Genomic DNA, 115343 nt, shown 5'->3' with positions numbered 1-115343 from the left:
CGCATCGGCACGATAATAATTATTCTCGGTGATCACAAAACTACGGCCATCATTCGCTTTGGGAAAGGAAGGGGGTAAACACCATCCCACTTCAACGGTCCACTGCGCCCCATTGTCAAATGTCACAAAGGACTGAATGGTGTCCCATGTATCGATGCCTTCCGCAATCAGCTTCTTTTTTTGCCCAATCGCGTAGACGCTAACCGCATTGGCACCGTTCATGTAATAGCGAATTAAATCAAAACAATGTGTGCCAAGAAAATGGACAGGAGAGCTCTCATTCGCCCACGACAGCCAGTTTTTTGGCACGTCGATAATATCATCCATGCTCATATAGCCGCGCAGCACCTGACCGGTTTCGGGTTTCAACAGTTCGTGATGAATATGCTGCGCCATCCCGTCCCAACGTTTATGGTAATCGACGCCAATTTTCACGCCCCACTCATCGGCACAGCGGATTATTTCCCGGCATTCCGCAGACGTTGTCGCCATCGGTTTCTCAATCAGTACATGTTTACCCGCCTTGATTGACTCAATTGTGGCATCAAAGTGGAAAGGATCCGGCGTGGCAATCGACACCAGATCGACCTCCGTAGCGGCAAACAATTCTGCGAGCGAGCTATAGCCGGGGACATCAAATTCAGCCGCAACCTTTTCGCGGATCTGCGGATTTATCTCGCAAAAACCCACCAGATTTACCCAAGGGTTATAGTGATAGGCGTTAATGTGATGTTTGCCGTAAATACCTGCCCCAACCACTGCGGCATTGATTTTGTTCATGACACAATTCCTCAGTTAAACAAGCCAAAAGAAAACAGATAGCCGATGGCAACCGCCAGCGGGGCGGTGATCATCCGTGAAAGCAGGAAAGAGGGAACGCCAAGCCGAATGGTTTTTTCTTTCGCCTCCTGCATGGAAAGCCCGACGGGAATAAAATCAGCGCCGACCTGTACGTTGATAGCGAACAGCGCCGGTAACGCCATCAGGGGCGAAACCACCCCGCTACCGATTAACGTCCCTACCAGCACGCCCACGACCTGCGCAATGGCTGCGCCGGGCGCCAGAATGGGAGAAATAAACGGCAGACCACAAATAATGGCAATCACAAACAGACCGGTTAACGATCCGGCAAGCGGCGACAGCGCATTCCCGGTCCACTGACCAATCGCCGTTTCCTGAACCAGGGCTATCAGAACCGAGATAAAAGCCATAAACGGGATAACATTTTTAATACACAGCTCCACTGACTCACGCGCAGAAGAGTAAAGAAGGCTGACAAAGTTACCGATGCTCGTCGCAAAACGGGTCATCAACTCCAGCGCCGTATTGGCTGCTGAACCGCGCGGATTTGCGTCTGCACGAGGACTGGCCGTGGTCGGGGCGTTACCTGCGGGCAATGGCTCGACAAGCTCAACAACGTTACCAGCATTAATAGGCTGATTAATGGTTTCAATCAGCGAAAGTGAGTCGCTGCTGACATCCGAAATGTAGATATCCTCAGTGATGTACTTCGCCAAGGGGCCCATTGCCCCGGTAGGGAGCACGTTGATCGTCTTGATTCTTTTTTGCGGATAGATGCCACAGCGTAAGGACCCTCCGCAGTTGATCACCACGCAGAGAATTTTCTTGTCATCCGGCATTGCATCAAAACCGTTAACAACCGGCATCTCCAGCATTTCGCCCAGCTTTTTGGCAACCGGATCGATGGTTTTCCCGGTCAGCGACAAGATCACTTTGCTGGTATCACGAGATAAATACATATCATCGCCAATACCTGAATGACCTTTTTTAATCAGTACCGTTTTCATTGGTTTTCCTCATTATTGTTAATGGGCCAATCAATTCGTTAATGGCTGGGGAACAATGACTCTCTACGTGTAATGATCCATAGGCTATTGGTTTTTCTGCCCCGTCAAATACCACCGTCATATGGCCAAGCTCGCATAAATTTTGCCATGCGGCATCGCCCCAGCTGGTTATATTCCAGCTCCGGTTATTCATCTGTAATACATAATCCGCTGTTTTTTCTGGCGGTGTGGTATCACAGACAATATTCTTAATAACCAGCACATAGTCGAGATAATCTTCCGGGGCCAGCTCGTTAAATGTTATCAACATGCCATTAAGCAGCCCCTCTTCCACTTTCCTTCCAGCCTTTACAATGTCAGCCGAAAATAATACTTTCATTGTTTTCCCTTATTGCTGATTAAGTTCGCGCTTCTCCAGTCTGGTGAAGATATATTCGGTTAGAAAACCACGGATAAAGCCGAGTAAAATACCAGCGGCGATATAGCGCAATGCCAGATCGGCAACGGGCAGGTCCAGCCGGGTAATCCCCGCCGCAACGCCCAGCCAGATAAACAGCTCCGATGGCACAATGTGCGGAAACAACGAAGTCAGCGGATGTACAGTGCTGCCCAGCGCATCCTGGTAGGCCGGCTTACAACGTTCCGGTAAAAATTTGCCCATTGTCAGCGCGCCTGGGCTGCTGAGGAAGAACCAGGCAAAACTGGGTAAAATGCCATAGGTCAATATTTTGGATTTCCCCATCAGGGTTGCGACTTTTTCCATTCTCTGTTGACCAATTAACTTCATAATGAAATTAACCGTCAGAATTAACGTTATCAGCATCGGAATGGTACTGACGATCATCCCGGAGAATATCTTGCCCGCGCTCTGGAAAAGATGGATAAAGCCTTCCGCTATTTCAACTATCATAGTTAACTCCCAACGCTGAGGTAAAAGTATATTCATCCATCAGAAGAAACTGACAGATAAAGGCAGCCAACGCATTTGTCTTTAACGCTTTAGGTCTTTTTTAAATAGTTTTCAGTTCTCCTGCTCGCAATGAGTCTTATAAAGTCGTGTAACGTCTAAAGGAAAGTTAACGGCAAAACATTGAATAAACAGTGAGCACCTTCACGAATCTATAATTATTCATGATAAATTGTATTTTTATACATGAATTCAACAGATAGCCAGCAATAGCTTACTTCACAGGTAAAATGGGATATTCAGGACGTAAAAAAGGGAGGCCAGGCCTCCCTTATGTGCAGTACTTACAGCAGAAAATTACTCTTCAGCGTCGTCCGCTGCATCGTCATCGCTTTCCGCTTCAGGCGCGATATCCTCGTCCCCTTCAGCAGCGCTACCGTCGATGGAGTCGAGCTCTTCATCATCAACCGGTTCAGCAACGCGTTGCAGACCCACAACGTTTTCATCTTCCGCAGTACGGATGAGGATAACGCCCTGGGTGTTACGTCCTACCACGCTGATTTCCGACACGCGAGTACGCACCAGCGTACCTGCATCGGTGATCATCATGATCTGGTCGGTATCTTCAACCTGCACTGCGCCGACAACGGAACCGTTGCGCTCGGTGACTTTGATGGAGATAACGCCCTGGGTCGCACGAGACTTGGTCGGATACTCTTCCGCCGCCGTACGTTTACCGTAGCCGTTCTGGGTAACGGTGAGGATAGCACCTTCACCGCGCGGAACGATCAGCGATACCACGCTGTCGCTTTCCGCCAGTTTGATACCGCGTACGCCGGTCGCGGTACGTCCCATCGGACGAACAGCCCCCTCTTTGAAGCGCACAACTTTACCGGCAGCAGAGAACAGCATAACTTCGTCACTACCAGACGTCAGGTCAACGCCAATCAGCTCATCGCCTTCGTTCAGGTTAACCGCAATGATACCGGCTGAACGCGGACGGCTGAACTCAGTCAGCGCTGTTTTCTTCACGGTACCGCTAGCGGTTGCCATAAAGACGTTGACGCCTTCTTCGTACTCACGTACTGGCAGAATTGCGGTGATACGTTCGTTAGCTTCCAGTGGCAGCAGGTTGACGATAGGACGTCCACGCGCACCACGGCTTGCTTCCGGCAACTGATAAACCTTCATCCAGTACAAACGACCGCGGCTGGAGAAGCAGAGGATCGTGTCATGGGTGTTAGCCACCAGCAGGCGGTCGATAAAGTCTTCTTCTTTAATTCGTGCTGCAGATTTGCCTTTACCGCCACGACGCTGCGCTTCGTAATCGGTTAACGGCTGATATTTCACGTAGCCTTGATGAGACAAGGTCACGACAACATCTTCCTGGCTAATCAGATCTTCGATGTTGATGTCAGCGCTGTTCGCGGTGATTTCGGTCCGACGTGCGTCGCCGAACTGTTCACGAATCAGCTCCATCTCTTCACGGATGACTTCCATCAGACGATCGGCGCTGCCCAGAATGTGCAGCAGTTCAGCGATCTGCTCCAGCAGCTCTTTGTATTCGTCGAGCAGTTTTTCGTGCTCAAGGCCGGTCAGTTTCTGCAAACGCAGATCCAGAATGGCCTGGGCCTGCTGTTCAGTCAGGTAGTACTGACCGTCACGCACGCCAAATTCCGGTTCCAGCCATTCAGGACGCGCGGCATCATCGCCGGCACGTTCCAGCATGGCAGAAACGTTACCCAACTCCCACGAACGCGCGACCAGCGCTGCTTTCGCTTCTGCCGGGGTCGGCGCACGGCGGATCAGTTCGATGATCGGATCGATGTTCGCCAGCGCAATCGCCAGCGCTTCAAGGATGTGCGCACGGTCGCGGGCTTTACGCAGTTCAAAGATAGTACGGCGGGTTACGACTTCACGGCGGTGACGTACAAACGCAGCAATAATATCTTTCAGGTTCATGATTTTCGGCTGTCCATGGTGCAACGCAACCATGTTGATACCGAAAGAAACCTGCAGTTGGGTCTGGGAGTAGAGGTTGTTCAGAACCACTTCCCCGACTGCGTCGCGTTTCACTTCAATCACGATGCGCATACCGTCTTTGTCAGACTCGTCACGCAGCGCGCTGATACCTTCAACGCGTTTGTCTTTTACCAGCTCGGCGATTTTCTCAATCAGGCGCGCTTTGTTCACCTGATACGGAATTTCATGGACGATGATGGTTTCACGGCCAGTTTTGGCATCCGCTTCGACTTCCGCGCGTGCGCGAATGTACACTTTGCCACGGCCGGTACGGTAGGCTTCTTCAATACCACGACGACCGTTGATGATCGCGGCGGTCGGGAAGTCCGGACCCGGAATATGTTCCATCAGCCCTTCAATGCTGATGTCTTCATCGTCAATGTATGCCAGGCAGCCGTTGATCACTTCCGTCAGGTTGTGCGGCGGAATGTTGGTTGCCATACCTACCGCGATACCGGACGAGCCGTTCACCAGCAGGTTAGGAATTTTGGTTGGCATGACGTCAGGAATTTGTTCGGTGCCGTCGTAGTTATCGACGAAATCCACCGTTTCTTTTTCCAGGTCAGCCATCAGCTCATGGGCGATTTTCGACATACGGATTTCCGTATAACGCATCGCCGCTGCGGAGTCGCCATCGACAGAACCAAAGTTACCCTGACCATCTACCAGCATGTAACGCAAGGAGAATGGCTGCGCCATACGAACAATGGTGTCGTAAACGGCGGTATCACCATGAGGGTGGTATTTACCGATTACGTCACCAACGACACGGGCAGATTTTTTATAGGCTTTATTCCAGTCGTTGCCCAATACGTTCATGGCGTAAAGTACGCGACGGTGAACCGGCTTCAGGCCATCTCGGACGTCCGGCAGCGCACGGCCAACAATGACCGACATCGCATAATCCAGATAGGAGCTCTTCAGCTCTTCCTCAATGTTGACCGGTGTAATTTCTCTCGCAAGGTCGCTCATCTAACCGCTATCCCTCTACTGTATCCCGGATTCAAAGGTCGCAAATTATAACACATCCGTGCAGATTCAGGTAAATGGATTCCCCCTGACAGAGGCTTTATTCATCCCGTCAGGCTGATATACTCATTTGCATCGCAAATTTAGGAGTAGAAGCCCCAATGAATGCCGAAAAACCTCCGGTAACTCACAACGTTGATCAGGAAGAAATTGCCAAGTTTGAAGCAGTCGCGTCACGCTGGTGGGATCTTGAGGGTGAATTTAAGCCACTGCACCGTATTAACCCACTGCGCCTGGGCTATATCACGGAGCGCTCAGGCGGCCTGTTTGGTAAAAAGGTACTCGACGTCGGCTGCGGCGGCGGCATTCTGGCGGAAAGCATGGCGCGCGAAGGCGCAACCGTCACCGGGCTGGACATGGGCTTTGAACCGTTACAGGTAGCAAAACTGCATGCGCTGGAGAGCGGCATCCAGGTGGAATACGTTCAAGAAACGGTTGAAGAACATGCGGAAAAACATGCGCATCAGTATGACGTTGTGACCTGCATGGAAATGCTGGAGCACGTACCGGACCCGCAGTCGGTGGTCAGAGCCTGCGCCAGACTGGTCAAACCGGGCGGCGAAGTGTTTTTCTCCACGCTTAATCGCAACGGCAAATCCTGGCTAATGGCGGTGGTCGGCGCGGAATATATTTTGCGTATGGTGCCGAAAGGCACGCATGATGTGAAAAAATTCATTAAGCCGGCTGAACTGTTAGAGTGGGTTGACCAGACCGTGCTGAAAGAACGTCATATGACCGGCCTGCACTACAACCCGATCACCAACAGTTTTAAACTCGGCCCCGGCGTTGATGTGAACTATATGGTACACACTACCGCGCAAGCAGATTAACCTCCTCCACCCGGCCGGATAAGGCGTGCAACGCCGCAATCCGGCACCGTGCCCGATAGTGCGCAGCTTTCGGGCCTGCGCATCGCCTACCAATCCTGAGTAGGATCGTCAGGGCAATTTTTGCGCCAGGTCATAAGAACTTACCTTGCCTTAGATGAAGAAATCAGCACTCGATCAAATTTTCTATTTTTTTTCTCAATTATTGACATCCTCGCCAGGCCTTATAAGACGCGCACTTAGCGATTATTACCCTTTTGCAACCTCAATTTAACCTCAAAATCAACTCTTGTACTGAAAAGAATCCCTACTAGAATACTCACCATATAGCGTCTACTTTATCAAACAACCCCTACATATAGTATTTATCCACAGACTTAGTCACAACATGACTTTGTGGATAATATGGGGGATATTTTTTCTTTCACGGACAGGTAAAAAACCACATGAATCAGAGTCTGCTGGTGACAAAGCGTGATGGTAGTACAGAGCGCATCAATCTCGACAAAATCCACCGCGTTCTGGATTGGGCGGCAGAAGGACTGAATAACGTATCGATTTCTCAGGTCGAGTTGCGCTCCCACATTCAGTTTTATGACGGTATCAAGACATCCGATATCCATGAAACAATCATCAAAGCTGCCGCCGACCTGATCTCCCGCGAGGCACCGGATTATCAGTACCTGGCTGCTCGCCTGGCGATTTTCCATCTGCGCAAAAAAGCCTACGGCGAGTTTGAACCGCCGAAACTGTTCGACCATGTCGTGAAAATGGTTGAAATGGGCAAATACGACAATCATCTGCTGGAAGACTACACGGAAGAAGAGTTCAAGCAGATGGACTCGTTCATCGTACACGACCGTGATATGACCTTCTCCTACGCTGCGGTGAAGCAGTTAGAAGGTAAATACCTGGTACAAAACCGTGTTACCGGTGAGATTTATGAAAGCGCGCAGTTCCTCTACATTCTGGTAGCGGCGTGCCTGTTCTCTAACTATCCGCGTGAAACGCGTCTGCAATACGTAAAACGTTTCTACGACGCCGTTTCTACGTTTAAAATTTCGCTGCCGACGCCGATTATGTCCGGCGTGCGCACCCCTACCCGTCAGTTCAGCTCCTGCGTACTGATCGAGTGCGGCGACAGCCTGGACTCCATCAACGCCACCTCCAGCGCGATTGTGAAATACGTTTCCCAGCGCGCCGGCATCGGTATCAACGCCGGTCGCATCCGTGCGCTGGGTAGCCCGATCCGCGGCGGTGAAGCGTTCCACACCGGTTGTATTCCGTTCTACAAGCACTTCCAGACCGCGGTAAAATCCTGCTCCCAGGGCGGCGTACGCGGCGGTGCTGCAACGCTGTTCTACCCAATGTGGCACCTGGAAGTTGAAAGCCTGCTGGTCCTGAAAAACAACCGTGGCGTCGAAGGCAACCGCGTGCGTCACATGGACTACGGCGTACAGATCAACAAACTGATGTACACCCGTCTGCTGAAGGGCGGCGACATCACGCTGTTCAGCCCGTCCGACGTTCCAGGCCTGTATGATGCGTTCTTCGCTGACCAGGACGAATTCGAACGTCTGTACACCAAATATGAAAACGACGACAGTATCCGCAAGCAACGCGTCAAAGCCGTTGAGCTGTTCTCACTGATGATGCAGGAACGTGCCTCTACCGGGCGTATCTATATTCAGAACGTTGACCACTGCAACACCCATAGCCCGTTTGATCCAATTGTCGCTCCGGTGCGCCAGTCTAACCTGTGCCTGGAAATCGCCCTGCCGACCAAACCGCTGACCGACGTTAACGACGAAAACGGCGAAATTGCGCTGTGTACGCTGTCCGCATTTAACCTCGGTGCTATCAACAGCCTGGACGAGCTGGAAGAGCTGGCCGAATTGGCGGTACGCGCGCTGGATGCGCTGCTCGATTATCAGGATTATCCGATTCCTGCCGCCAAACGCGGCGCGATGGGTCGCCGTACGCTGGGTATTGGCGTGATCAACTACGCCTACTGGCTGGCGAAAAACGGTAAGCGTTATTCTGACGGCAGCGCGAACAATCTGACTCACAAAACCTTTGAAGCCATTCAGTATTACCTGATGAAAGCCTCTAACGAGCTGGCGAAAGAGCAAGGCGCGTGCCCGTGGTTTAACGAAACGACCTACTCCAAAGGTATTCTGCCGATCGATACCTATAAAAAAGATCTCGATGCTATTGTCAACGAGCCGCTGCATCTGGACTGGGAACAACTGCGCGAATCCATCAAAACGCACGGTCTGCGTAACTCCACGCTGTCAGCCCTGATGCCATCGGAGACCTCTTCGCAGATCTCTAACGCCACCAACGGTATTGAACCACCGCGCGGCTATGTGAGCATCAAAGCGTCGAAAGACGGTATTCTGCGCCAGGTCGTGCCGGACTACGAACACCTGCACGACGCGTACGAACTGCTGTGGGAAATGCCGAACAACGATGGCTATTTGCAGCTGGTAGGTATCATGCAGAAATTTATCGATCAGTCGATTTCCGCCAACACCAACTATGATCCGTCGCGCTTCCCATCCGGAAAAGTACCGATGCAGCAGTTGCTGAAAGACCTGCTCACCGCCTACAAATTTGGTGTCAAAACGCTGTATTATCAAAACACCCGTGACGGTGCGGAAGATTCTCAGGACGATCTGGTGCCGTCCATTCAGGACGACGGCTGCGAAAGCGGCGCATGTAAGATCTGATGAACGATGCCGGGTGGCACCAGGCTCACCCGGCCTACAGTAGCTTGGTTTGTAGGCCGGAAAGGGTGCTTGTAACGCCATCCGGCACTCATCCCACAAAGGATTCACATCAATGGCATACACCACTTTTTCACAGACGAAAAATAACCAACTTCTGGAACCGATGTTCTTCGGCCAGCCGGTGAACGTCGCCCGCTACGATCAGCAAAAATATGACATCTTCGAAAAACTGATCGAGAAGCAGCTCTCTTTCTTCTGGCGTCCGGAAGAAGTTGATGTTTCTCGCGATCGCATCGACTTCCAGGCGCTGCCGGAACATGAAAAGCATATCTTCATCAGTAACCTGAAATATCAGACGCTGCTGGACTCCATTCAGGGACGTAGCCCGAACGTAGCGCTACTGCCGTTAATCTCGATCCCTGAGCTGGAAACCTGGGTGGAAACATGGGCGTTTTCAGAAACGATCCACTCCCGCTCCTACACCCACATCATTCGTAACATCGTGAACGATCCGGCGGTGGTGTTTGATGACATCGTCACCAACGAGCAGATCCAGAAACGCGCGGAAGGCATTTCCAGCTATTACGACGAATTGATTGAGATGACCAGCTACTGGCATTTGCTGGGCGAAGGCACGCATACCGTTAACGGTAAAACGGTTGTCGTAAGCCTGCGTGAATTGAAGAAGAAGCTGTATCTGTGCCTGATGAGCGTGAACGCGCTGGAAGCGATCCGCTTCTACGTCAGCTTCGCCTGCTCCTTCGCCTTCGCCGAACGTGAACTGATGGAAGGCAACGCGAAAATTATTCGCCTGATCGCCCGCGATGAAGCCCTGCATTTGACCGGGACCCAGCATATGCTGAATCTGCTGCGCAGCGGCGTGGACGATCCGGAAATGGCGGAAATCGCCGAAGAGTGTAAACAAGAATGCTACGACCTGTTCGTACAGGCCGCGCTGCAGGAAAAAGAGTGGGCGGATTATCTGTTCCGTGACGGCTCAATGATTGGCCTGAATAAAGACATTCTGTGCCAGTACGTTGAGTACATCACCAACATCCGTATGCAGGCTGTCGGACTCGACTTGCCGTTCCAGACCCGCTCTAACCCAATCCCGTGGATCAACACCTGGCTGGTGTCTGATAACGTGCAGGTTGCGCCGCAGGAAGTGGAAGTCAGCTCTTACCTGGTCGGCCAGATCGATTCGGAAGTCGATACCGACGACCTGAGTAACTTCCAGCTCTGATGGGCCGCGTTACTCTGCGCATCTCTGGCACACAACTGCTGTGCCAGGATGAACACCCTTCCCTGCTTGCCGCGCTCGAATCGCACAATGTTGAAGTTGAATACCAGTGCCGCGCAGGTTATTGCGGCTCCTGCCGTACTCGTCTGGTAGCGGGACAGGTCGACTGGATTGCCGAACCTCCGGCCTTCATTCAGCCAGATGAAATTTTGCCCTGCTGCTGTCGGGCAAAAGGCGATATTGAAATAGAGCTGTAACGCATGGCGGGATAAAAATTACGACTAAAAAAGAGCCGCCGATGGACGGCAGCTCTTTATTTCTCCTGGAGGCAGGTATGGCCACGTTGACGGCAGACGGCCTTATCTAGCCGTTAATAACGTTTGATCCAACCAGGCCTGTGACCGGAGGTGCATCACAGACCTTGTGCCATTACTCTTTATTCAGGAATGTCACTGCTTTGTCGGGGAAGTCGGTGAACAGCCCGTCAACGCCCGCCTTGTTATACAGAATGTCATACAGCTGGTTTACGTCAGTGGTGTAATCCGGCAGTTGATCGGCACGAACGGTATAAGGATGCACCACCATCTTATTCTGATGCGCGTCCTGTACCATGCCCGTTAACGAGATATTGCCTTTCTTCGACTTCTCATCAATCAGCATGTGATAGTCCGGCCCAATGCCGTTCGCATACTGCGCAACCTGCTTCATGGCACCCGGTTTAAACATCCAGTCGTAGTTGTAATTAACCCAACTACCGTCCGGCTTTTTCTCCTGAGTTTCATTCCAGTCAGTGTACGCAATCAACTGTACCAGATTGAGATCCATCCCCATCTTCGGTTCCAGTTCATTCTTAATGCGCTTTAACTCTGCGACATCAAAACACTGTAGATAAACCTTGTCGTTCTTGTCGGTGTACCCGTACTTTTTCAGCACTTCCAGCGTCTTAGCCGCAATGTCCTTCCCTTCCTGATGATGGAACCACGGCGCTTTCATTTCCGGGTAAATGCCAATGTTTTTACCGGTTGAATGATTTAATCCCTGAACAAACTCAATCTCTTCTTCGAAAGTGTGCACACGGAAATCAGATTTACCCATCGGGAAACGCCCCGGGTAGGTCTGGACCTTTTTGCCATTTTCGATATCAAAGCCTTCGGTAAATTTCAGCGATTTAATCTCATCCAGCGTAAAGTCGATAGCGTAGTAGCGCCCATCTTTACGCGCACGATCCGGGAAACGCTCGGCAACATCGGTGACGCGGTCAAGGTAGTGGTCATGCAGGACAACCAGATGGTCGTCCTTGGTCATCACCAAATCCTGTTCCAGGTAATCAGCCCCCTGAGCATAAGCCATCGCTTTTGCTGGCAGCGTATGCTCCGGTAGATAACCGCTGGCGCCACGGTGCGCAATCACGATTTTTTCTGCGGCAACCGCCGCGCTGCTCACCACAATACCTGTCAGCATTAGCGCCACGCTGAGACTTTTCAATGTGGTTTTCATCTATTAGCCCCCGTTACGCTTCAGTGCGATCTCTTCGTGATGGCGTTTTTCGCCAATCATGACGACCACCAGCAGAATAACCGCCAGCACGCTACCGCCAATCATCACCATAAAGCCGCCGTCCCAACCGAAGAAGTCAACGGTATAGCCAACAATGGCGCTCGCCGCTACGGAACCGCCGAGATAACCGAACAGACCGGTAAAGCCAGCCGCCGTACCCGCCGCTTTTTTCGGTGCCAGTTCCAGCGCATGCAGACCAATCAACATTACCGGACCGTAGATCAGGAAGCCGATGATAATCATACAAGCCATATCCACGTTCGGGTTGCCTGCCGGGTTCATCCAGTAGACGATAGTCGCGATAGTCACCAGCGTCATAAAGAACACGCCGGTCGCACCACGGTTGCCACGGAAGACTTTATCCGACATCCAGCCGCACAGCAGCGTGCCCGGAATACCCGCATATTCATACAGGAAGTAGGCCCAGGATGATTTATCCAGCGCGAAATGTTTCACTTCTTTCAGATAGGTCGGGGACCAGTCCAGGATGCCGTAGCGCAGCAGATAAACAAACACGTTGGCGATAGCGATGTACCACAACAGTTTGTTCGGCAGTACGTATTGCATGAAGATCTGCTTCGCAGTCAGCTCTTCTTCCGCTTTCTCGTTGTAATCGTCCGGGTAGTCGTTCTTGTACTCTTCGATAGGCGGCAGGCCACAAGACTGCGGCGTATCACGCATCAGAGCAAAAGCAAACAGCGCGACGACGATCGCACCGAAAGCAGGCATATACAGCGCCGCTTTCCAGTCATTGAACCAGGCCATACCCAGCAGGAACAACAGAGGAGGCAGACCACCGCCCACGTTGTGCGCACAGTTCCAGACGGAAACAATGCCCCCACGCTCTTTCTGCGACCACCAGTGCACCATGGTACGACCACACGGCGGCCACCCCATTCCCTGGAACCATCCGCAGAGGAACAGCAGCACAAACATAACCGCAATGCTCGAAGTCGCCCACGGCACAAAGCCCATGAACAACATGACTGCGGCGGCCAGGATCAGACCCGCTGGCAGGAAAACGCGCGGATTCGAGCGATCCGAAACGGACCCCATGATGAATTTCGAAAATCCGTAAGCAATGGAGATACCGGATAACGCAAAACCCAGATCGCCACGCGAGAAACCTTGCTCAACCAGATACGGCATCGCAAGGGCAAAGTTCTTACGTACCAGATAGTACGCGGCATAACCAAAGAAAATCCCCAGAAAGATCTGCCAACGTAATCGACGATATGTCGGGTCGATCTCCGCTGCAGGCAAACGCGCCGTGTGTGACGCTGGTTTAAAAATGCTCAACATAGTGTAGCCTCCGTGGCCGTCTTTCATTCGAAGTAAACACTGCAGTTCGTCATTACTACCCTACCGCTCCCAGTGTGGCCGCGATGTTAAGGAAAGATACATAACAAAAATGTGAAACGCTGCACATATTGTTACAGATTTATGACAAATGTTCATAAAGGCGCACGAAATCACGTTTCATTTTCGAATAATGAGCGATTATGCGCGAAATCAAACAATCCATGTTTTTTATGTGGCTAAATGATAAAAAACGAACTGTGAGGAAAAACAATGAAAATTCGCGACTCGCAAACAAGTGACGTGATTATCATTGGTGGAGGAGCAACAGGTGCAGGGATCGCACGCGATTGTGCGCTGCGCGGGTTGCGCGTCATCTTAGTGGAACGCCACGATATCGCCACAGGGGCGACCGGACGTAACCACGGTCTGCTGCACAGCGGTGCACGCTACGCCGTCACCGACGCTGAATCTGCCCGGGAGTGCATCAGCGAAAACCAAATTCTCAAACGTATCGCCCGTCATTGCGTTGAGCCGACGGACGGTCTGTTTATTACCCTGCCGGAAGATGAACTCTCCTTCCAGGCAACCTTTATTCGCGCCTGTGAAGAGGCTGGTATTCGCGCAGAAGCAATTGACCCTAAGCAGGCGCGCATTATCGAACCTTCCGTCAACCCACAGCTGATTGGCGCGGTAAAAGTGCCGGACGGCACGGTTGATCCTTTCCGCTTAACCGCCGCCAACATGCTGGATGCGCGTGAGCATGGCGCAGTAATCTTAACGGCGCATGAAGTGACGGGACTGATTCGTGAAGGGGCAACGGTTTGCGGCGTGAACGTACGCAATCATCTGACGGGTGAGATGCAGTCTCTGCATGCACCGGTAGTCGTCAACGCCGCCGGGATCTGGGGCCAGCGCATTGCGGAATATGCCGATCTGAGCATCCGTATGTTCCCGGCCAAAGGTTCGCTGCTGATTATGGATCACCGCATTAACCAGCATGTCATCAACCGCTGTCGTAAGCCGTCTGACGCCGATATCCTGGTGCCCGGTGATACCATTTCGCTGATTGGTACCACCTCACAGCACATTGATTACGATGATATCGACAGCAACCGCGTCACCGCAGAAGAGGTCGATATACTGCTGCGTGAAGGCGAGAAACTGGCGCCGATTATGGCGAAAACGCGCATTTTACGCGCCTACTCCGGCGTGCGTCCTCTGGTAGCCAGCGACGACGATCCAAGTGGCCGTAACGTCAGCCGTGGGATTGTACTGTTCGATCATGCCCAGCGTGACGGACTGGACGGGTTTATCACCATTACTGGCGGCAAATTGATGACCTACCGCCTGATGGCAGAGTGGGCCACCGATGCCGTTTGCCGTAAGCTGGGCAATACCCAACCTTGCACAACGGCAGACAAGGCGCTGCCTGGCTCACAAGAATCGACCGAGCATACGCTCAAACGCGTGATCTCGTTGCCCGCGCCACTGCGCGGCTCAGCGGTCTACCGTCACGGCGATCGCACCCCAGCGTGGCTTAGCGAAGGTCGTCAGCACCGCAGCCTGGTCTGTGAATGCGAAGCGGTTACTGCAGGTGAAGTGCAGTACGCCGTCGAGAATTTGACCGTCAACAGCCTGCTGGATTTGCGTCGCCGTACCCGTGTTGGAATGGGAACCTGCCAGGGCGAATTGTGTGCCTGCCGCGCCGCAGGTTTGCTGCAACGTTTTAATGTCACCACCGCCGCGCAATCTATTACCCAGCTTTCCGATTTCCTCAATGAACGCTGGAAAGGCGTGCAGCCTATCGCCTGGGGAGATGCGCTGCGCGAAAGCGAATTCACACGCTGGGTTTATCAGGGATTGTGCGGTCTGGAAAAGGAGTACCAGGATGAAATTTGATACCGTCATTATCGGCGGCGGCCTGGCCGGACTACTGTGCGGCCTGCAACTGCAAAAAAGCGGTTTACGCTGCGCGATTGTCACTCGCGGCCAAAGCGCCCTGCATTTCTCCTCCGGCTCACTGGATTTGCTCAGCAACTTACCCGATGGCCAACCGGTGACGGATATAGAAGCAGGCCTGAATGCGCTGCGCACTCAGGCACCCGCGCACCCGTACAGCACCATCGGAACGCACAACGTCCTGGAGCTGGCCCAGCAGGCGCAAAATCTGCTGGAAGAATGCGGAACGCATTTGCAAGGCAAGGTACATCAGTCACATCAACGCATCACCCCGCTGGGAACGCTGCGCTCAACCTGGTTAAGTTCCCCGGAAGTTTCGGTCTGGCCGCTGTCCGCGCAGCGTATCTGCGTTGTAGGTATTAGCGGTTTACTGGATTTTCAGGCACATCTCGCCGCGGCGTCACTGCGTCAACGCAATCTCAGCGTCGAGACGGCAGAAATCGATCTGCCTGAGCTGGATGTCCTGCGTGATAACCCGACCGAGTTTCGCGCCGTCAATATTGCGCGCCTGCTGGATAACGAAGATAAATGGTCGCTGCTCTATGACGCTTTACTGCCAGTAGCAAAAACCTGCGACATGATAATTATGCCGGCCTGCTTCGGTCTGGCGGATGAACAGCTCTGGCAATGGCTTAACGAGCGCCTCCCCTGCTCGCTGACGCTGTTACCGACCCTACCGCCTTCGGTACTGGGTATGCGTTTGCATAACAAATTGCAGCGCCAGTTTGTGCGCCAGGGCGGCGTCTGGATGCCGGGTGATGAAGTGAAGAAAATCACCTGTCAGGACGGCGTAGTCAGCGAAATCTGGACCCGTAATCATGCCGATATTCCTTTGCGGCCACGTTTCGCCGTGCTCGCCAGCGGCAGCTTCTTCAGCAGCGGACTGGTCGCCACGCGTGAGGCCATCTACGAACCTATCCTGGGGCTGGATGTACAGCAAACCGCCACGCGCGCCGAGTGGTATGAGCGTGACGTCTTCGACCCACAACCGTGGCAGCAGTTTGGCGTTACGACCGATGCCGGGCTGCGCCCATCGCTGGCGGGACAAACGATAGAGAACATGTATGCCATCGGTTCCGTTCTCGGCGGATTCGACCCTATCGCCCAGGGTTGCGGAGGCGGCGTGTGCGCTGTTAGCGCCTTACACGCCGCACATCATATTGCGAAACGTGCAGGAGGCCAGCAATGAGCGACACACGTTTTGAAAGTTGTATCAAATGCACGGTGTGCACCACGGCCTGCCCGGTAAGTCGCGTCAATCCGAACTACCCTGGTCCTAAACAGGCCGGACCGGACGGTGAGCGTCTGCGCCTGAAAGATGGCGCGTTATATGACGATGCGCTGAAATACTGCATCAACTGTAAGCGTTGCGAAGTAGCCTGTCCGTCAGATGTGAAGATTGGCGATATCATCCAACGCGCGCGCGCCAAATACGACACAACGCGTCCGTCGCTGCGTAACTTTGTCTTAAGCCATACCGATTTGATGGGTAGCGTGTCCACACCGTTCGCCCCGATAGTGAATACCGCCACCTCACTCAAACCGGTGCGTCAGCTGCTGGATTACGCGCTAAAAATCGACCATCGCCGTACGTTGCCGAAGTACTCTTTCGGCACCTTCCGCCGCTGGTATCGCAGCGTTGCCGCGCAGCAAGCGCAATATCAGGATCAGGTTGCCTTTTTCCACGGCTGTTTTGTGAATTACAACCATCCGCAGCTCGGCAAAGATCTGATCAAAGTGTTGAATGCGATGGGAACCGGGGTGCAACTGCTGAGCAAAGAGAAATGCTGCGGCGTACCGCTGATTGCCAACGGCTTTACCGATAAAGCGCGTAAGCAGGCGGTGAGCAACGTGGCCTCGCTCAGAGAAGCAATTGACGGTAAAGGCATTCCGGTGATCGCCACCTCATCAACCTGCACCTTTGCGCTGCGTGATGAATATCCGGAAGTGCTGGACGTCGACAACTCAGGTCTACGCGAACACATTGAACTGGCAACCCGCTGGCTGTGGCGCAAGCTGGATGAAGGCAAAACGCTGCCGCTGAAAACGCTGCCGCTGAAAGTGGTCTACCACACGCCATGCCACATGGAGAAAATGGGCTGGACGCTCTACACGCTGGAACTGCTACGACAAATTCCAGGGCTGGAGCTAACGGTGCTGGACTCGCAATGTTGCGGGATTGCCGGGACATACGGCTTTAAAAAGGAAAACTACCCGACATCGCAATCCATTGGCGCACCGCTGTTCCGCCAGATTGAAGACAGCGGCGCTGATATCGTCGTCACCGACTGCGAAACCTGTAAATGGCAGATTGAGATGTCTACCAGTAAGCGCTGCGAACACCCCATCACCCTGCTTGCCAAAGCGTTAGGTTAATTCTGTTGCCCGGTGGCGTTGGCTACCGGGCATTTTTGCGAATGCCGTTGTACATAACTGAATACGTTGCAACCGGACGTATTTATCTCTGACTCCTCCACGCAAAAAATCAATTCCTCAAATGCAGCCCGCGTCATTCGTAGGTATCGTCACACCATCTTCTCCCTCTGGTGACGGACTACCATGGCTAAATCAGCAACATCAACACCGTACGATGCGGTTTTTAAAAGATGGTTTCTTATCCTGAGAATAATTATGTGAAGCACACAAAACCAATACTGACAGGCTGTAACCAGATTGCTGCGGCAATCGTCAAATAAATTAGCCTTCAGGTTAATTTTGAATGGTTATGAATTAGCCTATGAGCTAACATTTATTTGGAGTGGGCAGCCATATGTTTAGCGTTGTTTATCACCCTGAGGCCAGGGCAGAAGCAACTGCATTACCCGTAAAAATTCGGGTTAAGTTTGACCGGCTCATTGGTAAGCTGGAACATAACGCCCAGTTGTTGCGGGAGCCGGATACGAAACCTCTTGGCGATGGACTTTTTGAGATCCGCACGATGGGTACTGATATAGCCAGAGGTATCTGGCTATACCATAAAGGCAACACTATCATCATGCTCCGCGTTTTCATCAAGAAATCACAGAAAACGTCAGCAAAAGAAATCGAACTCGCCAAAAATCGGTTAGCGGAGGTGCTTAATGAAACTGGTAAGCCATAAAGAACTGCATAACGAATGGATGCAGAATGATGAGTTTCGTGCTGCATGGCGGGAAGAAGAACGCAAAGAGATGCTTAGAGAACTGCTTGCAGAATGGCGGAGGCATAACAACCTGACAAAAGCTCAGGTTGCCGAACGTATGGGGGTGACGCCTCCGGTTATTTCCCGCCTTGAAAATAACATTACCAAAGCCAGTATTGAGACATTGACTCGCTACGCCTACGCCTGCGGCATCAAAAAACCAGTCATCGCCCTGTATTGATTAACCCGTTACTCCGGAGCCGGTCTGTTGGAGAAAATCATCTCCGTGCATATTTCGTGGTAAGAATATTATGTGAGTCAATAAAAATCAGACGGCGCACGGGAACTCAAGCTTCATCTGTCAACTTCATATCAGTTTCCGCTGGTGGATATCACGATGGTATCTGACGACGTGACAGAGCATCACCATTAGGAGCTATTTCAGGCCCGATGGCGCTACACCACCGGGCCCGATATTAATAACTGCTTTTCAACGTTTGCGTACTCTGGCCTGGCTTAAACATTGCCAGCCTGCGATCCAGCGCTTCGGTATAAAGCATGGTATCCACGCCTACCGCGACAAAATTTGCTCCCCATTGCAGACATTTCTGCGCCATTGCTGGGTCAACAGCGAGGGAACCGGCTGCTTTTCCGGCTGCGCGGATACGGCGAATGCTTTGCTCAATGATCCGCTGCACCTCCGGGTGTCCGGCATTATCCGGGTAGCCTAACGACGCAGAAAGATCCGCCGGACCAATAAAGACACCGTCAATACCGTCAACGTCCAGAATGGCATCCAGATTATCCAGTGCCGCTTTGCTTTCGACCTGTACCAGCAGGCAGAGTGATTCATTAGCCTGGGCCATATAATTGTCGATACGCCCCCAGCGCGCCGCCCGTGCCACGCTGGCGCCGACACCACGCTCGCCGAGCGGTGGATAACGAGTCGCGGAAACCACCTGAAGCGCCTGCTCTGCGCTGTCGACCATCGGGACAAGCAGCGTCTGCGCGCCAATATCCAGCACCTGCTTGATCAACGCTTTACTGCCCTCCACCGGGCGAACCACAGGCTGGCTGGCATAAGGCGCAATCGCCTGCAACTGATGGTAAAGATCCTGCACCGTGTTCGGCGCGTGTTCTCCATCAATCAGCAGCCAGTCATAGCCTGACGTCGCGGCAATCTCCGCCATGTAGGAGGTGGTCGAACTGAGCCACAGGCCGATCTGGACTTCCCCTTTGCGTAATCCTTCTTTGAAGGGATTTGATAACAATGCGTTCATAACGATCCTTACAACGTAGATAAGATTAATGATGCGCAGCGCCTGCTTGTGAAACTGAACGGTTCACACTCAGCGTAAAGATGATTAGCGAGCCAATAATCGCGACGCCCGCGAGGACCAGCAGGCCCGCCGCATCGCTGGCAAACACCGTTTCGGCTTTGACGCGCAGAATGGGAGCAATAAAGCCGCCAACGGCACCAAACAGGTTGACGAAGCCGATCCCCGCCGCCAGAGCAGTCCCGGAAAGAAGTTGCGTTGGCATCGTCCAGAACACTGGCTGTACCGCAATGAAACCGACCGCCGCGACGCAGAGCGCCACAATCGCCAGTACCGGTGAAACCAGCCCAGAAAGGCCAATGCCGATTCCTGCCGCCAGCAGCGTCAGCGCGGCAACATTACGCCGGTCGCCGGTGCGATCGGAGTAGCGGGGAATAAGCCAGGTACCAAACAGCGCCGCCACCCACGGTATTGCCGCCACGACCGAAGCCGTAAAGCCCACTTTTGTCCCTAACAACGCAGCAACCTGAGTTGGCAGGAAGAAGATCAGGCCATACACCGCCACCTGGATCGTCAGATAGATAATCGCCAGTTGCCAGACACGGCCATTACGCAGCGCATCCGACAGGCGTGAAGTGACCTTTTTCTCCTCTTCACTTGTCAGTTGGCTAATAAGTAACGACTTTTCCTCCGCGCTCAGGAAACGCGCCTGCTGCGGGGTATCATCCAGCCAGAAGAAGGTGAAAATGCCCGCACCTACCGCCAGTAAACCTTCGATAACGAACATCCAGAACCACCCTGGATGCCCCATAAAGCCGTGCATCTCCAACAGCGCACCGGAAAGCGGCGATCCCAGGGTTAACGCCAGCGGCGCCCCCATGTAGAACAGCCCCATGATGCTGGCGCGGTTACGCTGGGGGAACCACTGGGACGTCAGGTAGATCATACCGGGGAAGAAGCCCGCCTCTGCCGCACCCAGCAGAGTACGGATAATCAGAAATTTCGATTCAGTATCCGCCCATGCCATCGCCGCAGAGAGGAATCCCCACAGCAACGTGGTGGTACCAATCCAGGTTCTGGCACCAAATTTACGCATCAACAGGTTGGCAGGAACCCCCAGAAAGGCATAAACCACAAAGAAAATCCCCGCGCCCAACGCATAAGCTTCGTTGCTCAGACCGGTATCAATCTGATAGGTCTCTTTGGCAAAACCGATGTTCGAGCGGTCAAGAAACGCCAGCACATACAGCGCCAGCATAAAGGGAATCAAACGGGCGCGGTTTTTCTTCACCACACCATCAAGTAACGTGGTACTCATAGCAAGATCCTCAAAGAAATGAGGGCGTTGCCGTGGCATTGGCAACGCACTGGTCATTAGTGGCTATAAGGGCGCTTCAGATTGCAGTCGCGGTTAAGCTCGACGCCAAATCCTGGTTTGTCGAGCACCGACTTATGAATGCGGCCATTGACGGGTACCGGTTCGTCCAGAAGGATCGGATCAAACTGTGGACGCATCGTTGAACAATCCGGGCTGGTCATCAAAAACTCGCTGAACGGGGTATTGGTGAACGTGATCACCGCGTGGTGCGAGTAAACCGAGGAACCATGTGGGACCACCAGCTGTCCGCGCGATTTAGCAATAGCGGCAATTTCCACCAGCGTGGTTAACCCACCGCACCAGCCCACATCCGGCTGCATGATATCGATGCCGGTTTCTGAGAGCGTGCGGAAGGACTGCAGCGTCCCGTGGTGTTCACCGCTGGTAACCATCATCCCCGCCGGGGCGTTACGTTTCAGCTCGCGATAACCTTCATACTGCTGCGGCGGCAGACACTCTTCGATCCACTTCAGATTAGACGGTGCGCAGGCATGGGCCAGTTTGGTGGCATAGTTCACGTCCTGACTCATCCAGCAATCGAGCATCAACCAGAAATCCGGACCGCATTTCTCACGCATGTCGGCTACCATTGCCGCATCTTTGCGGATCCCTTCATCCCCGTCGTGCGGCCCCCAGTGGGTCGGCATTTTGCCGCCAATAAAGCCCATTTCTTTCGCCAGATCAGGGCGCGCTCCGGTCGCGTAGAATTGAATTTCGTCGCGTACCGCGCCACCCAATAGTTTGTAGACCGGTAAACCCACCACCTTGCCAAACAGATCCCACAGCGCCAGATCCACGCACGAGATGGTGTTCATCACCAGACCGCCGGAGCCGGAGTAGTACATCGTTGCGCCCAGCATCTGGTCGTGAATGAGTTTGATATCACTGACGCATTTCCCTTCAATAAAACGATTGAGATGCTTTTCCACAATAAAGCACCCCATCTCCCCTGCCGTGGAAACAGCAAAACCGGTCTGTCCGTTTTCAGCTTCCACTTCAACAATCAGTGTTCCTAATACGTTGATGCCAAAGGACTGGCGCGATTGCTCATATTCACGATATTTGCTCATTGGCGTGGCGATATGATCGTCAATCCAGTGGTTAGCGCCCTGATCGTGATAGTCGCCGCCGCCAGCGCCTTTATCCGCCGTAGCACCACCGGTAAACCAGGCACGAACGTGTTTAATTTTAGGTAGGGTCATGGTGTTCTCCTTTTTATGAAGCGAGTGAGTCGAAGGGACTTTTCCATCCCAACAGGCGTGAAATATCCCTGGCGCAGGCAATCGCTTTACCGGCCAGATAATCACGGTTCTCTTCGTTAATTTGCAGACGAGTGCCGACCACTGAAATCGCGGCGGTCAGTTCATTGTTAGCGTTAAAAACAGGCGCTGCGACGCAGCGAACATCGGGATAATCTTCGCCATTATCAAAGCTCCATCCACGCTGTCGAATACGCTCCAGCTCATCATTCAACTGCTGTGGCCTGGTGATAGTGGTCGGCGTTGCCTGTTCCCATATCAGCTGTTCAATAATGGCTTTTCGTGCGGCTGCCGGTTGCCAGGCCAGCAGGCATTTGCCAATACCCGAGCGATAGAGCGAAAGACTTTTCCCTTCGTGGGAGCGCACGCTGATAGTGGATGACGATTCCACTTTCAGAATGTAATACGCGCTTTCGTGGTCGATGATCCCGAGATGGCAAAGTAACCCTGTCTCATCCATCAGCTGTGTCAGCCGGGGACGCGCCAGTTCACGTAAATCCATCTTGCTCAGCGCATGCCCGGACAACTCAACCAGCTTGGTCCACAGGCAGTAATTTTCCTGATGATCAATGCTGATAAAGCGCTGACGCTTCAGTTCGTTAAGTAACAGGTACGCGGTGCTTTTTGGAATACCCAGCGCCTCTATGATGGTGGCGGCGCTACATGGGCCGATACGCGCAATGAGATTGAGTATTTCGATCGCCCTGGTGAGCGCGGGAACCTTGCTTGATTCCAACATACTGGACTCCAGTCTGAGATACTGGAATCAGTGTGGTAGGTTAAGGGGGTTAAAATTGTGAAGCGCATCAAATCCTCTCGTTCTTCCAGCTGGCTGGAGAAAAAACGAGCATAATTGTGAACTAACGCACGGATTTTTTTACAGAGAGTACAACAGGTTGGACTGATAACGGGAAGGCCAGTATGCCTTCCCATAACAAGCGCGTGAGAGAGTGCAAGTCAGGAAGGCAGCGTCAGGGATTCAACCACTTCTATCCAACCGTGTTCGCTGGCAATATCCTGCCCGTTGAGCCAACGGCGCAGCATATTGAGCGCCATCATTGCACACACTTCCTGACGCACCGACAAACTATAACGATTAGCGTTCAGCCGTACGCGTAAGGCATGCGTTCCATCAGGCGTTGCCAGCGCAAAGTTAATATGTTCGTTTTCGAAAGCCGATACCGCCAACGCCAGCCCGGCATAATGGTTGCCGCGTCGTTCGGTTATCCAGTGTGCCGTTTGCGCCAGCGTTTCTTCCTGGGGCGGAACCACTTCGCTCGCCAACAGCGGAGCATTCACGCGCGAAAGCTGCAGCGCCACCAGACCGCCGGTGAATTGTTCGCTTAGCGTCAGGCTGTATTGCCGTTCCTGCAACGTGCGGGCGATTTGCGCGGGTAAACCTTCCGTACCTTCGAAAATCATATTCTGCCCGGCAACCCGCTTAACTTCTGGCCACAGCGCCAGCATCGCTTCCCGTTGGGAATCCGGCCCGGTCAGCTTCAGTTCGATAATCGGCATTGACGAGCGGTAGCCCATTGTCACTCCCGGAGGCAATTGCAGCGGATCCAGGCTCTGCGCCAGCTCGCTTTCAGAACGACCAAAGGTGGTTAATCGCAGGCATAGCGGGGGTTGAGACAGCGAAAAACGCTCACGCAAACGCGGCAGGATCTCATGCTCAACCATAACTTTAAATTCTGATGGCACTCCTGGGGTAAAGAACATCAGGCAGCGGTTAAGCTTCAGGGCAAACCCACACGCGGTTCCTACCGGATTATTGATGAATTCCGCGCTGGCAGGTAGCTCAGCCTGTTTGCGGTTACTCGGTGCCATCACGCGTCCACGATCGCGGAAATAACGCGCCATCTCGGCGAGCCATGCTTCATGCAGCACCAGCCCTTCACCTTTTGCCGTGGCCGCCGCCAGCGCGCTCAAATCATCGCTGGTTGGTCCCAGACCGCCGTTAACGATCAGTACATCGGCATGTTCGCTACGCTCACGCAAAACGGCGACCAAATCATCAAGATTGTCGCCTACCGTGTTGCGACGGGTTAGCGGTAACCCTTGATTAAAGAAAAAATCGGCCAGCCAGGCGGCATTCGTGTCGACGATTTGTCCGTGCAACACTTCATCCCCGGTGGATAGCATCTCCACGTTTAACATCGTGTTCTCCTGCTTTTATGATGAAAACACTATAACGCATGGAGGGGGGAAGGCGCGACTGAACGCCGCGCCGGAAAAATCAGAAACTCGCGTTAACCCCAACGTACGGGCCGTCAGCAATCGCGTTATCGCGGTTACCGTCTTTGCCTGCCAGGTTCAGGTAGCGATAACCGGCTTCAATGCTCAGTGGACGCATAATGGTCAGACGCGCACCTGCATTCGCTTCTTCATAGCTGTCAATACCGCTGGAAAGAGAATCGGGAGAGTAATAATACTCGCCAAACAGGCGGAGGCTGTCGCCAATCGGCCACTGCAAACCGCCACCGACCGCCGCCGCGTAACCCTCGTCACCATCATTCGGGTTAGTATAAATGCCTTTCCCACCGACCGTTGCCAGCAGCGGACCGAGAGGAATATTCAGACCCAGTCCCAGACCGGCCGCATCGCCGTCGTCATCGTTATGCATCCAGTTACCGCTGACGGCCAAACCGGTGGTCTCAGTACCCATACCGAAACCCAGGTTGGTGTAGTCTTCGCCAGCCTGGCCGCTGATGCTAATCGCGCTCGCCGACGCGGAAACAAACAGCATTCCGGCAAAACCCAACATTAAACTTTTTTTCATTTTCTATCCTTTCCAGCAAGAATCAAAACATAGCCCCAAAACCGGTGAATTGTACTGTCAGATCACGAGGAATCAATGCACTAAAAAAGCGATGCAATAACATATTGTAAGCAAATACTACTCACAAGATTTAGATAAGGTTAAATTCTTGTAGCAATTACGCCACTGATGGCAGCAGAACGCCATTTTCTACAAACATCCTGTTTTCCCTGCCAAAGCGGCGTTATTCATCGATGAAGCGTTTTTTCTACCGCCAGCAAAAGGTAAGATGCGTGCACGATGGAATTTTCTATACCTCCCCCTACAAGGATTCGACTTATGCGCCAAAGAACAATTGTTTGCCCATTAATTCAAAACGATGGCTGTTATTTACTGTGCAAAATGGCTGACGATCGCGGTGTGTTCCCCGGTCAGTGGGCGCTTTCTGGCGGCGGCGTTGAACCGGGTGAACGTATTGAAGACGCTTTGCGCCGTGAAGTAAGAGAAGAGCTGGGCGAACAACTGGTGTTATCAGACATTACGCCATGGACCTTCAGTGACGATGTTCGCACCAAAACGTACGCCGATGGTAGTCAGGAAGAGATTTATATGATTTATCTCATCTTCGATTGTGTGGCGGCTAATCGTGAAGTGAAGATTAACGAAGAATTCCAGGCATTCGCCTGGGTTAAAGCGGAAGATCTCGGCTCCTACGATTTAAGTATCGCCACGCGTAAAACGTTAACCTTGAAAGGGTTGCTGTAAATTATCATTTTAATAACGGCATATAATTAGCATTCTTAATAGCGACATTGCGCTCATCAGTCTGCAAATAACAGCAATGTCGCCAAAACCACTCAAACCTACATGATCTTTTTTTCATTAAGATAAATAAAAAACACGCTATTCCTCTCTCTTTCCCAAACCTTAAACTCTTAAGGATAAATTAACCTTCCGTCATTACCCTTTGAAGCCTGATGAAATAATTAACGACGCCCCTGTTTATCATTAAAAATAAAACGTCGGTGGCGTTAAATGGCTTGAAGGAATAATGATGCCTGACTTTTTGCCTTTCTCTCGCCCGGCAATGGGGGCTGAAGAACTTGCTGCTGTGAAGACGGTTCTGAACTCTGGATGGATAACCACCGGCCCGAAAAATCAACAGCTGGAAGAAGCCTTCTGCCAGCTCACGGGAAATCAACACGCCGTCGCCGTCTGCTCCGCTACGGCAGGTATGCACATCACGCTGATGGCGCTGGACATCGGTGCAGGCGATGAGGTCATTACACCGTCAATGACGTGGGTTTCTACCCTCAACATGATTGTCCTGCTGGGTGCGACGCCAGTCATGATCGACGTCGACCGCGATACGCTCATGGTCACACCGGAGCAAATTGAGGCCGCCATCACCCCGCGAACCAAAGCCATTATTCCGGTACATTACGCAGGCGCCCCCGCCGACCTGGACGCGATTTATGCCATTGGCGAACGCTATGGCATTCCGATTATAGAAGATGCGGCCCACGCCGTAGGGACGTTGTATAAAGGTCGTCATGTCGGCGCGCGCGGCACGGCAATATTCTCGTTTCACGCCATCAAAAATATTACCTGCGCCGAAGGCGGGTTGATCGTTACCGACGACAGCCAGCTTGCCCAACGGCTTCGCAGCCTGAAGTTTCACGGTCTGGGCGTTGATGCCTTTGATCGACAAACCTATGGCCGGGCGCCGCAGGCCGAAGTGCTTGCGCCAGGGTACAAGTACAACCTCACGGATATCAACGCCGCCATTGCGTTGGTACAGCTAAATAAACTGGAACACCTGAACTCACGCCGGGCGCAAATTGCCCGCGAGTATCAACAGGCGCTGGCCGATACGCCATTTCAACCACTGAGTCTGCCCCAGTGGGCGCACGTTCACGCCTGGCACCTGTTCATCATTCGCGTTGACGAAGCCCGCTGCGGTCTGAGCAGAGATGCCTTAATGGAGGCGTTAAAGGCCAAAAATATCGGCACCGGTCTGCATTTTCGTGCGGCCCATACGCAAAAATATTACCGCGAACGCTTCACTACCCTTTCGCTCCCCAATACAGAATGGAATAGCGCGCGCATTTGCTCACTGCCGTTATTCCCCGACATGACCGCCGATGACACCCAGCGGGTAATTACGGCACTTCGCGAGATTGCAGGACAATAACCATGTTTGAAGCAGCACCGATCAAAAAAGTCTCGGTGGTCATTCCCGTTTTTAATGAACAGGAAAGCTTGCCAGAGTTAATCAAACGTACCAGCGCTGCCTGCGAAAAATTGGGCAAAGACTATGAAATTTTGCTAATTGATGACGGCAGCAGCGACCATTCCGCACAGCTGATGATGGACGCTTCCCAGGCACCGAACAGCCATATTGTTTCTATTTTATTGAATCGCAATTACGGGCAACACTCGGCGATTATGGCCGGTTTCAGTCATGTCACCGGCGACGTGATCATCACACTGGATGCCGATTTGCAAAACCCGCCGGAGGAGATCCCACGGCTGGTCGCCACCGCAGATGAAGGCTTCGATGTGGTCGGCACGGTACGTCAGAACCGTCAGGACAGCGTATTTCGTAAGACCGCATCGCGAATGATTAACCATCTGATTCAGCGCACCACCGGTAAAGCGATGGGCGACTACGGTTGCATGTTACGCGCTTATCGCCGCCACATCGTCGATGCCATGCTGCATTGCCAGGAGCGCAGTACCTTTATCCCGATTCTGGCCAACATTTTTGCCCGGCGCGCTACGGAAATCCCGGTACACCATGCAGAGCGAGAATTTGGTGACTCCAAATACAGCTTTATGCGTCTGATCAACCTGATGTATGACCTGGTGACCTGTCTGACCACAACGCCACTTCGTATGTTGAGCCTGTTGGGCAGCGTAATCGCCGCCACTGGCTTTATCTTGTCTATCCTGCTTGTGGTTCTGCGTCTGACGCTCGGTCCACAGTGGGCCGCGGAAGGGGTATTCATGCTGTTTGCCGTCCTGTTTACCTTTATCGGCGCACAGTTTATTGGCATGGGTTTACTCGGCGAATATATCGGTCGCATCTATAACGATGTCCGCGCCCGCCCCCGCTATTTTGTTCAACACGTTATCCACCCACAAACCACGCAGCCAACCGAGGAAAACCGCGCATGAAAGCCATCGTATTTGCCTATCACGATATGGGATGTCAGGGTGTCCAGGCTTTGTTGGATGCCGGTTATGAAATCGCTGCCATTTTTACTCACACCGATAATCCGGGCGAAAAAGCATTTTTTGGTTCGGTTTCCCGCCTTGCCGCCAGCACCGGAATTCCGGTTTACGCCCCGGACGAGGTCAATCATCCCTTGTGGATTGAACGCATTAGCCAACTGGCACCGGATGTTATCTTCTCGTTCTACTATCGTCATTTACTGAGTGATGAGATCCTCAGTCTTGCGCCTGCTGGGGCTTTTAATCTGCACGGTTCGTTGCTGCCGAAATACCGTGGTCGCGCGCCGCTGAACTGGGTATTGGTCAATGGCGAAACCGAAACCGGCGTCACGCTTCACCGCATGGTCAAACGCGCGGATGCTGGTGCCATTATTGCCCAGCAGCGCGTCGCTATTTCGCCAGATGACGTGGCGTTAACGCTGCACCATAAATTGTACCAGGCTGCGCGTCACCTGCTGGAACAGGCACTGCCCGCGATTAAAACCGGGGATTATGCAGAACGCCCCCAACAGGAAGCAGATGCTACCTGTTTTGGTCGCCGTACACCGGAAGATAGCTTCCTCGACTGGAACACACCTGCCGCAGAGTTGCATAACCAGGTCCGCGCCGTCAGCGATCCCTGGCCGGGCGCATATAGCTATGTCGGCACACAAAAGTTCACCGTCTGGTCATCGCGCGTTTGCGTAAATGACTCAGCGACCCAACCGGGTACCGTCATCTCCGTTTCTCCTTTGCTGATCGCCTGTGGCGATGGCGCCCTGGAAATTATTACCGGACAAGCTGGCGATGGTATTGCAATGCAAGGGTCGCAACTGGCGCAGGTTCTGGGCCTGGTTCCAGGCTCCCGCCTGAACAGTCAATCAGTTACCACCACTAAACGTCGTACACGCGTGCTGATCCTCGGCGTCAATGGCTTCATTGGTAACCATCTGACCGAACGCCTGCTGCAAGAAGATCATTACGAAGTGTATGGGCTCGATATTGGCAGTGACGCCATTGGACGTTTTCTGCAGCATCCGCGATTCCACTTCGTCGAAGGCGACATCAGCATTCACTCCGAATGGATTGAATACCATGTTAAAAAATGCGACGTCGTGCTGCCGCTGGTGGCGATCGCAACGCCAATCGAATATACCCGCAACCCGTTGCGCGTATTTGAGCTCGATTTTGAAGAGAACCTGAAAATCATTCGCTACTGCGTGAAATACCGTAAGCGCATCATTTTCCCGTCAACGTCTGAAGTCTACGGCATGTGTACCGACAAAGTCTTCGATGAGGACAGCTCGAATCTGATCGTCGGTCCGGTGAATAAACCACGCTGGATCTACTCCGTTTCCAAGCAGTTGTTGGACCGCGTAATCTGGGCGTACGGCGAAAAAGAGGGATTGCGCTTCACCCTGTTCCGCCCGTTTAACTGGATGGGGCCGCGTCTGGACAGCCTTAACGCCGCGCGTATCGGCAGCTCACGCGCCATTACCCAACTGATCCTCAATCTGGTGGAAGGTTCACCGATTAAGCTGATTGAAGGCGGCAAGCAAAAACGCTGCTTTACCGACATTCGGGATGGTATCGAAGCCCTGTACCGCATCATTGAAAACGAAGGCGGACGCTGCGACGGTGAGATTATCAACATCGGTAATCCGCAGAACGAAGCGAGTATTCAGGAACTGGCAGAAATGCTGCTTACCTGCTTTGAAAAACATCCATTGCGTAACCACTTCCCGCCGTTTGCCGGTTTCCGTGACGTCGAAAGCAGCAGCTACTATGGTAAAGGTTATCAAGACGTTGAACATCGTAAGCCCAACATCCGCAATGCGAAACGCTGCCTGAACTGGGAGCCCACCATTGAGATGCAGGAAACGGTAGAAGAGACGCTGGACTTCTTCTTACGCAGTGTGAATATCACGGAACACACATCATGACCCAAGTCGGCTTGCGCATAGATGTCGATACTTTCAGGGGGACGCGCGAAGGCGTACCCCGCCTGCTGGAGACATTGAACCGACATAACGTGCGTGCAAGTTTTTTCTTTAGCGTTGGGCCGGACAACATGGGACGCCACCTCTGGCGTCTTGTGAAACCACAATTTCTGTGGAAGATGCTGCGCTCAAACGCCGCATCACTTTACGGATGGGATATATTGCTGGCGGGAACCGCCTGGCCGGGAAAAGAGATCGGCCAGGCCAACGCGGCGATCATTGCGCAAACCGCCCTGATTCATGAAACCGGTTTGCATGCCTGGGATCACCATGCCTGGCAGGCGCGAAGCGGAAACTGGAATGATAAACAGCTGATTGATGATATTTCACGAGGCATCACGGCCCTTGAAACTCTTATCGGACAACCTGTCACCTGTTCAGCCGTTGCCGGATGGCGTGCCGACGATCGCGTCGTCCACGCCAAAGAAACGTTCCATCTGCGTTATAACAGCGACTGTCGGGGAACGTCGTTATTCCGTCCGGTGCTGACGTCCGGGAAAACAGGTACGCCGCAAATTCCCGTCACGCTACCCACCTGGGATGAAGTGGTTGGTCAGGAAGTCCAGGCGGTGGACTTCAACGCTTACATTCTTTCCCACATCCAGATGAGCAGAGGAACACCGGTGTATACCATTCATGCGGAAGTTGAAGGCATCGCCTTTCAGCAGAATTTTGACGAGCTGCTTACTCGCGCCGCAGACATGGGGATAACATTTTGCCCACTCGGCGACCTGTTACCGGACGATGTCAGTTCGCTGCCAACAGGGCAGATCGTGCGTGGCAAAATACCCGGCAGAGAGGGATGGGTCGGCCGCCAACAACCAGTGAGTGTGACAAGATGAAACTTACTGTCCGCTACACCCTGGCATTTATCGCTTTTATTGCGCTGTATTTTATTCTCCCCATCAACAGTCGCCTGCTGTGGCAGCCTGATGAAACGCGCTATGCCGAAATCAGTCGGGAAATGCTGACCTCTGGCGACGGGATCGTTCCGCACTTTTTAGGGCTGCGATATTTTGAAAAACCGATTGCCGGATACTGGTTAAACAGCATCGGGCAATGGCTGTTTGGCGCCAATAATTTCGGCGTCAGAGCAGGAGCCATTTTTGCCACTTTACTGACGGCGCTAATGGTAGCCTGGCTTGCCATGCGGTTGTGGCGGGATAAGCGCACCGCCGTACTCTCTTCGGTTATCTTTTTAACGTTTTTTTCGGTTTACAGCATCGGCACCTACGCGGTACTTGATCCCATCATTGCGCTCTGGCTAATGGCGGGCATGTGCTGCTTTTGGGAGGGGATGCAAGCCACCAGCAGAACGCGCAAAATTACCGCCTTTCTGCTGTTAGGGTTAACCTGCGGCATGGGCGTGATGACCAAGGGTTTCCTGGCACTCGCCGTTCCTGTGCTCAGCGTACTGCCGTGGGTTTTCGTACAAAAGCGCTGGAAAGATCTCATTATCTACGGTCTGCTGGCAGTAGTCGGTTGCATCGTGACTGTGCTGCCTTGGGGAATAGCGATTGCCCGGCGTGAGCCGGATTTCTGGCATTACTTCTTCTGGGTCGAACATATTCAACGCTTCGCGCAAGAGGATGCCCAACATAAGGCCCCCGTCTGGTACTACATTCCGGTATTGGTGGCTGGCGCATTACCGTGGCTCGGGCTGCTCCCCGGTGCGCTGCGTACGGGCTGGCGTGAACGGGATGTTCCGCGCAGCGCACTGTACCTGTTAAGCTGGATTATCATGCCAATCCTGTTTTTCAGCATCGCGAAAGGAAAACTGCCGACCTATATTCTTTCCTGCTTCGCGCCGCTGGCAATATTGACGGCGCGTTTCGGCCTGCAGGCCGCGCAAAAAGGCGCAACCGCGCTGCGCGTGAATGGCTGGATCAACGTTCTGTTCGGTGTAACCGGCATTGTCGCCACGTTTATTGTTTCTACACTGGGTCCATTAAAGACGCCGGTCTGGTCGCATATCGAAACGTATAAAGTGTTTTGTGCGTGGGGCATTTTTATCATCTGGACGCTCTTTGGCTGGTATACGCTAAATAACCGCGAGAAGAACTGGACGTTCGCAGCGCTGTGTCCATTAGGCCTGGCACTGTTGTTTGGCTTCTCCATTCCTGACCGGGTGATGGAATCTAAACAGCCACAATTTTTTGTCGAGATGACCAAAGAGTCGCTGGAGTCGAGCCGTTATATTCTCACCGACAGCGTTGGCGTCGCCGCGGGGCTGGCCTGGAGCCTGAAGCGTGACGACATCATAATGTACGGACAAACGGGCGAGTTAAAATATGGCCTTAACTACCCGGATGCCCAGGGGCGTTTTGTCGGGCGGGGGAACTTTGCCGAGTGGTTAGCGCAACATCGTCAGCAAGGAAACATTACGCTCGTGCTTTCAGTCGATAAGGATGAAGATATTAATCGACTTGCTATCCCTCCCGCTGACTATATCGATAATCAGGGGCGTCTGGTCCTGATTCAGTATCGGCCGAAATGATCTGGATAGCCTTAGTTCTCGCCAGCCTGCTCAGCGTCTGCGGTCAGTTATGTCAGAAGCAGGCGTCGCGACCCGTTCCCGTTCGAGCGCGAAAACGCCACATTACGCTATGGATTGGGCTTGCTCTGGCAAGTCTCGGTCTGGCCATGCTGCTATGGCTGGCGGTGCTGCAGAACATTCCGGTCGGCATCGCCTACCCCATGCTGAGTCTTAATTTTGTATGGGTGACTCTGGCTGCCTGGAAAATCTGGCGCGAACCCGTCACCCCGCGCCACTGGCTGGGTGTGGGGTTAATCATCACCGGCATCTTTATTCTTGGGAGCGCGGTGTAATGGGCATCTTTTGGGGATTATGCAGCGTTATTATCACTTCAGCCGCCCAGTTGAGTCTTGGCTTTGCGATGGATAATCTGCCGCCAATGCTGCAGCCGCAGCAATTCATTTCCGCCGTATTCTCTCTTAGCGTCGGCGCGTTTGCTCTGTATTCCGGACTGGCAGGGTATTTACTGTCGGTGATTTGCTGGCATAAAGCGCTGCACCAGCTCGCACTGAGCAAAGCGTATGCCCTGCTCAGCCTGAGCTATGTACTGGTGTGGGTTGCATCAATGATCCTGCCCGGCTGGCAGGGAATATTTTCAGCGAAAGCGCTCGCCGGAGTGCTGTGCATCATGGCAGGGCTACTGACGATTTTTTTACCTTCACACCAGCGCCAACCCTGAGATTATTTATCTTCAGACAGTCGTAACAGGCGTTCCCATTCGTCGCACGTGTACTGTCTGGCATCAATTATTTTGATTAACCGTGAGGTATCGCGATTAATGCAATACAGTGCATCTTTCAGCGGTGAAAGGAGGTCTCCGGGCTTAACCCACTCGGAAGATTGGGCCTCAGCCAGCATCTTTAGCGAACCGCCGCCATCACAAAGTACGATATAGAGCCTGCCTGCTTTTTTGTGACAGCAAGACTTCTTCACATGCCATTCCATAGCGCACCTTTTGTTAAAAGATTTCACAACAGGTTACACTTAAGCAGATAAACAAAATGACAATAACGACGCAATGGCGAAAGTGAGAAATGTAATTACTGTTTGCTTAATTTTAACAATAAAGCACTTACCCAATCTGACAGCGCACGACGAGAGATTTTAATCCCTCCGGATTTTAGTTCGGGTGGCAATGTCAGCCAGCATACCGGTTGCTGAAAGCGGGCCAGCTTATCTTTCACCCACTCAGCCAGATTGGTGTCATCCGCATTGGTGTCATACTCAACGACCGCCACCGGGCGATGACCAAACTCTTTGTCTTCTATCGGCACAATGAAAGCTTGCAGAACATGCGGATGCGCAGCAATCACGCGTTCCACCTCTTCCGGCTGTATGCCTTCCCCGCCGCTAAAGAACAGATTGTCCATCCGACCGACAATGGTTAACTTGCCATCCTTCAACACCCCGCGATCGCGGGTGGCAAACCAGCCTTCCGCGTTTACTAAAGGAATCAGCTGCCCGTTACGCCAGTAACCATGCGCCATGCTGGCGGCACGCAGCCAGACTTCACCATCAACGATTCTGACTTCTCTGCCTGCCAGGGGTGACCCTACATCCGCCAGGCCATCCGCCTCTTTCGCACAGACTGTAGAAGCAAACTCCGTTAAACCGTAACCGCACCAGCAGCGAATCCTTTGCTCGCGCGCCTGTTCCGTCAATTCAACAGGAATTGCCGCGCCACCCAGGAGCACTGCTTTGAGCGTTACCGCCGTTTTGTTGACCAGCAGGCGCCACAGCTGCGTGGGCACCAGCGAAGCATGAGTGCATCCAGCCAGCATTTGCTCCAATGGTTGCTTGTCGCGCACGGTCATTCGTGCCCCGGCAAACAACCAACGCCACAAAATACCCTGGCCGGAAACATGAAACAGCGGCAGCGAGAGCAACCAGTCATCTTCAGCGTCAAACGGCATTAATGACAACACGCCCTGCGCGCTTGCCAGATGAGCCTGACAGGTATGCACCGCTGCCTTTGGCAATCCGGTAGAACCTGAGGTTAACGTCATCGTACTCAAACGCTGGGGTAACCACGCGGCGGCATGCTTGCCTGGCACTGCCTGCATCTGCAACGGATGGAGTCCCGTGAGAACATTAGCGGTCTCCAGATCCAGCGCAAAACGCAGCGTTAAGTCCGGGACCAGCGCGTCAAGCAGCGATTGAGGCAGTTGTGGGTTCACAGGTAAAACCCGCGCCCCACATTGCAACAATGCCAGCCAGGCCAGCAAAGCACGCGGATGATTCCAGGCGCGAAGCAGGACGCCATCGCCCTCTTCCACGCCCTGAGCGGCAAAACCGCTGGCCAGATGGTCAACGCGCGTGCAGAGCTCGCTCCAGCTTAATACTTCATCGTTGAGGCGTAGAGCAGGCACCTCTGCACGAACCTGTCGCCAGTGACGCCACGGCCAGTCATCGGGTTGTACCAGGCCCGATATGCTTACGCTATCGGGCATTTCCCGCTGGGTCATAGCAGGCGTTCCAGCGCATCAACATCGATACACGGCAATGCGCTACCCGGCCAGGTGCGTACCTGCTGGCACTGCATCAGGCTCAGGGTATCCAGCCCCGGAATGGTCTGCGGCGTCAGCCAGGCGGCAATTCGCGCCAGTTGGGTTAAGCCCAGGCTCGACTCGATCGACGAACTAATAACAGCGGTGAGACCAAGCGCATGCGCCGCTGCCACCTGTTCGCGCACTTTATCGAGACTGCCCGTCAGCGTAGGTTTGATAACCACTGCCTTGACGCCCTCTTCGGCTTCGAAGATGAAATCCGCTTCACGCAGGCTTTCATCCCAGGCAATGGCAATGCCGGTTTCACGCGCAAAAGCACGAGAGTCATCGCGGGTTTTGCATGGCTCTTCGAGAAAAGCGATGCGTCCGCGGTACTCTGGATTAACGTACTTCGCGAACTGCTGGGCTTTCAACGGCGTCCAGGCTCGGTTGGCGTCAAGTCGCAAATGCAGCTCCGGGATAGCCTCAAGCAGCAGGTTGGCGACCATACCGTCGCGAACCGCTTCATACAGTCCGACCTTAATCTTCGCTACTTTTTCACCCGGCATGTCCGCCAGTTGCAGTACCAGATCATCAGGATCGCCCGTACACAGCGGTGCCGCACGGTAGTCTGCGTCTTCTGGCAATACGCCAGCCAGTTCGGCCAGCGCACAGCTTGCGCCAAAGGCGACCGAAGGCAGCTGCGGTAAGGAAGAATCCCCCTGTAGCCAGCCGTTGACCCAGGCCAGCAGCTCGGTTTGCGCCTCTTCCCAGCTCTCCTGACTGAAGCCCGGCAGCGGGGAGATCTCTCCCCACCCTTCGCGCTCGCCGTCACAAAGGCGAACGTACAGCCCATCACGCGTTTTTAACCGCCTGTCGCGCAGAATCACCCCCGCGTCCATGGGGATCTGCCAGCGGTATACCTGCGCGCTACGCATTACGGATTCCGTTTAAATTTGCTGAAATCCGGCTGACGTTTCTGGTTAAAGGCGTTACGGCCTTCCTGACCTTCTTCCGTCATGTAGAACAGCATGGTGGCGTTACCCGCCAGCTCTTGCAGACCAGCCTGACCATCGCAGTCGGCGTTCAGTGCAGCTTTCAGGCAGCGCAGCGCCATCGGGCTGTTTTGCAGCATTTCGCGACACCAGCGTACGGTCTCTTTTTCCAGATCGGCCAGCGGAACCACGGTGTTTACCAGGCCCATATCCAGCGCTTGCTTCGCATCGTACTGACGGCACAGGAACCAGATTTCACGCGCTTTTTTCTGACCGACAATACGCGCCATGTAAGAGGCACCCCAACCGCCATCGAAGGAACCGACTTTCGGACCGGTCTGGCCGAAGATGGCGTTTTCAGCCGCAATGGTCAGGTCACACATCATGTGCAGCACATGGCCGCCGCCGATAGAAAAGCCTGCAACCATCGCCACTACCGGCTTCGGACAGGTACGAATCTGGCGCTGGAAGTCCAGTACGTTCAGGTGATGCACACCGGAATCATCCTGGTATCCGCCGTAGTCACCGCGCACTTTCTGATCGCCACCTGCGCAGAACGCTTTGTCGCCAGCACCGGTCAAAATAATCACGCCAATGTTGTCATCATAGCGAGCATCCGCCAGCGCCTGGATCATCTCTTTCACGGTGACCGGACGGAAGGCATTGCGTACCTGCGGACGATTAATGGTGATTTTTGCGATACCGTCGGTGGATTTCTCGTAGAGAATGTCGGTGTAGCCTTCAGAGCAATCGTGCCATTCTACCGGTGCGTAAAGCATTGTTTCATCAGGATAGATCATAAAATGTCCTATAGTCAGCGATGCAGAATCTGAGCCAGACAGTCCACCACGCCAGCGGGATTGTCCCGATGCGCGTTGTGTCCGGCATTACGAATCACATGGCTTGGTACGGATATTTCCGCCGCCAGAGCGCGGAATTTATCGTCACGTTCACCACATAAATAATAAAACGGAAATGTGCGCGTAGTGAGTTGCGCACGTAAATCAGGTTGTACGGCTAGCGAGGTGGCCTCCAGCATCGCTGCCAGCGTATGCCCGTTATTCTGGCTACGCAGTGCGACCAGCGCTTCTTTTTGCACCGCATTCAGCGAGGAAAAAACCGGCTGTTGATACCAGTCAATAAACACCTCGCACAACGGCTCAGCGCGAAAACGCGCAGCCCAGCGACCATCAGAGCGGCGACGCTGAACGCGCGCCTCCTCACTTTGCAAGCCTGGATGTCCACCTTCAACCACCAAACCGCACAGTCCTGGCATCTCCTGACAAGCCGCCATCATCGCGACTCTGCCGCCAAGAGAGTAGCCTACTAGCCAGTATTTAAGTATGTTGTAACTAAGCAACGTGTTACGCAGCAAAGCGCTTACGTCGTCGAATCCGCTCACGCTGATGTCAGCGGAGCCACCGTGTCCCGGCAGGTCGATATACAGCCGCGAATAATTCTTAAACGCTTCGCCAACCCTCTGCCATTCCCGACAATCACCGGAAAAACCGTGCAGGAAAACCAGCCAGGGAAATCCCGTCTGGCCCACTTTCGCCTGCGCGTGCAGGATCATAGATGGCTTACCTGCGCCAGCAGTTGCTGCAGGGTTTGCGCCCCATCAGTTTCGTTTACCACCAGCTCAATCACCGTTGCCACCGGAGTACGCCAGGCGTTAGTCAGCGCGCTCTCCAGTTGCTCCCAGTTTTCCGGGCGCTGGTATTTAAGGTTAAACATGGCGGCAGCATGCTCAAAATGCACGTTCTGCGGCATCAGGTAGAACCGTTCGCGTTCGCTTGCTGGCGTCGGCAACAGGGAAAAAATTTGCCCGCCGTTATTATTGACCACTATCAGGACAAACGGCGCGGAAACCTGGCGCAATAACGCCAGCGCATTGAGGTCATACAGCGCAGATAAATCGCCGACGATAGCCAGCGTCGATTTCGCGCTGGCGCGCTGTACGCCTGCTGCCGTTGACAGCAGGCCGTCAATGCCGCTCGCGCCACGGTTGCTATAGACCGGGTAACCCGCCGGAAGCTGCGACAGCGCATCAATCAGGCGCACCACCAGACTGTTGCCCACGAACAGTTGCCCCTGCTCCGGCAAGTATTCGCGGATACGGTGGGCTAATTGCGCTTCACCAAACGCGTCGCGACGGGCTTCTACCGCCTGCCAGGCCAGTTGCGCCAGGCGTGGGATCTCCACGCACCAGGGCTGACGTTTCTCCGCCGAATGCAACTCCAGCCAGTCGCTAACCGTCGCTACCAGTCTGCGCCCACGATGGTGAGCCGGATCGAGGCGGCCTTCGATATTATCGACAATCCAGTATTCCTGCGGATCACAGCTGGCCTGCCATTGCAGGAGCCGTTTTCCGGTCAGGCTACTGCCAAGCTGCACCACAATCTGCGCCTGCTGTAATTCAGTGACCGCTTTCGCATTTCCCAGCCACAGATCGGCGCACGGCAAAGGTTGTCCGGTTTGCGACAGAACATCGCCAATCAGCGGCCAGCCTAGCATCTGCGCCCACTGCGCAACCTTTTTGCCCTCTTCCGCGCTCATGCGGCCTGCAACAACAACGCCGCGTTTTTGTCGCCAGAAAAACCAGTCACGCTGTTTGTCGCTTTCCAGTCGACGCGACTCACGCAGCCAGGGTTTATCATCCTGCCACCAGTCGCCAAGGCGCTGCTGCCAGTCAATCCCCGTTTCGTCCATGTCGCCATACAGCGGTTCTGCAAATGGGCAATTGATATGAACCGCCCCGCTATGCAGCGCAGCTAAGGCGTTATCAATGGTGGATACCAGCCAACTAGCCGGAATGTTCTGGGTCGGGCGCGGTAAAGAGAGCGTTTGCGATGGATGCGAGGCAAACATTCCGGCCTGACGAATCGCCTGGTTAGCGCCGCAGTCGATAAGCTCAGGAGGTCTGTCAGCCGTGAGTAGAATCAGCTTTTCACCGGTCAGGCCCGCTTCAATCAACGCGGGATACAAATTTGCCACCGCCGTACCGGACGTCACAATCACAGCGACAGGCTGCCGGCTGACTTTTGCCAGACCTAAGGCCAGATGCCCAAGGCCACGCTCATCAAAATGAGTATGGTGAATAAAAGCGGGGTTTTCCGCAGCCGCCAGAGTCAACGGTGTAGAACGAGAGCCAGGGGCAATGCAGACATGCCTGACGCCGTGGCGAGTGAGTGCTTCCAGAATGACCGCCGCCCAGCGTCGGTTAAATGCGCTTACTGACATGAGATTGTCCGGTATCAATATTGCGACACAGTATAAAGAATCGAATAAATGGATTTTTGATATGAGTCGGTAATATACAACTCATTACCCTTCCATCTGTAATAAAGTGCGCAGTCCTGCCGCTTTATTGTCTATTTCTTGCCATTCCTGTTCAGGATCTGAACCACGCACGATCCCTGCCCCGGCATACAGGCGTATCACATTTTCACTAATTTTCGCCGACCGTAATGACACGCAAAACTCGCTTTGGCGCAGAGAAAGGTAACCCGCAGAACCGGCATACCACTCGCGTTCAAACGGTTCATTTTGTTGGATAAATTCACGCGCCAGCTCACGCGGAATACCTGCGACTGCCGCCGTGGGCTGGAGCTGCATCAGACAAAGCGTATCATCAGCCTGATTCAGTTCCGTCCAGATACAGCGGCGCAGGTGCTGCACTTTGCGCAGTCTAAGCACCTGTGGCGGCAGCACATCAAGAGTTTGCGTACAGCCTTGCAGACGCTGGCAAATATCTTCGACCACCAGCATATTCTCGCGCTGGTTTTTATCATCTTTCATTAGCCATTCCCCCAACTGCCAGGCCCGATGATCCTCAGGGTGGTTGGCAACGGTTCCCGCCAGCGCCTCGGTGCGCAGCGCCGTGTCACGCCGCCGATACAGACGTTCAGGGGAAGAACCAAGAAACGCACACTTTGCGGAGAACGCCATAAAGAAATGGTAGCAGTTCAGGTTTAGACGACGACTGGAAGCCATCACGGCCGCGGCGTTAACCGACTGAGAAAACTGTAAATCGGTCGCCCGCGCCAGCACGACCTTATCGAGCTGTTCCCTATTGATCGTTTGCGTGGCGAGCTTTATCAGGTCTATCCAGCCAGTTTTATCCGGCCAGTTCTGTTCTCCCGTCAAACGCAGACGCAATGCGGGCAGCGGCTTTACGTTGGCGAGCGATGAGATAAACGCCACCGCCTGCGCGGCGTCTTCACGCAGCGACACGTCGCTAAAAAGATGTAAGCGTAAGCTCGCCACCCCCGCGCAACGTCGCCACTCCAGCCGTGGCAATAACAAATGGCCGCGCTGAGGCTCAAAGGCATTCAGGCCCCAGATACGCAGGTCAGGATTATCATTATGCTGATGTAAAAAATGCTGGGCTAATTCGAGCGAGGAAAATGTAGCAACAGCGCCCAATACGGCGGCTTCTTCATCGCCATTACGCTGTTGCCAGTAAAACTGGGGCCAGACAGGTTGACTGGCCAGCCATCCTAAAGCGTCAAACGCATCATTCAGTGGGAAAGGGATATCGTAAATACGAATTCCAGGTGCTGCTGGTATCTCTTGCGACAAATGACGCATCAGACTTTCCAGCGCAGTAGTGATTGAATGCACGCGGACCTCTCCCTGTTAAAAACCTCACATTATACGGGGTACTGAGCAGAAAAAGCAGTACCCCCAGTTAGGGAGTACGTACAAATGCGCTGACGGAATGGAATTTATCGCCGTGCTAACAATAATCCCATCACTAAACCGACCGTGGCACCAACGCCGATTCCGCGCCAGGGTTTTTCATGCACATAATCATCCGCCCGGCAAACGGCTTTCTTCGCGCGGTAATAGTAGCTGTCAGAGGCGTGGCTGACGCGATTTCTCACCTCTTCTAACGCCCGCTCTGCCCGCGCTTTTAACTCAAGGTATTTTTGATCGGCTGGATCGCCGGAAGAACGCAGCACCTCCTCCAGCGTTTCACTCAATAATTCCAGATCGTCATCGATACGTGATTCATAAGAATGAAAAGACATTTTATTCTCCCTTTCTATTGACGTACCCGCTAACTATAGACAATCAGGCGTGTTTGCGCCTGTTTACGCCTGATGTGCTTCCCGCGCCATTCCGACGTGTGGAATACCGTCTTCGTCATAGATATCCGTGACCGGCACAAAGCCAAAGCGCGCATAGAATGATTGCAAATGTGCCTGCGCCCCCAGATACAGCGCCTTGTGCGGCCAATGCTGCGTACAGGAGGCCAGCGTCTGAGTCATTAGCTGTTGCCCCAATTTTTCACCCCGCAGCGCTTCGCTTACGATCACCCGCCCTATGACGACCGGCTCAAGTTCATCATCGCTTTTCAGAATCCTCGCATACGCCACCAGTTCATCGTTATGCCAACCCAGAATGTGCCGGTTTTCACCACTCAGGTCATCACCATCCACATCCTGATACGGACACCGTTGCTCAACAACAAATACCGCACAGCGAAGCTCAAGAATGGCGTACAACTGCTGTGTATTGAGCTTTGCATGGTGGAGATCTTGCCAGTGAATCATAGTCTGCCCCTTTGTTGTGATAACCTGAACACCCTGCCTTATTGATGGCGAAAAGTGTAACGCGAAGATGGAATTACTATTTTTAGGCACGTCTGCGGGAGTCCCCACGCGCTCACGCAATGTAACGGCAATTTTACTGAATCTGCAACACCCGACTCAGGCGGGGCTGTGGCTTTTCGATTGTGGTGAAGGAACGCAGCATCAGATGCTGACCACACTATTTAACCCTGGAAAACTCGAACGTATTTTTATCAGCCATCTACACGGCGATCACCTGTTTGGTTTACCGGGGCTGCTGTGCAGTCGCTCAATGGCCGGGAACGTCCAGCCACTGACGCTTTACGGACCAAAGGGATTGCGAGAGTTTACCGAAACGGCTTTGCGTTTGAGCGGCTCCTGGACCGATTATCCGCTGGATATTGTCGAAATCACCGCGGGTGAAATTGTTGATGACGGCCTGCGTAAAATAACGGCATACCCGTTGGAGCATCCGCTGGAGTGCTACGGTTTTCGTGTTGAAGAGCACGACAAACCGGGGGCACTTGACGCCAGCGCCTTGAAGGCGGCTGGTGTTAAAGCGGGCCCGTGGTTCCAGGATTTGAAAGCCGGGAAAACCATCGTGCTGGAGGATGGTCGAGCGATTAACGGTGCCGATTTTCTCGCCCCTGCCACCAGAGGAAAATCTGTGGCTATTTTCGGCGACACAGGACCTTGCGCGTCCGCCATTGAACTGGCACGCGGTGTGGATGTGATGGTACATGAAACCACACTGGACTCCTCAATGGAGGAAAAAGCCAACAGCCGCGGTCACAGCTCGACCCGACAAGCCGCCCAGCTGGCGCTTGAGGCCGGAGTGGGACGCCTGATCATGACCCACATTAGCTCACGCTACGATGAAAAAGGCTGTCAGCGGTTACTAGAAGAGTGCAAAGCGATATTTCCAGACACTGAACTGGCTCACGATTTCGCCATTTTCACCGTTTAATGCTCCATTTTTCCGCCTCAGTGCCGATAACAGTGGAAAGGCTGGCTTTCACACTGAGGACAGGATGAACAATTTCCAGAAAGATATTGATGACAGGACAAACCTAACCCTGTCTAACCGTTTTGAACTGCTGCTGTTTCGCCTTGGCAAATCCGTCGAGGAGCAGAAATCAGAACTGTTTGGCATCAACGTATTCAAACTGCGTGAAATCGTACCGATGCCGACCTTTACGCGTCCCGCAGGTATGAAAGCCCCGTTGCTGGGTATGGTTAACATTCGCGATCAGGTGATCCCGGTGATTGATCTGCCTGCCGTCGCGGGCTGTAAGCCAGAGACCGGACTCAACATCCTGTTGATCACGGAATATGCCCGCAGCGTTCAGGCGTTTGCGGTAGAGTCGGTAGAAAACATTATGCGTCTGGACTGGCAACAGGTGCATACCGCCGAGAAAGCCGTCAATGGTCGCTACATTACCAGTATCGCCTGTCTGGACGACAACAAAGAGACTAACAATCTGGCGCTGGTGCTCGATGTCGAACAGATCCTGTACGACATCGTACCGTCGAACCACGACCTGCGCGCAACAGAGCTGAAAACCAATAAGTTCAACATTACGCCGGGTGCGGTGGCGATTGTGGCTGATGATTCCAAAGTGGCTCGCGCGATGCTGGAAAAAGGGCTTAACGCCATGGAGATCCCACACTTGATGCATGTGACGGGCCAGGATGCGTGGGAAAAGATACAACAGCTATCTGAAGAAGCAGAAGCGGAAGGTAAACCAATCAGCGAGAAGATTGCGCTGGTGCTCACCGATCTGGAAATGCCGGAGATGGACGGTTTTACGCTTACCCGTAAGATAAAAACCGACGAACGCCTGAAGAAGATCCCGGTCGTTATCCACTCCTCACTTTCCGGTAGCGCTAATGAAGATCACGTACGCCGAGTGAAAGCAGATGGTTACGTGGCCAAATTCGAAGTCAATGAGCTGTCTTCAGTCATTCAGGAAGTGATGGATCGCACAGCGAAAGGCATCAGCGGCCCGCTGGTGAGCCGTCAACTTTCGGCCTGACACCCCAGCAACTTGAAGTATGACGAGTATAGACAGGTAAAAAAAAGAGTCTGGACATTGTCCAGACTCTTTTTCGATCACAGCATGACGAATTACATCAGCGGAGCCGCTAACTGCACGATGCTGATCAACGGTTGCGGGTAGATACCCAGCACCAGTACCAGCAGGGCAGAAATCAGCACCACGATACCGCCCGCGCTGTACTGCCAGTTGGACGGCGCATCGCGATTCAGCTGCTGCGGTGCGCTCAGGTACAGGCTCACGGCAACGCGCAGGTAGTAGTACAAACCAATCGCGGAACCCACCACCACGGCGGCAACCAGCCACCACAGATTAGCCTGCACACCCACCGCCAGTACGTAGAACTTACCGATAAAGCCCAGCGTCATCGGAATACCCGCCAGAGACAGCATCATCACCGTCATCACCGCCGCGAGGATTGGACGATGCCAGAACAGACCACGGTAGGAGAACAGAGAGTCTGCATCCGGACCGCGGTACGGGCTGGACATCAGGCTGACCACACCGAAAGCACCGAGGCTGCTGAACAGATAACCGGCCAGGTAAACGCCAACCGCTTCCATCGACATCTCGCCGCTCTGCAGGGCAATCAGCGCCACCAGCAGGTAACCGAGGTGAGAGATAGAAGAGTAACCAAGCAGACGTTTGATGTTGGTCTGGCTCAGCGCCATCAGGTTACCGAAGATAATGGAAGCAAAGGCAATCACACCCAGCACGATCCGTACCGCTTCGCTATCACCTACCGGTGCGTACAAGAACAGACGCATCACCACGCCGAAGATAGCGATTTTGCTCGCCGTCGCCAGGAAGGTGGAAACCGGAGCCGGAGCGCCCTGGTATACGTCTGGCGTCCACAGGTGGAATGGAACCAGTGAGAGTTTAAAGCCGAGGCCAACAATCATCAGACCGAAGCCCGCCAGCAGCAGCGGTTCTTGCAGCATACCGTCGCCGAGGCTCTTACCGAGCGCGACAAACGACAGGTTGCCAGACTGCGCGTACACCAGCGCCATACCAAACAGCAGGAAGGAAGACGCTGCGGCAGACAGAATGGTGTATTTGATACTGGCTTCCAGCGAACGTTTCTGACGGAACGCATAGCCAACCAGCCCAAACAGCGGCAGAGAGATAAGCTCAATACCAAGGAACAGCGCCGCCAGATGGTTAGCGTTAGCCAGCAGAATACCGCCGAGCGCGGCAATCAGCACCAGCAGATAGAACTCTTCCCGGTTGTCGTCGTAGCCTTCCAGCCACGGGTAAGCGAAGGTACAGGTGGCAAGACTCGCCAGCAGCACCAGCCCGGTGTAGAGCATGGCGAAACCGTCAACCCGCATCAGCGGGGTGACGTCCATAGCGCCCGCCTGGCCAACAAACCAGAGCGAAACCAGTGCGGCGTTAAGCCCAATGACCGACAGCGTGGCATTGAGGAAGTGATTGCGTCGCCACGCAATGGAGAGCATCACAACCACCACCGTCAAGCCGACGATCAGCAGCGGTAGCAGCGCAATCAGGTGTTGTGGAGTTATTGTCATGGCGATTTACGGCCTTGTAGTAGTAACGGAATTAACAAACCACTGCTGGATGTTGCTCATCGCAGAATGCGAGGTATCCAGAATCGGCTGCGGATAGAAGCCAAGCAGTACCAGAAGCACGACCAGCAACAGGATGATAAACAGCTCACGCAGCGACATCCCTGGCAGTTCAACACTGGCAATCTGGCTCTTCGCCTTACCAAAGTAAGCGCGATGCAGCATCGCCAGCGAGTAAACAGAAGCAAACACCAGACCAAATGTCGAGATCACGGTAATAACCGGAACCACCTGGTAGCTGCCGAACAGAATCATAAATTCGCCAACGAAGTTACCTGTACCCGGCATACCCAGCGTACACACTGCAAAGAACATTGACAGCGCAGGCAACCATTTCATTTTGCCCCACAGGCCGCCCATCATACGCATATCACGCGTGTGCAGACGTTCGTACAGCTGACCACACAGGATGAACAGACCGGCTGCGGACAGGCCGTGCGCGATCATCTGAATCACCGCACCCTGGTATGCCAGTTGGCTGCCGGTGTAGATAGCAATCAGTACGAAGCCCATGTGGGATACGGAGGTGTAAGCAATCAGACGTTTGATGTCGTACTGATTAAAGGCCATCCACGCGCCGTAGAAGATGCCGATGACGCCAAGCCACATTGCGATAGGTGCAAACTCCGCTGACGCATTCGGGAACAGCGGCAGGGAGAAGCGCAGCAGACCGTAGGCTGCGGTTTTCAGCAAGATACCAGCCAGGTCAACGGAACCTGCGGTCGGTGCCTGGGAGTGAGCATCCGGCAACCAGCCGTGCAGCGGAACCACCGGCATTTTCACCGCGAAAGCGATGAAGAAGCCCAGCATCAGCAGGTATTCCACGCCGTGGGACATCGGAGTATTCAGCAATTCTTCATAGTTGAAAGTCCACACGCCGGTCGCTTTGTAGTGCACAAACACCAGCGCCAGGATGGCAATCAACATCACCAGACCACTCGCCTGGGTATAAATGAAGAACTTGGTTGCTGCCGTGATACGCGTTTTACCGTCAGAGGCTTTATGCCCCCATAGCGCGATCAGGAAGTACATCGGCACCAGCATCATTTCCCAGAAGAAGAAGAACAGGAACATGTCGATGGCAAGGAACACGCCGATTACGCCGCCTAAGATCCACATCAGGTTCAGGTGGAAAAAGCCCTGGTATTTTTCGATTTCATTCCAGGAGCAAAGTACCGCCAGAACACCGAGCAGGCCGGTCAGCACCACCATCAGCAGCGACAGACCGTCGATAGCAAGATGAATCGAGATGCCAAAGCGTGGGATCCACGGCAGGACAAACTCAGACTGCCACTGCGGAATGCCAGTGGATTGCGTCAGTGAATAGCCGCCCTGCAACCAAAGTTGCAGGCCAAGCGCCAGCGTCAGTCCCATGGTAATCAGCGCGATCCAACGCGGCACCTTCACGCCAAAGCGTTCGGTCTGCCAGCACAGGAAGCCACCGATAAAGGGAATCAATATTAGCCAGGGTAGTAACATGGCGATTTTTATTCCTTTTTAAGGCCCCTAATAGAGGCCTGATTTTCAACGAATTTGGATAAAATTCACTTTACGATCAACGCAGTACCATCAACAGAGCCAGCACAACGACGGCGCCGATGCTCATTGATGCTACATACCAACGCAGATAGCCGTTCTCGCTTAACAACAGGCCTTTACCTGCAAAGCGGGAAAGGATCGCCGGAATGTTCATCATTGCGTTCAGCGGATCGCGTTTCAGCAGCCATGCAACGCCCAGGAACGGCTTGACGAACACTTTGTCGTACAGCCAGTCGAAGCCCCAGGCGTTATACCACCAGGTACCCAGCAGACGGCCTGGCGCACTGTTGGCAATCGACGTCACCAGAGTACGTTTACCCAGCCACAGCCATGCAGCGATCAGAATGCCTGCAATCGCGACGATACCGGAGGTAATTTCCAGGGTCATCACGCGACCATGCTCAAGCTCGGTCGTCGCAGGCAGTACCCCCTGCAGCGGTGGCACAATCAGTGCGCCAACGAAGGTGGACAGGATCATCAGCACAATCAGCGGCAGATGATGTGTAATCCCCTTCCCTGCGTGAGCGTGAATTTGCTCTTTACCGTGGAACACGATGAAAATCATACGGAAGGTGTACAGAGAGGTCATGAACGCACCGACCAGACCTGCAACCATCAGATTAATATGACCGTTCGCCATCGCACCGGCCAGAATCTCATCCTTACTGAAGAAGCCTGCGGTAATCAGCGGCAGAGCCGACAGCGCCGCGCCACCGATCAGGAAGCAGAGATACACCAGCGGAATAGACTTACGCAGACCGCCCATCTTGAAGATGTTCTGTTCGTGGTGACAGGCCAGGATAACCGAGCCAGATGCCAGGAACAGCAGCGCTTTAAAGAAGGCGTGCGTCATCAGGTGGAAAATCGCCGCGTCCCACGCCTGAACCCCGAGAGCCAGGAACATATAACCAATCTGGCTCATGGTGGAGTACGCGAGAACGCGTTTAATGTCGGTCTGTACCAGCGCGGCGAAACCAGCCAGTACCAGAGTGATAGCCCCGATAATCCCCACCAGATGCAGGATTTCCGGCGTCATCAGGAACAAGCCGTGAGTACGTGCAATCAGGTAGACACCGGCGGTAACCATCGTCGCGGCGTGGATCAGCGCGGAGACAGGCGTCGGACCTGCCATCGCGTCAGCAAGCCATGTCTGCAACGGCAGCTGCGCGGATTTACCCACCGCACCGCCCAGCAGCATCAGGGTTGCCCACATCAGCATGTTGTTACCATCTGCAAAGTGAGCAGGTGCCAGTTCCACCATTTCGCGGAAGTTCAGCGTGCCCAGCTCGTTGTAGAGGATAAACAATGCGAAGGCGAGGAACACGTCACCCACACGGGTCACGACGAAGGCTTTCATTGCCGCAGCGCCATTCTTCGGATCGGTGTAATAGAAACCGATCAGCAGATAGGAGCACAGGCCCACGCCTTCCCAGCCGAGGTACATCAGCAGCAGGTTATCCGCCAGTACCAGAACCACCATGCTGGCGATAAACAGGTTGGTGTAGGCGAAGAAACGGGAGTATCCCTCTTCACCGCGCATATACCAGGAGGCGAACATGTGGATCAGGAAACCCACACCGGTCACCACACTGAGCATGGTCAGCGACAGGCCGTCCAGCACCAGATTAAAACCGATATTGAAGTCACCGACAGACATCCACGTCCACAGCGGCTGGCTGTAGGCCTGTTGACCATTAGCAAAGAAGTCAACGCCAACAAACGCGGTCACCAGCGCCGCCAGGCCAATCGACCCGACGCCCACGGTCGCGGACAGATTTTCTGACCAACGACCGCGAGAGAACGCCAGTAATACAAAGCCAATAAATGGCAGAATAATGGTTAAGGCAAGCATGTTCATCCACGCATCTCACTTACTGAATCGATGTTCAGGTTCTGGCGACGGCGATGAAGTTGCAGCAACAGCGCAAGTCCAATGCTCGCTTCCGCAGCCGCAAGGCTGATGGCGAGAATATACATCACCTGACCATCGGTCTGGCCCCAGTAGCTTCCGGCGACCACGAAGGCCAGCGCGGAGGCGTTAATCATGATTTCCAGCCCGATCAGCATAAACAGCAGATTGCGGCGGATAACCAGACCGGTTAAGCCCAGTACGAATAAGACAGCCGCGAGGATCAGTCCATGTTGTAAGGGGATCATGCGTGCTCCTCCGTTTTTCTTTTCGCGCGGTCATCGGTGCGATTGCTCAGCACTTCACCAGAACGCTCTTCGCGCCCTACGTGGAAGGCCACAACCAGACCTGCCAGCAGCAGCATCGAAGCCAGCTCGACCGCCAGTACATACGGTCCGAACAGGGAAATACCGACAGCTTTCGCGCTAATTGGCGTCCCGTCGATGCCCTGATCGTTAACACCCAGAATGGCATAAACAATAACCGCCAGCATGATGGCCGACAGAATCGCCGGTCCAATCCACACCTGCGGTTTCAGCCACTGGCGTTCCTGTTCAATTTCAGAACCACCGAGGTTGAGCATCATGACCACGAACACGAACAACACCATGATGGCGCCCGCGTAGACGATTATTTCCAGCGCCCCCGCGAAGTAAGCACCTAACGAGAAGAACACCCCGGAAATCGCCAGCAGCGAAATAATCAGGTACAGCAGTGCGTGTACCGGATTGGTGTGGGTGATCACCCGCAAGGTTGCGAGAATGGCTATCAGGCCACAGATATAAAAAGCGAACTCCATTGCCCCTCTCCTTACGGTAACAGGCTCTTGACGTCGATAGGCTTGGCTTCGTTCTCTGCTTCGCCCTTATCTTTGCCGTCGATTGCCATACCTGCCATCCGGTAGAAGTTATATTCCGGGTATTTACCCGGACCGGAGATCAGCAGATCCTCTTTCTCGTAAACCAGGTCCTGGCGCTTGTACTCACCCAGCTCGAAATCTGGAGTCAGCTGAATAGCCGTTGTCGGACAGGCTTCTTCGCACAGGCCGCAGAAAATGCAGCGTGAGAAGTTAATGCGGAAAAACTCCGGATACCAGCGGCCGTCTTTGGTCTCTGCTTTTTGCAAAGAGATACAGCCTACCGGACACGCTACCGCACACAGGTTACAGGCAACGCAGCGCTCTTCGCCGTCTGGGTCACGGGTCAGAACGATACGACCACGAAAACGGGGCGGTAGATAGACCTGCTCTTCCGGGTACATCTGCGTTTCGCGTTTCGCGAACGCATGCAGGCCGATCATCCAGATACTGCGTACCTGGGTGCCGAAACCTACTAACAATTCTTTTAAGGTCATGGTCTTTGTGTCCCTTATTGCGCCTGCCAGAGAATGACAGCCGCCGTTACCAGCAAGTTGACGAGCGTCAGCGGCAGACAGACTTTCCAGCCGAAGGACATTACCTGGTCATAACGAGGACGCGGTAACGACGCACGAATCAAAATGAACATCATCATGAAGAACGCGGTTTTCAGCGCGAACCAGACGAATGGCGGTAAGAACGGACCATGCCAGCCACCGAAGAACAGGGTAACCATCAGTGCAGAAATGGTGACGATGCCGATGTACTCACCCACGAAGAACAGACCGAATTTCATACCGGAGTATTCAATGTGGTAACCGTCGGCCAGTTCCTGCTCGGCTTCTGGCTGGTCAAACGGGTGACGGTGACACACCGCCACGCCCGCGATGGCAAAGGTGACAAAACCAAAGAACTGCGGAATAACGTTCCAGATATCAGCCTGGTTGTTGACGATGTCGGTCATGTTAAATGAACCGGCCTGCGCCACCACGCCCATCAGGGAAAGTCCGAGGAATACTTCGTAGCTCAGCGTCTGCGCAGACGCACGCATCGCACCGAGCAGCGAGTATTTGTTGTTACTGGACCAGCCTGCGAACAGCACCGCGTATACCGCGAGGCCTGCCATCATCAGGAAGAACAGGATCCCGATGTTCAGATCTGCAACCACCCAGTTCGGGCTCACAGGCACGATGGCGAAAGCCAGCAGCAGCGAGGTAAAGGCGATCATCGGTGCCAGGGTAAAGATGACGCGATCCGAGAATTTCGGGATCCAGTCTTCTTTAAAGAACATCTTGATCATGTCCGCAACCAGCTGGAGCGAACCGCCCCAGCCAACACGGTTCGGTCCGTAACGGTTCTGGAACAGACCGAGCAGACGACGTTCGCCAAAGCTCATGAATGCCCCGCAGGTGACCACCACCAGCAGAATCACGACCGCTTTGAGAACGCTCAGCAGGATCTCAATCAGATCGGGTGTAATCCAACTCATTGTTGTGCCTCCTGCAGATCCTCAAGACGTGCACCAGCCAGAACCGGCGCGATGCCAGGCATACCCATTGGCAAACCAACCTGCCCTGCCGTTAATCCTTCAGCGATTTCAACCGGCAGCGTAACCGTGTTGCCATCGTAGCTAAAAGATACGCGCGTACCGGCATTAACACCCAACTTCGCGGCATCAGCCGGGTTGAGTTTGATGTACGGCTGCGGCATACGGGTCTGGAAGACAGGCGCACGCTGGGACATTTCGTCACTACCAAACAGATGATAGTAAGGCGCGACACGCCACTGACCATCCTGAGCCTGGAAGCTCGCCGGAACGGTTGTGAAGTAATCCAGACCATCTGCAGAAGCTTCGATCAGACGCACGCCCGGATCGCCATGACGCAGTTTACCGCCCACTTCATCCTGGAACTTGTTCCACGCCTGTGGGGAGTTCCAGCCCGGAGCCCAGGCAAACGGAATTTGCGAACGCGGCGCAGACGGTTGGTTGTTCCCTTCCATAGAGAAAGCGAACATGGTGTCTTTGTCCTGCGGCTGGCGTGGTTCGTGAACGCTGATGTTGGCGCGCATTGCGGTACGACCACTGTAGCGGTGCGGTTCACGTGCCAGTTTCTGTCCACGGATACGGAAGCTTGCATCCGGCGCGGCATCTTTAATACCCGCCAACTGCGGTAACTTCTCAACGACCGCGTCGATAACATGGTCGAGCTGCGTCCAGTCCACTTCACGACTCTGCACGGTACTGTGCAGCGAGTGCAGCCAGCGCCAGCTTTCCAGCATTACGGTGTTGCTGTCGTAGTAGGATGGGTCATAGACCTGGAAGAAACGCTGGGCGCGCCCTTCGTTGTTAATTACCGTACCATCGCTTTCGGCGAAGCTAGCGGCGGAAAGCACCAGATGGGCGTTTTCCATAATAGCCGTGCGCTGATGGTCAACGACCAGTACCAGCGGCGCTTTCGCCAGCGCGGCGTTCACACGCATTGCTGAAGCATGGCGATGCAGGTCATTTTCCAACACCACAACGGCGTCAGCACGACCTGTTTCCAGTTCGGTCAGCGCGTCGTCGAGGGAACCACCGCCAATCATACCCAGCCCCATACTGTTGACAGAGCGAGCAATCATGGTGATCCCGACGTCTGCGCCACGGCCTTTCAGCGCCTTCGCCACGTTGGCAGCAGCCTGAATCACGTCGGCGCTACCGGCGTTGGTACCGGAAATAATCAGTGGTTTCTTCGCCCCGGCAAGAGCCTGAACGATGACGTCAATTTTGTTTTGCAGGTCACGGTCGATACCGTCAACCGCCGGTGCGTTGTTATCCAGCGCGTGGGCGATAGCGAAACCTAAACGCGCCTGATCTTCAACCGGCGCACGGTAGGTCCATGCCGCGATATCATCCAGACGGGTGTTATCGACGTTGGTAACGAACAGCGGATGCTTGGCGCGCTGGCCGATGTTGAGGATTGCCGCAATCTGCCAGTCGGCCACTTTCTGCGCCGCCGCCATTTCACGCGCTTTACCTTTCACCGCCTGACGCACTGCCAGCGCAACGCGCGCGCCGGTTTGGGTGACATCTTCGCCCAGGACCAGAACCGCATCGTATGACTCGATTTCGCGCAGTGCCGGGGTATGAATACCGCCGTCACGCAACACGCTCAGAGCCAGTTGCAGACGTTCCTGCTCGCCCTGGGCAATACCGGTATAGAAGTTATCCGCACCGACCAGTTCACGCAGCGCGAAGTTACTTTCAACGCTGGCACGCGGGGAGCCGATACCAATCACTTTCTTCGACTGACGCAGAATATCTGCCGCGCCCTGCATCGCCTGTTCGGCGTTCAGCGTGATCAGGTCATCGCCACGACGCTGTACCGGCTGACGCGGACGGTCTTTCAGGTTCACGTAACCATAGCCAAAACGACCACGGTCGCAGAGGAAGTAGTGGTTAACGGTACCGTTGTAGCGGTTTTCGATACGACGCAGTTCACCGTAGCGCTCGCCCGGGCTGATGTTACAACCGATAGAACACTGCTGGCAGATGCTCGGCGCAAACTGCATGTCCCATTTACGGTTATAACGCTCGGAGTGCGTTTTATCGGTGAAGACGCCGGTCGGGCAAATTTCCACCAGGTTACCGGAGAATTCGCTTTCGAGCGTACCGTCTTCCGGACGACCAAAGTAGACGTTGTCATGCGCACCATAGACGCCCAGATCCGCGCCATCGGCGTAATCTTTGTAGTAACGTACGCAGCGATAGCAGGCGATGCAGCGGTTCATTTCGTGAGAGATGAACGGCCCCAGGTCCTGGTTGCGGTGAGTACGCTTCGTGAAGCGGTAGCGACGGAAGCTATGACCGGTCATGACGGTCATATCCTGAAGGTGGCAGTTACCGCCCTCTTCACAGACCGGACAGTCGTGCGGGTGGTTAGTCATCAACCACTCCACTACGCTTTCACGAAACTGCTTCGCTTCTTCGTCATCAATTGAAATAAAGGTGCCTTCGGTGGCCGGTGTCATACAAGACATCACCAGGCGACCACGCGTGTCTTCCGCGTTTTGATATTGCTTCACCGCACACTGGCGGCAAGCACCGACGCTTCCCAGCGCCGGGTGCCAGCAAAAGTACGGAATATCAAGGCCGAGAGACAGACAAGCTTCCAGCAGGTTGTCCGCTCCGTTGACCTCATATTCTTTGCCGTCTACATGAATCGTAGCCATAGTCAGCATGCTTCCAGTTGGCTCGGTCTAAAACCGAGCGTTAATCGAATTTCTGATCGCGATTCAGGGTTACCCTGCTATTACCAGCGCTCTTTCAGCAGGTTCGGCTGAATACCACCAATCTGATGGGTATTACTGAAGGACTGCTTGATGCCAGCTTCGAATTCTTCGCGGAAATATTTAATGGCGCTCTGCAGCGGCTCCACCGCACCCGGTGCGTGTGCACAGAAGGTTTTACCCGGGCCGAGGAAACGACACAGTTGCTCAAGCGTCTCGATATCTCCAGGCTGGCCTTCGCCACGCTCCAGCGCGCGCAGAATTTTCACACTCCACGGCAGACCGTCACGGCACGGCGTACACCAGCCGCAGGACTCGCGGGCAAAGAACTCTTCGAGGTTACGCACCAGAGGAACCATGCCAATCTCGTGATCGACAGCCATTGCCAGCGCGGTGCCCAAACGGCTACCGGCTTTACCAATGCTTTCGAATTCCATCGGCAGATCGAGGTGCGCTTCAGTCAGGAAGTCAGTACCCGCGCCGCCCGGCTGCCAGGCTTTGAATTTCAGGCCATCGCGCATGCCGCCCGCGTAATCTTCGAGGATCTCGCGCGCGGTAGTACCGAAAGGCAGTTCCCACAGGCCAGGGTTCTTCACGCGACCGGAGAAGCCCATCAGCTTGGTGCCCGCGTCTTTGCTCTGCGAAATGTTCTGGTACCACTCCACGCCGTTCGCGAGGATAGCCGGTACGTTACACAGGGTTTCGACGTTGTTAACGCAGGTCGGCTTACCCCAAGCGCCAGAGCTTGCCGGGAACGGCGGCTTAGAGCGTGGGTTAGCACGACGACCTTCAAGGGAGTTAATCAGCGCCGTCTCTTCACCGCAGATATAGCGCCCTGCCCCGGTGTGGACAAACAGTTCGAAGTCGAAACCGGTGCCCATGATGTTTTTGCCAAGCAAGCCGGCTTCGGTTGCTTCGGCAATAGCGCGACGCAGATGCACAGCCGCTTCGATATATTCACCACGCAGGAAGATGTAACCACGGTACGCTTTCAGCGCAAACGCGGAGATCAGCATGCCTTCCACCAGCAGGTGCGGCAGCTGTTCCATCAGCAGACGGTCTTTATAGGTACCCGGCTCCATTTCATCGGCGTTACACAGCAGGTAACGGATGTTCATGGATTCGTCTTTCGGCATCAGGCTCCACTTCAGACCGGTGGAAAAACCCGCACCGCCGCGCCCTTTCAGGCCAGCGTCTTTTACCTGATTAACGATTTCGTCCGGTGACAGCCCGGTCAGGGCCTTACGTGCACCTTCGTAGCCGTTCTTGCTACGGTATTCGTCCAGCCAGACCGGCTGTTTGTCATCACGCAGACGCCAGGTCAGCGGATGCGTTTCGGGAGTACGGATAATGTCTTTCATTTATACCGCTCCAGCAGTTCGGGAATGCCTTCCGGGGTCAGGTGAGCATGAGTATCCTCATCGATCATCATGTTCGGCCCTTTATCGCAGTTCCCCAGGCAACAGGTCGGGAGCAGCGTAAAACGACCGTCAAAGGTCGTCTGCCCCGGCTTGATGTTGAGTTTTTTCTCAAGCGCAGCCTGGATCCCCTGATAGCCGTTGATATGGCACACCACGCTGTCGCAGTAGCGGATCACGGGCGACCTACCGGCTGGCGGAAGATCTGGCTATAGAACGTGGCAACACCTTCTACGTCGCTTGCCGGGATCCCCAGCACATCAGCGATCGCATAGATCGCCCCATCCGGCACCCAGCCACGCTGTTTCTGAACAATTTTCAGCGCTTCAATGGACGCCGCACGCGGGTCTTCGTAGTGGTGCTTCTCGTGCTCAATCGCTTCACGCTCAGCCGCACTCAGCTCAAAAGCCTCGGTTTGTGGTTGTTGATTCTCGTGCATAATTAGCGGTCCACATCTGACATAACAAAATCGATACTACCCAGGTGGACGATAAGGTCGGACACCAGGCTGCCACGTACCGCTACCGGGATCTGCTGCAGGTGCGCATAGCTCGGGGTACGGATACGGGTACGGTAACTCATGGTGCTGCCATCGCTGGTCAGGTAGTAACTGTTAATACCCTTGGTCGCTTCCACCATCTGGAAGGACTCGTTTGCCGGCATAACCGGTCCCCACGAAACTTGCAGGAAGTGGGTGATCAGGGTTTCGATATGTTGCAACGTGCGCTCTTTCGGCGGCGGCGTAGTCAGCGGGTGATCCGCTTTGAACGGGCCTTCCGGCATGTTGTTGAGGCACTGCTCAAGGATGCGCAGACTCTGGCGCAGCTCTTCAACTTTCAGCATCACGCGGGTATAGCAGTCGGACACGCCGCCGCCAACCGGGACTTCAAAGTCAAAGTTTTCGTAGCCAGAGTATGGACGCGCTTTACGCACGTCAAAATCAATACCGGTCGCACGCAGCGCAGCACCGGTACAACCCCAGTCCAGCGCTTCTTTCTTACCGTAAGCGGCAACGCCTTGCGAACGGCCTTTCAGGATGGTGTTACGCAGTGCGGCTTTCTCGTAGGAATCCAGACGTTTTGGCATCCAGTCGAGGAAGTCACGCAGCAGTTTGTCCCAACCGCGCGGCAGATCGTGTGCCACACCGCCGATACGGAACCAGGCCGGGTGCATACGGAAACCGGTGATCGCTTCCACTACGTCATAGATTTTCTGACGGTCGGTAAAGGCGAAGAAGACCGGCGTCATCGCGCCGACGTCCTGGATGAACGTGGAGATGTACAGCAGGTGGCTGTTGATACGGAACAGTTCAGACAACATAACGCGAATCACGTTGACGCGATCCGGCGTGGTGATGCCAGCCAGTTTCTCAACGGCCAGTACGTAAGGCATTTCGTTAACACAGCCGCCGAGGTACTCGATACGGTCGGTGTACGGAATGTAGCTGTGCCAGGACTGACGTTCACCCATCTTTTCAGCGCCACGGTGGTGGTAGCCGATGTCAGGCACGCAGTCGACGATTTCTTCGCCATCAAGCTGCAGCACAATACGGAACGCACCGTGAGAAGACGGGTGGTTAGGACCGAGGTTGAGGAACATGAAGTCCTCGTTTTCGGAACTACGCTTCATGCCCCATTCTTCTGGTTTGAAGGTCAGTGATTCCATTTCCAGATCCTGTTTGGCTTTGGTCAGCTCAAACGGATCGAATTCGGTCGCACGCGCCGGGTAGTCTTTACGCAGCGGATGACCTTCCCAGGTATGCGGCATCAGCAGACGCGTCAGGTGCGGGTGACCTTCGATGTCGATGCCAAACATTTCCCAGGTTTCACGCTCATACCAGTTGGCGTTCGGGAACAGTTTGGTGAACGTCGGTACGCGCAGGTCGTTTTCAGACAATGCCACCTTGAGCATGATATCGCGATTGCGTTCAATGGAGATCAGGTGATAGAAAACGGAAAAATCCGCGGCAGGTAAGCCTTCGCGGTGCGTACGCAGACGTTCGTCCATGCCGTGTAAGTCAAACAGCATGACGTAAGGTTTCGGCAGTCTCTTTAAGAAATCGCCAACTTCCAGTAATTGTTCACGCTTGACCCAAACAACAGGTACCCCGGTGCGAGTCGCCTGAACGGTAAAGGCATCCGGCCCAAAACGGTTACGCAGTTCGCCAATGACCGGGTCATCAAGGTGATCCCGTGTTTGCCATACAGCGTCTTGCGCGGTTAAGTCGGTCATATTGTTCACCATTGCAAATGGTCCGTGGTGGTCGGCAGTGCTTCGCGCTATTTATGTAGTGATAAGCGAAGGAAGTGCTGCTGCCGACAGGCGCAAATTAAATCTCGTCTGGTGTACGAAGATTCGTTACAGCAATACGTTCGCCGCGTTTACGCTCGCGTTCTGACTGCATATTGGCGCGATAAACGCCCTGATCGCCAACCACCCAGGAGAGCGGACGGCGTTCTTTGCCAATGGAATCTTGCAGCAGCATCAGAGCCTGCATATACGCTTCCGGACGCGGCGGGCATCCCGGGATGTACACATCGACCGGAATAAATTTATCAACGCCCTGCACCACAGAATAGATGTCGTACATACCGCCGGAGTTGGCGCATGCGCCCATGGAAATAACCCATTTCGGTTCCAGCATCTGATCGTAGAGGCGCTGAATAACCGGCGCCATTTTGGTAAAGCAGGTTCCGGCTACGACCATCAGGTCAGCCTGACGCGGCGATGCACGCAGTACTTCCGCACCAAAACGGGCCACATCGTGCACGGCGGTAAACGAGGTCACCATCTCAACGTAGCAGCAGGAAAGGCCAAAGTTATAGGGCCAAATTGAGTTTTTACGGCCCCAGTTAACCATGTCATGCAGCTTGCCCATGAACACGTTTTTGTTAACTTCTTGCTCCAGGGGGTCGGTTACGATCTCCTGTTTTTGCAGGGGGTAACGGTCGTTCTCACCGTTAGGATCTATGCGGGTGAGCGTATAATCCATCTTAATGCCTCGCGGTTAGCGTTGACGATTAGCGATACTGTTCGTTTCCGGGTTCATACGCTCGCGGCGTGAACGCGCGGGCGTCCAGTCCAGCGCGCCAATACGCACCAGATAAACCAGACCTGCCAGTAACACAAAAATAAAAATTGCAGCTTCCACAAAGCCAATCCAGCCGCTTTCACGGATAGAAGTTGACCATGCGAACAGATACAGCGCTTCAACGTCGAAGATAACGAAGAACATGGCTACCAGATAAAACTTGGCAGACAGGCGCAAGCGGGCGGTGCCGACCGAGTCGATACCTGATTCAAACGGCACGTTTTTAGATCTCGCGCGCGCGCGACCACCTAAAAACCAGCCACCGACGAGCATCAGGCAGCACAGGCCAATGGCAACAATAAGAAAGATAGCGAATGCCCAGTGATGAGCGATGATTTCAGTGGATGTTGACATACTCATTGCTTACTCATCAAAAGTAGCGCCAAATTCTCTGCTCTTTTCGGCAGATGAACGCCACATCGATTCATGGGGAGGAATAAAAAAAACCTTACAATCACTGTGAAAAACCATTTTATACAGCTAATTGATGGGGTTTTTTACTCCTTTCTATAACCTTTTGTCAACTTTAACAAAAGTTTCCTCACATTATTTTACACCGCTCCAACTTCATTAACATAAAGTGCTATTTAGACCAATTTCGATCGCATCATCGGTCATTTTTAATGTTGTTGAATCGTGTCCGTAGTGAAGTAAAAAAGATAATACTCACCTATTTTGACAGGAATTCACCCAGATGCCTCCCCCTAAATGGGAGTATTTTCTTGATCTGTGACACGCTTTTGTTAATTCACCATAAAAAACAGCAACAATTTCTCTAGTTTTTTAACATGGAAACAATTAGTAACGCTGCTGCTTATTTTTCAGCCAGGTGTCAGGCCGTTTTTTTACCTTCTGATTTTGTTAAGTTTTAGTATAGCAAATGACATAAAGCGGCAATATTTACCTAAAAAAAGAGCCACTGGATGTTTTTTCATCACCAGTGGCTCTTTTTTACACTAACATTTTAAAACGATTTTTTGTGACGGATTACTCAAAGTCGCCTTCAACAATCAGCGAGTCATCTCCCCCTTCCGGGGTAAACTGATTGTATTGCCAAGGATTTTGATACGTTTGCATCGACTTAAAGATAACTTCTGCCAACTCATTTTGCGTGGACGGATCGCAGCACAACAAATACTCAGTATCAGGCAATGGCGGTAATCCGTCGGCGGCGCCCAGTACGCGTAAATCCGGACTCATCATTTCAACAGGCCGCGCAGTGACGCCGAGCCCTGCTTTTACCGCCGCGCGAACCGCAGGTAATGTTGAAGCAACATAAGCCAGACGCCACGGGATCTGAGCAGCATTTAATGTCGCCAGCACGATATCGCGAAACGGGCTCGGATCGTCCAGCAGAACCAACGGTACCGGCTCACCTTTTTGCAGAATATATTCGGCAGCACAGTACCAATGCGTTGGCGAGGTACGCAGATTCAGACATTCAAAATCGCCAGGACGGTTGGTAGTCACAACCAAGTCCACTTCTTGCGACTTCAGCATATCCACCATGTAGGCGTTACGCTTGACCCTCACATCCAGCGCAAGCTTCGGATAAACCGAACTTATTCGGTTGAGCAGGAAAGGCAGTATGGTATCGGCTGATTCATCAGAAGCACCGATAGTTAACACTCCCTGAAGATTATTAAACATTAATGATGAGCATGCCTCATCATTAAAGCGCAGTATTTTTCTGGCGTAACCCAACAGTTGTATACCATGTTCGGTCAGTAGTTTGTTGCGTCCATGGCGCGCGAACAACTCTTTCCCCACGAGTTGCTCAAGACGCTGCATTTGCTGACTCACCGCAGACTGAGTTCGACATACCGCAGCTGCCGCAGCCGCAAAGGTATTCAGGTCGGCAACAGCAACGAAGGTTCTCAGCAGATCGAGGTCGAGGTTAATTATCGGACGATTTGCATTTATCATAGTTTTTCACTTACTCGCGGGTCATACCGGGTTAATGCTGTGCATTTGGAATCAAACAACTCCATTTGTAATGTGCCTCCCTCGCAGTTTCGCTTAGTGTAACCAAGTGAAAATAAGGATGTATTTGGTTTAACAAACGAAACAATTCTCTTTCCTGGCTATTTTAATTCCCGTGATATTCATCGGAATATAGCAACGAGAAAGAGCCGAATTTTTAGCTGCTGGATGATTCTGACTTAGGGAAAACATGTAAATTTTGTAAATTTAAAAAAAAGTTAACGAACAATAATTTACACATTAAAAACTAACTTTTCAGTGTGTTAGGAACAACCAACAAACATTTGAATTATCTTAAAATTCAGACTACTTACCATTTCATGAGACTTATCTTAACCTAAAACCACTATATTTATAAGTGTTATCGTGAATAATTCCAGGCTACCAGGTGTTATGTCAGAGCAGCGGTTTTGCTATTATTGGCCCATTCAATTTAATGTCGTTTAAATATTAAATAATAATTAATTAAGAATTCTTCAATTCATTAATTCTGCTTAACAATGAATTCACACCGTATCACGTACGGATCAGGCCGATAACAGGTCCCGCAGTTAAAACCTCAGTATTTTCGAATTACTTCCCCCAGCTTAGACACCCGTGACATTTCGCTTTACAGGTTTAACTTTTTTTGACCAAACAATTCACCACAACCAAACCAATAAAACAAAATATACTACCAACAAATAACACCCGCATAGATTATTATCTCATAATTTTTACATTATTTAGTTGTTAACAGTTAATTATCACTTCATAGCTTTTCAAAATCTTCTACTAAAGACCCTTCAAAACTCACCGCCGTGGGAGTACATTGTGCTGGGCTGACTTCCATGGCAGGGAGTGGCATTCACAGCTAAAAAGGTCAACGTTCATGTCCCCCATTGAAAAATCCAGCAAATTAGAAAACGTCTGTTATGACATTCGCGGCCCGGTTCTGAAGGAAGCAAAGCGCCTGGAAGAAGAAGGCAATAAGGTTCTGAAACTGAACATCGGCAACCCGGCACCATTCGGGTTTGAAGCGCCAGATGAAATACTGGTGGATGTGATCCGCAATTTGCCAACAGCGCAAGGATATTGCGACTCCAAAGGCCTTTATTCCGCCCGTAAAGCGATTATGCAGCATTACCAGGCCCGTGGTATGCGCGATGTAACCGTGGAAGATATTTATATCGGCAACGGCGTTTCTGAATTAATTGTGCAGGCTATGCAGGCGTTGCTGAACAGTGGGGACGAAATGCTGGTTCCTGCTCCTGATTATCCGCTGTGGACGGCGGCGGTATCGCTCTCCGGCGGTAATGCCGTGCACTACCTGTGTGACGAATCATCAGACTGGTTCCCGGACCTGGATGATATCCGCGCCAAAATCACGCCGCGTACGCGTGGAATCGTCATCATCAACCCAAACAACCCAACCGGCGCTGTTTACTCTAAAGAGCTGCTGATGGAGATTGTTGCGATTGCTCGCCAGAACAACCTCATCATCTTTGCGGATGAGATTTACGACAAAATTCTCTACGACGATGCTGAACACCACTCCATCGCTGCAATGGCGCCGGATCTGCTGACCATCACCTTCAATGGCCTGTCAAAAACCTATCGCGTTGCCGGTTTCCGTCAGGGCTGGATGGTGCTGAACGGGCCGAAGAAACATGCTAAAGGATATATTGAAGGTCTTGAGATGCTGGCCTCTATGCGCCTGTGTGCCAACGTTCCGGCGCAACATGCCATTCAGACCGCGCTGGGCGGATACCAGAGCATCAGCGAATTTATCATGCCTGGTGGGCGTCTGTATGAACAACGCAACCGCGCCTGGGAACTGCTCAATGACATTCCTGGTGTCTCCTGCGTAAAACCGCGCGGCGCGCTGTATATGTTCCCGAAAATTGATGCTAAACGCTTCAACATTCATGACGACCAGAAGATGGTGCTCGACTTCCTGCTACAGGAAAAAGTACTGCTGGTTCAGGGAACAGCGTTCAACTGGCCGTGGCCGGATCATTTCCGCATCGTCACGCTGCCGCGTATTGACGATATTGAAATGTCGTTGAGTAAATTTGAGCGTTTCCTGTCAGGGTATCACCAGTTGTAATTAAACAAAGGCTGTCGGATGGATGACGAGTATTTGCATCTGACAGCCTTCTCTGCGCAAAATGACTCTTAGGTTGCCATCATATAAGGGTCGTTATGAAGCAGAGCCATTTTTTTGCCCACCTCTCCCGTCTGAAGCTCATTAATCGCTGGCCGCTGATGCGCAACGTGCGCACCGAAAACGTGTCTGAACACAGTCTGCAGGTTGCCATGGTTGCCCATGCGCTGGCCGCGATCAAAAACCGTAAATTTGGTGGTCAGGTTAATGCTGAGCGTATTGCTCTGTTGGCGATGTATCACGATGCGTCAGAAGTGCTGACCGGTGATCTCCCTACCCCGGTGAAATATTTCAACTCGCAGATTGCGCAGGAATATAAAGCGATAGAGAAAATTGCTCAGCAAAAGCTGGTCGATATGGTACCTGATGAACTGCGCGATATTTTTGCGCCGCTCATTGATGAACATGCCTTAAGTGAAGAAGAGAGATCGATTGTTAAACAGGCCGATGCCCTGTGCGCGTATCTGAAGTGTCTGGAGGAACTCTCTGCCGGTAACAACGAATTTCTGCTTGCCAAGACGCGTCTGGAAAAAACGCTGGAGTCGCGACGCAGCGAAGAGATGGACTACTTTATGGACGTGTTTGTCCCGAGTTTTCACCTCTCATTAGATGAAATCAGCCAGGATTCTCCGCTATAAACGCATGACCCGGTGGCGGCGAAGACATCCTCGTCGCCATCCGCCAACAACATCAAAACGGAAACAGCATCGGGATCATCACCACGCACACCGCCATCACAATGATGGTAAACGGTACGCCAATCTTCACGAAATCGCTAAAGCTGTAGTTGCCAGGTCCGAGCACCAGAGTGTTTACCGGCGAAGAGACCGGTGTCATAAAGGCTGCGGATGCCGCCATCGCAATCCCCATCGCAAAAGGATACGGTGAAACGCCCATCGACTTTGCAGCCGCCAGCGCGATTGGCGCCATCAGCACCGCCGTCGCGGTGTTGGAGATAAATAACCCGATAGTCGCACACAGCACGAACAGGCAGCCCAACATCATATACGGGCCATACCCGCCGCCGACATCCATCAGCCCTTTCACCACCAAGTCGACACCGCCGGTTTTTTGTAAAGCCAGCGCGAAGGGCATCATCCCGACAATCAAAATAATGCTTGGCCAGTGAATCGCTTTATAGGCACTTTCGGCATCAATACAGCGAAATTTCCCCATCAGTAGGCAGGCGATGATCGCAGCCACCGTATTGGGAATTTCATCAGTGAGCATCAGAGCAACCATCAGCACCAGACAGAAAATCGCATGCGGTGCCTGGCTGTGCGCCGGAGAAGCTTCACTGACTTCCTCCGGCATATTCAGCACGACAAAATCACGCCCTTTTTGTCCCAACAGTGTGATGAGCTTCCAGTTGCCCACCACTAATATGATATCGCCCATCAGCAATGGCTCATCCACCACCGCTCCAGCCAGAGCCGTGCCATCGCGCTTCAGCCCGACGACATTCAGCCCGTAGCGGGTACGAAAGGCGATTTCCCGTACCGTTTTGCCGATCAATTCCGATTCAGGGATCAGAGAGATCTCGGCCATCCCCACATCAAGCGCCTGCTCGGAGAAGTATTCGCCGCGCAGTACCATTGGTTCCAGAAACTGTTCACTGCAAAATTCACGCAGGTCGACATCGGCCGCGGACATATCAATCAGCAATACGTCACGGGCGCGAAACTCAGAAACCCCGTTAACGTCGACTATTACGCGACGAAAGCGACGCCAGCGTTCCACGCCAATCACGTTTGCCCCGTAGCGCTCACGCAACTTCAGATCATCCAGACGCTGGCCAATCATAGGAGAACCGGGACGAATCGCCAGCCGACGCGCCCGCCCGGTCAGGCGATATTCTTTAATCAGATCGCGAAAGGTCCGGCGTTTCCAGCCGTCTCCCGGCTGCCTGGAATCTTCTCCCTTGAGCATAAAGCGCATCAGCAGCATATAAATTATGCCGAGTACCAGAACCACCAGCCCCAGCGGGGTAACGCTAAAAAAGCTGAACCCGTTAAGTCCTTCACGTAACAGTTCACTGTTGACGACCAGGTTCGGCGGCGTCGCCACCAGCGTCATCATGCCGCTTATCAGGCCGGCAAAGCTCAGCGGCATCATCAGGCGTGAAGGGGAAATTTCCATGCGCATGGAAACGCTTAAGACCACCGGGATAAAGATGGCGACCACGCCGGTCGAACTCATAAACGCCCCGAGCCCGGCAACGGTAATCATCAGCAACACCAGCATTTTGACTTCACTGCTGCCAGCCACCTTCACCAGCCAGGCACCCATTACCGTCGCCACCCCGGTACGCACCAGGCCGTCGCCGATAATGAATAATGCCGCTATCAAAATAACGTTAGGATCGCTGAATCCGGAAAAGGCTTCTGTGATGCTCAATGTTCCGCTCAGAACAAAGGCAATGATGACCAGCAAAGCGACCGCGTCCATACGCACTCTGCCAGTAACAAACAAGACGACGGCAATCGCCAGCAATGAGAGAACCCATGTCAATTCACCGTTCACAACATATCCTTGTTAAATGAGAGGGATGGATCGATTCTGCCATAAAAAAGCCCCAACAATCTGGGGCTAAATCATGTTCAGGTATTTCTTACCACGACCACATTGCCGTTGGGCTGTTTGGTCACAGAAATATGTTCCAGACTGGTCAGCGAAAAATCGACCTCATCCAGACGCGGCGTGTCCACAGGCGCGTTGACCGCTATCACATGACACCCTGCAGCCAGTCCTGAAAGCACCCCAGCGGGCGCATCTTCCACCACCGCGCATTCCTGTGGCGCAAGACCCAGAAGCTGGGCGCCTAACAGATAGGCGTCTGGCTCGGGCTTGCCTCTTTTTACCCGCTCGGCGGTGACAAACACTTCAGGAGCAGGCAGCCCCGCGACACGATGACGCGCTCGTGCGACCGGCATGGACCCGGAGGTCACAATCGCCCATGGAATACCCGCTTTATTGAGGTGGTTGAGTAAATCAACCGCTCCCGGCAGCGCAGTGATCCCCGCGGTTTCCGTCGCTTCGATCTGCTCCAGGCGGGTGAATTCCGCGGCGATCTCAGCCTCAGATTTGCCCACCATAAAGTGTCGCAGGGAGGTAATGGCCTGCTTGCCATGAATAAAGCCGAGCACCTCGGCGTGATCGAGGCCAAAACGATCGGCCCAGTTGCACCACGCACGTTCTACTGCGGGTAAGGAATCGACCAGCGTTCCATCCAGATCAAACAGAAAACCTTTGCACTGCACGCTCGCCCCCTCAGGCATTAATGATTTGGTTAATTTCATTCGCACTCAGGTGATACTGGCGCGGGCAAGAGTGCCAGACATTCAGCATACGCTGATATTTTTCCCACATCGGGGTCTGGGCGTTGAAGCCATGTGTACCCGCATCAAAGTGGGTATAACGACCTTCCACATTAACCATAAAACGTACGTACCCGAGGTAACGGGCTTCCGTTGCGGCGTCAAAGCCAAGGAAGGTCACGCGGCGCTCATCAATAGCCTGCGCGTCCTTAAGATTAGTCCAGGACACATGTAATGCGTGATACATCTCCATAATATCGATAATCGTACGACAGGTTTCTTCCGTCAGCTCACCAAACTCACGATCCAGCTCGCGCATCTGCAAGCCGTAACCGCGTTCAATAATCGTCTGCAAACGACGATAACGCTCGGCGTTAGTGGGATCGAGCATAGTCATCATTTTGTACTGATTAGACAAAATCAGACGTTGAGCGTTGGTCATTTCCATTTGGGACTCCTGTATCACTACTACTGCGATGAAAAAAAAGAAGGCATCTTGTGCCTTCTTTTATATGCGTAATCAGGGGTCAATTACAAATCATCAAGGAAAGTTTTATCCAGTTGTTTGAAGGCGCGCTTAAGCGTGTCAGCCAGCGCCTGATAATCAGGCTTTCCTTCTACCGGAGTGAGCGCCTGCCCGGCTTCTTGCAATTTACCCCGAACTTCGTAGAACCAGTTGAGTATTGAAGGCGGCAGCGGCGTTACAGAACGTTTACCCAGCCACCACATGCCCTGCATCGGCAGGCTGAGCGCAAACAGCGCAGTCGCCACGGCCGGTCCCAACTGCCCCCCTAACGCAATTTGCCAGCATAAGGTGAAGACGGCGATAGGCGGCATAAAACGGATCGCGTAACGCGTCATGCGGATTACGCGGTTCTCTACAAACACAGGCGCGAGGCGCTTTTCCATTGGCCACGTCTTCGCATAGTGCTGCCCCCGGCGAAACAAGCTAAAAAAATTGACGGAACGATTATCCGGTGTCGACATGGCGGTTACCTCAACTTCACATATAAAAATTAAAAAATTTGTGCAAAACAACAACTACAAGGGACATCGTTCAAAACATTTTGTCTTTGATACCCACATTCAGGTATCCTGTGCCGGCCTGTAAGGCCTTTAGTCCAAAATCATTGAGTCGTCAAATTGACACATAGTATGCCATTGGCTGAAAAATACGCAAAATGACATAGACTCAAAGGTATTTATTCCATCGTGCCCAAAAAGACTATGGCGCATGATGTTAATCATAAACGTCGGTGTCATCATGCGCTACGCTCTATGACTTCCTGACGTTTTTTTAGCCACGTATCATAAATAGGTACTTCCATGTCGAGTAAGTTAGTACTGGTTCTGAACTGCGGTAGCTCCTCACTGAAATTTGCCATCATCGATGCAGTAAACGGTGAAGAATACCTCTCTGGTTTAGCCGAATGTTTCCATCTCCCAGAAGCACGTATCAAGTGGAAAATGGACGGCGGTAAACAAGAAGCGGCTTTAGGTGCAGGCGCCGCTCACAGTGAAGCGCTGAATTTTATCGTTAATACTATTCTGGCACAAAAACCAGAACTGTCTGCTCAGCTGACTGCGATTGGTCACCGTGTTGTTCACGGCGGCGAGAAATACACCGGCTCTGTGGTTATCGACGATTCCGTTATTCAGGGTATCAAAGACGCAGCCTCTTTTGCACCGCTGCATAACCCTGCACACCTGATCGGTATCGCAGAAGCGCTGAAATCCTTCCCGAATCTGAAAGACAAAAACGTGGCTGTGTTCGACACCGCGTTCCATCAGACCATGCCGGAAGAGTCTTACCTCTATGCTCTGCCATACAGCCTGTACAAAGAACACGGTGTTCGTCGTTACGGCGCGCACGGTACCAGCCACTTCTTCGTGACTCAGGAAGCGGCAAAAATTCTGAACAAACCGGTTGATGAGTTGAACATCATCACTTGCCACCTGGGCAACGGCGGTTCTGTTTCTGCTATCCGTAACGGTAAATGTGTTGATACCTCCATGGGTCTGACCCCGCTGGAAGGTCTGGTGATGGGTACGCGTTCCGGTGACATCGACCCGGCGATCATCTTCCACCTGCACGACACCCTGGGCATGAGCGTTGACCAGATCAACAAAATGCTGACCAAAGAGTCCGGCCTGCTGGGTCTGACCGAAGTCACCAGCGACTGCCGTTATGTTGAAGATAACTACGCGACTAAAGAAGACGCTAAACGTGCAATGGACGTTTACTGTCACCGTCTGGCGAAATACATCGGTTCTTACACTGCGCTGATGGATGGTCGTCTGGATGCAGTTGTCTTCACCGGTGGTATCGGTGAAAACGCAGCGATGGTTCGTGAACTGTCTCTGGGCAAACTGGGCGTTCTGGGCTTTGAAGTTGACCACGAACGTAACCTGGCCGCACGTTTCGGCAAATCTGGTTTCATCAACAAAGAAGGTACCCGTCCTGCGGTGGTTATCCCAACCAACGAAGAACTGGTTATCGCGCAAGACGCGAGCCGTCTGACTGCCTGATTTCACACCGCCAGCCTAGCTGGCGGTGCTGTTTTGTAACCCGTCTACATCGACGGTAACGAAAGAGGATAAACCGTGTCCCGTATTATTATGCTGATCCCTACCGGAACCAGCGTCGGTCTGACCAGCGTCAGCCTTGGCGTGATCCGCGCAATGGAACGCAAAGGCGTTCGTCTGAGCGTCTTCAAGCCGATCTCTCAACCGCGTGCCGGTGGCGATGCGCCAGACCAGACTACCAGCATCGTCCGTGCTAACTCTTCTCTGCCAGCCGCTGAGCCGCTGAAGATGAGCCACGTTGAATCTCTGTTGTCCAGCAATCAGAAAGATGTGCTGATGGAAGAGATCATCGCGAACTACCACGCGAACACTAAAGACGCTGAAGTTGTACTGGTTGAAGGCCTGGTCCCAACCCGTAAACATCAGTTCGCGCAGTCTCTGAACTACGAAATCACGAAAACGCTGAACGCTGAAATCGTCTTCGTAATGTCTCAGGGTACCGATACCCCGGAACAGCTGAACGAGCGTATTGAACTGACTCGCAGCAGCTTCGGCGGCGCGAAAAACACCAACATCACCGGCGTAATCGTTAACAAACTGAACGCACCGGTTGATGAGCAGGGCCGTACTCGCCCGGATCTGTCCGAGATTTTCGACGACTCTTCCAAAGCGAAAGTGATCAAAGTTGATCCGGCTAAACTGCAAGAATCCAGCCCGCTGCCGGTTCTGGGCGCGGTGCCATGGAGCTTCGATCTGATCGCAACGCGTGCAATCGATATGGCGCGTCATCTGAACGCCACTATCGTTAACGAAGGTGATATTAATACCCGTCGCGTGAAGTCTGTGACTTTCTGCGCACGCAGCATTCCGCACATGCTGGAGCACTTCCGTGCCGGTTCTCTGCTGGTGACTTCCGCCGATCGTCCTGACGTGCTGGTTGCAGCATGCCTGGCAGCCATGAACGGCGTGGAAATCGGTGCCCTGCTGCTGACTGGCGGCTACGAAATGGACGCGCGTATCACTAAACTGTGCGAACGTGCATTTGAAACCGGCCTGCCGGTATTCATGGTGAACACCAACACCTGGCAGACCTCTCTGAGCCTGCAGAGCTTCAACCTGGAAGTTCCGGTTGACGATCACGAACGTATTGAGAAAGTTCAGGAATACGTTGCTAACTACATCAACGCTGACTGGATTGAATCCCTGACCGCGACCTCTGAGCGCAGCCGTCGTCTGTCTCCGCCAGCGTTCCGTTATCAGCTGACCGAGCTGGCACGTAAAGCCGGCAAGCGCGTTGTTCTGCCGGAAGGTGACGAGCCGCGTACCGTTAAAGCGGCGGCTATCTGTGCTGAACGCGGTATCGCAACCTGCGTACTGCTGGGCAACCCGGATGAGATCACCCGCGTTGCGGCCTCTCAGGGCGTTGAGCTGGGCGCTGGCGTAGAAATCGTTGATCCAGATGTGGTTCGCGAAAGCTACGTTGCTCGCCTGGTCGAACTGCGTAAAAACAAAGGTATGACCGAAACCGTTGCCCGCGAACAGCTGGAAGACAACGTGGTTCTCGGTACCCTGATGCTGGAACAGGACGACGTTGACGGTCTGGTTTCTGGTGCAGTTCATACCACCGCGAACACCATCCGTCCGCCGCTGCAGCTGATCAAAACTGCACCGGGTAGTTCCCTGGTGTCTTCCGTGTTCTTCATGCTGCTGCCGGATCAGGTTTACGTATACGGCGACTGCGCGATCAACCCGAATCCGACTGCAGAGCAACTGGCAGAAATCGCGATTCAGTCCGCTGAATCCGCCATTGCTTTCGGTATCGAACCGCGTGTAGCAATGCTCTCCTACTCCACCGGTACTTCTGGTGCAGGTAGCGACGTAGAAAAAGTTCGTGAAGCCACGCGTCTGGCGCAGGAAAAACGTCCTGACCTGATGATCGACGGTCCGCTGCAGTATGACGCCGCCGTTATGGCTGACGTAGCAAAATCCAAAGCGCCGAACTCTCCGGTTGCAGGTCGCGCTACCGTGTTCATCTTCCCGGATCTGAACACCGGTAACACCACCTACAAAGCGGTACAGCGTTCTGCCGACCTGATCTCCATCGGGCCGATGCTGCAGGGTATGCGCAAGCCTGTGAACGACCTGTCTCGTGGCGCGCTGGTTGACGACATCGTCTACACCATCGCTCTGACCGCGATCCAGTCTTCCCAACAGCAGCAGTAATCTGTCGAGTATGCCGGATGTCTTATCCGGCAACACTTCTGCTTATTAAACCGGAAATAGCTTATATTTCCGGTTTTTTTATACCTGTTTTTCCCGTTGGCATATTCTGAAACATTTGCCAGGATGCGCTGCATCAATGAATAACTATTCTCCTGTTTGCATACTTATCCTCTTTTGCATTGCAACAGGGATAGTCTTTCATGTCAGCAGTAACAGAAACACAGCCAGCTAAAAAATGGGCGATGCCCGATACGTTGGTGATTATTTTTTTCGTTGCCATTTTAACCAGTCTGGCGACATGGGTTGTGCCCGTCGGGATGTTCGACAGTCAGGAAGTGCAGTATCAGGTTGATGGACAAACCAAAACCCGTAAGGTGGTCGACCCCCACTCTTTTCGAATTCTGACCAACGACGCGGGCGAAGAGCAGTATCACCGGGTGCAGTTTTTCACCACTGGTGATGAGCGCCCGGGCCTGATGAATTTTCCGTTTGAAGGGTTAACCTCCGGCTCTAAATTCGGCACTGCCGTCGGCATTATTATGTTTATGCTGGTGATTGGCGGCGCATTCGGCATCGTTATGCGTACCGGTACCATCGATAACGGCATCCTGGCGCTCATCCGCCATACACGAGGAAACGAAGTCCTGTTTATCCCGGTGCTGTTTGTTCTCTTCTCATTAGGCGGCGCGGTGTTTGGCATGGGGGAAGAGGCGGTCGCCTTTGCCATTATCATCGCACCGTTAATGGTACGGTTAGGTTACGACAGTATCACCACCGTTCTGGTCACCTATATTGCGACTCAGATTGGATTTGCCAGCTCATGGATGAACCCGTTTTGCGTGGTCGTCGCGCAGGGGATTGCGGGCGTGCCGGTACTCTCTGGTTCCGGTCTGCGTATCATTGTGTGGGTGGTTGCGACCCTGATAGGGCTGACCTTCACGCTGGCCTATGCGGCACGCATCAAAAAGAATCCGCTTTTGTCCCGGGTACATGAATCCGACCGTTTCTTTCGCGAACAGCAGGACGACGTTGTGGAACGACGCTTCACGCTGGGCGACTGGCTGCTGCTGCTGGTGCTGACTGCGGTAATGATTTGGGTTGTCTGGGGCGTGATCGTCAACGCGTGGTTTATTCCTGAGATCGCCAGTCAGTTCTTCACCATGGGCCTGGTAATTGGCATCATTGGCGTGGTCTTTCGTCTCAACGGCATGACGGTCAACATCATGGCCTCCTCATTCACTGAAGGCGCGCGAATGATGATTGCCCCTGCCCTGCTGGTCGGTTTTGCCAAGGGCATATTACTGCTGGTCGGTAATGGAGAGGCGGGTGAAGCCAGCGTGTTGAACACGCTGCTGCACAGCATTGCCAACGGCATCAGCGGGCTGGATAACGCCATCGCGGCGTGGTTTATGCTGCTGTTCCAGGCGGTGTTTAATTTCTTCGTTACTTCCGGCTCTGGTCAGGCTGCATTGACCATGCCGTTATTAGCACCCTTAGGCGATCTGGTTGGCGTAAACCGTCAGGTCACCGTACTGGCCTTCCAGTTTGGCGACGGATTCAGCCATATTATCTATCCTACGTCGGCATCGCTGATGGCAACGTTAGGCGTGTGTCGGGTGGATTTTCGTAACTGGCTGAAGGTAGGCGCCACGCTGTTGGGACTGCTGTTTATTATGTCCAGCGTGGTGGTAATTGGCGCGCAGATAATGGGTTACCATTAAAAAACGATTGCCCGGCCTACACGATTTCTCGACGCTGTAGGCCGGATGAGCAGATTTTACTCAGCTTCTTCCTGCTTTTCGGCTTTCGCCCCTTCATTCTTAGCGTTGCGGGTCATCCACAGCGCCAGGGCTTTCAGTGAGTCCGGCGTAAATTCGTCGCAGCGCGCGGTAATTTCTTCCGGCGTCAGCCAGCAAACTTCACTAACCTCTTCTTCCTGAAGCGCAAACGGTCCGTGGGAAACACAGCTAAACAGCCCGCCCCATACGCGACAGTTCTGGTCTTCAAAATAAAACTGCCCATGCTCGGCAAACGGCACGCCCGCAATCCCCAGTTCCTCTTCCGCTTCACGGCGCGCTGAATCCAGTAGTTGCTCGTCAGCCTGCACAACACCGCCAGCGGTGGCATCCAGCATGCCGGGCAAAAAATCTTTTGTCTCAGTACGACGCTGAACCAGAATTTTGCCCATACCATCATGCACGACGATATACGTTGCACGATGGCGTAAGCGTTGCGCCCGCATTTGTTCCCGGCTGGATTGTGCAATGACTTCGTTGTCTTCATTCACAATATCCACCCATTCCGTACTTGCCAAACGACGCTGTTCCACCATCAGGAAACCTTCTTTTTTCTTGCGCTCTTACGGCGCGTTTATGTTTGTGGGGTAAATTACGGATTAATCTCGACCTGTGCAATAACACTTTGATCATTGAGTGCCATTACGCTGAGAACATTATCATCCAGAATCCCGTAACTTGCCGCAAAGCCCCCTTTCGGGATGCTTACCGAGCCGGGATTGAAGTGGTAAACATCCCCTTGACGCTCAGCGACGGGCAAATGTGTATGCCCATAAACCAGCACATCTCCCACGTTGAGTGCCGGCATATTTTGCGGACCAAAAAGATGCCCGTGCGTCAAAAAGAGTCGCTGGTTTTCTGTCAGAATTTGCTGCCACGGCGCGGTCATCGGAAAATGCAGAAGCATCTGATCCACTTCGCTGTCACAATTGCCACGCACCGCGATAATCCGCGCTGCCAGCGCATTCAACCGCTCAGCAACCTGCGCAGGCGCATAGCCTTCCGGGAGCGCATTACGCGGTCCGTGGTTTAAAACATCACCCAATATCACCAGCCATTGCGCACCGCTTGCGGCAAACCGTTCAAGTACGCGTTCCGTGGCTGGCAACGAACCATGAATGTCCGATGCGAACATCAGTTTCATCACTCACTCCTCGTTGAAAAGTACTTTGTAATGATACTGGATTACGCCCCGTTTTTCAGCAGGAACGCTTCGCTGAAAGCGCGATAAAACGCTGGACTGAAGCGCGCTGCCACTGGAAGGCGGCATATTCTGCAAGCGCTTCGGGAACCTCATCGCCGTTAAGGACCAGACGATTCAGCATTAGCGCTAAATCGCAGTCGGCAATACACCATTCGCCAAATAAATTCTGCTTCCCGTGGCTCAATAAATGGCTCGCAGTGGCGAACAATTTCTCCGCACTGACTTTTCCCGCTTCGCTTAACGGACCTTTCTTCACGCCAGCAAAAACTACGTCCGTTGAGCGTTCTTCACGGATAGGCATCAGATCGCTGCGGATCCACGCCTGAACCTGGCGCGCCCGCGCGCGCTTTTGCACATCGTGTGGGTAGATACGCTCCCACTGCGGTGGTGCAAAGCTCTCTTCCAGGAACTCAGTTATCGCTGATGATTCGCTCAGCTCGAAACCGTCGATTTCAAGCACCGGTACGCGCCGCGTTAACGCATACCCTTGCCATGAAGGTTGCAAGTGTTCGCCGCTGTTGAGATCAACGGTTTTCAGCGTAAAAGGCAGTCCTTTCTCTTGCAGAGCGACATAAACAGACAGCACGTAAGGGGAGAAAAAATTGGCATCTGACCACAGCGTAATTGCAGATTTGCTCATAATGTCCTCTGAAATGTATTGGCTTGCCTTCAAAATATAGAGTCTTTCTCTCACTGTCACTTGATGAAAACTCACGCACGCCAACAGGCTCTATACTTGTTATGACCCGGTTCATGACAAAACGGACGCTGAAAATGATCGATCTCTATTACACTCCATCGCCAAACGGTCACAAAATCACGCTGTTTCTTGAAGAGGCGCAGCTGCAATACCGTCTGATTCATGTCGATATCAGCAAAGGTAGCCAGTTTCACCCTGATTTTCTGCAAATCTCACCAAACAATAAAATCCCGGCCATTATCGACAGTGCCCCGGTAGACGGCGGAAAGCCCATCAGCCTGTTTGAGTCCGGAGAAATTTTACTCTATCTGGCAGAAAAGAGCGGTAAGCTGCTGAGCGGTGAGTTACGTGAACGCCACACTACTCTGCAGTGGTTGTTCTGGCAGGTCAGCGGCCTCGGACCCATGCTCGGTCAGAATCATCATTTTAGCCACTACGCACCACAAACGATTCCCTACGCCATTGAAAGATACCAGGTTGAAACCCAGCGCCTGTACAACGTGATGAATAAACGTCTGGAAACGTCCCCCTGGCTGGGAGGCGATCACTACAGCATTGCCGACATTGCCTGCTGGCCGTGGATCCATGCTCATCAGCGTCAGCGCATCGACCTCGACAACTACCCGGCGGTCAACAACTGGCATGAACGCATCCGTACACGTCCCGCAACGGAACGCGCCATGCAACAAGCACAAAGTGAGAAGCGGTGACGCGATTCGGTTCTCGTGTATCATGCAAAGGTTCATACATGGAGGAAACCTGCAATGTCACAACCTGACGCAATTATTCGTATAAAAAACCTTCGTCTGCGCACTTTTATCGGCATCAAAGAAGAGGAGATCCTTAACCGCCAGGATGTCGTCATCAACATTGCCATTCACTATCCGGCAGACAAAGCCCGTACCAGCGAAGATATCAACGACGCGCTGAATTATCGCACTATCACCAAGAGCATCATTGCCCACGTGGAGGGTAACCGCTTCTCATTGTTAGAAAAATTAACTCAAGATGTGCTCGATATCGCACGCGAACATCACTGGGTCACTTATGCTCAAGTAGAGATAGATAAACTTCACGCATTACGTTACGCCGACTCAGTCTCTATGACGCTGAGCTGGCAGCGCTAAAACATAACCCGGGAGGCGACATGCAGATTCTGATTACCGGCGGTACTGGCCTGATTGGACGTCATCTGATCCCCCGCTTGCTGGAGCTGGGGCATCAGATAACCGTAGTGACCCGTTCTCCTGATAAGGCTCGTCAGATTCTCGACTCCCGGGTTACGCTGTCCAAAGGGCTGGAAGAGCGGCAAAATCTCAATGACATTGATGCCGTCATTAACCTTGCCGGAGAGCCGATTGCGGACAAGCGCTGGAGTGCCCAGCAAAAGGAACGCCTGTGTCAGAGCCGCTGGGTCATCACGCAGAAGCTGGTCGATTTAATCAATGCCAGCGAGACACCGCCCGCAGTGCTAATTTCCGGTTCCGCTACCGGTTACTACGGCGATTTAGGCGAAGTAGTGGTCACAGAAGAAGAGCCGCCACATAACGAATTTACCCATAAGCTGTGCGCCCGCTGGGAGCAGATTGCCAGCACCGCGCAAAGCGACAAAACCCGCGTGTGTATGCTGCGCACCGGCGTGGTACTGGCCTCTGCTGGCGGCATTCTGGCGAAAATGGTTCCGCCGTTTCGTCTTGGCTTAGGCGGACCAATTGGCAACGGACGCCAGTATATGGCCTGGATCCATATTGATGATATGGTCAACGGAATTCTCTGGCTGCTGGATAACGATCTGCGCGGTCCCTTCAATATGGTTTCACCGTACCCGGTGCACAATGAGCAGTTTGCCCACGCGCTGGGCCACGCTCTGAACCGCCCTGCCATTCTGCGCGTTCCCGCCACCGCAATGCGGTTGCTGATGGGCGAATCTTCGGTGCTGGTTCTCGGCGGACAGCGAGCGTTGCCAAAACGCCTGGAAGCGTCCGGTTTCGCGTTTCGCTGGTACGATTTAGAAGAAGCGCTGGCGGATGTCATCCGATAACCCCTAAGCGCTATTCACGGTCGCCGTTGTGGTGGTAAGGTTATAGGCCAGATTTCTGCAATGGCGACGTTATGGCGATAATTTCGACTCCCCGACTTACCCTCTCTTTGTTTCAGTTTTCTGACTGGTCATTTTTCCAGAAACTACGTGAATGTCCTGAAGTCATGCGCTATATGGGCAACATCGCCCCGGCGAAAGATACGCGTCTGTTATTCGCCAGACGCCTTGCCGCACAGCACACTTTTGTCATCCGCGAGCACAACAACCCGACGCCGCTCGGCGATATTGGTCTGCAAATCAGCCATCTCTACCCGCACGAAGCCGACCTCGGCTACGCCATCATGCCACAGGCGCAGGGGAAAGGTATTGCCAGCGAAGCCGTACGCGCGGTGTGCCAGTACGCCTTCGAGCACGCGGCGGTCACGGCGATAAATGCTTACGCACTGGCGGATAATAAGGGCTCAATACGGATTCTGGAAAAAACGGGGTTCGTGCGTACGCAGGTGCTGGAAAAGGCGTATGAGATTGATGGTATCGCCTACGACGACTGGGTTTATCGTCTGGAGTGCGACGCGCTAAAATCCCAGGCCCGGAAAGCGTAGCGCCTCCGGGCAGGTGACTTACTTCAACGAACCTTTGAGGAACTGCTGCAAACGCGGGCTTTGCGGATTACCAAATACCTGCTCCGGATCGCCCTCTTCTTCAATCTTCCCTTGATGCAGGAAAATCACGTGCGTGGAGACATGACGGGCAAACCCCATTTCGTGGGTCACGACCACCATGGTTTTTCCCTCTTCGGCCAGTTGTTGCATAATGCGCAGCACTTCGCCCACCAGCTCCGGGTCAAGCGCCGACGTGGGTTCATCAAACAGTAACACTTCCGGTTCCATCGCCAGCGCACGAGCAATGGAGACACGCTGCTGCTGACCACCGGACAGATGCACCGGATATTTGCCCTGAGCGCGCTCATCAATACCCACTTTCGCCAGATACTTCACCGCACGTTCGCGAGCTTCATGCTTGCTCAGCCCCAATACCTGGATCGGCGCTTCCATCACGTTTTCCAGCACCGTCATGTGGCTCCACAGATTAAAGTGCTGAAAGACCATCGTCAGTCGCGTGCGCAGCAAGCGCAGCTGATTTTTGTCTGCAACCTTAAGCTGGCCGTCTTTGTCGCGTACCAGACCAATGTTCTGACCACTGACGACAATCGACCCCGCGCTCGGTTTCTCGAGAAAGTTAATGCAGCGCAGGAAGGTACTTTTACCGGAACCTGACGAGCCAATAATACTGATAACATCACCCGCATTGGCCTGCAGCGATACCCCTTTCAGCACTTCATGTTCGCCGTAGTGCTTATGTAAATCGATAACGTTTAATTTATTTTCAGACATCGTGTTACTCGAATCATTTAGAGGATACATGCTGCAACCAGCGTTTTTCCGCTTTACGGAACAGACTGATCAGGACATACGAAATAATCAAATACAGAACAGCGGCAATACCGAAGGCGGTAAACGGCTGATACGTTGCCGAGTTGATATCGCGGGCGATTTTCAACAAATCAGGCACCGTTGCGGTAAATGCCAGCGCCGTGGAGTGCAGCATTAAAATAACTTCATTGCTGTAAGCCGGCAGCGCAATACGCAGCGCGGAAGGCAAAATAATGCAGCGATACAGTTTAAACGACGAGAAACCGTAAGCGCGCGCGGCTTCAATCTCACCATGGGGTACGGAACGAATAGCCCCGGCGAAAATCTCCGTGGTATAGGCGCAGGTATTCAGCGTCAGCGCCAGCACGGTGCAATTTAGCCCACTGCGGAAAAACGCGTTGAGGAAGTCCGTGCCTTTGACTATCTCCAGCGTATACATCCCGGAATAAAACACCAGCAACTGGACGTACAGCGGCGTCCCACGAAAAATATAGGTGAACAGCCAGATGGGAAACTGGATAAATTTATTACTGGAAACACGACCAATTGCCAAAAACAGCGCCAGTATCCCGCCCATCACCACCGACGAAATCAGAAGCCACAGGGTGATAGCCACGCCGGTGTAGCGATATCCGTCGGTCCACAGCAGGGACTTCCAGTATTCCTGAATAATCTCAATCACAGGTCAGCCCTCTTCACACCCACGGAATAGCGGCGCTCAAGGTGCAGCAGCACACCATTAGAAACAGTGGTAAACACCAGATAGATGACCCCGCACACTACGGCAAAATAGAACGGCTCCCAGGTACTTTTTCCGGCAAGCTGAGTGGCTTTCACCACGTCTTCCAGGCCGAGCAACGATACCAGCGCCGTGGCCTTAAGAATGACCTGCCAGTTGTTGCCAATTCCCGGTAAGGCATAGCGCATCATCGCCGGGAACATAATGCGGCGAAATATTTGTGAACTGGTAAAACCGAATGCCGTCGCGGCTTCAATATGTCCTTTGGGCACGGCCATAAATGCGCCACGAAATGTTTCGGTAAAATAGGCTCCGTAGATAAACCCGAGCGTAATAATACCCGCGACCATCGGATCGATATCAATCTGGCTGATACCGATTGCATCGGTAAGGGTATTCAGCGCGATTTGTAATCCGTAAAAGATGAGCAGCATTAAGACCAGATCGGGCACGCCGCGGATAAGCGTTGTGTACCCTTCGAAAATAAGCGCCAGCGCCCGGCTTTGCGACAGCTTAGCTGCCGCGCCGACAAGGCCTATCAGAACCGCCAGTACCACCGAGCTAAGTGCCAGCTCCAGCGTAACAATTGCGCCCTGTAAAATAACACCTGAAAAGCCATACAACATGCTGCCTGTCCTGTCGTGTGTGGTGGAGTAATAAGCCTCTTTTGATTTCAGACAAACTGTTAAATGCGAGATGGCGACTTTGCCTTATCCGGCCTACAAAATCGCTGTAGACCGGATACGCACAGCGCCATCAGGCATAAATTCAACACGTCAAAAATCTACGGGCTTTATCAGCACCTGCGGTGATTAACCGCCGTAAACATCAAAATCGAAGTACTTTTTCGCCAGCTTCTCGTAAGTACCATCAGCTCGCATCTCGGCAAAGGCTTTGTTCAGTGCTTCGCGCAGTTCGTTATCATCTTTGCGCAGCCCCATACCGGTACCTACGCCGAATAACTTCTCATCTTTTACAGATGGGCCGCCGAATTTGTAATCTTTACCGACCGGCTGTTTCAGGAAGCCTTCGCTGGCCGCGACTTCATCCTGGAATGCAGCATCAATACGCCCGGCAGTCAGGTCAGAATAGATGTTGTCTTGCCCCTGATAAGAGACAATTTCAATGCCTTTTGGCGCCCAGTGCTCGTTGCCGAAGGTTTCCTGAGTCGTGCCCTGCAGCACGCCAACACGTTTACCTTTCAGCGACTCAATGGTTGGCTGAATAGCAGAATCTTTAGCGACAACCAGACGCGAGTCGGCTGCATAAAGCTTGTCGGTAAAGGCGATTTCCTGCTGACGTTTTTCAGTGATGGAAAGCGAGGACATAATCGCATCGATTTTCTTCGCTTTTAACGAAGGGATAAGCGCGTCCAGCGGGTTTTCCACGAAGGTACATTGTGTATTGATACGTTTGCACAGCTCTTTAGCCAGATCGATATCAAAACCGACTAATTCACCCTGTGCATTTTTCGATTCGAACGGCGCATAAGTAGGATCGGTACCGATACGAATTTTTTGCGGAATGGCTGCAAATGCTGCAGTAGCACTGGAGAAAGCCAGGACCAGAGAAAGAGACAACACCAGTTTTTTCATAACTATCCTCAACAGACTGTCTTTTATAGGGGATCTTTACAGGACCAGGTGCAGTTATCGTGCCATTAATCGGGCCGACAAGGCAAAGCATTCTACCCTGTAGGCGGTATTTATTTGCATGAAAAGCGCTTAAGTATGCACTCATGCTTATTAAGACAGCGACAAAAGCACCAAAACAGTGCACTGAATTTATTATGCACCGTAATGGTTACCCGCAATGGTGCAGTCCATTCCCCGCTGCGGCGTATTAATCGCCGTAGACATTGAAGTTAAAATACTTGCTCGCCATTTTGTCGTAGGTGCCGTCTTTGCGCAGTTCGCCCAGCGCTTTATCGAAAGCAGCTTTCAGCTCTGCATCATCTTTGCGCAAGCCAATCCCGGTGCCGTCACCAAAGTATTTTTTATCTTTCACCGACGGACCAGCAAAAGCGTAGTCCTTACCGGCAGGCTGCTTCAGGAAGCCTTCGCTGGCCGCGACTTCATCCTGCAACGCCGCGTCCAGACGACCCGCTGTCAGGTCAGAATAGATAAGGTCCTGGTTCGCATAGGCCACTACATCTACGCCTTTGCTGCGCCAGTTGTCATTAGCATAGGCTTCCTGAGTCGAGCCTTGCAGTACGCCAACATGTTTACCTTTGAGGGAATCCAGAGTTGGTTGAATTGGGGAACCTTTCGCGGCGATCAGACGTGAGTCTGCTGCGTAAAGCTTGTCTGAGAACGCAATCTCTTGCTGACGCTTCTCAGTAATTGAAAGCGAGGAGATGATGGCATCAATCTTTTTCGCTTTCAGCGACGGGATCAGCGCGTCAAAGTCGCTGGCTACCCAGGTACATTTGATCTGCATGCGCTTACACATCTCATTTCCCAGATCGATATCAAAGCCGACAAAGTCGCCTTTGGCATCTTTAGAGGAAAAAGGTGCGTACGTTGTATCTGTACCAATACGAACCGTCTGCGGAAGTGCTGCGTAGCTGGCCGCGGTGGCGGAGAGTCCTACCAGCAAAGACAAAGCAAGAACCGTCTTCTTCATACATAACCCTCAAGTGGCGTAGTTTTATTATGTTTTACGTTGTGTTGTGTGTTTGCAGACTTTTTCATGCAGGTCTTATGCCATTTTCGCGTCGATGAGGATATTCGACGTTAAATATGTTAATAAAACGTTGCAATAATGTCCTGATTTTGAAGATAGCAGGTCTGACGGTTGAACCGCAGCGTTTCGTTGAGTTTTAACGAATTAAATGTTGAGGATATGATCGCGGTTACAAAATTGCCCTGAAACAGGGCAACGGATGTTTCTTTGCACGCTGATGGAACGGTTTTACGCCCCTTGCCAGCGGGTGAACAGATCCTGTGGAAGGGAGATATCAAACTGGTCGAGTACGCGGTTAACTGTTTGATTAATCACATCATCTAGCGTTTGCGGGCGATGATAGAATGCCGGGACTGGCGGCATAATCACCGCGCCAATTTCTGCCGCCTGCGTCATCAGTCGCAGATGCCCCAGATGCAGGGGCGTTTCACGCACGCACAGCACCAGCGGGCGGCGTTCTTTCAACACCACGTCTGCCGCACGGGTAAGCAGCCCATCGGTGTAACTGTGGACGATGCCTGAAAGCGTTTTGATTGAACAAGGTAATATTACCATTCCGGCGGTCTGAAAAGAGCCGGAAGAGATACTGGCGGCGATATCGCGCGTATCGTGATTTACATTCGCCAGTGCCTGCACGTCGCGTACAGAGAGGTCTGTTTCCAGCGCCAGCGTCTGTCGGGCAGCAGCACTCATCACCAGATGGGTTTCCACATCAGTAACGTCACGCAAAACCTGCAGCAGGCGCACGCCATAAATCGCGCCACTGGCACCGCTAATCCCTACAATGAGTCGTTTCATTTTTTCGCCCTTACTTGCTTCAGGGCTGACTTTGCAGGTTTTTATGCGCAGTTGCAAGTCAGTCCACTCTATGTGTCCTGACCTGCAACAGAACATTACCCTTCGTTATGCATCTCGAGGTTTTCCGCTTCGTTCTGACGCAAAATTGCTTTGGCATCGTCATTACGCAGGGAGTCAAGGAAATCGAGATATTGCTGGTCGACGTCTTTGGTGACGTACACGCCGTTAAACACTGAACATTCAAACTGCTGAATATCCGGGTTCTCAGCGCGGACCGCTTCAATCAGATCGTTCAGATCCTGGAAGATAAGACCGTCTGCACCGATTATCTGGCGAATCTCGTCCACTTCGCGACCATGAGCAATCAGCTCCGTCGCCGTAGGCATATCGATACCATAAACGTTCGGGAAGCGAATTTCCGGGGCCGCAGAGGCCAGATACACTTTCTTCGCTCCGGCTTCACGCGCCATCTCGATAATCTGTTCCGAGGTGGTACCGCGCACGATGGAGTCATCCACCAGCAGCACGTTTTTATCACGGAATTCCGCACGGTTGGCGTTCAGCTTACGGCGCACGGATTTACGGCGCAACTGCTGGCCGGGCATGATAAAGGTACGGCCCACGTAGCGGTTTTTCACAAAACCCTGACGGTACGGCTTACCGAGAATACGGGCAATTTCCAGCGCGATATCGCAGGAGGTTTCCGGAATCGGGATCACCACGTCAATGTCCAGATCTTCCCACTCGCGAGCAATTTTTTCGCCAAGCTTGGTCCCCATATTTACACGGGCGCTGTAGACGGAAATCTTGTCGATAAAGGAGTCAGGACGTGCGAAGTAAACGTATTCAAACAGGCACGGATTGCTGACCGGGTTATCGGCACACTGGCGAGTAAACAGCTGACCTTTTTCGGTGATATACACCGCTTCGCCAGGTGCAACATCGCGCAGGAATTCAAAGCCCAGCGTATCCAGCGCCACGCTCTCGGAGGCCACCATATACTCGGTACGACCATCCCCGATATCGCGTTTACCCAGTACCAGCGGACGGATACCGTTAGGATCGCGGAAAGCAACCATACCGTGGCCGATAATCATCGCCACGCAGGCATAGGCGCCGCGGATCTGGCGGTTGGTTGCCGCAATAGCAGCAAAAATATTATCGGCTTCCAGCGGATAATGGCGGAAGTTATCCAGCTCGCTGGCGAAAATATTCAGCAAAATTTCAGAGTCTGAAGTGGTATTGATGTGGCGGCGCTTTTCTTCAAACAGCTTTTTACGCAGCTCATGCGCATTGGTCAGGTTGCCATTATGGGCAAGCGTGATGCCATACGGTGAGTTGACGTAAAAAGGTTGAGCTTCGGAGGCGCTGGAGCTGCCAGCCGTTGGGTAACGCACATGACCGATGCCCATATTGCCCTGCAAACGCTGCATATGGCGCGCTTCAAAAATATCGCTCACCATTCCGTTTGCTTTACGCAAGCGGAAGCAGTTGTTGGCATCAATGGTGATGATGCCTGCGGCATCCTGACCACGATGCTGGAGCACCGTTAACGCGTCATAAATCGACTGGTTTACCGGCATAACACCGGCGATACCGACAATACCGCACATACGTCTTTTCCTCGTTCAGCAACAACCCAAAGTTTATACTTTGGGCAAGAAACTTGACGAGCTTTGCAGATAGTCAAAGAACCATCTGATGATGAAACTGAACTGCGGGATCAGCTGCGACTTGCTCCAGTCTTCACTTTTCGACAGACCGGTAAAGGTATCGAGAAAGAACAGTATGGCGGCGACGATCAGCGCTCCTCGCAGAGCACCAAAGCAGATCCCCAACACCCTGTCAGTACCCGACAGGCCTGTTTTCTCTACCAGTTGGCCTATCACAAAGTTAACGATAGCGCCGACGATAAGTGTCGCGATAAACAGTATCGCGATAGCAATCCCATTTCGAACGAGTTCGTCTTCAAAGCCCGTAAACCAGACAGACAGGTAAGTGTAGTAATGGCTGGCGACAAAGAAAGCACAACCCCAAGTCACCAACGATAATGCTTCACGAACAAAGCCACGGATCAGGCTAACCAGACAGGAAAAACCAATCACCGCGATAATGGCGTAATCAATCCAGACCATAAGTGTCCCACGATTTAACGCCCTGTCGTCCTGTTCGGGGCGCATTCTAACAGAAAAAGAAAACGTTTGCGTAGGGATTTCCTTTCCACGCGTAAATAAAAATGGCGCTGAAAAAATCTTCAACGCCATACCGTTTTATGCCTCTTCGGGCACTGCCGGATAGCGGTAAAAACGCCCTATCCGGCCTGAATTAAGAGCAGCGCCGTGAACAGCGCAATCCCTTAATTAGGGGTGTACCCCATCACTACGCCACTCAGACCAGAGATCTTCTGCAGCTCGCCCAGCGAGTTCTTCAGCTTATCTTTGGAGGCGTCAGGTCCTACGAGAATACGGGTTATTTTACCCTGCACCGGCGTTGACGGGGAAGTATATACCCGGAAGCCCGCGCCACGAAGTTTACCCACGATCTCATTGACCTTATCCGCATTTTTCAGCGCACCGAGCTGTACAACGTACGCTTTGCCGGTTGGCGCTGGCGGTTCCACCGCGGCCGGTTTCGGCGCTGGAGCCGGTGCTGGCGTCGGAGCGACGGCAACCGGCTGCGGCTTCGGTTTGGGTTTCGGCTGTTCTACAGGCGCGGGGACAGGATCTAACTCCGCGCTGTTTGCCGTCGTCAAACGTGACGGATCCAACGATGGCGCGGCAGCATCACCCGCGCGAACCTCTTCTGCCGCCCCTTCCGGCGGCTGCGTCGGCAGCGCCTGCGTTGCTGCAGGCATCATGTCTGGTTCATCGCGATCGCCGGGTTTCGGCACCAGCGGGATCGCCGCAAACTCATCCTGATAATGCTTTTTCTGCCCGTCAAGCAGCCCGGGGAGCACAATTACCCCCAGCGCGACCAGCACAATTGTGCCGACTAATCGATTCTGAAACTTACTCGCCACCGCTTCTCCCCACGTCTATCACTTCCATGACATGTGCGACAGTGTGAAACGATCCACACACCAACACGGTATCTTCTGGCTTCGCCTCAGCTAGCGCTGCAGACCATGCCTGCGCCACGCTGTCATAGGCATAGCCTTTGCCCAGATGCTCCAGCAGTTGTTCTGCAGTAGCACCACGCGGCCCTTCCAGGGGCGCACAGTACCAGGCGTCAACCACGCTTTTTAACCAGGCTAACGTACCGGCAATATCTTTATCATGTAGCATACCGATAACCGCAAGTACACGCCCGCTTTTCACTAATTTTTTCAGACGGCCGGTCAGATACTCCGCCGCATGCGGGTTATGGGCAACATCAAAAATCACCCGCGGCGACTCGCTCACAATCTGGAAGCGCCCCGGTAAAATCGCCTGTTCAATACCGTCACGAATGGCCTGCTCGCTGACGTTAAGCCCGCTTGCGCGCAGTGCTGCCAGTGCGGTAGCGGCGTTAGGTTGCGGGACCTGCGGCAACGGCAGGTGCGCCAACGTACCGTGATCGTCCGTAAAGGACCAGTCGTTCTCCGTGACCGCATAGCGCCAGTCCACGCCGCAGCGTTGCAAAATCGCCCCGCTCTCTTGCGCAACATCGGCGATGGTGTAAGGCATTTCCGGTTCACCGACGATAGCCGGTTTCTCTGCACGGAAAATTCCCGCCTTCTCACGACCAATGCTTTCGCGATCCGGGCCCAGCCAGTCAGTATGGTCAAGCGCAATGCTGGTGACCACCGCAACATCGGCATCCACGATATTGGTCGCGTCAAGGCGACCGCCTAACCCAACTTCCAGGATGACGACATCCAGTTGGGCCTGTTTAAACAACCAGAGCGCCGATAAGGTACCGTATTCAAAGTAGGTCAGGGAAATGTCGCCACGCGCGTCTTCAATCTCAGCAAACGAGGCGGTATGCGCTGATTCCGGCAGTTCACGCCCCTGCACGCGTACGCGTTCCGTGTAGCGTACCAGATGCGGCGAACTGTAAACGCCAACTTTATAACCTGCTGAGGTCAGCACAGATTCCAGCGTACGGCAGGTTGTGCCTTTCCCGTTGGTTCCCGCCACCGTAAAAACAAATGGCGCGGGTTTCAACACACCCAGTTTGCGCGCCACCTGACTTACGCGTTCCAGGCCGAGATCGATGGTTTTACTGTGTAGGTTTTCCAGATAAGAAAGCCACGATGCCAGGGGCGACGCGGCTTGAGGAATACGTTTATTGTCCATGATGGCTGTAGATTCTTTACGTTGAGAAAAGCAAAAGGGCAGCACCAACCGGCCTGCCCTTTTTTACACGTTGTTTTTCACGTTGCAGATGCGTTGGCTGTGCTCGCTCACCCGAATCACTTACCTGTGTAAGCTCATCGGGATCAACTCTCTTATCGCCTGCCTGCAACCCGAAACCCATAGAGTAAACTATCAGGCCTCTGATTCCTGATCGGGAACCGGAGGTACCACCTCGCCTTCACGCGGCTCATCCGGATTCGGCGTAGGAAGATTCATCAGCTTCGCCAGAATGCTTGCCAGTTTCAGGCGCATTTCCGGACGGCGGACGATCATATCGATAGCGCCTTTTTCAATCAGGAACTCGCTACGCTGGAATCCCGGCGGCAGTTTCTCACGTACGGTTTGCTCGATAACACGCGGACCAGCAAAGCCGATCAGTGCTTTCGGTTCTGCAATGTTGAGATCGCCCAGCATCGCGAAGCTAGCAGAAACACCGCCCATTGTTGGGTCGGTCAGTACAGAAATATACGGTAAACCGCGTTCCTGCATTTTCGCCAGCGCGGCAGAGGTTTTCGCCATCTGCATCAGAGACATCAGCGCTTCCTGCATACGCGCCCCGCCAGAAGCGGAGAAGCAGATCAGCGGACAGTTATCTTCCAGCGCCTGCTCAACGGCACGGACAAAACGCGCGCCGACCACAGAGCCCATGGAGCCGCCCATAAACGCGAACTCGAATGCAGCAGCAACGACCGGCATACCGTGCAGCGTGCCTTTCATTACCACCAGCGCATCTTTCTCGCCAGTTTCTTTCTGCGCAGAAGCCAGTCTGTCTTTGTACTTTTTGGAGTCACGAAACTTCAGCACATCTTTCGGCTCAAGCTCGCTACCCAGTTCCACAAGAGAACCTTCATCTAACAGGCTATGCAGGCGATTGCGCGCCGACATGCGCATATGATGGTCACACTTCGGACAGACCTCAAGATTACGTTCCAGCTCAGCACGGTATAAAACCTGACCGCAGCTATCACACTTGGTCCACACCCCTTCAGGAATGCTTGCCTTGCGGGTGGGAGTAATGTTGCTTTTAATTCGTTCAATCCAGCTCATTGGTGACCTTTCTGCCTGAACCCTAGTCAGCTTTGTTATAAGGGGCGCATAATGCCATTTTTGCCCCTAACAGACCATGAATGTTGCACATTAAAACATAACAGCCCGAAACTTTGGATAAAAAAGTGGTCGAACCGCTGAGTTACTTTCTATTTTGCAGCCCGTGACGCAGCGCGTTTATGGCGAATCACTTCAATTATGCCCGGCAATACGGAAAGGACGATGATCGCCACAATCAGTAATTTCAGGTTTTCCTGAACGATCGGCAGATCGCCGAACAGATAGCCTGCATAGGTGAACAGCAATACCCACAGCAGCGCGCCTGCGACGTTATACATCGCAAAATGACGGTAGGACATGTGTCCCATACCGGCAACAAACGGTGCAAATGTACGCACGATAGGTACGAAACGCGCGAGGATAATCGTTTTGCCGCCATGACGCTCGTAGAACGCATGGGTTTTATCCAGGTAACTGCGACGGAAAATTTTAGAGTTCGGGTTACTGAAGAGTTTTTCACCGAACAAACGGCCAATCGTGTAGTTCACCGCATCGCCGATAATAGCCGCCACAATCATCAACATCACCATCAGATGAACATTGAGATCGTTAGTTGGCAGCGCAGAAAGCGCGCCAGCGACAAACAGTAGCGAGTCTCCCGGCAGGAACGGCGTCACCACCAGCCCGGTTTCGCAGAACAGGATCAGAAACAGAATCGCGTATACCCAGATACCGTATTCCGCAACCAGCTCCGCCAGATGCACATCAATGTGCAGGATAAAATCGATAAGAAAGTAAATCAGGTCCATAGTTTTGCCTTTATACGACTCAAATTAGTCCGCCAGAAATAGCGGACCCATAGGCGGTTTTGGCAGGTCGAACCGTTCCGGGTAATCTACTGCAACCAGATACAATCCTTCCGCTTTCGCCGTTGCCGCTGCCAGCGTTCTGTCCTTCGCCGCTAGCAGTTCTGCTATCCAGCTCTCCGGCTGGTTGTTGGCGCCTACTTCCATCAGGCTGCCGACAATATTCCTGACCATATGATGTACAAAGGCATTCGCTTTAATATCCACCACCACATATGCACCAAAACGTTCAACGTTAATGTGCATCACGTTACGCCACGGTGTGCGCGACTGACACTGCACCGCCCGAAACGAAGTAAAATCATTTTCGCCAATCAAACACTGGGCCGCACGATGCATACGCTCAGCGTCCAGCGGTTCATAGTAATGGGTTACCCCTTTACCTAAAACCGCAGGGCGCAACCGATGATTGTAGATGATGTAGCGATAACGGCGAGCCGTGGCGCTAAATCGGGCATGGAAATCATCGGGTACAGCTTTCACCCAGCGCACAGCAATGTCACCAGGTAAATTCGCATTTACCCCCAGTGTCCAGGCTGCATCTTTACGCTGGGCAGTCGTTTCAAAGTGCACGACCTGCCCTGTGCCATGAACGCCCGCATCCGTGCGTCCCGCACAAAAGACAGTGATGCGTTCATTCGCCACCTGAGAGAGCGCTTTTTCCAGTTTTTCCTGAACGCTACGCACTTCGTTCTGGCGCTGCCAGCCATAATATTTGCTGCCGTCATACTCAATGCCCAGCGCAATTTTATGGGTTGACGGCTGTTGCAGGTCAGACATTAGTACAGGTACTCCTGCACCAGTTTTTCCGCAATTTTCACCGCCATCAACGCACCGCCAAAGCGTACGTTGTCTGCCACAGACCAGAACTGAACCTGTTCCGGCATCCCGTAATCGTTATGCACACAGCCAACTGAAAGGTGCGGAGTACCTGACGCATCGCCAACCTGCGTCGGGATATAGGTCTCTTCTGACAACACTACGTCCTCACCGCGTGAAAACGCATCACGTGCTTCTTCCGCCGCCAACGGACGCAGAGCTTCAAAATTCACCATCTGTGCGTGGCCATAAAATACCGGCGACTGCACGATGCTGGCGGAGATAAGTAGCCCGTCGTCCTGCATAATTTTGCGCACTTCATCGACGATACGACGCTCTTCGCGCACACTACCTTCGCGATCCGGCAGCAGCGGCAGCATGTTGAACGCCAGCTGACGACCAAAGAAATCGTCATCGTCAATCGGGATGCCGTTCAGTAGTTTCGCGCTCTGTCCGGCAAGCGCATCTACGGCTTTTTTACCGTGAGCGGAAGCAGAAATAATATTGGTCACCGTAATACGTGACAGCCCGCCGTCATCAATTAGCGGCTTCAGCGCAGACAGCAGTTGGCTGGTCAGGCTGGAAGGAACCGCAATCACATTGCGGTTGCGGTAATCCGCCAGTACGAACGGGTTAACGTCCGGAACCACCAGCGGAACGTCCGGCTCAAGCGCGAACAGGCCACTGCTGTCGATAACCAGGCAACCGGCATTGGTCGCTTCTTCCACCCATGCGGCGGTGGCTTCAGCGCCCGCAACAAAAAATGCCAGTTGCGCCTGCGTCCAGTCAAAGTCTACAACGTCCTGAACAAGGACCGATTTACCGTTAAAACGCAGATGCTCACCTGCGCTTTCATTACGCGCCAGCGCATAAATTTCACCGACCGGGAACTGGCGTTCAGCCAGCGTATCGAGCAGGGCTTCGCCTACGGCGCCCGTTGCGCCCAGAATGGCAATATTCCAGCCTTCAGACATGGTGATTTACTCCAGAAATACGTAAGCGTCCCTGTCGCATTATTCGACAGGGAGCATTAAGAAGACATTAATGTGCCGGGTGATAAACAGCGTTAAAACCTAGCTTACACAGCAAGGCAGCAGCCGTTGCGTCGTCACACATCACGTATAAAGACGACCATTCACGGCGCTCAAGATAATTTTTACGCAGCTTATCAAACTCACCCGGAATTCCAGCGACTTTACGCAGCGGCGCATCATCGCGGCGCACATCATACACTAAATGCACCAGCCTTTTCAGCGTTGGCTGATCTAACGGGCCATGCAGTGTGATACGACCAAATTCCGGCGCAGGTAACAGGGTATTGAGCGCAACGTGTTGTTCGCGACCAATAAACTTGCTAAAAGCCTCAAAGACCTGCGTGGTGCCGCGCGCTTTTCCTTCCAGGGTATACCCGGCAATGTGCGCCGTGCCGATATCGGCTTTCTCCAGCAATGCCACATTGAGATCCGGCTCCCCTTCCCAGACATCCAGCACGACGCTCAGCGACTGCCCGGCATTCAATCGGTTCAGCAATGCCGTATTGTCGATGACTGGCCCGCGGCAGGCGTTGATCACAATGGTGCCCGGCTTCAGCCGGCTAATCAGCGCATCATCTGCCAGGTGCAGCGTTTTGTACGGTCCGTCTTTAAACAGCGGCGTATGGAAAGTCAACACATCGGCTTGCTCTACCAGTTCGTCCAGCGAGCGGAAATCTCCCTCGTCACCGCGATCGGCTCGCGGCGGATCGCACAGCAGCGTGCGGATCCCCAGTGCTTCCAGACGTGCCTGCAAACGGCCGCCCACATTGCCCACGCCTACGATGCCTACAGTACGATCGCGTAACGCAAACCCGTCGCGCTCCGCCAGCATCAGCAACGCTGAAAAAACATATTCTACGACCGCAATCGCGTTACAGCCGGGCGCTGCGGAAAAGCCGATCTTCGACTGCGCAAGCCAGGCTTCATCCACATGGTCCGTGCCTGCGGTTGCCGTGCCGACAAATTGAACCGGTTTTCCGCTAAGCAGTGATTCATTTACTTTCGTCACCGAGCGCACCATTAAGGCATCCGCATCATCCAGTTCGGCAACGGGAATCGGGCGACCGGGAACCGCTTTGACCTCCCCCAAACGACTGAACAGTTCGCGGGCATAGGGCATATTTTCATCAACGAGGATTTTCACGTCTTTCGCACCTGTTTGAGAACGAGAGTTAACCGGGCAAGTGTGCCATAATCTCGCCGCCAGGCATACTGCGAGACCTGGTCAGCACAGATTTAAGGAACAGAGATGATGCAGCCCATTTCAGGTACACCCGCACGCCCTCCCGGCGAAGGCCAAAATGCCCCTTCTGCTGCGGGTGAACAACCGTTATCCACACAACAACGTACTGTGCTGGAACGACTGATTACCCGTCTGATTTCACTCACCCAACAGCAAAGCGCCGAGGTGTGGGCCGGAATGAAGCACGATCTGGGCGTCAAAAGTGATACGCCGCTGCAATCACGTCACTTTCCTGCCGCGGAGCAAAACCTGAATCAGCGGCTGGGTGTTGCTCAGCAAAATCATGCTAATCGTCAGGTTCTCTCACAGCTCACTGAATTACTGAGTCAGGGAAATAACCGCCAGGCGGTAAGTGATTTTATCCGTCAGCAGTATGGGCAAACGGCGCTCAGCCAGCTCACGCCTGAGCAGTTGAAGAACGTGCTCACGCTGCTGCAACAAGGGCAGCTTTCTATACCGCAACCGCAACAGCGCCCGGCCACCGATCGTCCGTTATTACCCGCAGAGCACAATACGCTGAACCAGTTGGTTACCAAACTGGCGGCGGCCACGGGAGAGTCAGGTAAGATGATCTGGCAGTCAATGTTAGAGCTGTCTGGCGTAAAAAGCGGTGAGCTGATCCCCGCCAAACAGTTTACTCATCTGGTCACCTGGCTGCAGGCGCGCCAGACGCTCAGCCTGCAAAGCGCCCCGACGCTACAAACGCTCCAGGCGGCCCTGAAGCTGCCATTAGAGCCGAATGAGCTGACGGCAATAAAAGAGTACGCGCAGCAGACGTATCAGATCCAACCACAAACGATTCTGACCACGGTGCAGGTGCAGGACTTGCTGAATCAAATCTTCCTGCGCCGCGTAGAACGGGAACGCGAGCTAAACGATCCGCGCCATCTTCAGCCTATTTACAGCCCGTTCGCGCCGATGATTGAAACGGTTAAATCTCTGTCGGCACGACCGGGATTGCTGTTTGTCGCGTTAATGATCGCATTAGCCATTTTCTGGCTGGTCGCTTAACCTTTGCTCAGCGTAAGCAGCGTCACGACAATCCCCACCACGGCGGATATCGCTCCGGCAAGGAATACCGAGGGATAACCGTACGCGGTGGCCAGCACCCCGGCGACCGGGCCGCTTATGCCGTAGGAGATATCCTGAAACGCGGCGTAACCGCCCAGCGCCGTACCGCGAACCTGCGCGGGCACTCGCTTCACAACCTCTACGCCCAATGCCGGGAAGATAAGCGAACATCCTGCCCCGGTTAATGCCGCCCCGAGCAGCGCAATCCATGCTGATGGGGCCTGCCACAGCAGAATCAGCCCCGCGGTTTCAACCAGTAAGGAGACAACGGCTACCTTCACGCCTCCGAACCGATCCGGCATCCAGCCAAACAGAATGCGCATCAGCACAAACGCCCCACCAAACGCGGTCAGGGTGAACCCCGCCATCGTCCAGCCGTTGCTGACAAAATAGAGTGAAATAAACGTACCGATCACCGCAAAACCAACGCCCTGCAGCGCCAGGCCCAGGCCCGGTTTCCAGATAAGCCCTACCACGCTCCATAAAGAAGGGCGTTCTCCTGCATGAGCAGGCACTTTGCGAACGGTGCCGTTGAATGCCCATGCCAGCAGCGGTAATACCATTGTCGTTCCCGCCAGCGCCGCGAAGCCAAAGTGGCTATGGATTAGCAAGCCCAGCGGCGCACCGGCGGCCAGCGCACCGTAAATAGCCATCCCGTTCCACGACATCACCTTACCCGAGCGTGTTGGACCGACCAGCCCAAGCCCCCAGGTCAGCGTTCCGGTGAGCAGTTGGCTTTCGCCAAAACCGAGGATCAAACGCCCGACGATTAACAATGCAAATTTTACAGGGACAGAGACAGGCAATAGCGCGGCTAACAACCACGCCGCACCCGCCAACCCACAGGCAAACATCCCCTGTAGCGCCGAACGTTTGGCGCCATATTGATCGGCTAAGCGCCCGGCGTAGCCGCGCGTTAATACCGTTGCCAGAAACTGTACGCCTACGGCGATACCAACCATGGTGTTGCCATAGCCCAGCTCCTGATGCACAAACAGAGGAATAACGGGCAAAGGTAGGCCGACCGTCATATAGGTCAGGAAAACTGCAAAAGCGATACGAAACAGCGAAAAGTTCGCCGAAGGTGTTTTTTCTTGTTGGGTTACAGCTGTCATGCGTTACTCCAAAATGCAGAGTAAGGCGAGGAATGTCCACGCCCCCTCTACCTGACTTTCAGGATTAAGGTGCGTTGGATAACGTTAAACGCTTACGCATTATCAGATAGATAATGTTGAGTGCGAAGTCTGCCTGTGAGCCACTAAATTTGTCAACCCTGAAATCTCACCAGGTCGGTTCACGGTAAAGACGACTTTTCGTCGAATAAAAAAGGAAATACCGCATCAATTCCTTTTGTGCCAAACAGTCCGGTCACCTGCTTGCGCTGCCCTAGCGTCAGCAGTCTGAACATCATATCCCAGATCTCTTTCGGTTCCGCTTCCTGTACGGAACGGCTCTCTAAGGCCAGCACCTTTTCAGTTTCTTTCAGGTAAGGACGGACATACAAAGGGAAAATGGAGATATGGAACTCCTCAGCCTTTGATTTAACACGTTTGCGCTTCACGCCCTCTTTGCCTTCACTGTACATGTTTAAACGGGAACGAACCGCAGGCGCGCTTCCTGGAAACCCCGGCAATTCAAGACATTCCTTTACCGTGAACCACTCTTTTGCCATTAGTTTCTTTCCTTTCTGCCTGTGGAATAAAAAATATTTTTTCTTTTGCGCGAAATTTCAGTTTTATTCTGGCAATATTCCAGTGACCAAAAAGAAAGTTACATTCTTTTGTTTCTCTGGTTTATACCCTGAAAAATATCGGCGCCGATAACACATTTCCTTAGGATTACAGAATGGAACACAAAAGCCAAGACTGGCATCGTGCAGATATTAAAAGTGCACTGGAAAAAAAAGGAATCACGCTCAGAGATCTTTCTCGTGCGGCTGGATTATCACCCGATTCACTGCGCAATGTATTTACCCGAAGCTGGCCCAGAGCGGAACAGATCATTGCGCAGGCGCTCGAAACCTCGCCAGACGTGATTTGGCCGTCACGCTATCCACACCAGCAGCCAGAGGATAAAACAAGTAATACTGAATATTAAATAGTTCACTCGTAATTTATCGAGCATATAAATTAATAAATATCCCAGCTTAATATATTGAGAATATTAATAGCACTATTTGCCATTTCCAATTGCGTAAATACTGTTAAAGCATCACGTAATTGCTATTACGTATGTTATTAACAGGAGTCGTTATGAGTTGGGATAAAAAGGTGGCGGTCAATTACGCCAAATCGCACGCGAGTTCACATTCACAAGGGCGCTGTGCGGAATATACCCGCAAAGCTGTTCAGGCAGGCGGCGTTACTCTTGGGCGCACTTACCATGCCAAAGATTATGGTCCGATGCTGAAAAACGCCGGTTTCAGCGCCATTGGCGCGCTTGAAGAGCCGCGCGAAGGGGATGTCATCATCATTCAACCTTATGCTAATGGAAACCCGAGCGGTCACATGGCGATATATGACGGTCATGACTGGTATTCCGACTTCAAACAGCGAGACATGTGGGCCGGTCCAGGTTATCGGACCGCAAAGCCGTCATACACCATTTACAGGAAGAAGTAATGAAAACCTTTCCACTGATTGTTCTCATCCTGCTGATTTGTGGCTGTACCCCTTCTCACCGTGACAGCACGCAGGATGTGAAACAGTTCTATCTTTCGTGGATGAAGAACTACACTCAGGATCCGGATGCGCCCCGCGAAACATCAGCATTACTGCAACGCTATGTCGCCAAAGAGGTTATCGGGCGTCTGGCGCTAATTGATACGCTTTATGAGCAGGAGATCGTGCAAGCGGACTACTTTATGTATGTGCAGGATTACGCACCGGCATGGATCCCGCTGTTGCGGGTTGGACAGGCGCAGCCATTCCTCGGCGGTGAAAAACTGAACCTGCAGTTAGGCACTGAGTCAGCCCCTATTCGACTGGAGGTTTATACCCGTTGGGAGGAAGGACGGTGGAAAATTTATCGTGTCCGGGACGCGGGTCGTCATTACGAGCAGCCCATTTACAATGCCGGAGAGATTACGCGAGCCAGAGCATGGTCCGCTGAGATCGCGCCGGAATACGAAAAAATGCCGAAGTAAACACGGTAAAAAGGGAGCCTGTTGGCTCCCTTTTTTCGTATTCAAGCTGAGACTTACGCCTTCAGCTTACGCATAACCAGCGTAGCGTTGGTGCCGCCAAAGCCGAAGCTGTTGGACATCACGGTGGTCAGCGCCTGCTCGGTCGGTTTGGTCACGATGTTCAGACCTGCTGCCTGCTCATCCAGCTCTTCAATGTTGATGCTTGGCGCGATAAAGCCATGTTCCAGCATCAGCAGAGAGTAGATAGCTTCCTGCACGCCAGCCGCGCCCAGTGAGTGACCGGTCATCGCTTTGGTTGCGGAGATTGCCGGGCTGTTATTGCCAAACACTTCGCGGATTGCGCCCAGTTCTTTCACGTCGCCTACCGGAGTCGAGGTACCGTGAGAGTTCAGGTAGTCGATCGGCGTGTCTACACCGTGCATCGCCATCTGCATGCAACGTACTGCGCCTTCGCCAGACGGAGCAACCATGTCTGCGCCATCGGACGTTGCGCCGTAACCGACGATTTCCGCATAGATGTGTGCGCCACGTGCCAGAGCGTGCTCCAGTTCTTCAACCACGACCATACCGCCGCCGCCAGCAATAACGAAACCGTCGCGGTTTGCGTCATAGGTACGGGAAGCTTTTGACGGATCGTCGTTGTATTTGGTAGACAGCGCGCCCATTGCATCGAATTCACACGCCATTTCCCAGCACAGCTCTTCGCCGCCGCCAGCAAAAACGATATCCTGTTTGCCCAACTGAATTTGTTCTACCGCGTTGCCGATGCAGTGCGCAGATGTCGCACAGGCAGAGCTGATGGAGTAGTTTACGCCGTGGATTTTGAACGGCGTTGCGAGGCAGGCAGAAACGCCGGACGCCATCGCTTTGGTGACCACATACGGGCCAACCGCTTTCAGACCACGTGGGCTACGCATTGCGTCAGCGCCGAACACCTGAAAACGTGGGGAGCCGCCGCCGGAACCTGCAATCAGGCCAACGCGCGGGTTGTTCTGGTAATCTTCTGCAGCAAGGCCGGCATCAGCCACTGCCTGCTCCATTGATAGGAATGCATAGATGGATGCGTCGCTCATGAAGCGCACTACTTTGCGGTCAATGAGGCCAGTGGTATCCAGTTTTACGTTGCCCCAAACGTGGCTACGCATGCCGGAGTCCTTCAGCTCCTGAGAGAAAGTGATCCCTGAACGTCCTTCACGCAGAGATGCCAGGACTTCCTGCTGGTTATTACCGATGCTGGAAACGATGCCCAAGCCAGTAATCACTGCACGTTTCATTCAATACCTCTGTAAGTCGCACTATTTTAAAGTTTCGAGTGGCACAATAGCGTACACTTGTACGCCGAACAAGTCCGATCAGCCATTTTATGTGGAAATTTGCGCAGCCAGGCACTCATCGCTAAGATCGGGGCACAGCCTGTCAGACGAGTAACTTACGTGAAACAATACGCTATACAACCTGCCAACCTTGAATTCAACGCTGAGGGTACACCTGTTTCCCGAGATTTTGACGATGTCTATTTTTCTAATGATAACGGGCTGGAAGAGACACGTTACGTCTTTCTCGGCGGTAACAATCTCGCACAACGATTCCCTGCGCATTCACGTCCTCTCTTCGTGGTGGCAGAAAGCGGGTTTGGCACCGGACTTAACTTCCTCACGCTCTGGCAGGCATTTGCCGATTTTCGCGATACCCATCCAGAAGCTACCCTGGAAAGATTACATTTCATCAGCTTTGAAAAATATCCGCTAACGCGAGAAGATCTCACCTTAGCCCACCAGCACTGGCCAGAACTTGCCCCGTGGTCCACGGCACTGCAAGAACAATGGCCGCTGCCGCTGGCGGGATGTCATCGCCTGCTGCTTGATGATGGGCGCGTCACGCTGGATCTGTGGTTTGGCGATATTAACGAACTGACCAGTACGCTGGATGACTCTCTGAATCAAAAGGTGGACGCCTGGTTCCTGGACGGTTTCGCACCGGCAAAAAACCCGGATATGTGGACGCCAACGCTGTTTAACGCGATGGCCCGACTGGCTCGTCCCGGCGGGACGCTGGCAACCTTTACATCGGCAGGCTTTGTACGTCGGGGGTTGCAGGAAGCCGGATTTACAATGCAAAAATGCAAAGGCTTTGGGCGCAAACGCGAAATGCTCTGTGGCGTGATGGAACAGACTCAGGCGCTCACGTCCTCGGCGCCATGGTTTGCGCGTACGGGAACAGATAAGCGCGAAGCCGCCATTATTGGTGGAGGAATTGCCAGCGCATTGCTGTCACTGGCGTTATTGCGCCGCGGCTGGCAGGTCACGCTGTATTGCGCCGACGATAAACCTGCCGGAGGCGCATCCGGTAATCGCCAGGGGGCGCTCTACCCCCTACTTAGCAAACATGACGCGGCCATTAATCTCTTTTTCCCCACTGCGTTTACCTTCGCCCGTCGACTGTATGACGCCCTCCCCGTTGAGTTCGCACATGACTGGTGCGGCGTGACGCAACTCGCGTGGGATGAGAAAAGCCAGCAAAAAATCACCCAGATGCTGTCCCTTGAACTGCCCGCTGCGCTCGCCGTCGGGGTTGACGCACAGCAGGTTTTACAAACAACAGGTGTGGAAACCGGATGCGGCGGGATTCAGTATCCGGCCGGAGGATGGCTGTATCCGGCGCAGTTAACCGCCGCGGTACTGGACTATGCAACAACCCTGGGATTACACACCCGCTACCACCATACGCTGACCTCACTGACTCGCCAGACAGCAAGCTGGCAATTGCAGTTTTCCAGTGGAGAAACCGCCTCTCACGCAGCAGTCGTTCTGGCTAACGGCCATCTCATTAGCCGCTTTGAGCAAACGCAGCCGCTACCGGTGTACTCCGTGGGCGGTCAGGTGAGTCATATTCCCACCACACCTGCACTTTCAGCGTTACGTCAGGTGCTGTGCTATGACGGCTACCTCACGCCGCACAACCCGCAAAATCAGCAGCACTGCATTGGCGCCAGCTATCATCGAGGGAGTGAAGAGACAGCGTATCGCGAGGACGATCAGCAACAAAACCGTCAACGCTTAATCGACTGCTTCCCGAACGCTGTGTGGGCAAAAGAGGTAGACGTTAGTGACAATGCCGCCCGCTGTGGGGTGCGCTGCGCCACGCGCGATCACATGCCAATGGTCGGCAACGTCGCGGACTATGACGCCACGCTCAGCCAGTACACCACACTTGCTGCAGACAAAGAGCACGCCGTAAGCGCGCCGGTTTATTCCGATTTATTTATGCTGGGCGCGCTGGGATCGCGCGGGCTGTGTACTGCCCCACTGTGTGCAGAAATTCTGGCGTCGCAAATGAGCAATGAACCGATTCCCATGGATGCCAGCACGCTGGCGGCGCTAAATCCAAATCGTCTGTGGGTCAGGAAGTTATTGAAGGGTAAAGCGGTGAAATAAAAGGATGGCCTGATGACGCTACGCTGATCAGGCCTACAAACACCCCAACAAGGTAGGCCGGATAAGACACCAGAGCGTCGCCATCCGGCACAATTTACCGCAATTATTGTGCAGTAGCCTTCTGGAACAGAGTGTCCCACATTTCTTTCACTAACGCCTGGTCACGCGGCGATAGTTCGCCTGCGCTGATGGCTTTTTCCAGGCTGCTGGTCACATTGGCGTACAATGCCTCAGCGGAATGGTCCTCGCCAGCGTCCAGTTCGGCCACGGCCAGCGTCAGGTGTCCACGCAAATAGCCACTGGCAAACAACTCATCATCGCTGGCGTGCTCTACCATATCGTCGATTAATGCCAGAATGCGTGATTCAAACTCCGCGATCATCTTCTTTCCTCATTGTAAACGTGGCAGCGACTTCAGTTGAGCGCTTCGGGCCACGGGAATTGTTCCGCCTTAAGTTCAGGCGTGTGATAATAATTCTGTAACGCGTTAATGAAGCGCGCCGGACGTTCAGGGATCCCCTTGTCCAGGTACTCCATCACCTGAGCATGGACACGGCGCTGGAATACCACGCGATCCGGTTCAAAGTCCCCTTCAAGGTTGTCGCAACTGACGTTAAATGGGTAGCCCGCCGCCATGCAAAACAGCCAGTCAAACGCCTGCGGCTTCACTTCCACGTCTTCAAACTGGCATTGCGTCTTCGCGTCGCGTCCGTCCGGACAATACCAGTAACCGAAGTCGACCAGTTCACGCCGCGCCTTACCGGCGATGCACCAGTGTGAAATTTCGTGTAACGCGCTGGCGTAATAGCCATGCGCAAAAACGATACGGTGATACGGTAATTCCGCATCCGCAGGAAGATAGATCGGTTCGTCATCGCCTTTAATCAGACGGGTATTAAATTCATCGGCAAAGCAGCCGTTAAAAATCTCAATTAACTGTTCGTAGTGATGGGTATTATTCATTAGTTCATCCCCAGCCAGTGGAGAATCTCCTGTCCATGATTATCATAAAGTAGCTTGGCACTCATCACGGCGGAGACAATGACGATCATTGGCCGAATGAGTTTTTGTCCTTTACTGAGCACCAGCCGTGAGCCCATCCGTGCGCCAATAAACTGGCCAATGAGCATCACAAATCCGGTCGCCCAAATCACTTTGCCGCCGAGGGCAAACAGCAACAGCCCGCCGATATTCGATGTGGCATTTAATACTTTGGCGTGGGCCGTCGATTTCGCCAGGTTGTAGCCGCACAGCATGACAAAAGCCAGCGCGTAGAACGACCCCGCAGCCGGACCAAAAAAGCCATCGTAAAAGCCGACGCAGCCCCCGGCCACCAGCGCGAAAGGCAACCCATGCAACCGACGCTGTCGGTCCTCTTCCCCCAGTTTCGGCATCAACAGAAAGTAAAGGCCAATACAGATAACCAGAACCGGCAGGATCTGGCGCAGAATATCTGACTGCACGTGCTGAACCAACAGCGCGCCGCTCATTGAGCCGATAAAAGTCATGAAGATATTGAGCTTCTGATCCGCCAGATTAACCACGCCCCGGCGAATAAAATAGAGGGAGGAAGAGATAGATCCTCCACAGGCCTGTAGCTTATTGGTGGCCAGCGCTTGCGCGGGTGGCATCCCGGCCGCCATCAATGCCGGAATAGTGAGTAAACCACCGCCTCCGGCCAGAGAATCAATAAAACCTGCCAGCATCGCCACGAAAAAAAGCACACCTAACAGCAGTGGCGACACCATAAACAGAGAGGCAAAATGATCCATTAGAGTACATGCTCGTCCAGTAGCGCCTGGCAGGAAGGCGGCAACGGCGGCGGTGTCTTCTTCTCAGGCTTGGTGGTTCCAGGTTTCGGAGGTTCGAACCAGCTTTGCAGCTCCGCGCCGCAGCCGTCACCCGGTGGTGGTAACGGTTGATCTTCGCACTCAAGACTGTCGGCAGGACAACGCAACCGTACGTGCATATGCGCACGATGCTGGAACCATGGCCGCACTTTACGCAACCAGTCCCTGTCGGTCCCTGCATCCAGACAAAGTTGCTGCTTAATCGCCGGATTCACGAAAATACGCGTGACTTCATTATCTTTTGCCGCCAGCCTGATCAGGCTGAAAATCTCCGGCTTCCAGAGTGACGGCACGACACGTTTGCCATCCTGTGAGACCAGATCTAACGCCTGCGGCCGCAGCAGTTGCGACTGGGTCCAGCGGGTTTTCGGCAGTTGCAGGAAAATATCTACATCCAGTCCCGTCTGGTGGCTGGCGTGACCGCCATTGAATCGCCCACCGGCCGGCATGCCCATATCGCCGATTAACACCGTACCCAGCCCCAGATTGTTGGCCTGATTACTCAGACGCTGGATAAACATCACCAGATCCGGATGGCCAAAGTAACGGCGCTGATCGGTGCGCATCACCTGATAGTGTTCTGACTGTACAGGCAGCGTATCTGCGCCAACAATACAGCCATTGGAGAACGCGCCGATAGACTGCGCGCTGCCTGCAACCGGATGGGTAATTTTCTGCCAGGGCGTCGCCGCCAGACAGGCGGTGCTGGCAAACAGAGCCAGCGCCGCAAGTGCCGTTTTTTTCATCTCTTACCAGCGTGGAATATCGGTCTTCACGTCCGCATTTTGCGCCCGCTGACGCAGCAGGTGATCCATCAACACGATCGCCAGCATCGCTTCGGCGATTGGCACGGCGCGGATCCCAACACACGGATCGTGACGACCTTTGGTGATCATTTCGACTTCTTCACCAAAGCGATTAATAGTGCGCCCTGGAACGGTAATACTGGAGGTCGGTTTCAGCGCCATATGAGCAATGATTTGTTGCCCACTGCTGATCCCACCAAGAATGCCGCCCGCATGATTACTCTGGAAACCTTCTTTGGTGATTTCATCACGGTTCTGGCTGCCGCGCAGTGCAACAACGTCAAAACCGTCGCCAATCTCAACGCCTTTAACGGCGTTAATGCTCATCAGCGCGTGAGCGATATCAGCATCCAGGCGGTCAAATACAGGTTCGCCGAGACCCGCTGGTACGCCGCTTGCAACTACGGTCACCTTCGCCCCGATGGAGTCGCCCTCTTTCTTCAGCCCACGCATCAGTTCGTCCAGCGCCTCGAGTTTATCCGGATCTGGACAAAAGAACGGGTTAAGTTCCACCTGGGACCAGTCTTTGATCTCCAGCGGAATATCACCCATCTGCGTCAGACAGCCGCGAATTTCAACGCCGAACTTTTCCGCCAGATATTTTTTGGCAATCGCTCCGGCCGCAACGCGCATCGCCGTTTCACGTGCGGATGAGCGTCCGCCGCCACGGTAGTCACGCAGGCCATACTTCTGCTCATAGGTATAGTCGGCGTGTCCTGGACGAAAAACGTCCTTAATCGCACCGTAATCCTGTGAACGCTGATCGGTATTTTCGATCAACAGGCCAATGCTGGTGCCGGTGGTAACGCCCTCGAACACGCCGGAGAGGATTTTCACCTGATCCGGCTCACGACGCTGCGTAGTGTAGCGCGATGTGCCCGGACGGCGTCTGTCGAGATCGTGCTGTAGGTCAGCTTCTGTCAGAGAAATGCCCGGCGGAACACCATCGACAATACAACCGAGCGCCAGCCCGTGTGATTCACCGAAAGTGGTTACGCGAAAGAGTTGCCCAATTGTGTTTCCTGCCATCACGGCTCCGTTATGAGTGTTGTGTATGTGCGCGTGTATTTAGTCTTTATAAATGCTGAAGTGCTCGCGAGCAGCAACTAACTGCTCTTTGGTCAGCATGAATACACCTTCACCGCCGTTGTCGAACTCCAGCCAGGTGAACGGTACATCCGGGTATTGCTCTATCAGATGTACCATGCTGTTTCCGACTTCACAAATCAGAATACCGTTATCTGACAGGTAGTCCGGAGCGTTACCCAGAATGCGACGGGTAAGTTTTAGTCCATCGCTGCCGGACGCCAGACCCAGCTCAGGTTCATGACGATATTCGTTTGGCAGATCGGACATATCTTCCGCATCGACATACGGCGGATTGGTCACAATCAGGTCATACTGGACTTTCAGCAGATCGCGGAACAGATCGGAACGGATCGGCGTAACATGATGGATCAGGCCGTGCTCTTCAATATTGTGTTCGGTCACCGCCAGCGCGTCGGTGGAAATATCCACCGCATCCACTTCGGCCTCCGGGAAAGCATAGGCGCAGGCAATGGCAATACAGCCGCTGCCGGTACACATATCCAGGATATGCTGCGGCTGCTCATTAATAAGGCCCGCAAAGCGGTTATTAATAAGCTCGCCAATCGGCGAACGTGGTACCAGCACGCGCTCATCAACATAAAACTCATGCCCGCAGAACCAGGCTTTGTTGGTCAAATAAGCGACCGGAATGCGCTCGTTGACGCGGCGAATCACGCGTTCAACAATGCGATGGCGCTCGCTGGAAGTCAGACGCGCGGTACGCATATCTTCTGGAATATCCAGCGGCAGATAAAGTGACGGCAGCACCAGTTGTACGGCCTCGTCCCATGGGTTATCCGTGCCATGGCCATACCAGATGTTCGCCGCGCTAAAACGGCTGACCGCCCAACGCAACATGTCCTGAATGGTATGCAGTTCACTCACTGCTTCATCGACGAAAATTTTATCCACGTATTCCTCCAGGGCATGCTCGTATTAATTTCGGCGGCTAGTTTGCCACGAAGACGGCGATAAATCAGCATTCACACAGGGCCTGAGCGCGAAAATTGCGTTTTAAGCGATCGGATGCCCGCCGAGTCGGGTTAAACTAACGAAAAATAAAAGATGAGACTCTCGAATGAAAAAGAAAACATCGCTCAGCGAGGAGGATCAGACGCTGTTTCGCCAGCTGATGACCGGCACGCGTAAAATTAAACAGGACACCATTGTTCACCGACCGCTACGTAAAAAAATTACCGAGGTTCCGGTTAAAAGGCTGCTGCAGGAACAAGCTGATGCCAGTCACTATTTCTCGGACGAGTTTCAGCCGCTGCTGAATACGGACGGCCCGGTAAGATATCTGCGTGCCGACGTCAGCCATTTCGAACTGAAGAAAATGCGCCGTGGCGATTACTCCCCGGAGCTGTTTCTCGATCTGCACGGGCTGACCCAGCAGCAGGCCAAACAGGAGTTAGGCGCGCTGATTGCCGCCTGTCGTCGTGAGCATGTGTTTTGCGCTTGCGTAATGCATGGTCACGGAAAACATATTCTTAAGCAGCAAACGCCGCTCTGGCTGGCGCAGCATCCGCACGTGATGGCCTTTCATCAAGCGCCAAAAGAGTACGGTGGCGACGCCGCGCTGCTGCTGCTGATTGAAGTGGAAGAGTGGCAACCGCCCGAACTTCCCTGATGCAGAAAAACAGAAAGAGCCGCATTTGCGGCCCTTTGATTTTCCGGATGACGGCTGTGCCTTATCCGATTCCAGGCTTTTTAAATCGCTTTTGCCATTTTTAGGTTACACGGGCTCATCTGCCAGTTAAAAGTACCCTTCCCGCTCTCATCAAGCGTTACGCTGGCAATCGCTGATGTGGTAAACATCGGCGGTGTTTCGCCTGGGCAAAGTTCAGACACCAGATACCCCACTAAAGGTAAGTGAGAGATGACCAGCGCCGTGGCGATACCTTCATTGGCCAGAGCCTGTAAATAGGCGCTGACCAGACCGACATCGCCGCAGGGAGTCAACTCCGGCAAAACATCCACACCGGTTGGCAGGTTCATACACTCCCCCACCACATCCAGCGTTTGTTCGGCTCGTAGGAACGGGCTCACCAGAACACGTTCGATATCCACTTTTTGACCTTTCAGCCAGTTCGCCATCAGGCGAGATTCGTCACAACCACAGGAGGTTAAGGGACGAACCGAATCACTGGCGGCATCGAGGGCTGCGTCGCCGTGACGCATGATAAAAACTTGCATATTGCACCGCTTTTGTTAACCAGAATCACCGACACCTTTATCCACAGCCCCTATTGACCGTGGTAACGATGTGGTGGCCGGCATTGTGCCTTATCCATTCACCGAATGAAACGCTGTTTTTTACCTCAACGGCGTAAGTATAGTCAATCTCTGTTTACATTTTGAGCGCGACCCATACATTCAGTGCGGATTCATCCTACCTTTGACCTCATGAATTCAGGTCAGTTTCCCCATTACTCCAGAATCTTTCACCGCGTTCCGCCATCTGCAATAACTGCTCACACGGCGTAAACCGCGAGCCGTATTGCGTGGTCAGTCGTTGCAGAGCAGCAACCACTTCACCCGCGCCGAGCGAATCCATATACCGGAACGGGCCGCCGAGGAAGGGCGGAAAACCAATACCAAATACAGCGCCGATATCGCCATCACGCGCGCTGCGGATAATCTTCTCATCGAAACAGCGTGCTGCTTCATTGAGCATTAACATGACGCACCGCTCAGCGATCTGCGCGGCGGTGAGTCGGCCCAGCCCCTGGACGCCAATAAGCGTATAAATTGCAGGGTCGACCTGTTTTTTGCTTTTACGCCCTTTCGCTCCATAAAGATAGAAACCCCGACCATTTTTTCTACCTTTGCGATCGTCATTCAAAATTGAAGCAACAACATTTGCAGGCACGCTAAAACGTTCTCCATATGCAGCCTCAAGCACTGGTATAATTTTAGTGCCCGTATCAATTCCGACCTCATCCAAAAGTTGGATTGGCCCGACCGGAAAACCAAACTTAACCAGCGCGGCGTCAATGGCTTCAACCCGCTCGCCTTCGGTCAGCATACGAATAGCTTCGTTAATGTATGGCGCTAAAATGCGGTTAACATAAAATCCGGCCTTATCTCTGACCACTATCGGAGTTTTGCCCTGCTTTTTCGCCAGTTTAACGGTTGTGGCAATTGTCTGCTCAGAGGTCGTGGCATGCGGGATAACCTCGACCAGCGGCATTTTTTCCACCGGGCTAAAGAAGTGCAAACCAATTACTTGTTGAGGCCTGGCAGCGTTCGCCGCAATATCGCCAATCGGCAAAGATGAGGTGTTAGAGGCAAAAATGGTATGAGATGCGCAATTTTGCTCAACTTCTGCCACCATCTGTTGTTTTAACACCAGATCTTCAAATACGGCTTCAATAACCAGATCGCGATGAGCGAAGCCACGGTAATCGGTTGATCCCGAAATCAGCGCCAGCTGTTTATCACGCTCGCTGGCTTTGATATGACGGCGGCGAACCTTCGTTTCAAGCTGATCCCAGCTGTACTTCAGCGCGTGGTTGATTCCCTTGGCATTTATATCTTTGATACGCACTGGCAAGCCGCCTTTACAGGCCGTCACATAGGCAATACCGCCCCCCATCAGACCGCCGCCCAAAATGCCTACACTGTTTAGCGGGCCGGGCTTCACATCACTTCCGGGATCCTTTTTCACATCGGTGTTGGCAAAAAAGATGTGCCGCAGCGCCTGAGACTGAGATGTCATCGCCAGTTCGCCAAACGCGCGGGCTTCGGCGTCGTAACCGCTGCTGCTGCCTTGCGCCAGGCCGGTTTCGATGACCTCAAGGATACGTTCTGTTGCAGGGTAGTTGCCCTGCGTTTTTTGCGCCGTCTTTTTACTGGCCATGCGGAATAACAGCGCCCGCCCCAGCGGCCCCGCTAGCACACGCTCTCGCACCGGCAGAGTACGGTGTGCGGGACTATCCTTTTTGGCCAGTTCTACGGCCGCTTCCAGCAAAATGGTATGCGGTACAACTTCATCCACTAAACCCACTTTCAGCGCCTGTTTTGCGCGTAGTTGTTTTCCGGTGAGGATCATATCCAGCGCGGTACTGACGCCAATCAGACGGGGCAACCGCTGGGTACCGCCAGAGCCGGGCAGCAGACCAAGCTGCACTTCCGGTAAACCCAGTACGGTTTTAGCATCATCGGTACAAATACGATTGTGGCACGCCAGCGCCATCTCCAGGCCACCGCCGAGACAGGCGCCATGAATTGCGGCGATAACGGGGATCGGCAAGGCATTAATTTCCGCCATAATCTGCTGCCCCTGGCGTGCCAGCGTTTCAGCTTCCTGCGCGCTGCGACAGCGACCAATCATGTTGATATCCGCCCCGGCAATGAAGTTATCGGGTTTCGCCGAAATGAACACCACGCCGCGTAATGCTTTGTTATCGCGAATTTGTTTCAGAATGACCCGAACCTGAGAGGCAAATTCCGCCTTCAGGGTATTCATTTTCTCTCCGGGCACATCAATGGTGACAACAGCGACGTTATCCAGACGTACGTTTAGCGTAAAAGCCGATGCCATTTCCATTATTCCGCCTCCAGAACCATTGCCGCACCCAGCCCACCTGCAGCACAGGCTGTCACTAAACCAAAACCACCGCCACGACGTCGTAACTCATGGAGGGTTTGGGTGATCATGCGAGCACCGGTGGCGGCGAAGGGGTGTCCATAGGCAATCGATCCGCCCAGCACGTTAAATTTACTGTCATCGACCTCGCCCGTGGCATGCGCCCTGCCGAGCACTTCGCGGGCAAAACGTTCGCTACCCAGCAGTTGAAGATTCGCCAGCGTTTGTGCGGCAAATGCTTCATGCATATCGATCAGGGTTAAATCAGCCATGGTCAGACCCGCTCTCTCCAGGGCAAGCGGCGTTGACCACGCCGGCCCCAACAGCATGTCCTGCCAGACATCGATGGCGGTAAAGGCAAAACTACGCAGGTATCCCAGCGGCACCAGCCCCAACTCTTTCGCACGCGATTCCGTCATCATAATCACGGCGGCTGCGCCGTCCGTTAGCGGGGTACTGTTCGCCGCGGTAACGGTGCCGTGCTTTCGGTCAAAAGCCGGACGCAGTTTGGCGTAATCGGCCAGCGTAGAGTTGCCGCGAATATTGTTATCTTCTGAAAAAGGATCTTTGAAAGGTGGCGCGTAGGTGGTCATCACCTCATCTGCCAGTTTTCCTTCAGACCACGCCTGAGCGGCGCGCTGATGAGAACGGTGCGCCAGGGCATCCTGTTGCTCTCGCGTAATCCCATAAGTTTTGGCCATTTGCTCGGCCGTATCCCCCATGCGTAAACCGGTGGAATACTCGGCGACGGCTGGCGGTACAGGCATCAGGTCACGTAAGCGCAGTCGGGAGAAAAGCTTAAGACGCTGACCGGTGGTCCGGGCCTTATTGACATCCACCAGCACCCGCGCCAGCTTTTTGCTAACGCCAATAGGCAGAACTGACGAGGAGTCCGCACCGCCGGCAATTCCTGCGCGAATAGTCCCCGCCATCAGGCTTTCCGCGACATTCGCCACCGCCTGGAAGCTGGTGGCGCAGGCTCGGCTTACGCTGTAGGCATCGGTGTGCACATTCATCCCGGTTCCCAGCACGATTTCACGAGCAATATTTGGGGCTTCGGGCATTTGCACCACCTGGCCAAAGACCAGTTGCTCAATCACATCAGCAGAAATTTCGCTGCGCGCCAGCAGCTCGCCAACGACCATTTTCCCCAAATCTACGGCGGGAATGCCATGAAACGCGGTTGCCTGGCGGGCAAATGGCGTACGCAATCCGCTTACGATGGCGATGCGATCGCCCTGGCGGGTAACCAGCGGTAAAGCCTGACTCATAACACTCCCCTGTAAAAAATAAAAATAAGTGGTCTGACCTGATCACAGTCTTAACCAATTTTTTACATTTAGCCAAGCAGGGAGAAAAGAAAGTGGGAGCTAAGACACAGTGAATAATCACTGACAGTGACGAAAAAGCCCTTGCTACCGGGTAACAAGGGCTTTTAAAGAAGGGATTAACGCAGACCCAGTTGGAAGATCAGCGTTTCAGCTTCACAGGCAAAAACAAAGTCGATATCCAGACGCACACCTTCAGACTCTTCAGTAAAGGTCGAGGTGATTTGGCAAGGCTCAGATTCCACGCCACGCGCCTTCTCAGTCAGAGCGGCCAGCGTTTCTTCTGCCTCTGCACGATTCGCGAACACACGGCTGTATGACGCGGTGCAATCGGAGTTGTCCATGATGGTGCCAACATCCATACAGCAGCAAACCGGGGTTTCATCAGCACTGCATTTACTCATTGTAGATTTCCTCTGTATTCGCACCTGTGGTGCCAGATAAACGATGGGGATATTTTACGCTCCCATTATTCGCCTCTCCAGTCGTTAATTGTATGAAATGGGATAAGTGACCGAAATCACACTTAAAAATGATCTAAAACAAAAATCACCCAAACAGGTGAGTGTGCATACCCGCAATTTTGCCAGCTGGATCGCGTTTCCGAGATCAGAATTGAAAATATTTATAAACATACTTGCAACATTTCAGCTGGTCAGACCTATACTCTCGGCACTGGTCTGATTTCTAAGTTGTACCTCAGACCCTACACTTCGCGCTCCTGTTACGGTATGTAACATTGTTTGTATAAAAATAAATCAATGAGGTTATGGTCATGAGCCAGAAAACCCTGTTTACAAAGTCTGCTCTCGCAGTCGCAGTGGCAATTATCTCCACACAGGCCTGGTCTGCAGGCTTTCAGTTAAACGAATTTTCTTCCTCTGGCCTTGGCCGGGCATATTCGGGTGAAGGCGCTATTGCAGATGATGCAGGTAACGCCAGTCGTAACCCGGCGCTGATTATGATGTTTGACCGCCCTACTTTTTCAGCGGGTGCGGTGTATATCGATCCAGACGTGAATATTTCCGGTAAATCGCCATACACCGGTCGCAGCACCGATGCGGACAACATCGCGCCTACGGCGTGGGTTCCCAATGCTCACTTCGTGATGCCGATCAACGAACAGTTTGGTTGGGGGGCTTCTGTCACGTCAAACTATGGCCTGGCAACCGAATTTAACGATAACTACATCGTCGGCGAATACGGCGGGAAGACCGATCTTAAAACGGTCAACCTGAACCTGAGCGGTGCCTACCGTCTGAATGATAGCTGGAGCTTTGGCGTTGGTTTTAATGCCGTCTATGCCGATGCAAAAATTGAGCGTTATTCCGGTGAACAAACTGCTGCATTGCCAAAAGTCAGCCAGAAAATTGCCAGCCTGAAAGGTGACGAATGGGGTTACGGCTGGAACGCCGGTATTTTGTACGAGCTGGATAAAAATAACCGCTACGGTTTAACGTATCGGTCTGAAGTCAAAATCGACTTCGATGGCGATTACAAGAGCGGCATCCGCACCCAGGCCAACGCGTTACCTGGCGCAGGCACGGCGTTCCCTTGGGGAACCACCAACGCCACCGTCCCAGGTTCTCTGACGCTTAACCTACCGGAAATGTGGGAACTGTCGGGTTACAACCGCGTTGCACCACAGTGGGCTATTCACTACAGCATGGCTTACACCAGCTGGAGTCAGTTCCAGGAGCTGAAAGCAACCGGCACCAACGGGCAGACGCTGTTCTATAAAGAAGAAGGGTTCAAAGATTCTTACCGCATCGCGCTGGGTACGACTTATTACATGGATAAAAGCTGGACCTTCCGTACCGGTATCGCCTATGACGATAGCCCGGTTCCTGCGAGCAAGCGTTCCATCTCCATTCCAGACCAGGACCGTCTGTGGCTGAGTGCGGGTACCACTTACGCCTTCAATGATGACGCGTCCATTGACGTAGGCGTTTCTTATATGCACGGCCAGAAAGTGACCGTCAAAGAAGGCCCATATACTTTCGATTCTGAAGGTAAAGCCTGGCTGTTCGGTACCAACTTCAACTACGCATTCTGATTTTCTTCAGATATAAAAAAGGTGAGCTTTTTAGCTCACCTTTTTATTTTCATCCTTCCTTACTCGGAATCGATCTCTTTTAAATCGTCCTGAATATCTTTCGCGTTCGGGTTTTCTTCTGGTTTGAGTTTGCCACCGTTCGCAATAAAGTCATGACGCTGGAAGTAAGCTTCTCGCACCATGATGTAGGGGTCGGAAGACTGACGCAGCAGACCGTCGGAATCAAGCAGTTGCGCGCGGGTTTCAATCCCTTCAACCGTCCATTTACCTATCGACAACGGCCAGGTCAGCCAGGACAGTACCGGATACAGCGTATCCACCATGTCGCCGCCATCATCACGCAGCGTGAAGCTGCCGTAGAATGGAAGCTGCATATACGGTCCATAACTAACGTCATAGTGGCCTAACGTACTACCAAAACGGTGTGGTTCAACACGCTGTAACTTCGGATTAGCCATACCCGCCACGTCGATAAATCCGCCCATACCTAACAGGGTGTTCAGGAAGAAACGGGTGAAGTGCACCATCCCCTGATAGGGGTCGCCTTGCAGGAAATAGTTGACCATAACGGCCGGCTCTTCAAGGTTGCCGGTAAAATTGCTCAAACCGTTACGCGCCGGCTGCGGGACATAATCACGCCAGGCAACTGCCACCGGTCGAACAACGTATGGATCTAAAACATTAAAGTTGAAGTTGTACATGGTGCGGTTGAACCCTTCAAATGGGTCCGAACGCCCCTGCTGTTCAGTACCAGAGCTCGCACACCCCACCAAAAGTGTGGTTCCCAGCGCAAGCGCCGACAGGCGAAGCTTCATAAGTGTCTCCCTGTGTATTATGGCTATCGCTGATTGCCATCCATGACGGAACGATGACGTATCCGCCTGTTTAGATGTGAGCGATTGTAACAGCACGTCAAATGATGTCTATATACCCTGTGTTACTGATTTGATCATAGCCTGGTAATGCGTACTCCGCGGCGGCTCTATTCTAGCTACCCCAATAAAAACAAACGTTACCATTTTTGCTATCTCAGACTTTCTCCCGCTGATTTTCGGGCAAAAGCCGCTACGCTTTAGCAATACGTGCTAATTCAGGATTCGGCTATGAATGACATTGAGAACGAAAAGATTGATCGGCACAGCGACGAACTCCAGGTCGACAGTGACGAAAAGCTAGAGGGTAAAAAGATTGAGGTCGATGAGGACAGACTCCCCTCCCGCGCCATGGCGATCCATGAACATATCCGCCAGGATGGGGAGAAAGAAATGGAGCGCGACGCGATGGCGCTACTGTGGTCAGCCATCGCTGCGGGACTCTCGATGGGCGCCTCGCTACTGGCTAAAGGAATTTTTCATGTGCAACTGGAAGGTGTGCCTGGAGGATTTTTGCTGGAGAACCTCGGTTATACCTTCGGCTTTATAATTGTCATTATGGCTCGCCAGCAACTGTTTACCGAAAATACCGTCACCGCCGTCCTGCCGGTAATGCAAAACCCTACGCTCGGCAATTTTGGCCTGCTGATGCGCCTGTGGAGCGTGGTTCTGCTGGGTAATATTATTGGCACCGGAGTTGCGGCATGGGCATTTGAGCATATGCCGATTTTTGATGAAGAAACCCGCGATGCTTTTGTCAAAATCGGCATGGATGTGATGAAAAACACGCCAACGGAGATGTTTTCCAACGCCATCATTTCTGGCTGGTTAATTGCCACAATGGTATGGATGTTTCCCGCCGCCGGGGCAGCAAAAATTGTGGTCATTATTCTGATGACCTGGCTGATTGCGCTGGGCGATACCACGCACATCGTCGTCGGTTCGGTGGAAATTCTCTATCTGGTCTTTAATGGTACGCTGCACTGGAGTGATTTCTTCTGGCCCTTTGCGCTACCAACGCTCGCCGGGAATATCTGTGGCGGGACGTTTATCTTCGCGCTGATGAGCCATGCGCAGATCCGCAATGATATGAGCAATAAACGCAAAGAAGAAGCCAGGTTGCAAGCCAGGCGGGATGAGCAAAAGCAGAAAAACCAGAAAAAACAGGCTTGAATGGTGACGGTTTGAGCAGTTGGGCGGCCTGAGGCTTACCGTTGTGAGTAAAAAACGCTATACTCGTGCCGCTTCGTCCCCTTAGTTAAATGGATATAACGAGCCCCTCCTAAGGGCTAGTTGCAGGTTCGATTCCTGCAGGGGACACCATTAAGTCATTTCACACCACTTCAGTTCACTTCACAACATCAGCAATACCAAGCCTTTCAACAGAAACCACACTTACACAGCGTTCAATTACCTTCATGACATTACAGCACTCTGATGGTATAAGTGATGGTATTCATCAGTTCGATATCCAGATACCATCAATTACCTCTTGAGGGGGTGCCATTTATGGCTATAAACGAGCTTTCACCCAAACAGATCGAGAATGCCAAGCCACGAGACACCGATTACAAAATAACCGATGGTGGCAGTCTGTACCTCTTGGTCAAAAAAACGGGTGGCAAATACTGGCGCATGAATTATCGCTTTGCTGGTAAACAGGCGACATTAGCATTGGGCGTGTATCCGGATGTTCCACTGACAACAGCACGTAAACGCAGAGATGAAGCCAGACAGCTTCTTGCCGACGGCAAAGATCCACGTGAAGCAAAAAAAGCTGAAAGCACTGAACCAACGTCACCGACTTTCGAGGCTATAGCCCGTGAGTGGCACGGCGGAACGATGGGACATCCTGAGTGGAAAGAGATCACCCGTAATAAAATATTGAGGGAAATGGAAAACCACATATTTCCTCTCATTGGTAGTAAACCCATCGACAGCTTAAAAACACGGGATCTGCTACCTTTGCTTATCAGCATGAACGAACAAGGCATTGGTGCTACTACGGGAAGAGTAAAGACAACGATGAGCAGCGTATTCCGCTATGCGGTTCAGCGTGGAATAGTCGAGTACAACCCAGCTCACGACCTGAAAGGTGCTTTGACGAGTCCTAAAACTAAACACCGCCCCGCCCTTCCTCTGGATCGCCTGCCAGAATTGATGACGAAAACTGCAACATACACAGGCAGATCTCTCACCAAACTCGCAGTATTACTATCTCTTCATACGTTTGTTCGCTCCAGCGAACTTCGCCACGCTCGCTGGGACGAGATAAATTTTGATACTGCCATGTGGACAATCCCTGGTCAGCGAGAAGAAATCGCAGGTGTAAAATTCTCTGAACGTGGGGCTAAAATGGGCAGTGGGCATTCAGTACCATTGTCTTCGCAGGCAATTGACGTATTGAAATCGATTAAAAGCATCAGCAATGAGTACACACTGATTTTTCCTGGCGATAGCAACCCCTATAAGCCTATGAGTGAGAACACGGTTAATAAAGCGCTCCGTACTATGGGTTATGATACTCAGGCCGATGTTTGCTTACATGGTTTCCGGGCAATGGCCTGCTCTGCTCTTACCGAATCAGGATTGTGGTCACGGGATGCCGTAGAGCGGCAAATGAGCCATCAGGAACGTAATGAGGTACGTGCGGCTTATGTTCATCTGGCGCAGCACATGCAGGAGCGCCGCCGAATGATGCAGTGGTGGTCAGACTATCTTGAAGCAAACTCTGATCAACATGTTGCACCATATGACATGAAGAAATTACGGGTTGTTGGCAATTAACCGAACAAACTGGGGCTAGCCCGGTCAGGCGAAAAGCAGTAACACCTGATGCCTGCCTCAGTTTTTATCAGATGCGCAAGAGGATGAGGTGATGGATAGCAACGTCTGGAAAGAGAACCGAATCGCGCCTTTAGAATACTGCTCATTCGAAAGAGCTGCTAAATTGCTCAATTGCGAATGTGAAGACTTAATTCACTGGAATAAAATAGGTGCTATCTCAATAGCTTTTGAGCCTAAAAATTTAGCTGGTGATTTGTCTGTTAGCTTTTACGAAAATGCCGCTGATAATATTGAACGATATAACCTCTCGTACAATATCACAGCCGAGTTGAGCTTTTATGGTTCTATTTTTAACTCTAAACGAGGACATAAAGAAGGTGTGTATTTCCATCAATCCCGTTATGGATTTAATTTTTCAGGGTACATTAATGGATTGTGGATTATTAGCTCCGGAATTATAAATGAAAATAATGGAGTATTCATAACAAATAAAAACCACAAAGGACATAATTTATTTCACCCTGTTAGTAGATCTGATGAAATTTGCTCTGTCTTTTTTATTTACAAAGGAGAGGAGGAGTTTTCACTTGAATTGAGTGAGCTTTTCATAACAAGGTTAGATATCGAAAAAATCTGGACAGCTACAATCCTTGGTGAGCCAATG

109 protein-coding genes, 1 tRNA gene and 1 pseudogene (2 of these 111 cut by a window edge) are annotated in these 115343 nt (G+C 53.0%); 39 read left to right on the top strand and 72 right to left on the bottom strand.

The window, feature by feature from the left end:
• The 5 genes from OGV38_RS05890 to gyrA form a co-directional block, all read right to left on the bottom strand.
• Window positions 1-780 carry the 5' portion of a Gfo/Idh/MocA family protein gene (locus OGV38_RS05890; protein ID WP_049268988.1) on the bottom strand. The gene continues 240 nt to the left of window position 1, outside the view, so 780 of the gene's 1020 nt are visible here — the first part of the coding sequence; its start codon is at window positions 778-780; the stop codon falls past the left edge of the window.
• 11 nt (window positions 781-791) lie between these two features.
• Window positions 792-1808: a PTS glucitol/sorbitol transporter subunit IIB gene (gene srlE / locus OGV38_RS05885; RefSeq protein ID WP_286473043.1), complete on the bottom strand. Its 1017-nt coding sequence runs from the start codon at window positions 1806-1808 to the stop codon at window positions 792-794.
• On the bottom strand, window positions 1789-2187 hold the full coding sequence (locus OGV38_RS05880) for a PTS glucitol/sorbitol transporter subunit IIA (RefSeq protein WP_141895438.1): 399 nt from the start codon (window positions 2185-2187) through the stop codon (window positions 1789-1791). Before OGV38_RS05880 ends, srlE begins: the two co-directional genes overlap by 20 nt.
• Before the next feature lie 9 nt (window positions 2188-2196).
• On the bottom strand, window positions 2197-2718 hold the full coding sequence (gene srlA / locus OGV38_RS05875) for a PTS glucitol/sorbitol transporter subunit IIC (RefSeq protein ID WP_029139609.1): 522 nt from the start codon (window positions 2716-2718) through the stop codon (window positions 2197-2199).
• A 354-nt stretch (window positions 2719-3072) separates the two neighbouring features.
• Complete coding sequence (gene gyrA, locus OGV38_RS05870; protein ID WP_016153796.1) at window positions 3073-5709, bottom strand: DNA topoisomerase (ATP-hydrolyzing) subunit A; 2637 nt, start codon at window positions 5707-5709, stop codon at window positions 3073-3075.
• Window positions 5710-5867: 158 nt separating this feature from the next.
• Between gyrA and ubiG the strand changes: the two genes are divergently transcribed.
• From ubiG to yfaE, 4 genes are all read left to right on the top strand, one after another.
• Entirely contained in the window at window positions 5868-6596 is a 729-nt protein-coding gene (ubiG, locus tag OGV38_RS05865) for a bifunctional 2-polyprenyl-6-hydroxyphenol methylase/3-demethylubiquinol 3-O-methyltransferase UbiG (protein ID WP_075847744.1), read from the top strand.
• A gap of 443 nt (window positions 6597-7039) precedes the next feature.
• Window positions 7040-9325 carry a class 1a ribonucleoside-diphosphate reductase subunit alpha gene (nrdA, locus tag OGV38_RS05860; RefSeq protein ID WP_016153798.1) on the top strand — a complete coding sequence of 762 codons (2286 nt, stop codon included), beginning with the start codon at window positions 7040-7042 and terminating at the stop codon, window positions 9323-9325.
• A gap of 112 nt (window positions 9326-9437) precedes the next feature.
• Entirely contained in the window at window positions 9438-10568 is a 1131-nt protein-coding gene (gene nrdB, locus OGV38_RS05855; protein WP_016153799.1) for a class Ia ribonucleoside-diphosphate reductase subunit beta, read from the top strand.
• On the top strand, window positions 10568-10822 hold the full coding sequence (yfaE, locus tag OGV38_RS05850; RefSeq protein ID WP_286473041.1) for a class I ribonucleotide reductase maintenance protein YfaE: 255 nt from the start codon (window positions 10568-10570) through the stop codon (window positions 10820-10822). The genes nrdB and yfaE overlap by 1 nt, the downstream gene beginning before the upstream one ends.
• A gap of 172 nt (window positions 10823-10994) precedes the next feature.
• Here the strand turns inward: yfaE and glpQ are convergent, their stop codons facing one another.
• Together glpQ and glpT are read right to left on the bottom strand one after the other, a co-directional pair.
• On the bottom strand, window positions 10995-12062 hold the full coding sequence (glpQ, locus tag OGV38_RS05845) for a glycerophosphodiester phosphodiesterase (RefSeq protein ID WP_286473040.1): 1068 nt from the start codon (window positions 12060-12062) through the stop codon (window positions 10995-10997).
• Window positions 12063-12065: 3 nt separating this feature from the next.
• Complete coding sequence (gene glpT, locus OGV38_RS05840) at window positions 12066-13424, bottom strand: glycerol-3-phosphate transporter (protein ID WP_016153802.1); 1359 nt, start codon at window positions 13422-13424, stop codon at window positions 12066-12068.
• Between the two features lie 270 nt (window positions 13425-13694).
• Between glpT and glpA the strand changes: the two genes are divergently transcribed.
• The 5 genes from glpA to OGV38_RS05815 all read left to right on the top strand — a co-directional run bounded on the left by glpA (window position 13695) and on the right by OGV38_RS05815 (window position 18745).
• Window positions 13695-15323, top strand: a complete 1629-nt coding sequence (gene glpA, locus OGV38_RS05835) for an anaerobic glycerol-3-phosphate dehydrogenase subunit A (RefSeq protein ID WP_200011531.1) — start codon at window positions 13695-13697, stop codon at window positions 15321-15323.
• Window positions 15313-16572, top strand: a complete 1260-nt coding sequence (gene glpB / locus OGV38_RS05830) for a glycerol-3-phosphate dehydrogenase subunit GlpB (protein ID WP_200011534.1) — start codon at window positions 15313-15315, stop codon at window positions 16570-16572. Before glpA ends, glpB begins: the two co-directional genes overlap by 11 nt.
• Window positions 16569-17759 carry an anaerobic glycerol-3-phosphate dehydrogenase subunit GlpC gene (gene glpC, locus OGV38_RS05825; RefSeq protein ID WP_016153805.1) on the top strand — a complete coding sequence of 397 codons (1191 nt, stop codon included), beginning with the start codon at window positions 16569-16571 and terminating at the stop codon, window positions 17757-17759. Before glpB ends, glpC begins: the two co-directional genes overlap by 4 nt.
• Before the next feature lie 394 nt (window positions 17760-18153).
• On the top strand, window positions 18154-18483 hold the full coding sequence (locus OGV38_RS05820; protein ID WP_019077271.1) for a type II toxin-antitoxin system RelE/ParE family toxin: 330 nt from the start codon (window positions 18154-18156) through the stop codon (window positions 18481-18483).
• The gene (locus tag OGV38_RS05815) at window positions 18464-18745 is read left to right on the top strand and encodes a helix-turn-helix domain-containing protein (RefSeq protein WP_019077272.1); all 282 of its coding nucleotides are present in this window, start codon (window positions 18464-18466) and stop codon (window positions 18743-18745) included. The genes OGV38_RS05820 and OGV38_RS05815 overlap by 20 nt, the downstream gene beginning before the upstream one ends.
• Window positions 18746-18980: 235 nt before the next feature.
• On the opposite strand, the gene yfaU is transcribed toward OGV38_RS05815, so the two are convergent.
• The 6 genes from yfaU to OGV38_RS05785 form a co-directional block, all read right to left on the bottom strand.
• Window positions 18981-19784: a 2-keto-3-deoxy-L-rhamnonate aldolase gene (gene yfaU / locus OGV38_RS05810; RefSeq protein ID WP_286473039.1), complete on the bottom strand. Its 804-nt coding sequence runs from the start codon at window positions 19782-19784 to the stop codon at window positions 18981-18983.
• Window positions 19785-19809: 25 nt separating this feature from the next.
• The gene (locus OGV38_RS05805) at window positions 19810-21099 is read right to left on the bottom strand and encodes an MFS transporter (RefSeq protein ID WP_019077274.1); all 1290 of its coding nucleotides are present in this window, start codon (window positions 21097-21099) and stop codon (window positions 19810-19812) included.
• Between the two features lie 56 nt (window positions 21100-21155).
• The gene (gene rhmD, locus OGV38_RS05800) at window positions 21156-22361 is read right to left on the bottom strand and encodes an L-rhamnonate dehydratase (protein WP_286473038.1); all 1206 of its coding nucleotides are present in this window, start codon (window positions 22359-22361) and stop codon (window positions 21156-21158) included.
• A 13-nt stretch (window positions 22362-22374) separates the two neighbouring features.
• On the bottom strand, window positions 22375-23157 hold the full coding sequence (locus tag OGV38_RS05795) for an IclR family transcriptional regulator (RefSeq protein WP_016153810.1): 783 nt from the start codon (window positions 23155-23157) through the stop codon (window positions 22375-22377).
• Between the two features lie 218 nt (window positions 23158-23375).
• A complete protein-coding gene (locus tag OGV38_RS05790) occupies window positions 23376-24578 on the bottom strand; it encodes a nicotinamide mononucleotide deamidase-related protein YfaY (protein WP_047416288.1) in 1203 nt (400 codons plus the stop codon).
• Window positions 24579-24657: 79 nt separating this feature from the next.
• A complete protein-coding gene (locus OGV38_RS05785) occupies window positions 24658-25200 on the bottom strand; it encodes a YfaZ family outer membrane protein (RefSeq protein ID WP_016153812.1) in 543 nt (180 codons plus the stop codon).
• 318 nt (window positions 25201-25518) lie between these two features.
• Between OGV38_RS05785 and nudI the strand changes: the two genes are divergently transcribed.
• The 8 genes from nudI to arnF all read left to right on the top strand — a co-directional run bounded on the left by nudI (window position 25519) and on the right by arnF (window position 33610).
• Window positions 25519-25944, top strand: coding sequence for a nucleoside triphosphatase NudI (nudI, locus tag OGV38_RS05780; RefSeq protein WP_269517365.1), 426 nt, complete (start codon window positions 25519-25521; stop codon window positions 25942-25944).
• Window positions 25945-26233: 289 nt separating this feature from the next.
• Entirely contained in the window at window positions 26234-27373 is a 1140-nt protein-coding gene (gene arnB, locus OGV38_RS05775; RefSeq protein ID WP_269517409.1) for a UDP-4-amino-4-deoxy-L-arabinose aminotransferase, read from the top strand.
• 2 nt (window positions 27374-27375) lie between these two features.
• Window positions 27376-28359, top strand: coding sequence for an undecaprenyl-phosphate 4-deoxy-4-formamido-L-arabinose transferase (arnC, locus tag OGV38_RS05770; RefSeq protein ID WP_286473036.1), 984 nt, complete (start codon window positions 27376-27378; stop codon window positions 28357-28359).
• Window positions 28356-30338, top strand: coding sequence for a bifunctional UDP-4-amino-4-deoxy-L-arabinose formyltransferase/UDP-glucuronic acid oxidase ArnA (gene arnA, locus OGV38_RS05765; protein WP_269517366.1), 1983 nt, complete (start codon window positions 28356-28358; stop codon window positions 30336-30338). The genes arnC and arnA overlap by 4 nt, the downstream gene beginning before the upstream one ends.
• Window positions 30335-31237 (top strand): 4-deoxy-4-formamido-L-arabinose-phosphoundecaprenol deformylase, encoded by a 903-nt coding sequence (arnD, locus tag OGV38_RS05760; RefSeq protein ID WP_016157033.1) that lies wholly within the window; start codon window positions 30335-30337, stop codon window positions 31235-31237. The genes arnA and arnD overlap by 4 nt, the downstream gene beginning before the upstream one ends.
• Window positions 31234-32892, top strand: a complete 1659-nt coding sequence (arnT, locus tag OGV38_RS05755; protein ID WP_046275934.1) for a lipid IV(A) 4-amino-4-deoxy-L-arabinosyltransferase — start codon at window positions 31234-31236, stop codon at window positions 32890-32892. The genes arnD and arnT overlap by 4 nt, the downstream gene beginning before the upstream one ends.
• Window positions 32889-33224, top strand: a complete 336-nt coding sequence (gene arnE / locus OGV38_RS05750; RefSeq protein ID WP_016153819.1) for a 4-amino-4-deoxy-L-arabinose-phosphoundecaprenol flippase subunit ArnE — start codon at window positions 32889-32891, stop codon at window positions 33222-33224. Before arnT ends, arnE begins: the two co-directional genes overlap by 4 nt.
• Window positions 33224-33610, top strand: coding sequence for a 4-amino-4-deoxy-L-arabinose-phosphoundecaprenol flippase subunit ArnF (arnF, locus tag OGV38_RS05745; protein WP_286473035.1), 387 nt, complete (start codon window positions 33224-33226; stop codon window positions 33608-33610). Before arnE ends, arnF begins: the two co-directional genes overlap by 1 nt.
• A gap of 2 nt (window positions 33611-33612) precedes the next feature.
• Here arnF and pmrD read toward each other — a convergent pair whose 3' ends face one another.
• The 9 genes from pmrD to OGV38_RS05700 form a co-directional block, all read right to left on the bottom strand.
• Window positions 33613-33876 carry a signal transduction protein PmrD gene (gene pmrD, locus OGV38_RS05740; RefSeq protein ID WP_131346463.1) on the bottom strand — a complete coding sequence of 88 codons (264 nt, stop codon included), beginning with the start codon at window positions 33874-33876 and terminating at the stop codon, window positions 33613-33615.
• Between the two features lie 95 nt (window positions 33877-33971).
• Window positions 33972-35396: an o-succinylbenzoate--CoA ligase gene (gene menE, locus OGV38_RS05735; RefSeq protein WP_269517367.1), complete on the bottom strand. Its 1425-nt coding sequence runs from the start codon at window positions 35394-35396 to the stop codon at window positions 33972-33974.
• A complete protein-coding gene (gene menC, locus OGV38_RS05730) occupies window positions 35393-36355 on the bottom strand; it encodes an o-succinylbenzoate synthase (protein ID WP_016153823.1) in 963 nt (320 codons plus the stop codon). The genes menE and menC overlap by 4 nt, the downstream gene beginning before the upstream one ends.
• Entirely contained in the window at window positions 36355-37212 is an 858-nt protein-coding gene (gene menB, locus OGV38_RS05725; RefSeq protein ID WP_003027671.1) for a 1,4-dihydroxy-2-naphthoyl-CoA synthase, read from the bottom strand. Before menB ends, menC begins: the two co-directional genes overlap by 1 nt.
• Before the next feature lie 14 nt (window positions 37213-37226).
• Window positions 37227-37985 carry a 2-succinyl-6-hydroxy-2,4-cyclohexadiene-1-carboxylate synthase gene (menH, locus tag OGV38_RS05720; protein WP_269517368.1) on the bottom strand — a complete coding sequence of 253 codons (759 nt, stop codon included), beginning with the start codon at window positions 37983-37985 and terminating at the stop codon, window positions 37227-37229.
• Entirely contained in the window at window positions 37982-39652 is a 1671-nt protein-coding gene (gene menD, locus OGV38_RS05715; protein WP_286473033.1) for a 2-succinyl-5-enolpyruvyl-6-hydroxy-3-cyclohexene-1-carboxylic-acid synthase, read from the bottom strand. The genes menH and menD overlap by 4 nt, the downstream gene beginning before the upstream one ends.
• Window positions 39653-39736: 84 nt before the next feature.
• The gene (gene menF, locus OGV38_RS05710; protein ID WP_131379697.1) at window positions 39737-41035 is read right to left on the bottom strand and encodes an isochorismate synthase MenF; all 1299 of its coding nucleotides are present in this window, start codon (window positions 41033-41035) and stop codon (window positions 39737-39739) included.
• A gap of 104 nt (window positions 41036-41139) precedes the next feature.
• Complete coding sequence (gene elaB / locus OGV38_RS05705; protein WP_003027683.1) at window positions 41140-41445, bottom strand: stress response protein ElaB; 306 nt, start codon at window positions 41443-41445, stop codon at window positions 41140-41142.
• 63 nt (window positions 41446-41508) lie between these two features.
• Entirely contained in the window at window positions 41509-41970 is a 462-nt protein-coding gene (locus OGV38_RS05700) for a GNAT family N-acetyltransferase (RefSeq protein ID WP_016153827.1), read from the bottom strand.
• A 67-nt stretch (window positions 41971-42037) separates the two neighbouring features.
• Between OGV38_RS05700 and rbn the strand changes: the two genes are divergently transcribed.
• On the top strand, window positions 42038-42955 hold the full coding sequence (gene rbn, locus OGV38_RS05695) for a ribonuclease BN (RefSeq protein WP_286473032.1): 918 nt from the start codon (window positions 42038-42040) through the stop codon (window positions 42953-42955).
• A gap of 64 nt (window positions 42956-43019) precedes the next feature.
• On the top strand, window positions 43020-44024 hold the full coding sequence (locus OGV38_RS05690; protein ID WP_016157041.1) for a chemotaxis protein: 1005 nt from the start codon (window positions 43020-43022) through the stop codon (window positions 44022-44024).
• 92 nt (window positions 44025-44116) lie between these two features.
• Here OGV38_RS05690 and nuoN read toward each other — a convergent pair whose 3' ends face one another.
• The 14 genes and pseudogenes from nuoN to lrhA form a co-directional block, all read right to left on the bottom strand.
• Window positions 44117-45574 (bottom strand): NADH-quinone oxidoreductase subunit NuoN, encoded by a 1458-nt coding sequence (gene nuoN / locus OGV38_RS05685; protein WP_016153830.1) that lies wholly within the window; start codon window positions 45572-45574, stop codon window positions 44117-44119.
• 6 nt (window positions 45575-45580) lie between these two features.
• On the bottom strand, window positions 45581-47110 hold the full coding sequence (gene nuoM / locus OGV38_RS05680; RefSeq protein ID WP_016153831.1) for an NADH-quinone oxidoreductase subunit M: 1530 nt from the start codon (window positions 47108-47110) through the stop codon (window positions 45581-45583).
• Window positions 47111-47186: 76 nt separating this feature from the next.
• Window positions 47187-49028 carry an NADH-quinone oxidoreductase subunit L gene (gene nuoL / locus OGV38_RS05675; protein ID WP_016153832.1) on the bottom strand — a complete coding sequence of 614 codons (1842 nt, stop codon included), beginning with the start codon at window positions 49026-49028 and terminating at the stop codon, window positions 47187-47189.
• On the bottom strand, window positions 49025-49327 hold the full coding sequence (gene nuoK, locus OGV38_RS05670) for an NADH-quinone oxidoreductase subunit NuoK (RefSeq protein ID WP_006683663.1): 303 nt from the start codon (window positions 49325-49327) through the stop codon (window positions 49025-49027). The genes nuoL and nuoK overlap by 4 nt, the downstream gene beginning before the upstream one ends.
• A complete protein-coding gene (gene nuoJ / locus OGV38_RS05665; protein WP_016153833.1) occupies window positions 49324-49878 on the bottom strand; it encodes an NADH-quinone oxidoreductase subunit J in 555 nt (184 codons plus the stop codon). The genes nuoK and nuoJ overlap by 4 nt, the downstream gene beginning before the upstream one ends.
• 11 nt (window positions 49879-49889) lie before the next feature.
• Window positions 49890-50432: an NADH-quinone oxidoreductase subunit NuoI gene (nuoI, locus tag OGV38_RS05660; RefSeq protein ID WP_286473031.1), complete on the bottom strand. Its 543-nt coding sequence runs from the start codon at window positions 50430-50432 to the stop codon at window positions 49890-49892.
• 14 nt (window positions 50433-50446) lie between these two features.
• The gene (gene nuoH / locus OGV38_RS05655; RefSeq protein WP_016153834.1) at window positions 50447-51424 is read right to left on the bottom strand and encodes an NADH-quinone oxidoreductase subunit NuoH; all 978 of its coding nucleotides are present in this window, start codon (window positions 51422-51424) and stop codon (window positions 50447-50449) included.
• Window positions 51421-54147 carry an NADH-quinone oxidoreductase subunit NuoG gene (gene nuoG, locus OGV38_RS05650; RefSeq protein ID WP_046275945.1) on the bottom strand — a complete coding sequence of 909 codons (2727 nt, stop codon included), beginning with the start codon at window positions 54145-54147 and terminating at the stop codon, window positions 51421-51423. Before nuoG ends, nuoH begins: the two co-directional genes overlap by 4 nt.
• Window positions 54148-54227: 80 nt before the next feature.
• Entirely contained in the window at window positions 54228-55565 is a 1338-nt protein-coding gene (nuoF, locus tag OGV38_RS05645; protein WP_016153836.1) for an NADH-quinone oxidoreductase subunit NuoF, read from the bottom strand.
• Window positions 55562-56061 (bottom strand): annotated as a pseudogene (gene nuoE / locus OGV38_RS05640) (NADH-quinone oxidoreductase subunit NuoE). The gene nuoF and the pseudogene nuoE overlap by 4 nt, the downstream one beginning before the upstream one ends.
• 2 nt (window positions 56062-56063) lie before the next feature.
• The gene (gene nuoC, locus OGV38_RS05635; RefSeq protein WP_016153837.1) at window positions 56064-57866 is read right to left on the bottom strand and encodes an NADH-quinone oxidoreductase subunit C/D; all 1803 of its coding nucleotides are present in this window, start codon (window positions 57864-57866) and stop codon (window positions 56064-56066) included.
• Window positions 57867-57951: 85 nt separating this feature from the next.
• Entirely contained in the window at window positions 57952-58614 is a 663-nt protein-coding gene (gene nuoB / locus OGV38_RS05630) for an NADH-quinone oxidoreductase subunit NuoB (RefSeq protein ID WP_003028075.1), read from the bottom strand.
• Between the two features lie 15 nt (window positions 58615-58629).
• Entirely contained in the window at window positions 58630-59073 is a 444-nt protein-coding gene (nuoA, locus tag OGV38_RS05625; RefSeq protein ID WP_003028077.1) for an NADH-quinone oxidoreductase subunit NuoA, read from the bottom strand.
• Between the two features lie 627 nt (window positions 59074-59700).
• Window positions 59701-60639, bottom strand: coding sequence for a transcriptional regulator LrhA (gene lrhA / locus OGV38_RS05620; protein ID WP_016153838.1), 939 nt, complete (start codon window positions 60637-60639; stop codon window positions 59701-59703).
• 928 nt (window positions 60640-61567) lie between these two features.
• On the opposite strand from lrhA, the gene alaA reads away from it, so the two are divergent.
• On the top strand, window positions 61568-62785 hold the full coding sequence (alaA, locus tag OGV38_RS05615; protein WP_286473030.1) for an alanine transaminase AlaA: 1218 nt from the start codon (window positions 61568-61570) through the stop codon (window positions 62783-62785).
• A gap of 95 nt (window positions 62786-62880) precedes the next feature.
• On the top strand, window positions 62881-63480 hold the full coding sequence (gene yfbR, locus OGV38_RS05610) for a 5'-deoxynucleotidase (RefSeq protein WP_003028083.1): 600 nt from the start codon (window positions 62881-62883) through the stop codon (window positions 63478-63480).
• 52 nt (window positions 63481-63532) lie between these two features.
• On the opposite strand, the gene OGV38_RS05605 is transcribed toward yfbR, so the two are convergent.
• The 4 genes from OGV38_RS05605 to yfbV form a co-directional block, all read right to left on the bottom strand.
• On the bottom strand, window positions 63533-65365 hold the full coding sequence (locus OGV38_RS05605; protein ID WP_137380921.1) for an SLC13 family permease: 1833 nt from the start codon (window positions 65363-65365) through the stop codon (window positions 63533-63535).
• Window positions 65366-65442: 77 nt separating this feature from the next.
• Window positions 65443-66120 carry a sugar phosphatase gene (locus OGV38_RS05600; protein ID WP_085951065.1) on the bottom strand — a complete coding sequence of 226 codons (678 nt, stop codon included), beginning with the start codon at window positions 66118-66120 and terminating at the stop codon, window positions 65443-65445.
• The gene (locus OGV38_RS05595; protein ID WP_016153841.1) at window positions 66113-66607 is read right to left on the bottom strand and encodes a YfbU family protein; all 495 of its coding nucleotides are present in this window, start codon (window positions 66605-66607) and stop codon (window positions 66113-66115) included. The genes OGV38_RS05600 and OGV38_RS05595 overlap by 8 nt, the downstream gene beginning before the upstream one ends.
• An 83-nt stretch (window positions 66608-66690) precedes the next feature.
• Complete coding sequence (gene yfbV / locus OGV38_RS05590) at window positions 66691-67146, bottom strand: terminus macrodomain insulation protein YfbV (RefSeq protein ID WP_016153842.1); 456 nt, start codon at window positions 67144-67146, stop codon at window positions 66691-66693.
• Window positions 67147-67485: 339 nt separating this feature from the next.
• Here yfbV and ackA point away from each other — a divergent pair, with 339 nt between their 5' ends.
• The 3 genes from ackA (at window position 67486) to yfcC (ending at window position 72629) form a co-directional block, all read left to right on the top strand.
• Window positions 67486-68688: an acetate kinase gene (ackA, locus tag OGV38_RS05585; protein ID WP_016153843.1), complete on the top strand. Its 1203-nt coding sequence runs from the start codon at window positions 67486-67488 to the stop codon at window positions 68686-68688.
• Between the two features lie 75 nt (window positions 68689-68763).
• Window positions 68764-70908 carry a phosphate acetyltransferase gene (pta, locus tag OGV38_RS05580; RefSeq protein WP_286473029.1) on the top strand — a complete coding sequence of 715 codons (2145 nt, stop codon included), beginning with the start codon at window positions 68764-68766 and terminating at the stop codon, window positions 70906-70908.
• Window positions 70909-71108: 200 nt separating this feature from the next.
• Complete coding sequence (gene yfcC / locus OGV38_RS05575) at window positions 71109-72629, top strand: putative basic amino acid antiporter YfcC (RefSeq protein ID WP_286473028.1); 1521 nt, start codon at window positions 71109-71111, stop codon at window positions 72627-72629.
• Between the two features lie 56 nt (window positions 72630-72685).
• Here the strand turns inward: yfcC and yfcD are convergent, their stop codons facing one another.
• Genes yfcD through yfcF form a run of 3 tightly spaced genes read right to left on the bottom strand, consistent with a single transcriptional unit; the run spans window position 72686 to window position 74548 of the window.
• Entirely contained in the window at window positions 72686-73240 is a 555-nt protein-coding gene (gene yfcD, locus OGV38_RS05570) for an NUDIX hydrolase YfcD (RefSeq protein ID WP_006683645.1), read from the bottom strand.
• A 56-nt stretch (window positions 73241-73296) separates the two neighbouring features.
• A complete protein-coding gene (gene yfcE, locus OGV38_RS05565; RefSeq protein ID WP_016153846.1) occupies window positions 73297-73848 on the bottom strand; it encodes a phosphodiesterase in 552 nt (183 codons plus the stop codon).
• Window positions 73849-73903: 55 nt separating this feature from the next.
• Complete coding sequence (gene yfcF, locus OGV38_RS05560; RefSeq protein ID WP_016153847.1) at window positions 73904-74548, bottom strand: glutathione transferase; 645 nt, start codon at window positions 74546-74548, stop codon at window positions 73904-73906.
• Between the two features lie 134 nt (window positions 74549-74682).
• Here yfcF and yfcG point away from each other — a divergent pair, with 134 nt between their 5' ends.
• From yfcG to OGV38_RS05540, 4 genes are all read left to right on the top strand, one after another.
• Complete coding sequence (yfcG, locus tag OGV38_RS05555) at window positions 74683-75318, top strand: GSH-dependent disulfide bond oxidoreductase (protein WP_016153848.1); 636 nt, start codon at window positions 74683-74685, stop codon at window positions 75316-75318.
• Between the two features lie 54 nt (window positions 75319-75372).
• Window positions 75373-75735, top strand: coding sequence for a dihydroneopterin triphosphate 2'-epimerase (folX, locus tag OGV38_RS05550; RefSeq protein WP_016157045.1), 363 nt, complete (start codon window positions 75373-75375; stop codon window positions 75733-75735).
• Between the two features lie 20 nt (window positions 75736-75755).
• The gene (locus OGV38_RS05545) at window positions 75756-76649 is read left to right on the top strand and encodes a TIGR01777 family oxidoreductase (protein ID WP_016153850.1); all 894 of its coding nucleotides are present in this window, start codon (window positions 75756-75758) and stop codon (window positions 76647-76649) included.
• Between the two features lie 71 nt (window positions 76650-76720).
• Complete coding sequence (locus OGV38_RS05540; protein ID WP_016157046.1) at window positions 76721-77251, top strand: GNAT family N-acetyltransferase; 531 nt, start codon at window positions 76721-76723, stop codon at window positions 77249-77251.
• 18 nt (window positions 77252-77269) lie between these two features.
• Here the strand turns inward: OGV38_RS05540 and hisP are convergent, their stop codons facing one another.
• From hisP to pdxB, 15 genes are all read right to left on the bottom strand, one after another.
• On the bottom strand, window positions 77270-78043 hold the full coding sequence (gene hisP / locus OGV38_RS05535; protein ID WP_016157047.1) for a histidine ABC transporter ATP-binding protein HisP: 774 nt from the start codon (window positions 78041-78043) through the stop codon (window positions 77270-77272).
• 13 nt (window positions 78044-78056) lie between these two features.
• On the bottom strand, window positions 78057-78764 hold the full coding sequence (hisM, locus tag OGV38_RS05530) for a histidine ABC transporter permease HisM (protein WP_003028116.1): 708 nt from the start codon (window positions 78762-78764) through the stop codon (window positions 78057-78059).
• Window positions 78761-79447 (bottom strand): histidine ABC transporter permease HisQ, encoded by a 687-nt coding sequence (locus OGV38_RS05525; protein ID WP_286473027.1) that lies wholly within the window; start codon window positions 79445-79447, stop codon window positions 78761-78763. Before OGV38_RS05525 ends, hisM begins: the two co-directional genes overlap by 4 nt.
• Window positions 79448-79633: 186 nt before the next feature.
• Window positions 79634-80416 carry a histidine ABC transporter substrate-binding protein HisJ gene (gene hisJ / locus OGV38_RS05520; protein ID WP_003028120.1) on the bottom strand — a complete coding sequence of 261 codons (783 nt, stop codon included), beginning with the start codon at window positions 80414-80416 and terminating at the stop codon, window positions 79634-79636.
• A 247-nt stretch (window positions 80417-80663) separates the two neighbouring features.
• Window positions 80664-81446: a lysine/arginine/ornithine ABC transporter substrate-binding protein ArgT gene (gene argT, locus OGV38_RS05515; protein WP_006683634.1), complete on the bottom strand. Its 783-nt coding sequence runs from the start codon at window positions 81444-81446 to the stop codon at window positions 80664-80666.
• A gap of 288 nt (window positions 81447-81734) precedes the next feature.
• Window positions 81735-82304, bottom strand: a complete 570-nt coding sequence (locus OGV38_RS05510) for a UbiX family flavin prenyltransferase (RefSeq protein WP_019077299.1) — start codon at window positions 82302-82304, stop codon at window positions 81735-81737.
• Window positions 82305-82399: 95 nt separating this feature from the next.
• Window positions 82400-83917: an amidophosphoribosyltransferase gene (purF, locus tag OGV38_RS05505; protein ID WP_005129677.1), complete on the bottom strand. Its 1518-nt coding sequence runs from the start codon at window positions 83915-83917 to the stop codon at window positions 82400-82402.
• A 33-nt stretch (window positions 83918-83950) separates the two neighbouring features.
• Entirely contained in the window at window positions 83951-84439 is a 489-nt protein-coding gene (cvpA, locus tag OGV38_RS05500) for a colicin V production protein (protein WP_005129678.1), read from the bottom strand.
• Window positions 84440-84660: 221 nt separating this feature from the next.
• Window positions 84661-85323, bottom strand: coding sequence for a cell division protein DedD (gene dedD / locus OGV38_RS05495; RefSeq protein WP_016153857.1), 663 nt, complete (start codon window positions 85321-85323; stop codon window positions 84661-84663).
• Entirely contained in the window at window positions 85313-86581 is a 1269-nt protein-coding gene (folC, locus tag OGV38_RS05490) for a bifunctional tetrahydrofolate synthase/dihydrofolate synthase (protein WP_269517374.1), read from the bottom strand. Before folC ends, dedD begins: the two co-directional genes overlap by 11 nt.
• A gap of 192 nt (window positions 86582-86773) precedes the next feature.
• On the bottom strand, window positions 86774-87688 hold the full coding sequence (gene accD / locus OGV38_RS05485; protein WP_016153859.1) for an acetyl-CoA carboxylase, carboxyltransferase subunit beta: 915 nt from the start codon (window positions 87686-87688) through the stop codon (window positions 86774-86776).
• Window positions 87689-87837: 149 nt separating this feature from the next.
• Entirely contained in the window at window positions 87838-88497 is a 660-nt protein-coding gene (locus OGV38_RS05480) for a DedA family protein (RefSeq protein ID WP_016153860.1), read from the bottom strand.
• Between the two features lie 24 nt (window positions 88498-88521).
• Window positions 88522-89334: a tRNA pseudouridine(38-40) synthase TruA gene (gene truA / locus OGV38_RS05475; RefSeq protein ID WP_016157050.1), complete on the bottom strand. Its 813-nt coding sequence runs from the start codon at window positions 89332-89334 to the stop codon at window positions 88522-88524.
• Window positions 89334-90347: an aspartate-semialdehyde dehydrogenase gene (locus tag OGV38_RS05470; protein WP_016157051.1), complete on the bottom strand. Its 1014-nt coding sequence runs from the start codon at window positions 90345-90347 to the stop codon at window positions 89334-89336. The genes truA and OGV38_RS05470 overlap by 1 nt, the downstream gene beginning before the upstream one ends.
• Before the next feature lie 67 nt (window positions 90348-90414).
• Window positions 90415-91551 carry a 4-phosphoerythronate dehydrogenase PdxB gene (gene pdxB, locus OGV38_RS05465; protein WP_016153863.1) on the bottom strand — a complete coding sequence of 379 codons (1137 nt, stop codon included), beginning with the start codon at window positions 91549-91551 and terminating at the stop codon, window positions 90415-90417.
• Between the two features lie 108 nt (window positions 91552-91659).
• Here pdxB and flk point away from each other — a divergent pair, with 108 nt between their 5' ends.
• The gene (gene flk / locus OGV38_RS05460; protein WP_016153864.1) at window positions 91660-92661 is read left to right on the top strand and encodes a flagella biosynthesis regulator Flk; all 1002 of its coding nucleotides are present in this window, start codon (window positions 91660-91662) and stop codon (window positions 92659-92661) included.
• Here the strand turns inward: flk and OGV38_RS05455 are convergent.
• The gene (locus OGV38_RS05455; protein WP_088583049.1) at window positions 92658-93836 is read right to left on the bottom strand and encodes an MFS transporter; all 1179 of its coding nucleotides are present in this window, start codon (window positions 93834-93836) and stop codon (window positions 92658-92660) included. The genes flk and OGV38_RS05455 overlap by 4 nt on opposite strands.
• Window positions 93837-94015: 179 nt before the next feature.
• Window positions 94016-94393, bottom strand: coding sequence for a hypothetical protein (locus tag OGV38_RS05450; RefSeq protein WP_286473026.1), 378 nt, complete (start codon window positions 94391-94393; stop codon window positions 94016-94018).
• A gap of 173 nt (window positions 94394-94566) precedes the next feature.
• Here OGV38_RS05450 and OGV38_RS05445 point away from each other — a divergent pair, with 173 nt between their 5' ends.
• The 3 genes from OGV38_RS05445 to OGV38_RS05435 all read left to right on the top strand — a co-directional run bounded on the left by OGV38_RS05445 (window position 94567) and on the right by OGV38_RS05435 (window position 95866).
• Window positions 94567-94818, top strand: coding sequence for a helix-turn-helix domain-containing protein (locus OGV38_RS05445; RefSeq protein WP_049281494.1), 252 nt, complete (start codon window positions 94567-94569; stop codon window positions 94816-94818).
• Between the two features lie 155 nt (window positions 94819-94973).
• Complete coding sequence (locus OGV38_RS05440; protein WP_016153868.1) at window positions 94974-95342, top strand: NlpC/P60 family protein; 369 nt, start codon at window positions 94974-94976, stop codon at window positions 95340-95342.
• Window positions 95342-95866, top strand: coding sequence for a YqhG/Tai3 family protein (locus OGV38_RS05435; protein WP_269517376.1), 525 nt, complete (start codon window positions 95342-95344; stop codon window positions 95864-95866). Before OGV38_RS05440 ends, OGV38_RS05435 begins: the two co-directional genes overlap by 1 nt.
• 53 nt (window positions 95867-95919) lie before the next feature.
• Here the strand turns inward: OGV38_RS05435 and fabB are convergent, their stop codons facing one another.
• Window positions 95920-97140, bottom strand: a complete 1221-nt coding sequence (fabB, locus tag OGV38_RS05430) for a beta-ketoacyl-ACP synthase I (RefSeq protein ID WP_016157055.1) — start codon at window positions 97138-97140, stop codon at window positions 95920-95922.
• Between the two features lie 159 nt (window positions 97141-97299).
• Between fabB and mnmC the strand changes: the two genes are divergently transcribed.
• Entirely contained in the window at window positions 97300-99300 is a 2001-nt protein-coding gene (gene mnmC / locus OGV38_RS05425) for a bifunctional tRNA (5-methylaminomethyl-2-thiouridine)(34)-methyltransferase MnmC2/FAD-dependent 5-carboxymethylaminomethyl-2-thiouridine(34) oxidoreductase MnmC1 (protein WP_286473025.1), read from the top strand.
• 103 nt (window positions 99301-99403) lie between these two features.
• Here the strand turns inward: mnmC and OGV38_RS05420 are convergent, their stop codons facing one another.
• The 6 genes from OGV38_RS05420 to prmB are packed head-to-tail and all read right to left on the bottom strand — an operon-like array spanning window position 99404 to window position 103957.
• Window positions 99404-99682, bottom strand: coding sequence for a YfcL family protein (locus OGV38_RS05420; protein WP_016157057.1), 279 nt, complete (start codon window positions 99680-99682; stop codon window positions 99404-99406).
• 32 nt (window positions 99683-99714) lie between these two features.
• Window positions 99715-100263, bottom strand: coding sequence for an elongation factor P hydroxylase (locus OGV38_RS05415; RefSeq protein ID WP_005129723.1), 549 nt, complete (start codon window positions 100261-100263; stop codon window positions 99715-99717).
• Window positions 100263-101072: a sulfite exporter TauE/SafE family protein gene (locus OGV38_RS05410; RefSeq protein ID WP_286473024.1), complete on the bottom strand. Its 810-nt coding sequence runs from the start codon at window positions 101070-101072 to the stop codon at window positions 100263-100265. Before OGV38_RS05410 ends, OGV38_RS05415 begins: the two co-directional genes overlap by 1 nt.
• Entirely contained in the window at window positions 101072-101896 is an 825-nt protein-coding gene (gene mepA, locus OGV38_RS05405) for a penicillin-insensitive murein endopeptidase (RefSeq protein ID WP_016153875.1), read from the bottom strand. Before mepA ends, OGV38_RS05410 begins: the two co-directional genes overlap by 1 nt.
• Before the next feature lie 3 nt (window positions 101897-101899).
• The gene (gene aroC / locus OGV38_RS05400; RefSeq protein WP_003028170.1) at window positions 101900-102985 is read right to left on the bottom strand and encodes a chorismate synthase; all 1086 of its coding nucleotides are present in this window, start codon (window positions 102983-102985) and stop codon (window positions 101900-101902) included.
• A 39-nt stretch (window positions 102986-103024) separates the two neighbouring features.
• Complete coding sequence (gene prmB, locus OGV38_RS05395; RefSeq protein WP_016157058.1) at window positions 103025-103957, bottom strand: 50S ribosomal protein L3 N(5)-glutamine methyltransferase; 933 nt, start codon at window positions 103955-103957, stop codon at window positions 103025-103027.
• Window positions 103958-104123: 166 nt separating this feature from the next.
• On the opposite strand from prmB, the gene smrB reads away from it, so the two are divergent.
• A complete protein-coding gene (gene smrB / locus OGV38_RS05390) occupies window positions 104124-104675 on the top strand; it encodes an endonuclease SmrB (RefSeq protein WP_016157059.1) in 552 nt (183 codons plus the stop codon).
• Window positions 104676-104755: 80 nt separating this feature from the next.
• On the opposite strand, the gene sixA is transcribed toward smrB, so the two are convergent.
• From sixA to OGV38_RS05370, 4 genes are all read right to left on the bottom strand, one after another.
• Complete coding sequence (gene sixA / locus OGV38_RS05385; RefSeq protein WP_003028179.1) at window positions 104756-105241, bottom strand: phosphohistidine phosphatase SixA; 486 nt, start codon at window positions 105239-105241, stop codon at window positions 104756-104758.
• A gap of 208 nt (window positions 105242-105449) precedes the next feature.
• Window positions 105450-107597, bottom strand: a complete 2148-nt coding sequence (fadJ, locus tag OGV38_RS05380; protein ID WP_286473023.1) for a fatty acid oxidation complex subunit alpha FadJ — start codon at window positions 107595-107597, stop codon at window positions 105450-105452.
• On the bottom strand, window positions 107597-108907 hold the full coding sequence (gene fadI, locus OGV38_RS05375; RefSeq protein WP_016153879.1) for an acetyl-CoA C-acyltransferase FadI: 1311 nt from the start codon (window positions 108905-108907) through the stop codon (window positions 107597-107599). Before fadI ends, fadJ begins: the two co-directional genes overlap by 1 nt.
• Window positions 108908-109083: 176 nt before the next feature.
• The gene (locus OGV38_RS05370) at window positions 109084-109368 is read right to left on the bottom strand and encodes a YfcZ/YiiS family protein (RefSeq protein ID WP_003834838.1); all 285 of its coding nucleotides are present in this window, start codon (window positions 109366-109368) and stop codon (window positions 109084-109086) included.
• 371 nt (window positions 109369-109739) lie between these two features.
• On the opposite strand from OGV38_RS05370, the gene fadL reads away from it, so the two are divergent.
• Window positions 109740-111020: a long-chain fatty acid transporter FadL gene (gene fadL, locus OGV38_RS05365; protein ID WP_016157062.1), complete on the top strand. Its 1281-nt coding sequence runs from the start codon at window positions 109740-109742 to the stop codon at window positions 111018-111020.
• Window positions 111021-111079: 59 nt separating this feature from the next.
• Here the strand turns inward: fadL and mlaA are convergent, their stop codons facing one another.
• On the bottom strand, window positions 111080-111835 hold the full coding sequence (gene mlaA / locus OGV38_RS05360) for a phospholipid-binding lipoprotein MlaA (RefSeq protein ID WP_286473021.1): 756 nt from the start codon (window positions 111833-111835) through the stop codon (window positions 111080-111082).
• A 288-nt stretch (window positions 111836-112123) separates the two neighbouring features.
• On the opposite strand from mlaA, the gene OGV38_RS05355 reads away from it, so the two are divergent.
• The 4 genes from OGV38_RS05355 to OGV38_RS05340 form a co-directional block, all read left to right on the top strand.
• Window positions 112124-113065, top strand: a complete 942-nt coding sequence (locus OGV38_RS05355; RefSeq protein WP_047416338.1) for a formate/nitrite transporter family protein — start codon at window positions 112124-112126, stop codon at window positions 113063-113065.
• Between the two features lie 75 nt (window positions 113066-113140).
• Window positions 113141-113215, top strand: a tRNA-Arg gene (locus tag OGV38_RS05350).
• 186 nt (window positions 113216-113401) lie between these two features.
• Window positions 113402-114679 (top strand): tyrosine-type recombinase/integrase, encoded by a 1278-nt coding sequence (locus OGV38_RS05345; RefSeq protein WP_003028195.1) that lies wholly within the window; start codon window positions 113402-113404, stop codon window positions 114677-114679.
• A gap of 91 nt (window positions 114680-114770) precedes the next feature.
• Window positions 114771-115343 carry the 5' portion of a hypothetical protein gene (locus OGV38_RS05340; protein WP_003028196.1) on the top strand. The gene runs 306 nt beyond the window's last position, so 573 of the gene's 879 nt are visible here — the first part of the coding sequence; it begins with the start codon at window positions 114771-114773; its stop codon lies off the right edge, out of view.

It is taken from the genome of Citrobacter sp. Cb080 (genome assembly GCF_030334745.1).
Classification (GTDB): Bacteria; Pseudomonadota; Gammaproteobacteria; order Enterobacterales; family Enterobacteriaceae; genus Citrobacter; species Citrobacter braakii.
This window is presented reverse-complemented; position numbering and strand designations above follow the sequence as displayed.

What these genes read in the sequence shown, in the direction of transcription:
- srlE (WP_286473043.1), bottom strand. Translation starts at nt 1,808, where the DNA reads ATGAAAACGGTACTGATTAAAAAAGGTCATTCAGGTATTGGCGATGAT.
- OGV38_RS05880 (WP_141895438.1), bottom strand. Translation starts at nt 2,187, where the DNA reads ATGAAAGTATTATTTTCGGCTGACATTGTAAAGGCTGGAAGGAAAGTG.
- srlA (WP_029139609.1), bottom strand. Translation starts at nt 2,718, where the DNA reads ATGATAGTTGAAATAGCGGAAGGCTTTATCCATCTTTTCCAGAGCGCG.
- gyrA (WP_016153796.1), bottom strand. Translation starts at nt 5,709, where the DNA reads ATGAGCGACCTTGCGAGAGAAATTACACCGGTCAACATTGAGGAAGAG.
- ubiG (WP_075847744.1), top strand. Translation starts at nt 5,868, where the DNA reads ATGAATGCCGAAAAACCTCCGGTAACTCACAACGTTGATCAGGAAGAA.
- nrdA (WP_016153798.1), top strand. Translation starts at nt 7,040, where the DNA reads ATGAATCAGAGTCTGCTGGTGACAAAGCGTGATGGTAGTACAGAGCGC.
- nrdB (WP_016153799.1), top strand. Translation starts at nt 9,438, where the DNA reads ATGGCATACACCACTTTTTCACAGACGAAAAATAACCAACTTCTGGAA.
- yfaE (WP_286473041.1), top strand. Translation starts at nt 10,568, where the DNA reads ATGGGCCGCGTTACTCTGCGCATCTCTGGCACACAACTGCTGTGCCAG.
- glpQ (WP_286473040.1), bottom strand. Translation starts at nt 12,062, where the DNA reads ATGAAAACCACATTGAAAAGTCTCAGCGTGGCGCTAATGCTGACAGGT.
- glpT (WP_016153802.1), bottom strand. Translation starts at nt 13,424, where the DNA reads ATGTTGAGCATTTTTAAACCAGCGTCACACACGGCGCGTTTGCCTGCA.
- glpA (WP_200011531.1), top strand. Translation starts at nt 13,695, where the DNA reads ATGAAAATTCGCGACTCGCAAACAAGTGACGTGATTATCATTGGTGGA.
- glpB (WP_200011534.1), top strand. Translation starts at nt 15,313, where the DNA reads ATGAAATTTGATACCGTCATTATCGGCGGCGGCCTGGCCGGACTACTG.
- glpC (WP_016153805.1), top strand. Translation starts at nt 16,569, where the DNA reads ATGAGCGACACACGTTTTGAAAGTTGTATCAAATGCACGGTGTGCACC.
- OGV38_RS05820 (WP_019077271.1), top strand. Translation starts at nt 18,154, where the DNA reads ATGTTTAGCGTTGTTTATCACCCTGAGGCCAGGGCAGAAGCAACTGCA.
- OGV38_RS05815 (WP_019077272.1), top strand. Translation starts at nt 18,464, where the DNA reads ATGAAACTGGTAAGCCATAAAGAACTGCATAACGAATGGATGCAGAAT.
- yfaU (WP_286473039.1), bottom strand. Translation starts at nt 19,784, where the DNA reads ATGAACGCATTGTTATCAAATCCCTTCAAAGAAGGATTACGCAAAGGG.
- OGV38_RS05805 (WP_019077274.1), bottom strand. Translation starts at nt 21,099, where the DNA reads ATGAGTACCACGTTACTTGATGGTGTGGTGAAGAAAAACCGCGCCCGT.
- rhmD (WP_286473038.1), bottom strand. Translation starts at nt 22,361, where the DNA reads ATGACCCTACCTAAAATTAAACACGTTCGTGCCTGGTTTACCGGTGGT.
- OGV38_RS05795 (WP_016153810.1), bottom strand. Translation starts at nt 23,157, where the DNA reads ATGTTGGAATCAAGCAAGGTTCCCGCGCTCACCAGGGCGATCGAAATA.
- OGV38_RS05790 (WP_047416288.1), bottom strand. Translation starts at nt 24,578, where the DNA reads ATGTTAAACGTGGAGATGCTATCCACCGGGGATGAAGTGTTGCACGGA.
- OGV38_RS05785 (WP_016153812.1), bottom strand. Translation starts at nt 25,200, where the DNA reads ATGAAAAAAAGTTTAATGTTGGGTTTTGCCGGAATGCTGTTTGTTTCC.
- nudI (WP_269517365.1), top strand. Translation starts at nt 25,519, where the DNA reads ATGCGCCAAAGAACAATTGTTTGCCCATTAATTCAAAACGATGGCTGT.
- arnB (WP_269517409.1), top strand. Translation starts at nt 26,234, where the DNA reads ATGCCTGACTTTTTGCCTTTCTCTCGCCCGGCAATGGGGGCTGAAGAA.
- arnC (WP_286473036.1), top strand. Translation starts at nt 27,376, where the DNA reads ATGTTTGAAGCAGCACCGATCAAAAAAGTCTCGGTGGTCATTCCCGTT.
- arnA (WP_269517366.1), top strand. Translation starts at nt 28,356, where the DNA reads ATGAAAGCCATCGTATTTGCCTATCACGATATGGGATGTCAGGGTGTC.
- arnD (WP_016157033.1), top strand. Translation starts at nt 30,335, where the DNA reads ATGACCCAAGTCGGCTTGCGCATAGATGTCGATACTTTCAGGGGGACG.
- arnT (WP_046275934.1), top strand. Translation starts at nt 31,234, where the DNA reads ATGAAACTTACTGTCCGCTACACCCTGGCATTTATCGCTTTTATTGCG.
- arnE (WP_016153819.1), top strand. Translation starts at nt 32,889, where the DNA reads ATGATCTGGATAGCCTTAGTTCTCGCCAGCCTGCTCAGCGTCTGCGGT.
- arnF (WP_286473035.1), top strand. Translation starts at nt 33,224, where the DNA reads ATGGGCATCTTTTGGGGATTATGCAGCGTTATTATCACTTCAGCCGCC.
- pmrD (WP_131346463.1), bottom strand. Translation starts at nt 33,876, where the DNA reads ATGGAATGGCATGTGAAGAAGTCTTGCTGTCACAAAAAAGCAGGCAGG.
- menE (WP_269517367.1), bottom strand. Translation starts at nt 35,396, where the DNA reads ATGACCCAGCGGGAAATGCCCGATAGCGTAAGCATATCGGGCCTGGTA.
- menC (WP_016153823.1), bottom strand. Translation starts at nt 36,355, where the DNA reads ATGCGTAGCGCGCAGGTATACCGCTGGCAGATCCCCATGGACGCGGGG.
- menB (WP_003027671.1), bottom strand. Translation starts at nt 37,212, where the DNA reads ATGATCTATCCTGATGAAACAATGCTTTACGCACCGGTAGAATGGCAC.
- menH (WP_269517368.1), bottom strand. Translation starts at nt 37,985, where the DNA reads ATGATCCTGCACGCGCAGGCGAAAGTGGGCCAGACGGGATTTCCCTGG.
- menD (WP_286473033.1), bottom strand. Translation starts at nt 39,652, where the DNA reads ATGTCAGTAAGCGCATTTAACCGACGCTGGGCGGCGGTCATTCTGGAA.
- elaB (WP_003027683.1), bottom strand. Translation starts at nt 41,445, where the DNA reads ATGTCTTTTCATTCTTATGAATCACGTATCGATGACGATCTGGAATTA.
- OGV38_RS05700 (WP_016153827.1), bottom strand. Translation starts at nt 41,970, where the DNA reads ATGATTCACTGGCAAGATCTCCACCATGCAAAGCTCAATACACAGCAG.
- rbn (WP_286473032.1), top strand. Translation starts at nt 42,038, where the DNA reads ATGGAATTACTATTTTTAGGCACGTCTGCGGGAGTCCCCACGCGCTCA.
- OGV38_RS05690 (WP_016157041.1), top strand. Translation starts at nt 43,020, where the DNA reads ATGAACAATTTCCAGAAAGATATTGATGACAGGACAAACCTAACCCTG.
- nuoN (WP_016153830.1), bottom strand. Translation starts at nt 45,574, where the DNA reads ATGACAATAACTCCACAACACCTGATTGCGCTGCTACCGCTGCTGATC.
- nuoM (WP_016153831.1), bottom strand. Translation starts at nt 47,110, where the DNA reads ATGTTACTACCCTGGCTAATATTGATTCCCTTTATCGGTGGCTTCCTG.
- nuoL (WP_016153832.1), bottom strand. Translation starts at nt 49,028, where the DNA reads ATGAACATGCTTGCCTTAACCATTATTCTGCCATTTATTGGCTTTGTA.
- nuoK (WP_006683663.1), bottom strand. Translation starts at nt 49,327, where the DNA reads ATGATCCCCTTACAACATGGACTGATCCTCGCGGCTGTCTTATTCGTA.
- nuoJ (WP_016153833.1), bottom strand. Translation starts at nt 49,878, where the DNA reads ATGGAGTTCGCTTTTTATATCTGTGGCCTGATAGCCATTCTCGCAACC.
- nuoI (WP_286473031.1), bottom strand. Translation starts at nt 50,432, where the DNA reads ATGACCTTAAAAGAATTGTTAGTAGGTTTCGGCACCCAGGTACGCAGT.
- nuoH (WP_016153834.1), bottom strand. Translation starts at nt 51,424, where the DNA reads ATGAGTTGGATTACACCCGATCTGATTGAGATCCTGCTGAGCGTTCTC.
- nuoG (WP_046275945.1), bottom strand. Translation starts at nt 54,147, where the DNA reads ATGGCTACGATTCATGTAGACGGCAAAGAATATGAGGTCAACGGAGCG.
- nuoF (WP_016153836.1), bottom strand. Translation starts at nt 55,565, where the DNA reads ATGAAAGACATTATCCGTACTCCCGAAACGCATCCGCTGACCTGGCGT.
- nuoC (WP_016153837.1), bottom strand. Translation starts at nt 57,866, where the DNA reads ATGGTGAACAATATGACCGACTTAACCGCGCAAGACGCTGTATGGCAA.
- nuoB (WP_003028075.1), bottom strand. Translation starts at nt 58,614, where the DNA reads ATGGATTATACGCTCACCCGCATAGATCCTAACGGTGAGAACGACCGT.
- nuoA (WP_003028077.1), bottom strand. Translation starts at nt 59,073, where the DNA reads ATGAGTATGTCAACATCCACTGAAATCATCGCTCATCACTGGGCATTC.
- lrhA (WP_016153838.1), bottom strand. Translation starts at nt 60,639, where the DNA reads ATGATAAATGCAAATCGTCCGATAATTAACCTCGACCTCGATCTGCTG.
- alaA (WP_286473030.1), top strand. Translation starts at nt 61,568, where the DNA reads ATGTCCCCCATTGAAAAATCCAGCAAATTAGAAAACGTCTGTTATGAC.
- yfbR (WP_003028083.1), top strand. Translation starts at nt 62,881, where the DNA reads ATGAAGCAGAGCCATTTTTTTGCCCACCTCTCCCGTCTGAAGCTCATT.
- OGV38_RS05600 (WP_085951065.1), bottom strand. Translation starts at nt 66,120, where the DNA reads ATGCCTGAGGGGGCGAGCGTGCAGTGCAAAGGTTTTCTGTTTGATCTG.
- OGV38_RS05595 (WP_016153841.1), bottom strand. Translation starts at nt 66,607, where the DNA reads ATGGAAATGACCAACGCTCAACGTCTGATTTTGTCTAATCAGTACAAA.
- yfbV (WP_016153842.1), bottom strand. Translation starts at nt 67,146, where the DNA reads ATGTCGACACCGGATAATCGTTCCGTCAATTTTTTTAGCTTGTTTCGC.
- ackA (WP_016153843.1), top strand. Translation starts at nt 67,486, where the DNA reads ATGTCGAGTAAGTTAGTACTGGTTCTGAACTGCGGTAGCTCCTCACTG.
- yfcC (WP_286473028.1), top strand. Translation starts at nt 71,109, where the DNA reads ATGTCAGCAGTAACAGAAACACAGCCAGCTAAAAAATGGGCGATGCCC.
- yfcD (WP_006683645.1), bottom strand. Translation starts at nt 73,240, where the DNA reads ATGGTGGAACAGCGTCGTTTGGCAAGTACGGAATGGGTGGATATTGTG.
- yfcE (WP_016153846.1), bottom strand. Translation starts at nt 73,848, where the DNA reads ATGAAACTGATGTTCGCATCGGACATTCATGGTTCGTTGCCAGCCACG.
- yfcF (WP_016153847.1), bottom strand. Translation starts at nt 74,548, where the DNA reads ATGAGCAAATCTGCAATTACGCTGTGGTCAGATGCCAATTTTTTCTCC.
- yfcG (WP_016153848.1), top strand. Translation starts at nt 74,683, where the DNA reads ATGATCGATCTCTATTACACTCCATCGCCAAACGGTCACAAAATCACG.
- folX (WP_016157045.1), top strand. Translation starts at nt 75,373, where the DNA reads ATGTCACAACCTGACGCAATTATTCGTATAAAAAACCTTCGTCTGCGC.
- OGV38_RS05545 (WP_016153850.1), top strand. Translation starts at nt 75,756, where the DNA reads ATGCAGATTCTGATTACCGGCGGTACTGGCCTGATTGGACGTCATCTG.
- OGV38_RS05540 (WP_016157046.1), top strand. Translation starts at nt 76,721, where the DNA reads ATGGCGATAATTTCGACTCCCCGACTTACCCTCTCTTTGTTTCAGTTT.
- hisP (WP_016157047.1), bottom strand. Translation starts at nt 78,043, where the DNA reads ATGTCTGAAAATAAATTAAACGTTATCGATTTACATAAGCACTACGGC.
- OGV38_RS05525 (WP_286473027.1), bottom strand. Translation starts at nt 79,447, where the DNA reads ATGTTGTATGGCTTTTCAGGTGTTATTTTACAGGGCGCAATTGTTACG.
- hisJ (WP_003028120.1), bottom strand. Translation starts at nt 80,416, where the DNA reads ATGAAAAAACTGGTGTTGTCTCTTTCTCTGGTCCTGGCTTTCTCCAGT.
- argT (WP_006683634.1), bottom strand. Translation starts at nt 81,446, where the DNA reads ATGAAGAAGACGGTTCTTGCTTTGTCTTTGCTGGTAGGACTCTCCGCC.
- OGV38_RS05510 (WP_019077299.1), bottom strand. Translation starts at nt 82,304, where the DNA reads ATGAAACGACTCATTGTAGGGATTAGCGGTGCCAGTGGCGCGATTTAT.
- purF (WP_005129677.1), bottom strand. Translation starts at nt 83,917, where the DNA reads ATGTGCGGTATTGTCGGTATCGCCGGTGTTATGCCGGTAAACCAGTCG.
- cvpA (WP_005129678.1), bottom strand. Translation starts at nt 84,439, where the DNA reads ATGGTCTGGATTGATTACGCCATTATCGCGGTGATTGGTTTTTCCTGT.
- folC (WP_269517374.1), bottom strand. Translation starts at nt 86,581, where the DNA reads ATGGACAATAAACGTATTCCTCAAGCCGCGTCGCCCCTGGCATCGTGG.
- accD (WP_016153859.1), bottom strand. Translation starts at nt 87,688, where the DNA reads ATGAGCTGGATTGAACGAATTAAAAGCAACATTACTCCCACCCGCAAG.
- OGV38_RS05480 (WP_016153860.1), bottom strand. Translation starts at nt 88,497, where the DNA reads ATGGACCTGATTTACTTTCTTATCGATTTTATCCTGCACATTGATGTG.
- truA (WP_016157050.1), bottom strand. Translation starts at nt 89,334, where the DNA reads ATGTCTGACCTGCAACAGCCGTCAACCCATAAAATTGCGCTGGGCATT.
- OGV38_RS05470 (WP_016157051.1), bottom strand. Translation starts at nt 90,347, where the DNA reads ATGTCTGAAGGCTGGAATATTGCCATTCTGGGCGCAACGGGCGCCGTA.
- flk (WP_016153864.1), top strand. Translation starts at nt 91,660, where the DNA reads ATGCAGCCCATTTCAGGTACACCCGCACGCCCTCCCGGCGAAGGCCAA.
- OGV38_RS05455 (WP_088583049.1), bottom strand. Translation starts at nt 93,836, where the DNA reads ATGACAGCTGTAACCCAACAAGAAAAAACACCTTCGGCGAACTTTTCG.
- OGV38_RS05450 (WP_286473026.1), bottom strand. Translation starts at nt 94,393, where the DNA reads ATGGCAAAAGAGTGGTTCACGGTAAAGGAATGTCTTGAATTGCCGGGG.
- OGV38_RS05445 (WP_049281494.1), top strand. Translation starts at nt 94,567, where the DNA reads ATGGAACACAAAAGCCAAGACTGGCATCGTGCAGATATTAAAAGTGCA.
- OGV38_RS05440 (WP_016153868.1), top strand. Translation starts at nt 94,974, where the DNA reads ATGAGTTGGGATAAAAAGGTGGCGGTCAATTACGCCAAATCGCACGCG.
- OGV38_RS05435 (WP_269517376.1), top strand. Translation starts at nt 95,342, where the DNA reads ATGAAAACCTTTCCACTGATTGTTCTCATCCTGCTGATTTGTGGCTGT.
- fabB (WP_016157055.1), bottom strand. Translation starts at nt 97,140, where the DNA reads ATGAAACGTGCAGTGATTACTGGCTTGGGCATCGTTTCCAGCATCGGT.
- OGV38_RS05420 (WP_016157057.1), bottom strand. Translation starts at nt 99,682, where the DNA reads ATGATCGCGGAGTTTGAATCACGCATTCTGGCATTAATCGACGATATG.
- OGV38_RS05415 (WP_005129723.1), bottom strand. Translation starts at nt 100,263, where the DNA reads ATGAATAATACCCATCACTACGAACAGTTAATTGAGATTTTTAACGGC.
- OGV38_RS05410 (WP_286473024.1), bottom strand. Translation starts at nt 101,072, where the DNA reads ATGGATCATTTTGCCTCTCTGTTTATGGTGTCGCCACTGCTGTTAGGT.
- mepA (WP_016153875.1), bottom strand. Translation starts at nt 101,896, where the DNA reads ATGAAAAAAACGGCACTTGCGGCGCTGGCTCTGTTTGCCAGCACCGCC.
- aroC (WP_003028170.1), bottom strand. Translation starts at nt 102,985, where the DNA reads ATGGCAGGAAACACAATTGGGCAACTCTTTCGCGTAACCACTTTCGGT.
- smrB (WP_016157059.1), top strand. Translation starts at nt 104,124, where the DNA reads ATGAAAAAGAAAACATCGCTCAGCGAGGAGGATCAGACGCTGTTTCGC.
- sixA (WP_003028179.1), bottom strand. Translation starts at nt 105,241, where the DNA reads ATGCAAGTTTTTATCATGCGTCACGGCGACGCAGCCCTCGATGCCGCC.
- fadJ (WP_286473023.1), bottom strand. Translation starts at nt 107,597, where the DNA reads ATGGAAATGGCATCGGCTTTTACGCTAAACGTACGTCTGGATAACGTC.
- fadI (WP_016153879.1), bottom strand. Translation starts at nt 108,907, where the DNA reads ATGAGTCAGGCTTTACCGCTGGTTACCCGCCAGGGCGATCGCATCGCC.
- OGV38_RS05370 (WP_003834838.1), bottom strand. Translation starts at nt 109,368, where the DNA reads ATGAGTAAATGCAGTGCTGATGAAACCCCGGTTTGCTGCTGTATGGAT.
- fadL (WP_016157062.1), top strand. Translation starts at nt 109,740, where the DNA reads ATGAGCCAGAAAACCCTGTTTACAAAGTCTGCTCTCGCAGTCGCAGTG.
- mlaA (WP_286473021.1), bottom strand. Translation starts at nt 111,835, where the DNA reads ATGAAGCTTCGCCTGTCGGCGCTTGCGCTGGGAACCACACTTTTGGTG.
- OGV38_RS05355 (WP_047416338.1), top strand. Translation starts at nt 112,124, where the DNA reads ATGAATGACATTGAGAACGAAAAGATTGATCGGCACAGCGACGAACTC.
- OGV38_RS05345 (WP_003028195.1), top strand. Translation starts at nt 113,402, where the DNA reads ATGGCTATAAACGAGCTTTCACCCAAACAGATCGAGAATGCCAAGCCA.